85 protein-coding genes, 1 other RNA gene and 1 pseudogene are annotated in these 113,711 nt (G+C 60.1%); 21 read left to right on the top strand and 66 right to left on the bottom strand.

Annotated features, from left to right (window positions below):
• Both PGW49_RS03795 and PGW49_RS03790 read left to right on the top strand, forming a co-directional pair.
• Nucleotides 1-577 (top strand): hypothetical protein (locus PGW49_RS03795; protein WP_270225585.1); only part of this gene is annotated, 577 nt, incomplete at its 5' end.
• Between the two features lie 158 nt (nt 578-735).
• Nucleotides 736-1,035: a YhbY family RNA-binding protein gene (locus tag PGW49_RS03790; protein WP_006234690.1), complete on the top strand. Its 300-nt coding sequence runs from the start codon at nt 736-738 to the stop codon at nt 1,033-1,035.
• A 69-nt stretch (nt 1,036-1,104) separates the two neighbouring features.
• Here the strand turns inward: PGW49_RS03790 and PGW49_RS03785 are convergent, their stop codons facing one another.
• From PGW49_RS03785 to ssrA, 8 genes are all read right to left on the bottom strand, one after another.
• The gene (locus tag PGW49_RS03785) at nt 1,105-4,104 is read right to left on the bottom strand and encodes an AfsR/SARP family transcriptional regulator (RefSeq protein WP_270225583.1); all 3,000 of its coding nucleotides are present in this window, start codon (nt 4,102-4,104) and stop codon (nt 1,105-1,107) included.
• Between the two features lie 447 nt (nt 4,105-4,551).
• Nucleotides 4,552-5,280 (bottom strand): glucosamine-6-phosphate deaminase, encoded by a 729-nt coding sequence (gene nagB, locus PGW49_RS03780; RefSeq protein WP_055251013.1) that lies wholly within the window; start codon nt 5,278-5,280, stop codon nt 4,552-4,554.
• 272 nt (nt 5,281-5,552) lie between these two features.
• Nucleotides 5,553-6,020 (bottom strand): PTS sugar transporter subunit IIA, encoded by a 468-nt coding sequence (locus tag PGW49_RS03775; RefSeq protein ID WP_306421699.1) that lies wholly within the window; start codon nt 6,018-6,020, stop codon nt 5,553-5,555.
• A 101-nt stretch (nt 6,021-6,121) separates the two neighbouring features.
• Nucleotides 6,122-7,459: a phosphoglucosamine mutase gene (gene glmM, locus PGW49_RS03770; protein ID WP_055251011.1), complete on the bottom strand. Its 1,338-nt coding sequence runs from the start codon at nt 7,457-7,459 to the stop codon at nt 6,122-6,124.
• A 123-nt stretch (nt 7,460-7,582) separates the two neighbouring features.
• Entirely contained in the window at nt 7,583-7,978 is a 396-nt protein-coding gene (rpsI, locus tag PGW49_RS03765) for a 30S ribosomal protein S9 (RefSeq protein WP_022094634.1), read from the bottom strand.
• A 2-nt stretch (nt 7,979-7,980) separates the two neighbouring features.
• On the bottom strand, nt 7,981-8,424 hold the full coding sequence (gene rplM, locus PGW49_RS03760) for a 50S ribosomal protein L13 (RefSeq protein WP_022094635.1): 444 nt from the start codon (nt 8,422-8,424) through the stop codon (nt 7,981-7,983).
• 193 nt (nt 8,425-8,617) lie between these two features.
• On the bottom strand, nt 8,618-9,496 hold the full coding sequence (locus tag PGW49_RS03755; protein WP_270225582.1) for a patatin-like phospholipase family protein: 879 nt from the start codon (nt 9,494-9,496) through the stop codon (nt 8,618-8,620).
• Between the two features lie 585 nt (nt 9,497-10,081).
• Nucleotides 10,082-10,445: a transfer-messenger RNA gene (gene ssrA / locus PGW49_RS03750) on the bottom strand.
• A 239-nt stretch (nt 10,446-10,684) separates the two neighbouring features.
• Here ssrA and PGW49_RS03745 point away from each other — a divergent pair.
• Nucleotides 10,685-11,119 carry a hypothetical protein gene (locus PGW49_RS03745; RefSeq protein ID WP_270225581.1) on the top strand — a complete coding sequence of 145 codons (435 nt, stop codon included), beginning with the start codon at nt 10,685-10,687 and terminating at the stop codon, nt 11,117-11,119.
• A gap of 58 nt (nt 11,120-11,177) precedes the next feature.
• Here PGW49_RS03745 and PGW49_RS03740 read toward each other — a convergent pair whose 3' ends face one another.
• The 6 genes from PGW49_RS03740 to PGW49_RS03715 form a co-directional block, all read right to left on the bottom strand.
• Nucleotides 11,178-11,693: a type II toxin-antitoxin system VapC family toxin gene (locus PGW49_RS03740; protein ID WP_270225580.1), complete on the bottom strand. Its 516-nt coding sequence runs from the start codon at nt 11,691-11,693 to the stop codon at nt 11,178-11,180.
• A complete protein-coding gene (locus tag PGW49_RS03735; protein ID WP_270225579.1) occupies nt 11,690-12,043 on the bottom strand; it encodes a hypothetical protein in 354 nt (117 codons plus the stop codon). The genes PGW49_RS03740 and PGW49_RS03735 overlap by 4 nt, the downstream gene beginning before the upstream one ends.
• Before the next feature lie 139 nt (nt 12,044-12,182).
• Nucleotides 12,183-14,198, bottom strand: coding sequence for a heavy metal translocating P-type ATPase (locus PGW49_RS03730; RefSeq protein ID WP_270225578.1), 2,016 nt, complete (start codon nt 14,196-14,198; stop codon nt 12,183-12,185).
• Between the two features lie 78 nt (nt 14,199-14,276).
• Nucleotides 14,277-14,522, bottom strand: a complete 246-nt coding sequence (locus PGW49_RS03725) for a DUF6110 family protein (protein ID WP_055250999.1) — start codon at nt 14,520-14,522, stop codon at nt 14,277-14,279.
• 195 nt (nt 14,523-14,717) lie between these two features.
• Entirely contained in the window at nt 14,718-16,475 is a 1,758-nt protein-coding gene (locus tag PGW49_RS03720) for an ABC transporter ATP-binding protein (protein WP_270225576.1), read from the bottom strand.
• Nucleotides 16,476-18,302: an ABC transporter ATP-binding protein gene (locus PGW49_RS03715; protein WP_175406121.1), complete on the bottom strand. Its 1,827-nt coding sequence runs from the start codon at nt 18,300-18,302 to the stop codon at nt 16,476-16,478.
• Nucleotides 18,303-18,422: 120 nt separating this feature from the next.
• On the opposite strand from PGW49_RS03715, the gene PGW49_RS03710 reads away from it, so the two are divergent.
• Nucleotides 18,423-19,421, top strand: a complete 999-nt coding sequence (locus tag PGW49_RS03710; RefSeq protein WP_229107869.1) for a helix-turn-helix transcriptional regulator — start codon at nt 18,423-18,425, stop codon at nt 19,419-19,421.
• Between the two features lie 64 nt (nt 19,422-19,485).
• On the opposite strand, the gene PGW49_RS03705 is transcribed toward PGW49_RS03710, so the two are convergent.
• From PGW49_RS03705 to PGW49_RS03635, 15 genes are all read right to left on the bottom strand, one after another.
• Entirely contained in the window at nt 19,486-20,850 is a 1,365-nt protein-coding gene (locus tag PGW49_RS03705) for an ATP-binding protein (RefSeq protein ID WP_138114181.1), read from the bottom strand.
• Between the two features lie 343 nt (nt 20,851-21,193).
• Nucleotides 21,194-22,870: an Asp-tRNA(Asn)/Glu-tRNA(Gln) amidotransferase subunit GatB gene (gatB, locus tag PGW49_RS03700; protein WP_270225573.1), complete on the bottom strand. Its 1,677-nt coding sequence runs from the start codon at nt 22,868-22,870 to the stop codon at nt 21,194-21,196.
• The gene (gene gatA / locus PGW49_RS03695; RefSeq protein ID WP_270225572.1) at nt 22,870-24,384 is read right to left on the bottom strand and encodes an Asp-tRNA(Asn)/Glu-tRNA(Gln) amidotransferase subunit GatA; all 1,515 of its coding nucleotides are present in this window, start codon (nt 24,382-24,384) and stop codon (nt 22,870-22,872) included. Before gatA ends, gatB begins: the two co-directional genes overlap by 1 nt.
• Nucleotides 24,384-24,695 carry an Asp-tRNA(Asn)/Glu-tRNA(Gln) amidotransferase subunit GatC gene (gatC, locus tag PGW49_RS03690; RefSeq protein WP_055287082.1) on the bottom strand — a complete coding sequence of 104 codons (312 nt, stop codon included), beginning with the start codon at nt 24,693-24,695 and terminating at the stop codon, nt 24,384-24,386. The genes gatA and gatC overlap by 1 nt, the downstream gene beginning before the upstream one ends.
• 304 nt (nt 24,696-24,999) lie before the next feature.
• Entirely contained in the window at nt 25,000-25,917 is a 918-nt protein-coding gene (locus PGW49_RS03685) for a class C sortase (protein ID WP_270225570.1), read from the bottom strand.
• 738 nt (nt 25,918-26,655) lie between these two features.
• Nucleotides 26,656-28,416, bottom strand: coding sequence for a SpaA isopeptide-forming pilin-related protein (locus PGW49_RS03680; protein WP_270225568.1), 1,761 nt, complete (start codon nt 28,414-28,416; stop codon nt 26,656-26,658).
• A 114-nt stretch (nt 28,417-28,530) separates the two neighbouring features.
• Nucleotides 28,531-30,198: a SpaA isopeptide-forming pilin-related protein gene (locus tag PGW49_RS03675; RefSeq protein WP_270225566.1), complete on the bottom strand. Its 1,668-nt coding sequence runs from the start codon at nt 30,196-30,198 to the stop codon at nt 28,531-28,533.
• Nucleotides 30,191-33,535 (bottom strand): SpaA isopeptide-forming pilin-related protein, encoded by a 3,345-nt coding sequence (locus PGW49_RS03670; protein ID WP_270225564.1) that lies wholly within the window; start codon nt 33,533-33,535, stop codon nt 30,191-30,193. The genes PGW49_RS03675 and PGW49_RS03670 overlap by 8 nt, the downstream gene beginning before the upstream one ends.
• Nucleotides 33,536-34,040: 505 nt before the next feature.
• Entirely contained in the window at nt 34,041-34,862 is an 822-nt protein-coding gene (locus PGW49_RS03665; RefSeq protein WP_270225563.1) for a Cof-type HAD-IIB family hydrolase, read from the bottom strand.
• A 216-nt stretch (nt 34,863-35,078) separates the two neighbouring features.
• On the bottom strand, nt 35,079-36,365 hold the full coding sequence (locus tag PGW49_RS03660; protein ID WP_270225562.1) for an MFS transporter: 1,287 nt from the start codon (nt 36,363-36,365) through the stop codon (nt 35,079-35,081).
• Nucleotides 36,366-36,867: 502 nt separating this feature from the next.
• A complete protein-coding gene (moaC, locus tag PGW49_RS10455; RefSeq protein ID WP_270225561.1) occupies nt 36,868-38,175 on the bottom strand; it encodes a cyclic pyranopterin monophosphate synthase MoaC in 1,308 nt (435 codons plus the stop codon).
• A gap of 4 nt (nt 38,176-38,179) precedes the next feature.
• Nucleotides 38,180-39,235, bottom strand: coding sequence for a GTP 3',8-cyclase MoaA (moaA, locus tag PGW49_RS03650; protein ID WP_270225560.1), 1,056 nt, complete (start codon nt 39,233-39,235; stop codon nt 38,180-38,182).
• Nucleotides 39,236-39,470: 235 nt separating this feature from the next.
• A complete protein-coding gene (locus PGW49_RS03645; protein WP_270225559.1) occupies nt 39,471-40,508 on the bottom strand; it encodes a hypothetical protein in 1,038 nt (345 codons plus the stop codon).
• A gap of 213 nt (nt 40,509-40,721) precedes the next feature.
• The gene (locus tag PGW49_RS03640) at nt 40,722-42,620 is read right to left on the bottom strand and encodes an ABC transporter ATP-binding protein (RefSeq protein WP_270225558.1); all 1,899 of its coding nucleotides are present in this window, start codon (nt 42,618-42,620) and stop codon (nt 40,722-40,724) included.
• Nucleotides 42,613-44,442 carry an ABC transporter ATP-binding protein gene (locus tag PGW49_RS03635; protein WP_270225557.1) on the bottom strand — a complete coding sequence of 610 codons (1,830 nt, stop codon included), beginning with the start codon at nt 44,440-44,442 and terminating at the stop codon, nt 42,613-42,615. The genes PGW49_RS03640 and PGW49_RS03635 overlap by 8 nt, the downstream gene beginning before the upstream one ends.
• Nucleotides 44,443-44,703: 261 nt before the next feature.
• Between PGW49_RS03635 and PGW49_RS03630 the strand changes: the two genes are divergently transcribed.
• Nucleotides 44,704-46,050, top strand: a complete 1,347-nt coding sequence (locus PGW49_RS03630) for an MATE family efflux transporter (RefSeq protein WP_270225556.1) — start codon at nt 44,704-44,706, stop codon at nt 46,048-46,050.
• A 77-nt stretch (nt 46,051-46,127) separates the two neighbouring features.
• On the top strand, nt 46,128-46,976 hold the full coding sequence (locus tag PGW49_RS03625; protein WP_138114128.1) for a MerR family transcriptional regulator: 849 nt from the start codon (nt 46,128-46,130) through the stop codon (nt 46,974-46,976).
• A 93-nt stretch (nt 46,977-47,069) separates the two neighbouring features.
• Here PGW49_RS03625 and PGW49_RS03620 read toward each other — a convergent pair whose 3' ends face one another.
• From PGW49_RS03620 to PGW49_RS03590, 7 genes are all read right to left on the bottom strand, one after another.
• The gene (locus PGW49_RS03620) at nt 47,070-47,492 is read right to left on the bottom strand and encodes a PIN domain-containing protein (RefSeq protein ID WP_195568424.1); all 423 of its coding nucleotides are present in this window, start codon (nt 47,490-47,492) and stop codon (nt 47,070-47,072) included.
• Nucleotides 47,489-47,881 carry a type II toxin-antitoxin system Phd/YefM family antitoxin gene (locus tag PGW49_RS03615; RefSeq protein ID WP_022095074.1) on the bottom strand — a complete coding sequence of 131 codons (393 nt, stop codon included), beginning with the start codon at nt 47,879-47,881 and terminating at the stop codon, nt 47,489-47,491. The genes PGW49_RS03620 and PGW49_RS03615 overlap by 4 nt, the downstream gene beginning before the upstream one ends.
• A 284-nt stretch (nt 47,882-48,165) precedes the next feature.
• Nucleotides 48,166-50,394: an NAD-dependent DNA ligase LigA gene (ligA, locus tag PGW49_RS03610; protein ID WP_270225555.1), complete on the bottom strand. Its 2,229-nt coding sequence runs from the start codon at nt 50,392-50,394 to the stop codon at nt 48,166-48,168.
• Nucleotides 50,395-50,843: 449 nt separating this feature from the next.
• Nucleotides 50,844-52,304: a S1C family serine protease gene (locus tag PGW49_RS03605; protein WP_270225554.1), complete on the bottom strand. Its 1,461-nt coding sequence runs from the start codon at nt 52,302-52,304 to the stop codon at nt 50,844-50,846.
• Nucleotides 52,305-52,512: 208 nt separating this feature from the next.
• A complete protein-coding gene (locus PGW49_RS03600; RefSeq protein WP_270225553.1) occupies nt 52,513-53,175 on the bottom strand; it encodes a response regulator transcription factor in 663 nt (220 codons plus the stop codon).
• Between the two features lie 50 nt (nt 53,176-53,225).
• Complete coding sequence (locus tag PGW49_RS03595) at nt 53,226-54,563, bottom strand: glutamine synthetase family protein (RefSeq protein WP_270225552.1); 1,338 nt, start codon at nt 54,561-54,563, stop codon at nt 53,226-53,228.
• Between the two features lie 134 nt (nt 54,564-54,697).
• Nucleotides 54,698-55,720, bottom strand: a complete 1,023-nt coding sequence (locus PGW49_RS03590; RefSeq protein ID WP_270225551.1) for a LacI family DNA-binding transcriptional regulator — start codon at nt 55,718-55,720, stop codon at nt 54,698-54,700.
• Nucleotides 55,721-55,954: 234 nt separating this feature from the next.
• Between PGW49_RS03590 and PGW49_RS03585 the strand changes: the two genes are divergently transcribed.
• On the top strand, nt 55,955-56,989 hold the full coding sequence (locus PGW49_RS03585) for a sugar kinase (RefSeq protein ID WP_270225550.1): 1,035 nt from the start codon (nt 55,955-55,957) through the stop codon (nt 56,987-56,989).
• A gap of 253 nt (nt 56,990-57,242) precedes the next feature.
• Nucleotides 57,243-57,884 carry a bifunctional 4-hydroxy-2-oxoglutarate aldolase/2-dehydro-3-deoxy-phosphogluconate aldolase gene (gene eda, locus PGW49_RS03580; RefSeq protein WP_270225549.1) on the top strand — a complete coding sequence of 214 codons (642 nt, stop codon included), beginning with the start codon at nt 57,243-57,245 and terminating at the stop codon, nt 57,882-57,884.
• A 391-nt stretch (nt 57,885-58,275) separates the two neighbouring features.
• Here the strand turns inward: eda and PGW49_RS03575 are convergent, their stop codons facing one another.
• Nucleotides 58,276-58,968, bottom strand: a complete 693-nt coding sequence (locus tag PGW49_RS03575; protein ID WP_196022690.1) for a GntR family transcriptional regulator — start codon at nt 58,966-58,968, stop codon at nt 58,276-58,278.
• A 488-nt stretch (nt 58,969-59,456) separates the two neighbouring features.
• On the opposite strand from PGW49_RS03575, the gene PGW49_RS03570 reads away from it, so the two are divergent.
• A complete protein-coding gene (locus PGW49_RS03570; RefSeq protein WP_195543858.1) occupies nt 59,457-60,137 on the top strand; it encodes a YczE/YyaS/YitT family protein in 681 nt (226 codons plus the stop codon).
• Between the two features lie 91 nt (nt 60,138-60,228).
• Entirely contained in the window at nt 60,229-61,320 is a 1,092-nt protein-coding gene (locus tag PGW49_RS03565) for an ATP-binding protein (RefSeq protein ID WP_270225548.1), read from the top strand.
• A gap of 87 nt (nt 61,321-61,407) precedes the next feature.
• Here PGW49_RS03565 and PGW49_RS03560 read toward each other — a convergent pair whose 3' ends face one another.
• The 5 genes from PGW49_RS03560 to PGW49_RS03540 all read right to left on the bottom strand — a co-directional run bounded on the left by PGW49_RS03560 (nt 61,408) and on the right by PGW49_RS03540 (nt 65,783).
• On the bottom strand, nt 61,408-62,421 hold the full coding sequence (locus PGW49_RS03560; RefSeq protein ID WP_263633761.1) for a site-specific integrase: 1,014 nt from the start codon (nt 62,419-62,421) through the stop codon (nt 61,408-61,410).
• A 5-nt stretch (nt 62,422-62,426) separates the two neighbouring features.
• A complete protein-coding gene (locus tag PGW49_RS03555; RefSeq protein WP_006234743.1) occupies nt 62,427-62,762 on the bottom strand; it encodes a hypothetical protein in 336 nt (111 codons plus the stop codon).
• 588 nt (nt 62,763-63,350) lie between these two features.
• Nucleotides 63,351-63,659: an MGMT family protein gene (locus PGW49_RS03550; protein ID WP_006234744.1), complete on the bottom strand. Its 309-nt coding sequence runs from the start codon at nt 63,657-63,659 to the stop codon at nt 63,351-63,353.
• 174 nt (nt 63,660-63,833) lie between these two features.
• Nucleotides 63,834-64,340, bottom strand: a complete 507-nt coding sequence (locus PGW49_RS03545; protein ID WP_006234745.1) for a CBS domain-containing protein — start codon at nt 64,338-64,340, stop codon at nt 63,834-63,836.
• 3 nt (nt 64,341-64,343) lie between these two features.
• A complete protein-coding gene (locus tag PGW49_RS03540) occupies nt 64,344-65,783 on the bottom strand; it encodes an MDR family MFS transporter (protein WP_270225546.1) in 1,440 nt (479 codons plus the stop codon).
• A 520-nt stretch (nt 65,784-66,303) separates the two neighbouring features.
• Between PGW49_RS03540 and PGW49_RS03535 the strand changes: the two genes are divergently transcribed.
• Nucleotides 66,304-66,645, top strand: a complete 342-nt coding sequence (locus PGW49_RS03535) for an arsenate reductase family protein (RefSeq protein ID WP_270225545.1) — start codon at nt 66,304-66,306, stop codon at nt 66,643-66,645.
• 192 nt (nt 66,646-66,837) lie between these two features.
• Here the strand turns inward: PGW49_RS03535 and ilvD are convergent, their stop codons facing one another.
• The gene (ilvD, locus tag PGW49_RS03530; RefSeq protein ID WP_270225543.1) at nt 66,838-68,616 is read right to left on the bottom strand and encodes a dihydroxy-acid dehydratase; all 1,779 of its coding nucleotides are present in this window, start codon (nt 68,614-68,616) and stop codon (nt 66,838-66,840) included.
• A gap of 108 nt (nt 68,617-68,724) precedes the next feature.
• Nucleotides 68,725-68,904: a GntT/GntP/DsdX family permease gene (locus PGW49_RS03525; protein WP_205217223.1), complete on the bottom strand. Its 180-nt coding sequence runs from the start codon at nt 68,902-68,904 to the stop codon at nt 68,725-68,727.
• On the opposite strand from PGW49_RS03525, the gene PGW49_RS03520 reads away from it, so the two are divergent.
• Nucleotides 68,903-69,268 carry a FadR/GntR family transcriptional regulator gene (locus tag PGW49_RS03520; protein ID WP_270225541.1) on the top strand — a complete coding sequence of 122 codons (366 nt, stop codon included), beginning with the start codon at nt 68,903-68,905 and terminating at the stop codon, nt 69,266-69,268. The genes PGW49_RS03525 and PGW49_RS03520 overlap by 2 nt on opposite strands.
• Nucleotides 69,269-69,367: 99 nt before the next feature.
• On the opposite strand, the gene PGW49_RS03515 is transcribed toward PGW49_RS03520, so the two are convergent.
• The 4 genes from PGW49_RS03515 to kdpA all read right to left on the bottom strand — a co-directional run bounded on the left by PGW49_RS03515 (nt 69,368) and on the right by kdpA (nt 76,063).
• Complete coding sequence (locus PGW49_RS03515; RefSeq protein ID WP_270225539.1) at nt 69,368-71,317, bottom strand: NAD(P)/FAD-dependent oxidoreductase; 1,950 nt, start codon at nt 71,315-71,317, stop codon at nt 69,368-69,370.
• 248 nt (nt 71,318-71,565) lie between these two features.
• The gene (gene kdpC / locus PGW49_RS03510; RefSeq protein ID WP_270225538.1) at nt 71,566-72,156 is read right to left on the bottom strand and encodes a potassium-transporting ATPase subunit KdpC; all 591 of its coding nucleotides are present in this window, start codon (nt 72,154-72,156) and stop codon (nt 71,566-71,568) included.
• A gap of 12 nt (nt 72,157-72,168) precedes the next feature.
• Complete coding sequence (gene kdpB, locus PGW49_RS03505) at nt 72,169-74,223, bottom strand: potassium-transporting ATPase subunit KdpB (RefSeq protein WP_270225537.1); 2,055 nt, start codon at nt 74,221-74,223, stop codon at nt 72,169-72,171.
• A 16-nt stretch (nt 74,224-74,239) separates the two neighbouring features.
• Nucleotides 74,240-76,063 (bottom strand): potassium-transporting ATPase subunit KdpA, encoded by a 1,824-nt coding sequence (gene kdpA, locus PGW49_RS03500; protein ID WP_270225536.1) that lies wholly within the window; start codon nt 76,061-76,063, stop codon nt 74,240-74,242.
• Nucleotides 76,064-76,397: 334 nt separating this feature from the next.
• Between kdpA and PGW49_RS03495 the strand changes: the two genes are divergently transcribed.
• Both PGW49_RS03495 and PGW49_RS03490 read left to right on the top strand, forming a co-directional pair.
• Nucleotides 76,398-79,133 (top strand): sensor histidine kinase, encoded by a 2,736-nt coding sequence (locus PGW49_RS03495; protein WP_270225535.1) that lies wholly within the window; start codon nt 76,398-76,400, stop codon nt 79,131-79,133.
• Entirely contained in the window at nt 79,126-79,830 is a 705-nt protein-coding gene (locus PGW49_RS03490; protein ID WP_117583373.1) for a response regulator, read from the top strand. Before PGW49_RS03495 ends, PGW49_RS03490 begins: the two co-directional genes overlap by 8 nt.
• A 185-nt stretch (nt 79,831-80,015) precedes the next feature.
• Here the strand turns inward: PGW49_RS03490 and PGW49_RS03485 are convergent, their stop codons facing one another.
• From PGW49_RS03485 to PGW49_RS03450, 8 genes and pseudogenes are all read right to left on the bottom strand, one after another.
• Complete coding sequence (locus tag PGW49_RS03485) at nt 80,016-80,216, bottom strand: hypothetical protein (RefSeq protein WP_035136858.1); 201 nt, start codon at nt 80,214-80,216, stop codon at nt 80,016-80,018.
• A 175-nt stretch (nt 80,217-80,391) separates the two neighbouring features.
• Nucleotides 80,392-82,719 carry a ferrous iron transporter B gene (gene feoB, locus PGW49_RS03480; RefSeq protein WP_270225534.1) on the bottom strand — a complete coding sequence of 776 codons (2,328 nt, stop codon included), beginning with the start codon at nt 82,717-82,719 and terminating at the stop codon, nt 80,392-80,394.
• A gap of 123 nt (nt 82,720-82,842) precedes the next feature.
• On the bottom strand, nt 82,843-83,064 hold the full coding sequence (locus PGW49_RS03475; protein WP_006234774.1) for a FeoA family protein: 222 nt from the start codon (nt 83,062-83,064) through the stop codon (nt 82,843-82,845).
• Between the two features lie 39 nt (nt 83,065-83,103).
• Entirely contained in the window at nt 83,104-83,346 is a 243-nt protein-coding gene (locus tag PGW49_RS03470; RefSeq protein WP_022094360.1) for a FeoA family protein, read from the bottom strand.
• A 193-nt stretch (nt 83,347-83,539) separates the two neighbouring features.
• Complete coding sequence (locus PGW49_RS03465; RefSeq protein ID WP_022094361.1) at nt 83,540-83,788, bottom strand: HPr family phosphocarrier protein; 249 nt, start codon at nt 83,786-83,788, stop codon at nt 83,540-83,542.
• Nucleotides 83,789-84,210: 422 nt separating this feature from the next.
• Nucleotides 84,211-85,674, bottom strand: a pseudogene (locus PGW49_RS03460) (amino acid permease).
• Between the two features lie 153 nt (nt 85,675-85,827).
• On the bottom strand, nt 85,828-86,283 hold the full coding sequence (locus PGW49_RS03455) for a NanQ anomerase/TabA/YiaL family protein (protein ID WP_270225530.1): 456 nt from the start codon (nt 86,281-86,283) through the stop codon (nt 85,828-85,830).
• A gap of 3 nt (nt 86,284-86,286) precedes the next feature.
• Nucleotides 86,287-89,295: a glycoside hydrolase family 2 TIM barrel-domain containing protein gene (locus tag PGW49_RS03450; protein WP_270225529.1), complete on the bottom strand. Its 3,009-nt coding sequence runs from the start codon at nt 89,293-89,295 to the stop codon at nt 86,287-86,289.
• 376 nt (nt 89,296-89,671) lie between these two features.
• On the opposite strand from PGW49_RS03450, the gene PGW49_RS03445 reads away from it, so the two are divergent.
• Nucleotides 89,672-90,688 (top strand): LacI family DNA-binding transcriptional regulator, encoded by a 1,017-nt coding sequence (locus PGW49_RS03445; protein ID WP_270225528.1) that lies wholly within the window; start codon nt 89,672-89,674, stop codon nt 90,686-90,688.
• Nucleotides 90,689-90,994: 306 nt separating this feature from the next.
• Here the strand turns inward: PGW49_RS03445 and aspS are convergent, their stop codons facing one another.
• Nucleotides 90,995-92,782, bottom strand: coding sequence for an aspartate--tRNA ligase (gene aspS / locus PGW49_RS03440; protein WP_238022493.1), 1,788 nt, complete (start codon nt 92,780-92,782; stop codon nt 90,995-90,997).
• Between the two features lie 256 nt (nt 92,783-93,038).
• On the opposite strand from aspS, the gene serB reads away from it, so the two are divergent.
• From serB to PGW49_RS03410, 6 genes are all read left to right on the top strand, one after another.
• Nucleotides 93,039-93,674, top strand: a complete 636-nt coding sequence (gene serB / locus PGW49_RS03435) for a phosphoserine phosphatase SerB (protein WP_260699187.1) — start codon at nt 93,039-93,041, stop codon at nt 93,672-93,674.
• A gap of 113 nt (nt 93,675-93,787) precedes the next feature.
• The gene (gene larB, locus PGW49_RS03430; protein WP_138114039.1) at nt 93,788-94,570 is read left to right on the top strand and encodes a nickel pincer cofactor biosynthesis protein LarB; all 783 of its coding nucleotides are present in this window, start codon (nt 93,788-93,790) and stop codon (nt 94,568-94,570) included.
• Nucleotides 94,571-94,580: 10 nt separating this feature from the next.
• Nucleotides 94,581-95,498 carry a nickel pincer cofactor biosynthesis protein LarC gene (larC, locus tag PGW49_RS03425; RefSeq protein WP_270225526.1) on the top strand — a complete coding sequence of 306 codons (918 nt, stop codon included), beginning with the start codon at nt 94,581-94,583 and terminating at the stop codon, nt 95,496-95,498.
• 2 nt (nt 95,499-95,500) lie between these two features.
• The gene (locus PGW49_RS03420; RefSeq protein WP_138114034.1) at nt 95,501-96,040 is read left to right on the top strand and encodes a TetR/AcrR family transcriptional regulator; all 540 of its coding nucleotides are present in this window, start codon (nt 95,501-95,503) and stop codon (nt 96,038-96,040) included.
• 288 nt (nt 96,041-96,328) lie between these two features.
• Nucleotides 96,329-96,802: a helix-turn-helix domain-containing protein gene (locus PGW49_RS03415; RefSeq protein ID WP_270225525.1), complete on the top strand. Its 474-nt coding sequence runs from the start codon at nt 96,329-96,331 to the stop codon at nt 96,800-96,802.
• Nucleotides 96,803-96,822: 20 nt separating this feature from the next.
• Nucleotides 96,823-97,674, top strand: coding sequence for an IS3 family transposase (locus PGW49_RS03410; protein ID WP_270225524.1), 852 nt, complete (start codon nt 96,823-96,825; stop codon nt 97,672-97,674).
• Nucleotides 97,675-97,798: 124 nt separating this feature from the next.
• Here PGW49_RS03410 and larD read toward each other — a convergent pair whose 3' ends face one another.
• From larD to PGW49_RS03365, 9 genes are all read right to left on the bottom strand, one after another.
• On the bottom strand, nt 97,799-98,530 hold the full coding sequence (larD, locus tag PGW49_RS03405; protein ID WP_138114031.1) for a D/L-lactic acid transporter LarD: 732 nt from the start codon (nt 98,528-98,530) through the stop codon (nt 97,799-97,801).
• Nucleotides 98,531-98,579: 49 nt separating this feature from the next.
• Nucleotides 98,580-99,857, bottom strand: a complete 1,278-nt coding sequence (gene larA / locus PGW49_RS03400; protein ID WP_022093875.1) for a nickel-dependent lactate racemase — start codon at nt 99,855-99,857, stop codon at nt 98,580-98,582.
• Between the two features lie 881 nt (nt 99,858-100,738).
• Complete coding sequence (locus PGW49_RS03395) at nt 100,739-103,552, bottom strand: phosphoenolpyruvate carboxylase (protein ID WP_411161048.1); 2,814 nt, start codon at nt 103,550-103,552, stop codon at nt 100,739-100,741.
• A gap of 257 nt (nt 103,553-103,809) precedes the next feature.
• Entirely contained in the window at nt 103,810-105,123 is a 1,314-nt protein-coding gene (gene hisS / locus PGW49_RS03390) for a histidine--tRNA ligase (protein WP_117640032.1), read from the bottom strand.
• A 354-nt stretch (nt 105,124-105,477) separates the two neighbouring features.
• Nucleotides 105,478-105,735, bottom strand: a complete 258-nt coding sequence (locus PGW49_RS03385) for a hypothetical protein (RefSeq protein ID WP_270225523.1) — start codon at nt 105,733-105,735, stop codon at nt 105,478-105,480.
• A gap of 40 nt (nt 105,736-105,775) precedes the next feature.
• Nucleotides 105,776-107,071, bottom strand: coding sequence for a M20 family metallopeptidase (locus PGW49_RS03380; RefSeq protein WP_270225522.1), 1,296 nt, complete (start codon nt 107,069-107,071; stop codon nt 105,776-105,778).
• 116 nt (nt 107,072-107,187) lie between these two features.
• Complete coding sequence (locus PGW49_RS03375) at nt 107,188-108,171, bottom strand: DMT family transporter (RefSeq protein ID WP_117634248.1); 984 nt, start codon at nt 108,169-108,171, stop codon at nt 107,188-107,190.
• A 200-nt stretch (nt 108,172-108,371) separates the two neighbouring features.
• A complete protein-coding gene (locus PGW49_RS03370) occupies nt 108,372-110,561 on the bottom strand; it encodes a YhgE/Pip domain-containing protein (RefSeq protein ID WP_270225521.1) in 2,190 nt (729 codons plus the stop codon).
• A complete protein-coding gene (locus PGW49_RS03365; protein ID WP_270225520.1) occupies nt 110,562-113,327 on the bottom strand; it encodes a YhgE/Pip domain-containing protein in 2,766 nt (921 codons plus the stop codon). It lies immediately after the preceding gene.
• Nucleotides 113,328-113,711 lie beyond the last annotated feature (384 nt).

Genomic DNA, 113,711 nt, shown 5'->3' with positions numbered 1-113,711 from the left:
GGCTAACGATATGGCACCGTGGGGACACATGTATGTCAATCCTGGTCTAACAGAGCCTTGGGATTTGGTTGGACCGGTCGCGAAAGCGGTGGATGTTGCCTTTGCCAGTCGGTCGGTTACGACGACCAATCTAAAAGATGCGCTTGCCAAGCTCGACCGCACGGCTCGTCGGCGTTGTGCTGTCACGATGGTCGCCAACTCCAGCCCGCGCTATGATCTGCACTTGATGAACGCTATCGGCGCCTCGGTTACCTGCAGCAATGGCTTTGTGTACGCCTTCAACATCCTCATTCAGATGGGTGCCCTGCCGCAGGTCACGTACTTTGAATCGCCTCGTCGCGATACCTTCGATAGCCTTGAGGCAGGCGTGGCGGATTTTTCCCGTATGCTCGAGCATGGCAACGAGGATAAGATCGACCGCCTGCGCGACTATATCGCTCAGCACATGATCGAAAACCCCCATGCCGGCGAGCCGGGCTCCAAGGGCGTGCCGCAGGGGCGCTATATGCTCGACCATATCCGTAAGGTTCGCTGGGCGTTTATTTCATGGGAACCGGTCTCTGCGCCCAGCTCATAGCCTGTTCGCAGCCCGCACCGCCCACTCACTCGGCATCCGCATTCTTTTTGAACTGGGCAAACGCGCTCCACACTGCGCCGTTCCTGCGCTATCGTGGAACAGCTCACGTAGATTAAGGCCCCGTCGCGGGGCGCCCCATACATAGAAAGCGAGAACCCATGGCACTGACAGGAGCCCAGGTCAAGCAGCTTCGCAGCATGGCCCATCATCTCAACCCCGCCATCATCATCGGTAAGTCCGATGTCAACGAGGGCACCGTCGAGCAGACGGTCGCCTACCTGGAGAAGCACGAACTCGTTAAGTGCTCCGTGCTCGATGGCTCCAGTCTTTCCGCCCGCGAGGCCGCCGAAGAGCTCGCTGAGCGTTGCCACGCCGAGGTCGTCCAGGTCATCGGCCGCAAGTTCTCGCTGTATCGCGAGTCCTCGCGCAAGGATATCGAGAAGATCAAGCTCGTCTAAGAGCCAATGATCCGGCGAGCCAACATATAGCAAGCTTACGGGTGCCCGAGTACTTCGGGCACCCGTTTTTTATCGCTCGACCAGCACGCGATTGAGCCGCCCCTCCACCAAGCGCTCGTATAGACGCCGCGTCTCGGGCTCGGGAACGCCATTGACCTGCTCCCTCAGGTGGTGCATATGACCGCTGTATAGCTCGACGATATCGCGCCGCCGCCCCGCCGCACTGTAGACGCGCATGGCGCAGCGCACCATATCCTCACGCGCCGTTTCCTGCCGAAGCCCCGACTCCGCCAGCCAAATCGCCGACTGCAGGTCGTTTTCTTCTAGAGCGGCATTTGCTCCCTTAATCATGCAATCGATGTACTTTGACTGCATAATGCGTCGCATACGCAAAAAGTAGGTGGGGTTACAGCCATTGGGAACATACAACGGGCCGGCATAAAGCTGCTCAATCTTAAGGCACAGCTCAACTAAATGGGGCCCGCGCGCACCCGTGCGATTTCCCAAAACCTCGCGGCTTATCTGGTCAAACAGCCGTACATCGGTCTTGACGTAGTCGCCGTTGAGTCCGATGCATTCATTTTGGATGAGCACACACGATTTGCCATCCGGCGTCGGTCCCAAAGCCGACCGCAAGCGCGATATCGTCGAGTACAGGTTGTTGCGGGCGCTATTGAACTCGGCATGGGGCCACAGCTCCATGGCCAGCGTCTCACGATCGACGAGCGCATCCATGCCCAGCGCAAGCCGCTCGGCAAGTGTCGCCGCCTTCTTGCGGCGCCACATTTTGTCCGTGATGGGAAACCCGTCGCGCTCGGCGCGAAACGCCCCAAACATGCGAATCTCGATATGGTCAATGGTATCAACGGCTTCAACCTCACCGGCCTGGAACAGGCGCTCGCCTTCCCCTTCCAAATCGTCGCGCAGCGAGTACCGCGACAGCTCGCGCACGGGAAGCTTCTTGCGAATCCTGGTCGCCGGCTCGCCCAGACAATGCATGGCAAGGCGCGCAAAGAGCCGATACGATGGCTCTAGAATCCCCGCGCGATTCATGGACATCCAGGCTGCAAGGTCGCTGTCTCGGCCCGCACAGGCCAAATGCAGCGCCACCATCCAGGCTTCTGCGCCACCAACCTGCGTCTGGCTTATATCGAGCAACTCCGCTTCCTCGCGTACCGAAACCATCGAGGTGTTACGCAGATATGCCGCGCGCTCCAGCAGTAACGCATTATCGCGCATGTACGCAATCGACTCCTCGGCAAGTTTGAGCACTTGGACCGCACGGAACTTTGCATTAACCGGCCGTCCCTCTGCCAGCGACTGCCAGCCTTCTAGCAACAGGCCAAACAGCTGAATCTGGTTGTCGCGCATGCGCACGGCAAAACGATCGAGCTCGTTGAACGCCGCGTCGTCGGTTACCGGCAGGCCGGAAAGGAGCCGCCGTGCCGCCAACACCATGCGCACCCAGATAGCCATCGCCTTAAGCCCACGTACGTCGAGCGCCTCCCGCACCACCGTCATCTCGTCGTCGCGCTCGTCGGTTCCCGCAAACGACCCGTCAAAGAGCTCCACCAGCATGCTATCGGCCCGCATAACAATCCCCGCGATGTCGAGCTCGCAGTCGTAGGCCTTGCTCGTTTTGAGTTGCTGTAGAACGCCGCCGTCATCTCCCCGCTCGGTCAGGCAGCGCTTGACCTCGATATGTGCGGACAACATATCGAGTGCGGTATGGGATGTCTCGATTTCTGGCACGGCCAGGTTCGTAGGAAGCCCAAGCCCGTTGTCCCCATAGCAAACAGCCGTCAGTGTCTGGGCCACCCTCCATGAAACAGGGTCTATTTCGCAGGCCGCCCGTTCGCCCCCGCGCTCGATAACCGATGCCATATAGCGAGCGAGCTTTGTATTGGACACGCTGACCGCTGCCAGATATACGCCAAGCGCCTCGGCAGGCGTTGGCTCTGGAGCCGGATCCTCGGCATCGATCGTGCCCAGCGCTGCTCGGCAGATATCGGCCCCGTGCCCCGTCAGAGCCAGATCGACCCCATACTGCCCAGCAAGTTCAAGGACCGCATCACGGTCCAAAAAGGCGTCCGCCAGGCCCATCGCCACATCGCATCTACCCGCCTTAAGCAAAATCCGGGCCGCCCTCGGAACAAGTTCGGGGCGAACCTCGGCCACCAACTTGCGCAAGCGCAAGCGTCCGTTATCCTCCGTGCCCAGACACGTAAAACTCCGCTCGGCGGGGTCCAAGCCAAAGATCGGGTAGTCGCGTACAAAGTAGGACTGGTCGACCATCGACAGCCTCACCCCACAAGCCTCGAGTTCTGCGATATTGCCCTCGCCCATCAAAATCATGAGACATGCCACGCAAAACAGCGCATTATTGTCGAGCGAAGCCAGATCGACAAGTGCCGCGCCATATACGTTGACAATCTCGTTTTCGAGCAGACCGGCTACGTCGCCTTGGCCATACAGACCCGTCTGCAATGCCGAGACGAGCTCGGGCACACCCTGCGTGAGCTGATAAAAGTCGAGCGATGTGCTGATCGAAAACGCCGATGCCCACGCCGAATACTCATAGGCATGCACCTTGAGCATCTGCGCATTGATCTTAACCGAATCGCCCAGCCCATGAATCAGTTGACGATTTGAAGGACGGCAGGAGATAAAGACCCCTACCCCCATAGCGCGCAGGCCGCGAATCCTGTCGATGAGGTCTTCGGTATCGTGCTGATCGAGGTTTGGCACATTATCAATCGCGATAAGGGAGTGCGGTTTGTCTTTGAGTTCTTCGGTAACCACCTCGAGCTGCATAAACACCTCGCGCCCAGTGGCGCGATCGGCCTCGATAATCCGCACGGGGCCTCGCGTCGGGTCGCATTTAACCTCATGGGTGTACTGCAGCAGTACCGAGGTCTTCCCAAACCCGTCGGGCGCATAAAGAACCACAATGCCGGCCTTTCGGCCCTTGGCGATAAGCTCATTCATCAAGCGTTCGCGTCGCACCATATAGCCTCCGCCCAGCGGCATCAGCTCGAGGTCGTCTATACTGCCCAAATCGTTTACCATGCCCGCTCCTCAACTCGACCGTATGGACACTGTAACCGCAAGACCATACAAGCCGCGCTATGAATAGAGCGACCTTGTGTTTTAGGTTGTCTTTTGGTACGCAAGCGGCAAGTTTTTGTACAGCGAGGGCCGATTGTTATTAATCCCCCGACTAATCGGTCTTTAAGCAGGTAAATGGCTTGTCAGCTTGTCCCATCTAAGCGGCAGTGTAACGCAAATGAACAAGGTTCAGCCATGTCATTCAACTCGCCTAGCACCCGCTACCGTCTACGACCTTTTAGTGGCATTTTTGCATAGAATCTGGTATGGAATGAATCAAGCTGTTTGACATCCGGCATTCGCCAAGCTTGCGGCAAGATTTTGGTCAAGCGGGTGGAAAGGGATAGCAAAAAGGCCCCCGCAAAGCGGAGGCCTTAGGCAAGGCTATGTCGAGGTGCAGGATTCGCGCTACTCGCAGAGCGAAAGGGCGGCCTCGTCGGCAACGACAACGCAGTTGGTGTGCAGCTGCAGGATCGAAGCCGGGCACGCGGGCGTAACCGGACCATAGCACATGTCATGCACGGCCTGAGCCTTGGCCTCGCCGTTGGCGACGACCAGGATCATGCGGGCATACATGATGGTCTGGGTGCCCATGGTGTAGGCCTGACGGGGAACGTCGTCGATGCTGTCGAACAGGCGGCTGTTGGCCTGAATGGTGCTCTCGGTGAGGTCGACGCAGTGCGTGCCCTTGGAGAAGTGGTCATCGGGCTCGTTGAAGCCGATGTGGCCGTTGTTGCCAATGCCGAGCAGCTGCAGATCCGGGTAACCGGCGGCGGCGACGATCTTGTCGTACTCAGAGCAGGCAGCGGCGGCGTCGGGGTTGGAACCGTCGGGCACATGCGTGTTGTTCAGGTCGATGTTGATGTGATCGAAGAAGTTCTCACGCATGAAGTAGTGATAGCTCTGGGGATCGTCGTGCGAAAGGCCGCGATACTCGTCCAGGTTGTAGGTGCTGACCTCGGCAAAGTCGACGTCGCCCTTCTCGTACCAAGCAGCGAGCTGCTTGTAGGCACCGATCGGGGTGGAGCCGGTGGCAAGTCCCAGCACACAGTCGGGCTTGAGGATAACCTGCGCCGAGATAATATTGGCGGCCTTGCGGCTCATATCCTCGTAGTCTTTAGCTTTAATGATCTTCATTACGCGTCCTTTCTCGTACAAGAGAGGCAAGGCTCCCCTTACAAGCACTTGCCCGCGGCCCGCGTCGGCCGCAACCAACGTGTGCGGCCACCAGGGCGAGGTCGCGTAATGTATGTGTCTCGTGTCTAGCCGCGTCGAGGCCCCTGCCCGTCCACGGTGACCCGAAGCCTTTTAGCTTCGGACAAATCCCATCTTGCCACGGAGGGCGTCCTCTTTCAAGGGCGCCCTCCGTAAACGTGTTTGAATTGTAGGCTAATGGCCACGTGCACTTGCTAGCGCTCGCGAGCAACGATGAGCTGGTCCATCTCTTCGACATGCACGCCAACGGAGCCCTTGATGCTCGAGAACTCAACAGAGTTGCACACCAAGATGGGAACCGTCACATCGTAGCCCTCGGCAGCAATTGCCTCGCGATCGAACTCAATGAGCACATCGCCCTTATGGACGATGTCACCCACTTGCGCATGTACGGTAAAGTGCTTGCCCTCAAGCTGAACAGTGTCCAAACCAACGTGGATGAGCACGTCCAAGCCATCGACCGTGTTAAGCGCAACAGCGTGTCCCGTGGGAAAAATGGCCTCGACCTTGGCATCAGCCGGTGCAATCACACGCGTGCCGGTAGGCTGAATCGCCACGCCCTGGCCCAAAAGGCCGGTGGCAAATGTCTGGTCGTTTACCTCGGAAAGCGGAATGACGTCGCCCGAGATGGGAGCATCCAGCGTAAGGACTCGACCACGCATACCAAAAGACCTTAGGACTTTAGTGAACATGCTCCCCCTCGGACATACCAATCGACCAAAATAGCCTTAACAGTTTACCACTTGGCACTCGTTTTTGACCATTAGGGAAGTTCGCGCTTGACAACCTCGACGATGTCGTCGACAACGCGCTGGGTCAGCTCGTGCGTCTCGGCCTCGGCCATAACGCGGACCAGCGGCTCGGTACCGCTCGGACGCACCAGAATGCGACCGCGGCCGTCAAGTTCCTTCTCGGCAGCAGCGACGGCATCCCAGATGGGCTGGCAATCGTCCAGACCAGCCTTGTTGTCGGAATGCACGTTGACGAGTACCTGCGGGTACTTCTTCATGATGCCGGCAAGATCGGTGAGGGTACGACCGGTGCGCTTGAGCACGGCCAGCAGCTGCAGAGCCGTCACCAGGCCGTCACCGGTGGTGTTGTGCTCCAGGAAGATGATGTGGCCAGACTGTTCGCCGCCGATGACGGCACCGTCCGCGAGCATACGCTCAAGAACATAACGGTCGCCCACAGCGGTCTGAACCATCTCGAAGCCCTGCTCCTTCATAGCGATGGAGAAGCCCAGGTTGCACATGACGGTCGAGACGATCTCGGAGTTGGCGAGCTTGCCGCGGGCGGCGAGGTCAGAACCGCAGATAGCCAGGATGTAGTCACCGTCGATCTCATTGCCCTCGCTGTCCACAAAGAGCACGCGATCGGCGTCGCCGTCGTGGGCCAGGCCGATGTCAGCATGGGTGCGCAGCACGAGCTCGCGCAGGGGCTCAAGGTGAGTGGAGCCGCACTCGACATTGATGTCGGTGCCGCAGTAATCGGTGTTGATGGCATGGACCGTGGCACCCAGGCGCTGCAGCGCGGCGGGCGTAGTCTGGCAGGAAGCACCGTGACCGCAGTCGACGGCAACGACCAGGCCATCGAGCCTCAGGCCATCAAGCGTATCGATGGCGTGGTCGACGTATGCCTTGCGAGCGTCCTTCATCTTGATGATGTGGCCCACGCCGGCACCGGTCGGCAGCGTGTCGGCAGCCATGGCTTCCTCGGACATGACCCAGGCGCTGATCTCTTCCTCGACCGCATCGGGAAGCTTCATGCCCTTGCGGCTAAAGAACTTGATGCCGTTGAACTCCGGCGGATTATGCGAAGCAGAGATGACGATGCCGCCGTCGAGCTCATTCTGGACGGTGAGCAGCGCCACGGCAGGCGTGGGGATGACGCCGCAGCAGTGCGGACGGCCGCCCTCGGCCATGATGCCGGCGGTCAGAGCGCTCTCGAGCATGGTGCCCGAAAGACGCGTGTCGCGGCCGACACAGATATCCGGACCAAGGAACTTGGTCGCCGCGCGGCCCAGGCGAAACGCGAGGTCACACGAGAGGTCGGCATTGGCGACGCCACGGACGCCGTCGGTACCGAAGATGTTCTGGGGCATAGGATCGCTCCTTCCCTAGCAGGCGATATGCAACCGCCCACCCTAGTCGAAAAAGAAAAGCGGGACCCGCCGAGGAATCGGCAGGCCCCGCTTGTACATTGTATCTCGAAAGGAGATAAAACCTTAGCGCTTGGAGAACTGGGGAGCGCGGCGGGCCTTCTTGAGGCCGTACTTCTTGCGCTCGACCACGCGAGCATCGCGCGTAAGGAAACCGGCCTTCTTGAGGTCAGCACGGTAGTCGCCAGCGTTCAGAAGAGCGCGAGCGATGCCCAGGCGCAGAGCGCCGGACTGACCGGAGATGCCGCCGCCATCGCACAGAGCGATAACGTCGAACTGACCGGCGGTGTCGGTCACCTTGAAGGGAGCAAGGGCGTTCTCAACGAGCTGATGACGGCCGAAATACTGCTCGGCGTCACGCTTGTTGATGGTCACCTTGCCGGTGCCGGGGACGAGACGGACGCGGGCGACGGCGTTCTTACGACGGCCGGTACCCTGGTAGACAACGGTGTTCTCAGCCATCTTTAAGCCTCCAGCTCAATCTTCGTGGGGTTCTGGGCAGCGTGCGGATGCTCGGCACCAGCGTAGACCTTAAGCTTGGTCATCTGGGCACGGCCGAGGGTGGTCTTGGGCAGCATACCGCGAACGGCGCGCTCGATAACCTTCTCCGGGTGCTTCTCCATAGCCTGGCGGAAGCTCTCAGCCTTGAGGCCGCCGTTGTAGCCGCTGTGGCGATAATAGGTCTTCGTGTCGGCCTTGTTACCGGTAAGCTGGACCTTATCGGCGTTGATGACGACAACGAAGTCGCCGCAGTCGCTGTTGGGCGTGAACTGGGGCTTGTTCTTACCGCGCAGGATCATTGCGATCTGGGTGGCAAGACGGCCCAGGACAGCACCATCGGCGTCGACGAGAACCCAGTTGCGCTGGACCTCGCCCTGCTTGGCGTAGTGAGTCGATTTCGAAATCACTTAGACTCCTCCATGTACAGTACGTGTTGTTACAGAGATTCACGGGGCTCTGCAAGTAACCCGTCCATATTACCCCGCTCGCCGTACGAGTCAACAGGTATTTTGGTTCCGACCAGAGTTTCTGCACATGTCATCCACGAGCCGTGATTTTCCAGCTCTTTAGCTGTTGTCATTTTTTGAGGGTTCGCCGTCGCTAGCGCTCAACGAACTCTTGGATTTCCGCGAGCAGGCGCTTTGCCTCCTGGCGACCCTGAATATACAGGTCCAAAAGCTTTGCCGGATCATGCTCGACATGGCCGACCTCGACCGGCTTTTGCGGAGCGATGACCAGCGCGCGGCCCTCGCGCTCATACTTCCACAGGTGCATGCGCTGGAGGTTATAGCGGTCGTGGCGCGTCTCGATAGCCTCGAGCAGGTAGGGGTAGTCGGCATAGCGGGCGCGCGCAGCAGGCATAAACTCGTAGGGCTTTTTCTCGTACAAGCGGTCCTGCGTGACAATGACAACCGCGCGCTCGAAGCCGGCCTCCTCCAGCACATGCTCGATAGGAACCGAATCGGCTACGCCGCCGTCGACGTATTTGTGCCCGTCAATCTCGACCGACGGCGTCACCAGCGGCAACGAGGTCGAGGCACGCACGGCGTCGAGGTCGAGCACGGCGCTTTTGACCGGCAGGTATGCGGCAGTTCCAAAGAGCATGTCCGTCGCGACGGCGTACATCTCGATGGGGCTCGCGTCGAACGCCTCGTTGTCAAAGGGATCCAGGCGGTCCTGGATATCGTTGAAGATAAAGTCGTAACCCACGATGGAGCCCGTGGATGCGAAGGATGCGGCACCCATGTAGCGGTTGTCATTGCAGAAGGTCAGGTTGATGCGATTGACGCGACCGATCTGGTGTGACTTGTAGTTGACGCCGTTGAGCGCACCGGCCGATACGCCATATACCGCCGGAATTTCGACACCGGCCTCCATGAGAACGTCGAGCACGCCGGCGGTAAACTGCCCACGAAAACTGCCACCCTCCAAGACGAGCGCGACCTTGCCGGCATTCTTTGCCTTATCTTCTGCAGTCATATTGACCTCCTGCGATTGCGTTTTGGCTTTCTTCTACCCAGTTTTGGAATGGAGGGCGCGCAGGTTTTTCGAGGCGGCAGGTGAAGCGGAAAGTGCGTCCCAATTTGAGGCGGGATACCGGGATGCGGTTTCCGCTTGGACCGCCGTTGGGAAAGCGCGACCCGTTCTGAGCGCGGATTCCGGGATGAACTATCCGCTTGAGGCGTCTTCCGGAAAATGAATCCCATTCCGAACGTCGATTCCGGGATGCAGTTTCCGCTTGAAACGTCATCCGGAAACCGCATCCCAGTCTGAGCCGGAATTCTGGGATGGATTTTCCGCCTTGGGCGACGTTGATGCGGGGCATGGCAGGCTGCAGTCCGATCGGCATCGCATCTGCATAGGGTTGAAGCTTTGCGCGGAGAATCCGCGTATTTGCTTCGCAAATACGTACCGGCTTCGGCCGCCTGCCGGCGTCCTCGCCCGCTCGCTACAAACGCTTCGCGTTTGCTTAACGCTCGCGCCCTGCATAGAGTTCGATTCTCCGCGGTATCTACAAGTAATAAAAAGGCAGGTAGAGACACTTCTCTACCTGCCTGTTACATATGGTGGAGGCGCGGAGAATCGAACTCCGGTCCACGAAAGCCCCCTGATTGGCATCTCCAAGCTCAGTCGCTGGTTTAGTCTCGGACGCTTTGCGCGCAGCGACACGCTCGCAGCATCCCAAACGGTTCGATCTTAGCCTGCGCCATACCGATTACGTGCGCAGGAGCATTCCCCTAACATGACGTCGCACCGGTGTCGGGGAAATCACCGGGTTGACGCGCCGCTATAAATTAAGCAGCGAGAGCCATAGGCTCAAAAGAAGAGTTGTTGTCAATTCAATTTGACGGTACCCCTGTTTAACGAGGCGAGGAGACCTCGGCTTGCTTCCTCTCTCAGAGCTATCGTGTCGAAACCAGTCGCCCCCGAATGTTGGGAAAGTCTGGATGGTATCGGGCCTGCAAACACCCGATAACCGTCGACTTTTCAAGGAACATACGGGGCGAGCCCCGCTTGTGGAGTGTTATCTTACCACGTTCTGAAAGCGGACAGCTGTTCTATGCACGAGCTGTGAAGACCCCAATGTGCGCCGCACTTCGCACTTTTGTTACCGATCGCGTCACGTATATTTTCGCCAAGCAAAATTGACCCGTCGAAAGGACCGTTATGGATACCAAGCAGCAACTCGTCAATGCCCTCGCAGGCCTGGGCTCAACCATTACCGAAGCTATGGATGTCATCGAAGGCTTTATCCCCTGCGGACACCCCGCCCTCACGGTATCGAACGCACTCGTCGCGCTGGACGCTGACGATGATGCAGTTCTCGCCCAGCAGCTTGAGACCGTCGAGGGCTTTATCGACCACGTGAGTGAGAACCGCGGCGTGGCCGCCTACCACGGCATCGAGGTCGAGCTCACGGGTTCCAAAGCCGATCTGCTCGCAGCAATCCGCGAGGTAGGCGCCCTTATGCAGACCGCAGGCGTCAAGAACACCCAGGTCAACGAGTGGGTCTACCGCAGTCTGGCAGCACTCGACAGCTCCGACGAAAAGGCAGCCGAGCAGCTCGCAGAAAGTCCCGCCATTAAGGCCGAGCTTTTGTAAATAGCAGACGCGGGTCCCTTGGCGCATCGTCGTCCAAGAGGCCCGCAAGCAGTTCGCGTCAACCGATAGCCGCGCTGCCGCGTTCGGCCAAAGCAAGAATCGGCATCATTTGACGAGGTGTCTTTGCTGCAAGATCGGCATGTTCGAGCAGTTTGCGATCGTTAGTTACCAAGTAATCAACCTGCGCGCGCTTGCACGCGGCGAGCACCAAGTTGTCCTCGTAATCGCGATGGAGCGCTAAGTATTTGTCAGCCAGCCAAAGGTCCGACGCATCAGCGCCCACGGCCGTGGCGTTTTCGGTCATGTTCCGAACAAACGCCAACGCCGCATCACCAATTGCACGGGCAGATGCCTCGTCGAGCGCTCCCCCGCTGGCAAGAACGCTACGCTTCAGTTCGTGCTGTACAACGTACAGCACGTCCTTAGCGGTATGCACCGGGAAGAACAGCAGCGCACGCGTCTCCGTCGCCCGCCCAATAAACGCACGCGCGGCAAGCGACTCGGCATGGTCGACGCAAAACGAATCGACCCAAACGTTGGCATCCACCATGATCTTAAGAGGGGCTCCGCTCACAGGATCATCCCCTTTTGGCGATAGCGATCGTCCATGGTCTCGGAATAGATTGTGTCCCAATCGCGGGCATCGGATGCAAGCGACGCATCGATACCCAAGTCCGCGTAAAGCTGATCCGCCGCTGCCCAGGAAGCAGCAAACGGCGAATCTAACACGGCACCCCGCTGTCGGTCGTTAACGGCCTCGAGGATTTCCTCGCACGAACCGCCGCCCTGCGCAACCTTGGCCACGACCTTTTTGATGAGTTCGGGCAGCGTTCCGCCCGAAAGCCGCAGCGCCTCCTCGGCGCGTTCTTTAACCGAGCGATCCACGCGAACATTTACCTGCACCATGCTGCCAGCAACACTCATATCGATCACGCTCCTCTCGCCTGCTATCATTGCTAGCATCACTATATAGGGCTGATAGCACACGGTCAAACGCAAAAAAGCCCGCACCCGAACGACGGCAATGCCGCCCGGGCGCAGGCCATAAACTCAAGCAAAAATGCTAACGCAGGTAAGCCTTCGCGTTGCTCAGACTGTAGGCAATCGTCGAGCCGTTGTGCAGCAGTGACGACGTCTGCGGAGTGATCATGCCGGTAATGCCCAGCGCCAGGAGCGCCGAGTTGGTGAGCATCACCTTGGAATACGAACTCGTCAGACGGTCGATGAGACCCTGACTCATGCGGCGCAGGCGCACGATCGCGGCAAGATCCGTGTCGGTCAGGATGATATCGGCGACCTCCTTGGCAATGTCGCTTCCGCCACCCATTGCCAGCCCCACGTCGGCCAAACCGAGCGCCGGCGAATCGTTGACACCGTCGCCCACCATGGCAACGTGGCGCCCCTCGCCCTTAATGCGCTCCACATACGCGTACTTGTCCTCGGGCAGCAGCTCGGCCTTAAACTCGTCGACGCCCGCCTCGCGCGCGATGCGCTCGGCCGTGCGCTCGGAGTCTCCCGTAAGCATGACGACGTGTTTGACGCCCAACGCGTGCAGGTCGGCGATGGCCTCACGGACCCCGGCCTTGAGCGGATCCTCGATGCCGAGCACGCCGACGACCTTCCCATCGACCGCCAGATACAGCGGCGACAGGCCCTGCATCTGGGACTCAATGCGCTCCTTAATGTCGGAATCGAGCTGCGCGCTCTCGTCCTCAAACACAAAGTGTGCCGAGCCGATAATCGCGCGACGCCCTTCGATGGACGAAGCAATACCATGCGCCACGATGTACTCGACCGCAGCATGGCGCTCGCGGTGCTCGAGCCCGCGCTCGCGGGCGGCGTTGACCACGGCACGCGCCACCGGATGCGGGAAATGCTCCTCCAGGCAGGCAGAAAGGCGCAGGACCTCGTCCTCGCTCCAGCCGTCGGTCGTCAGCACGCAAGCCAGGCGCGGCTGCGCCTCGGTGAGCGTGCCAGTCTTATCAAACACAATGGTGTCGGCCTTGGCAAACGACTCAAAGTACTTTGCGCCCTTGACCATGACGCCCATCTTGGCAGCATCGCTCATAGCGGTCATGACGGCGACGGAACCCGTGAGCTTGAGTGCGCACGAGTAGTCGACCATCAGCGCCGCCGAGGTCTTGATAAGGCTGCGCGTGGTGAGCGCAACCAGGCCCGCGAGCAGGAAGTTCCACGGGACGATCTTGTTGGCGAGGTCCTCCATATGCGACTGACCCTCGGATTTGAGCGAGTCGGCCGTCTGCACGAGCGAGACGATCGAGCGCAGTTTGGTCTGCGCCGTGTTGGCGCGCACGCGCACCAAGATGCTGCCGTCTTCCACGACGGTACCGGCGAACACGTCGTCGCCCACGCTGCGCTCAACGGCCAGCGGCTCGCCGGTCAGGGTCGCCTGGTTGACCATAGCGCTCCCCCGCTCGACGACACCGTCGATGCAAATGGACATGCCAGTGCGCACGGCGACCAGATCGCCGGGCTCGAGCTCGGTCGCAGCAACGCTTACCTCGGTGTCGCCGACAACCTTTTGCGCCTTGTCGGGTACATCGAGCAGCGAGTTGATGAGCTCGTTTTCGCTCATGGCGCGGGTGTAGTCCTCGAGCAGCTCGCCCACGTTGAGCAGGAACATTGTCTGGCCCGCGGTGTCGACATCACGCTTGACGAACGAAATGCCGATGGCCGAAGCGTCGAGCACGGGAACGGTCAGGCGCGGCTGCGCCAGCTCATGAAGGGCAGCGCGCAAAAATGCCATGTAACCGGCCACGACAAACACCGCACGCAGAGGCGTCGGCAAGAACCAGCGGCGCGCGTAGTGGGCGCCGACGAGTGTCGCCAGGTCCATAACGAGTTTGTGCTTGCGCGGCTCAAGCTGCATCACATAGCCCGACTTGGCATCGGCGATAGCTTGAGCATCGAGTGCGCCCAAGGCGTCGAGCACGCTCGCGCGACGTGGCTCGTCGTATTCGAGCGCCATCTGGCCAATACGGCCATATACGCGCACCTTGTGCACGCCGTCGATATCGCCGCTGAGCTTAAGAAGTGCATCGAGATCGCTCTCTGGCACAGGACCCGCCAATTGAAGACGGGTCCTGCCGGGGATCTCGCTAATAATCGAGAATCTCATAGTTTGTGCCTGGGAGCGTTACTCGGCTGCCTCGTCAGCAGCGGCCTCGCTCTGGGTGATGTAAGCAGCCTCGGCAACCATGTCGTCAACATTAGCCTTGGCCTGCTCGACCATGTCCTGGTAGCCGTTCTTGATGCGCATGCCGCACGCGATACCCTGCACGCAGGCATTCTTTACCGGAGCGCTGGTAAGCAGCTTGATGCCGGCCGTGCCAAGCAGAAAACCGCCACCGACAAGCAGGGTATTGAACGTCGACTTCTTCATGTTGCTTCTCCCTTTTGCCGCATTGGACGCGGCATGGTGCCTCAGTACCCGAGTAAACAAGTTTGCTCGAGCACGCTTTTGAAATATCTCAATTTTATCTAACTATCTAGGTCAGCCATGGCTAACCTTTTGAAAATTAACGATGCGGAGTAACCGATTGTCAATGTGAGAAAGGGACTGTCCCTTTGCCCCTTCTTACAACTGCCAGGTAGCTGCTTCCTTTTGCAGCGCCACCATGCGGGCGAATTCTCCACCTGCCGCCTTGAGCTGCGCCGGAGTGCCCTGCTCGGCAACCACACCATCCTTGAGTACAACGATCTTATCGGCATTTTCTACCGTGCGCATACGGTGGGCGATCACGATAACTGTCTTTCCTGCGAGCAGGCGGGAGAGCGCCTGCTGCACCACGGTCTCGTTCTCCACATCCAAACTCGCCGTCGCCTCGTCCAGCAACACAATCGGTGCGTCTTTGAGCAGCGCACGGGCGATAGAGATGCGCTGGCGCTCACCGCCGGACAGCTTGGAGCCGTTCTCGCCGATCATGGTGTCATAGCCCTGCGGCATGCGGCTCACAAACTCGTCGCAGTTGGCGGCACGCGCGGCAGCAAGCACTTCCTCATCGGTGGCATCGCGGCGACCAAGACGGATGTTTCCCATCACCGTGTCGTCAAAGAGCAGCACGTCTTGGAACACAATGGCGTAGTCGCGCAGCAGCACCTCGGGATCCACGCTCGCAACATCCACGCCGCCCACGGTGACCGTGCCTTCGGTGGCGTCCCAAAAGCGCGCGGCCAGGCGGCTCACCGTGGACTTACCGGAGCCCGAAGGACCGACCAGTGCCGTGACCTCGCCTTCCTTGGCGGTAAAGCTCACATCGGTAAGAACTTTCTCGCCGGCGCGGCCGTCCTCGCCCGCACCATAGCCAAATGCCACGTGATCGAACACCACATCGTGGCCTACGGGCTCAAACTGCTCGCTGCCCCGAGCCACGGGCTCTTCCATGATGGAACGCATGCGCTTGGCCGACGACTCGGCGGCAAACAGCTCGGACATCAGCATCAGCGCCTGATCAAAGGGCGCATAGATGCGGCTCACCATAAGCAGGAAGGCAAACATCATCAAAAAGTCGACCTGGCCGGAGGCGACCATCGCAGCGCCCGTGACCAACGTGGTGGCAATCCCCAGGCGCAGGATGGCAAAGGCGGAGTTGACCAAAAGCCCGTTAGCGAGCTCGCCCTTGGTGGTCTCGCGCTCCTCGGCATCGATCACGGCGTTGAGCCCCTCAAGATAATGGGCCTCCTGGTTGGTAGCGCGGATCTCGCGCACACAATCGAGCGTCTCCTGGATCGCCTCGGTGACTTTGACCTTCTCGGCGCGAACACGGTCGAACACCGGGACCATGGGGCCGCGCGTCAAATACAGCACGGCAAAGGCCACGGGAACGCTCCAGAACGCCGTGATCGCCAACTGCCAGCAAAAGAACAGCGATGCTGCGAACACAATAGCGCTTGCGATAATGGCGCCCCAAAGCTCTCCCAACACGTGGCTGTAGGCATGTTCCATGGTCTGGACATCGCCCATGATGGTCACGGTTAAATCGGCCAGATCACGACGACCGAAAAACGACAGCGGCAGTTTGCGCAAGCGTTCGGCGATCTCCATACGCTGCTTGCCGCACTCCTCGTAAAAGATGCAGTAGGTGTAGTAATACTGTTGCCAGTTAGAGGCAAAGAGCAACACGAAAAAGACCAGGAGGCCGCCCACGATCGGCAGGGCATCCGGCAGGTCAGCGCCAGTGGCGAGATGTTCGACAAAACCGGCCATGACCAGGAATAAAAAGCCCATGCCGGCCATGGTAATAAGATTGGTGAGCGTGGTCCAGAAAATGCCGCGCTTTACGCCGGCGACGCCTTTATCGGATAGGAAATACTTCTTTTGGAATGAGGCGAACATTTAGGCCTCGCCTCCCTTCGTGACGGCGGCATCCGCGGTCGCTGCAGTGATTTTCCAGCTCGCGGCCTGTTCGTATTCGGCCCACATCTTGGCATACAAACCCTCTTGGGACAGCAACTCGGCATGAGTACCCGACTCCTGCACCCTGCCCTGGTTGAGCACCACGATTTGATCTGCGCCCACTACAGTCGAGAGTCGATGAGCAATCATAATGACCGTGCGACCCGCCGCCAGCTTGCTAAAGGCGCGCTGGATGAGCGCCTCGTTCTCGGGGTCGGCAAACGCCGTGGCCTCATCGAGCACCACGATAGGCGCGTCTTTAAGGATCGCGCGGGCGAGCGCCACGCGCTGGACCTCGCCGCCCGAAAGATATGCTCCGCCGGCACCGAGCATGGTATTGATGCCCTGCGGGAGCTTGGCCACAATGTCGTCGCACTGAGCTGCGGAGAGGGCCGCACGCACTTCGTCGTCAGTGGCCGTAGGCTTGGAGGCGCGCACATTATCGGCAAGTGTTTGCCGGAACAGCTGGTTAGTCTGGAACACGAAAGCGACCTGGTCCATAAGCTCGTGCGGATCCATATCGCAAACGTCCACACCGCCTACAAGCACTCGGCCCGAAGAGACATCCCAAAAACGAGGAATCAGGCTTGCGCAGGTTGACTTGCCGCCGCCCGAAGGACCCACTAGGGCGAGGGTGCTACCAGCGGGAACACTGAAACTTACATGGCTAACGGCAGGTGCTTCGGCACCCTCGTACGTAAAGCTTACGTCCTCAAATCGCACTTCGCCGCCGGCAGGGTGCTTGAGTTGGGCGGGCACGGAGAGCTGCTTGGAATCCATGATACTTCGAATACGAGCCAGCGAATCGGCACTCATCTGAGAGGCCTCGCCCACAAACATGAGCTTGGTCAGGGCCGTCGGTACCACGGCCGAAAATATCGCGTAAAACGTGAAGTTGGCCATAAAATGTGCGAAGTCCGTCTCGCCCGGCGCCAACAGCAACGCCACGGGCAACAGGAATGCCACAAGACCATTGAGCGCGGTAAGGTTGAGTACCTGCGGACCTCGGCAGAACGTGCCCGCATAGTTTTGTGCCATGTCGGCGTATTCGGCGATCGCATCGTGGAAAGCCTTAAAGGAGTAGACCGTCTGCTGAAACACCTTGACCACGGGAATACCGCGTACGTATTCGGTGCCGGTCTTGTTCATCTTGACCAGCGCTCCCATGTAGGCCTTCATGAACTCGGCGCCTTTGCCGCTCATCATGGTGGCCATGGCGCCAAACGAAATGGCCACCGAGATGAGGCATGCCGCGCCCAAGCGCCAATCGAGGGCGAAAAGCAATACGAGCAGGCCCACGACCATGGCGGCGGCGCCTGCGATATCGGGCAGCATGTGTGCGAGCAAAGTCTCGGTGGAGGCGGCACATCCGTCTACAACACGACGCAGCTCACCGGTGGCGTGCGTGTCAAAGTAGCCAAGCGGCAGCTTAAGCAGGTGCTCGCTCGTAGTCTTGCGGATATTGGACGCACAGCGAAACGCGGACAGATGCGTGCACATGAGCCCCACGAAATAAGCTACGATGCTTGCCAGGGCAAAACCCACGGCCCACCAGCCATACATCGCGATGTCGCAGGCTTCGCTCCAGTTAGGCGCCACGGCGATCAGATCGCGCGCGACAAGCCAAATGCACACGTACGGGCCAAAGCTCAGCAGCTGCGAGAGCGCCGAGAGCGCCATGCCCAAATACGTTAGGAATTTGCGGTCACCGGCATACGCGAGCAACTCGCCGATGCCTCCACCTTCCCTTTTTGATCCCTTTGCCATGAGATTCCTTTCTAACGGCTTGAGAGTTAACCGTTCTCAACTTATCATTGATATGTTAGCCAAGGCACACAATCGAGCCAGGCGTGGACGTTTTCGCAAAGGAAGGGGACGCTTTTGAAAATGCATCGGGCTGCGACCGACATAACTGAGCTCTACGCACCACAGTTTGAGCAGTTTGGCCTGGAGCTTTCCGGCAAGGGCGCTGTCTTTACCGGCGAGGTGGCAAACGATCGGGCGCACGGACGCGCATGGATCATGCCTCTCTCCCCTGCCTGCATTGTCATGGAGCATTTCATCACCCCGACGCACGATATGTACCTGGCCGAATACACACCCGAGCCGTACGCCTGCGTGAGCGAAGTCAGCGCGCCCACACTTACATGCATGCCCGAGACTGGCATAACGCCCGCGAACCTCAAACCATCGCATGGACCGTGGCCAAACAATGCCGTTTGCAGCTTTATCCAAGATAGCTGTGGCGAGGAATTAAGCCCGCTGTTTGCGGGGGAACTTTATCACTCGCGCTCGGTGCTCTTTTTGCCTGGATATTTTGACGAACTGGAGCACCGCTATCCCACCGAGTTCGCGGGAATCTTTGAGGCGTTTGCCGAGCCATGGCACGAGGAAGCGACGTCTGCCATCTATCACACGCTGCGCCGGATTAACGAGGACCGTGCCCAAACCGTAGGCGGACACGTCTATATGCAGGGCATCGTGGAGACCATGGTCGCGGAGCTCGCCTGTTCGCGCGCGGCCCACAAGCAGGCGCGGCAGGCGGCAGACACACGCGTCAGCATAACCATGGCCGAAGAAGCAACGGCAATGATTGAGCGCACGCTCGACAAAGGCAGACATGTGGGTATCAACGAGGTGGCCGAGAGGCTCTACACAAGCCGCTCCAAACTATGCGCCACCTTTAAGGCCCAAACCGGCGAGTCCCTGGGCGCCTACATTCGCAGACGCCGTATGGAGCGAGCGCAGGACCTTTTGGCAGATAGCGCGCTCACGATAGCGCAGGTGGCAGAGCGTCTAGGCTACCCTCAGCAGGCCGCCTTCGCCCAAGCCTTCAAGCAATACACCGGCATGACACCCACGGCTTGGCGAAGCAAGCATCGCTAAGGCCCAAGCTCCCTGGCCGTAACGGAGCGATTAATTAGCCGCCGCCCGTCAGCTCACCCGGGATCTAAACGTCAAGATGCGCACAATCAAGCGCCTTTTTGATAAGAGGGACAGATCGATCAGCCAAATACAACGGAATGTTGAGCACCCCGTCGTCGAGCTTTAGGTTCTTAAGTGAGTAGCGGACCCTCAATGGAGTCGTCTCCGCATGCTTGTCGGCATAGTACTTAAGGCTCTTGGAATGAACGACCTCTCCCGATTTGACCTCGACGGGAACGATTTCGTTTCCGACCTGAATCAAAAAATCGACTTCGTGCTTCGGCTTCTCGTTTGTCCAATAACGCGGAGCAGCATCTAACTGTGAAAGTAATGCCTGAAGCACATAGTTCTCGGCGAACGAACCTTTGAACTCCGAAAATAGCGCATCCGAGATGGCAAAAGCGGACGCATCCAGCCTTGCCATGCGGCGCAGCAAGCCGACATCAAGACAGTAGACTTTAAATGCCTTGAGGTCATCGTACGCAGAGAGCGGCACACCACCGGCAGCATTAAGGCGAACCGCCGTGATGAGCCCAGCATCGGCAAGCCATTCCAGAGCATCCTCGTATTCTCGAGCACGAGCCCCCTCGCGCACCGCACCCCAAACGAACTTTTTGTTCTCGCGCGCCAACTGAGCTGGAATCGAGTTCCATATTTGCGAAAGCTTGGCGAACTGCGCACGGCCACCATGCTTGGCAAAATCGCGCTCGTAGGAATCCAAGAGATCAGACAACACCTTATCGACCTGAACGATATCGCCCGTCTCCACCCACCGGCCAAGAGCCTCTGGCATGCCGCCGCATGCAAAATAACGACGAAGATGCTCGACGAGACGGACATGGAAGAAATCGGGCACTGTCTCGATCTGATCCAGGCCGCCAAGGTATTCGTCGTAGTTTGCAGCGCCCTCGGCTTTCAGAAACTCGGAAAAGCTCATGGGGCGCATCTCCATGAACTCGACCTTTCCCACCGGAAAAGCGCTGGTCTCACGGGACAAGCGAACGCCCAACAAAGACCCTGCGCATGCGACGTGATACTCGGGGGCCTCGTCACAGAAGTATTTAAGGGCGCCGACTGCAGAAGGACAATCCTGGATCTCATCAATAATAAGCAGCGTTTCGCCGGGCTCGATAGGCTGTCCAAGTGCCAGGGAAAGATTTGAGATGATCCGTCGAGGATCGCGCGTACCTTCGAAAAACTGAGCGTACTCGCTCTGTACCCCAGGTGACGGCTCCTCGAGCGTCAGATACACAAAATTGCGGTACGAGGTTCGACCGAACTCCTTAAGCGCCCACGTCTTTCCAACCTGGCGCGCCCCCTTAAGGATAAGCGGCTTACGATATTCTGACGCTTTCCAAGCGTTAAGCTTGGCAATGATATCTCGCTGCATGGCCGAACCTCCCGCAAAGAATCTTCCGTAAACGTGATATTTCCCACATTTTACCCTAGGTAAAACGTGACATTTATCACATTTACGGAAGTTTTAAGCTCATTTCGCCACACTTTCATCACATTCAAAAGGCGGAGGCGCATTTTGCGCCTCCGTCACCATCTTTCCTATCAGCCCGCCTGACCCGAACGGCCGAGTCGTCACGGAACCGAGGGGCCGAGCGCAGGGCCTTGCCTCTCAATGAGTTCCGCACGAACAGGAGGCGCCAGTGGCGCCTCCGTCGTGAGTCAGGACTGTCCGAAATTGAGAGGCAAGGCCCTGCGCCCGGCCCCTCGGTTCCCGCTTACGAGAGCGACGTTCTCAGCAACTCGTTGAAGAGCTTCGGGTTGCCCTTGCCGCGGCTCGCCTTCATGCACTGGCCCACCAAAAAGCCGATGACCTTCTGGTTGCCGTCACGATACTGCTGCGCCTGATCGGCACAGTTTGCCAGCACCTCGTCCACGATCGGCTGCAGCGCGCTAGCGTCGCTCACCTGACGCATACCGCGCTCGTCAACAATCTTGTTGGGGTCGTCACCGGTCTGGGCCATGGCCTCAAAGACCTCGTGAGCCTGGTTGGAGCTGATGGCATCGGTCGCCAGCAGCTTGGCAAGGGCTGCCACCTGAGCCGGTGCAATACCGGACTCGGCCAGCGAGACGCCCACGCCCTTAAGGTAGGCGATCATCTCGTTGACCAGCAGGTTTGCGACCGTCTGGGCCTCCTTACCGGCCATTCCGGCAGCAGCGGCCTCAAAGAAGTCGGCAAACTCGGGGTCGCCGGCAATCTGCTCGGCATCGGCCGCCTTAATGCCAAAGTCGGCCTCAAAACGGGCGCGCTTGGCATCGGGCAGCTCGGGAATCTCGCCACGGCAGCGGTCGATGAACTCGTCGTCCAGATCGAACGGCGCCAGGTCGGGATCGGGGAACAGGCGATAGTCGTCGGCCGTCTCCTTGACACGCATGACTACGGTGCGCTTGCGACTGGGCTCCCAGTGGCGGGTCTCCTGATAGATGATTCCGCCCTCCTCGAGCACCTCGGCCTGGCGGCAGATCTCGTAGGCAAGGCCGTCGTGCAAGCTCTTGAACGAGTTGAGGTTCTTGAGCTCGGTCTTGGTTCCCAGCTTGGTCTCGCCGCGGCGGCGCAGCGACACGTTGCCGTCGCAGCGCATGGAACCCTTCTCCATGGAGCAGTCCGAAATGCCCAGCGTCACAAAGATGCGACGGAGCTTCTCCATAAACAGGCGCGCCTCCTCGGGCGTACGCAGGTCGGGCTCAGTCACTAGCTCAATCAAAGGCGTGCCGCAGCGGTTGTAGTCGACGAGCGACTCGGCCGCGGCGGTAATGCGACCCTCGGCGCCGCCCACGTGAACCATCTTGGCAGCGTCCTCCTCCATGTGGATGCGCAGGATGCGGATGGGCACCGTGTAGGAACCATCCTCGCGACGCTCGGGCATCTGCAGGTTGGACGCGTCATAGCTGGCCAGGTGGCCGGCGCGCTGATTGCCTTCGCGCATGGTCGACGTCATGGACGTGGACAGGCCCTCGGCGTTGGCCGAAGCGCTCGCCAGGCTCTGGGCCTCGGCCTCGCCAAATGCGCAGTCGGGGCGCTCGGCGGCACCGCGACCGGTCACGTCCAGGTCCAGGTGACCGTACATGGCAAAGGCGACCGGACCCTGCGTGGTCTGAAAGTTCTTGGCCATGTCGGGATAGAAGTAGTGCTTGCGGTAGAACATCGAGTGGCGCTGGATCTCGCAGTTGGTGGCGAGACCGGCCTTGACGATGCTCTCGATAGCGCGTTTGTTGGGCACCGGCAGGGCGCCGGGCAGGCCCAGGCACACCGGGCACACGTTGGCGTTGGGCTCGTCATCGTGGCTGAGCTTGCAGTTGCAGAACATCTTGGTATCGAGTGCGGTGAGCTCGGTATGGATCTCCAGGCCGATCACGGCCTCCCAATCCTGCAGGACCTCGGAAAGCTCCTTCATTACAGCTCGCCTCCCTTCCCGGCAAAATCGGGCGCGACGGAAAGCGCGGGCGCACCCGTGGCGGCATCGGCAAAGCCGCGCTCCAGGGCGCGGGCAAACGTGAGCAGCTGACGGTCCTTAAACGCCGGACCCACCAGCTGGGCAGAAACGGGCAGCTGAGTATCCTCGCCCAGGCCCAGCGGCACCGAGATACCACCATTGCCGCAAATGTTGAGCGAGATGGTGTACAGATCGGAGAGGTACATCTGCGTGGGGTCGCTGATCTCGCCAAACTTAAAGGCCGTGCGCGGCGAAGCGGGCATGAGGATGGTGTCCACCTTGGCATACGCGGCGTCGTAGTCCTGCGTGATGAGCGTGCGGGCCTTTTGCGCAGCGTAGTAGTACTTGTCGTACACGCCCGAGCTCAGCAGGTAGGCGCCGAGCATCTGACGGCGCTTGGCCTCGGCACCAAAGCCGTGGGCACGCGAAAGCGAGCTCTGGTCGGACAAGTTGGCGCAGCCCTCCTCCTGATAGCCGTAGCGAATGCCGTCGAAACGTGCCAGGTTGGAGAACGCCTCGGCAGGGCCGATGACGTAGTAGGCGGCGATGGCGGCGTCCAGGTGCGGCAGGTCGACCTCGACCAGCTCGGCACCCTGGTTCTGCAGCTCCTGGGCGGCGCGCTGAACAGCGGCCTTGACCTCGGGCGTCAGGCCCTCGGCCTCCATAAACGCGGGGATGATGCCCACGCGCTTGCCCTCGATGCTGTCGTTGAGATGCTCGGTAAAGTCGACGGCGCAATCCTGGCTGGTGCAATCGTACGGATCGTGGCCCGCACCGGTAAGCGCGTTCATGGCCAGCGCGACATCCTCGACCGTGCGGCCAAAGGGGCCCACCTGGTCGAGCGACGAGCCAAAGGCAACCACGCCGTAACGGCTCACGGCGCCATACGTGGGCTTAAAGCCCACCACGCCGCAGAGCGACGCCGGCTGGCGGATGGAGCCGCCGGTGTCCGAGCCCAGCGAGAGCGCGACCTCGCCCGCGGCGACGGCTGCAGCGGAGCCGCCCGAAGATCCGCCGGGCACGCGCTCGATATCCCAAGGGTTGTTGGTGCGGTGGAACGCCGAGCTCTCGGTGGAGCTGCCAAAGGCGAACTCGTCCATGTTGGCCTTGCCCATGGGCAGGCAGCCGGCATCGAGCATGCGCTGGACGCAGGTGGCGGTGTAGACGCTCTGGTAGTCCTCGAGCATGCGGGAAGCACAGGTGGTGCGCGTGCCCACGAGGTTCATGTTGTCCTTGATGGCCAGCGGCACGCCCGCGAGCGGAGGCAGCGGCTTGCCTGCGGCACGGTCGGCATCCACGCGCGCGGCGGCCTCGAGCGCAAGCTCGGGCGCCACCTGCAGGAATGCCTGGACCCCGCCCTCGCGCGCCTCGATGGCGTCAAGGGAGGCCTGGGCCACCTCGGTAGCGGTAAAGTCGCCGGCGGCAACGCCCGCGGCGATCTGGGCGGCGGTAAGGGAATCGAAGCTCTGAGCCATTACTCGCTCTCCCCCTCTCCCAAAATGGACGGCACGCGGAAGTAACGGTCGCGCGCGCTGCCGGCGTTCTCGAGCGCAACGTCGAGCGGCAGGTCGCGCTCGGGCTCGCGCAGGTCGTCGCCCATCACGTTGGACAGGCTTCCGATGGGATGGAACGTGGGCTCCACGTCGGGCAAGTCATATTGCAAGACGGGCTCGAGCATCTGGACGGCGTCGTTCAGGTAGGACGTCATCTGGGTGAGCTCGTCATCGGTCAGTGCGATCTTTGCGTACTCGGCGATGCCGCGCACGTCTTTCTCGCTGAGTGCCATAGGCGCTCCCTTCCGCATAACAGTTAAACCGCTCTAGTATACAAGGCAACGCCGGCTTGGAGCAGGCGCTTTACCCAAATGCAGCGAAAACGTAACGAGGGCGTCGGTTGGTAGGCGGCGGGTTGGCGGTTCTGCAGCGAAACCGCACCGTCCATAGCGAAAACCGTCTCGCCCACAACGAAAAGCATCACAACATTCGACGCTTTTCGCCAAAATCGCGATTTTCATCGAATGTTGTGATGGTTTGGAAGCCCCGACCACCACCAAGGTGCCTGTCCCCATTGTGGTGGTTCTGGAGAATGTCTTATGCCGAGGCCTTGGCCTTGCGGCGCTTGCGGACCGCGTGGATCACGATGTCCACCAGCAACAGCACAATGGCCACGACCACGATGAGCACGGCAAACTCGCGCTTGCCCCAGTGGCGCCCGGCCAGCGACTTTTGCTTGTCGACGTCCTTCTTGTTGTACTTGGTACGCACGCAATGCACCAGCAGGCGATGGTCGTTCACGCCGTAGGGCGTGCAGGTGACGAGCGTCACCTTGTCGGCGCCGGGCTCGATGGTCAGCGACTCCATCTCCTCGGGCAGCACCACCTCGGAGTCCACCATCTTGTAGGCGAGCGTCTTGTTCATGGTGTGCAGCAGCACCAGGTCGCCGGGCTCCAGCGAGTGGATGTCGTCGAACATGCTCAGGTTGCGCATGCCCGAATGCGCGGTGAGCACGCAGTGCGTCGAGGTGCCGCCCACCGGTAGGCTCGTGCCCTCCAGGTGGCCGACGCCCGCCATAAGGACTTCCTCGCTCGTACCGTGGTAGATGGGCATGCTCACGTCGATGGAGGGGATCTCGACCCAGCTCATCATGGGATCGCGGTCAAAGATGAGCTGCTGGGCGTAGGGCTCGATCTGGTCGGCGGGAAGCTCGGTGGCCTCGCCCGCCAGCTGCTCGTTAAAGGAGCGCGCCTGGAGCAGGATGCGCTCGCGCTCCTCGGCAGATAGCGCGTCCACGGTGCTGGACACCGTGCTGATCTGGTTGAACACGCCCGAGGCCTCGAGCCGGTCCAGGATCCACGGCCGGGTCATAAGGCCCACGCCAATAAGGATGATGACGATGGTGATGAGCCGATCGGCCCAGCGCGGCAGCCGCTTGCGACGGCGCTTAGGCTTTGGTTGAGGTTTGGGCTGAGGGCTTGAGCCGCCGTTGTCCGCGGCGTTGCTGCTCTTCATATGTTTGGCGCCCTGCACCATCGCCGGTCACTCCTCTACAACTCAAGTTGTCTGAACAAATAATAGCCGATTAGCGAGCTCATGCGCTGCGCAACGCAGCCTGGCAGCATTGCGCAGCGCATGAGCTCGCATTTGAGTTTTCAAAATATCCCGAATCGGCTGGGCGATTCGGGATACAATGGCAATAGAAAACGACGCATCCCGCGTAAGTGTTCGAAAGCGCGGGCGGCCTAGTTTTCTGGTTTTGTTAAATGCCCGGGCCTCTAACCCCGGGCATTCTTATTTGCGCTTGTTGCAGCGCAAATGCCTTCTACCGTCCGCACCGCGCGTGCGCCTACGGACCTTAAACCGAACCTCATACGAGTCAAGAAACGCGATGACGAACGAGCCTACCGCCGCGAGGGCGGCAAGCGCGTTAAGGAATTTCAGCATTTGGGGACCTCCGATCGAGTCGTCGGCCGCCCGCGCACGGAATGCGTCGCAAGGGTATTTTACTGCGAGCACTCGCACTTACAGCTGGTAAACGCAATATTTGCAAACATTTGTTCGCTAATCATACGCTCGATCATACGAGCGACGGCGCCCCGGCTGCGCTGTTCAAAAAGAACGGGGCAGACTCCAGTGCGAAGTCTGCCCCGAAAAGAGAATGGCAAAGCAAGAACGTGGATGGACGAGAAAAGTGTCCGCAAGTCTCATGGCCATCACATCCCACCTGCCAAAGGCATGGGTGAGTAAGCGTTACTCCTGCTCGGACTCCTCAGCCTGCTTACGGCTGCGGATGAGGTGCGCCACGCCGATGCACAGCACCGCGCCACCAGCAATCCAGGTGAACGTCACGCCGTTGAGACCGGTCAGCGGGAGGCCGGTGCCCTTCTGGTCGACGATGGTGAAGCTGAGCTTACCGGTAGATACGGCGGCAGAATCGGCCTTTATAACACCGTCAGCAGCAGTAACGTTGGCAGAACCCTTGTCCGGTTTCACTTCGGAGCCATCCTGCTTAAGCGTGCCGCGGGCAATAGTAAACGTGACACCATTGGAGGCAGAGTTATTGTAACCAGGCGCCGGAGTTACCTCTTTAAGGATGTAGGTGCCCTCATCGAGACCGACAACGTTGATCTTACCTTCGTTGTTGGTGGTCAGTATTGCGGCATCTTTATCTGTCGTCGTGGTACCGTCGGCCTTGATAAATTTGTCGGAGTCTTTCTCCTGCAGCGTGAACTGAACGTCCTTGAGCCCCTTAGTATCGTCATCGGAGCCCACCTTGGTGACATCGATGCCGTAGGTGTAGTCGTAGGCAGGGTGTTCAACCGTGGTTCCCGTACCCTCGGTACCCTCGGAATGCGGGTTGTTGGAATAGGTCAGTTTGACCTTGTTCTCTTGTGCATTACCGAGCATGCCCGCCGAAATCTTCGTAGGATCAAGCTTGGCCTTGTAATTCACATAGACCTTCGAATCGCCGTTAACGGTAATGGCATTGTTGCTGGAATCCTTGGCTTCTTTCAGATTATCGAAAGAGACGGACAGGGTATTCTTGCCGTCATCCGTATTGTAGGACACTGTATAGGAATCGGGACTAACGATGCTCTCGCCAATTTTAACCTCGACAACGGGCTTGTTGTCATTGCCAAGCTCTGGAACCATCGTGAGAGGAAGCTCGTCCGTGAAGGCGTAGAAGTACTTATTGTACGTGTTGATGTTGCTCGCGACAGTACCGGCAAGCTGATACTCAACCAGCTGACCAGCAGCGGAGTCAGCTGCCTTGTTTGCAGCTTGGAAAACAGTTTTGTTGTCGTCCGTAACCCACTTGTCGTCCTTGTCGTCCTTGATGGCCTTGGTGACATTGGGGACGTCCTTCTTGGGCTCCGCATTTACATTGGCGCCGCCGACGATGGTAAAGATCGGCGAGGTGAACGCGTCTTCATTACCGTTGGTCTTATTAGCGTCCTTAGTCGAACCGACCTGAGCGGTCACAAAGAGCCAGTAACCAGCGGGCAGATTGTTGAATTTACCATCGGTCGAAGTCTTCCAGCCAGTGCTCTCGTTAGTTGTGGCAACTTCCTCCAAGGCTTTGGCGATTTTGTCGAGTGTGCTACCGGCATCGACCTTTACTCCCTCGCCAACGTTATCGCCAGCTTTTTTCGTAATGTAATCTGCCCAATCCTGCGCAGTAGCAGTATCGACAGGCTTATCGATCGCATCAGCAAATACGCCCTTTACAGCCCTTTCGGCATCAGATGACGCCCACGTGATATCAGAAAGCGTCTTGGGACCATTCCAAGCGTTGTCCTTATTATCCTGCGTGACCGTTGCCTTGAAAATCTGGATACCCTTGAAAGTCGTATCCGTGTAGGTATCCTCCCTAATAGTAACGTCGCCTTTCTCCGTAGCCACAGGCGTACCCTCAGCAAACGCCATGGTCACCGGGGCCATGACGCCGCCGAAGCTCAACGCTGCTGTGAGGCCGGCGGTTACTGCCAGGCGTGCGATGTTCTTGCTCATGCTCATCTTCTTTTCCTCCGTTTTCCGGTTGGTTCTCATTCGATCGGTCATCATCTGTCCGTGTCTTAGCATCTGCTTCGCTACGTCTCGCCCCGCTCTCGGTGGGGCTGCCAGCTACTCTTTATGGCTGCCACCTCCCCGCTTGATCGAGAGCGCGACTACGATCAGTGCAGCTCCGGCGACCGCTGCGGCGGCCACGGCGTACATTGCCATATCGCCAGTCGAGGGCATAAAGCCTCCGGTGAAGATGCTAGGGGGCGTGCCGGTGGGCGTGTTGATGAGCGACGCCTCCAGGCTGCCCGTCGACCCGTCCGCGCTGTCGGCGCGCATGGGCGACTCGGCCGTAATGGCGAGCTTGGGCTTGGCGGCGGCCACCTGCTTGACGTCCAGGCCCTCGGCCTTGACCGTCACGGAGCGCGTGCCCTCAAAGGCGGTGTAGCCCTTGGGCGCCTTGAGCTCGCGGACCTCCAGCTTGCCCGAGTCCACGCCCGAGACGGTCACGCGGCCGTCCTCGCCCGTGGTGACGGTGGCCTTGCCCTCCGCATCCCACGTGCCATCGGCCGCCAGCGTGCGACCGCGGTCGTCGGTGATGCTCAGGACCGCCCCGGGCAGCGGCTTGTCGCCGTCGCTGCCGCGCTTGGTGAGCGCGAGATCCCAGGTGTAGGCTGTCGCGTCATCGCTCGGCGTGTGGGTGAAGCCGGCGTCGCCGGACTGGTCGGCAAAGGGAGAGCGCGGGTAGCGCAGGTAGACCTCGTTGGGGTTGCCCTTCGCGATGCCGTGGTTGCATGCGCTGTTGAGCGGCGCGTTGTACACGGCGACCACGCGGGCGCCCGCGGTGAAGGCGTCGGCCCCGCCGAGCGCGGCGATCAGGTCGCCGGTGCGCACGGTGAAGGTTCCGTCCGCGGCCACCTTGATGGAGCACTGGGCCGTGATGTCGGTCCAGCCCTTGGCGGACTCGGTGCCGGCGCGTCCGTCCTTGCCGGTCGAGACGGCGTCGAAGCCGCCGTCCGCGCCCGCCGCCACGTACACGCGCATGCTCGCGACCACCCTTGAGGGGTCGAGCCCCGCGCTCATGGTGTCGACGAACTGCACCGTATAGGTGTCGTAGGCGGTGAGACCCGCCGGGACCGTGGCCGAGAGGCGCCAGTACAGGTCGTCGGCAACCGTGGCGTCGGCGGCCTTCTGCCAAGCGGCGGTGCTGTCCTCCAGCACGTGCTTGGACACCTTGGGGGTCGCCGCCTTGGGCTTGACGGTGACGGCGCTGCCGCCCACCAGGGCCATGATCGGCGCGGTGCCGGCCTCGCCCTGGGCGATGGCGTCGTCGTCGGCGACGATGAGCCAGTAGCCACAGGGCAGCTCGGCCGCCGTGCCCGCGTTGAGGGCCACGGACTCGGCGTCAGAGCTCTGGAGGGAACGAGCGAGCTGTGCGCTCAGCGCGCTCGTAAGGTGGGAATCGGTGTTGAGCCACTCGGCAGCTTCCTGCGCGGTGGTCTGGGAATTGGACATGCCGGCGCTGTGCAGCACGGGCAGGACGGCGTCGCGCGCGGCATCGCTTGCCCAGGCGAGGTCGGTGGCGATCTTGGCGTCGCTGTCGCCGTCGACGACGTTGGCGCTAAAGATCTGGTAGGCATCGTAGCTGCGCGCCACGGTGCCGCTCACCGTGATGGAACCGGTCGAGGTCGGCGCGGCCTGCGCGGAAGCGGGGAACACAACCGCGCAGGTGCCGATCAAGAGGGCAAGCAGCGCAAACAAGATCGGGAAGGAGCTAACATTCTTATTCACGACGCTCACCCCCCTTCGCATTCGCCTTGCGACGAATGTGCATCCAGGCCGCAGCAGCGCAAAGCACCGCCGCGCCGGCAAGGTACGTCAGAGTGACGCCCGACATACCAGAAAGGGGCAAAGAGGTGGAATAGGTGTTGGTGAAGGTGGAGGCGGGAATGGCGTCGGGCGCGGCGGCGGAGGGTTCAACCACGACGCCCTGCCCGTTCTCGCCAAGGGTGTTGCCCATGTCGTCCTTCATCTGCGTAACGGTGGTAGAGGTGGTAAGACCGGTGTACTTGCCAGTGGTCTCATTCATGACGGCCTTCACCGTGACGGCAACCTGGTACTCGGCCTTGGAGTAGCGGAGCTTATCGATGGCACCGGTGGCAGGCGCGACCTCCTTCACCGTGTAGGTGTAGGTCCTGGCGTAGTCATCCGCCGTACCGGGGGTATCGGACAGGTGCGACTTGTTGAACGTCATGGCGCCAAAGGTCGCCGTGATGTTGTTGGGCTTGGCGGCGTCGGTCTCCCCTGCTGCGGGTGCAATGGAGAGGTCTGCCGGGTTAGGAATGGGCACGTTGGTTGCGTAATCCCCCGTAGCCTCGATGTTGAAGTCGAACGCAACGTATTTCCCGCTGGAATCCTTCGGCCAGTCCGTATTACGGACGGACTTAGTCACCGGGATTTCCACGGACGTGGTGGTGAGAGAATCGGAGATGTACGTAGTGCCCTCAACAATGCTCGGTTTCTTTCCCTCGGTCCACGCAATGGAACCGTCCGCCTTGGACACCGTGAACTCGTAGGTTGTCTGGTTCAGCTCGTAGCCAAACGGCGCCTGGGTCTCCGTGAGCGTGTACGTGCCCGGCAGCAGACCCTCGAGCTTGAACTTGCCATTCGTGACGTCGGCATCGGCCCACGTGGTCTCGCCCGAAGCCGACTGGTCGCTCACGGTCCAAGACTGCGCCTCGGTCGTACCATCGGCACCCAGTTTCGCAAGCTTCCACTCGGAACCAGCCAAAGGAGTGTATCCCTTGTCTCCTTCCTCAACCTTGGTCCAAGACACCGTACCGGTGATCTTGGTGTTGGAGATGGCGCCCGTGGTGTTGGAATCATCGAATGAAACGGGCTTATTTCCGTTCACCGTATCCACATAACCCTGAACATAGTTCACCTGCTCGCCGGTATTGTTCATGGTTGCGTAGTAGATGGTGTCCGACTTCTGATAACCAGCCGGCGCCTTGACCTCGCGAATGTAGTACGTGAAGTAGTCTTTATCGTTGGGATCGCCAATTTTGGCCTTCTGATTCAAATAGTTGAACTGAAGCTCGCCATCATCCGAATCGTAATCGTTGGCATCGCCGTCAGTCACCGTCACGATAGCGTTATTGCTATTGCCCGCGACAGCATCCTCGACAGAACCATAGATAGCCCACGAGGAACCGGGGAGCAGCGTAGTGCCGTCCGCAGCGTCGACCTTGCTCCACGCAATGGCAGAGCCGTCCGGTGTATACGACCCGGACCACGGGAAGTTGTGACGCTCCTGATCCATATCGATGACGGAAGCCGAGTTACCCTCACCAAATGCTGCGGCAACCTTCGGGCTGTTCATTGAGAAATCGACGCCCACATAAACGCGACCGTTGGTAGTCACATGGTCGTCGAAACTTCCGTTGGGAACGAGAATCGATCCGATCATAGCCGCCGCAGGATCGTCGTCAGTCCACTTAGCACCGCTGACTGTGCCACTGTATCCCCAGTCCGCGCGGTCCTCTCCCGCGATGCCGCCCCGAATGGTAAGGCTGGTGGTATCGACGAAGTTCCACATGATGGACTGGGAGGCCAGCGAGTATTTCGCGTCAAGGTCTTTCTTGGCGTACTGACTCTCGTAACCGCGAGATATTTCTGTATCTCCCCACCAGAAGCGCCAGCCGTTGTGGAACTCGACAGGATTAGTACCTGTAACGTTCACGACAATGGATGCGCCTTCGGGGATATTGGTGAACTTAAAGTCGACGCCGCGGTAGTAGACGCCATCCTTCCAGTTGGAGAGCTCGGAACCGGCGATGGTGAAGACCTGTTGCATAGAAGTTCCATCGCCGGTAAAGGTGATGAGTCGCTCGGTGTTGCGAATCTTATTGTTCGGGATTCCGGTATCGAGCGCACCGGAAACAGACTTGCCGCTACCATCGTCGCTACCATCGAATTTGAGTGTATAGCTTGTTCCGTCGTTATTGTACTTGTTGATGACGTAGTTGCTATTAGGCTCTGCAAAGCCGTTGACATCCACCTCGCCGGTATCTTTAAACGAGTCGAGCTGTTTCGATAGCTTCGAGAGGTATCCATTTGTACCGTTATAGCTCGAATAATCGCTACCGTTGACATTAGTCAAATCAACAGCTTTATTGAACAGGGTGCTTTCCAGAGCAGACAAGCCCTCGTACCAATTACCCTGCATTGTCACCACAGACTGGCGTTTATAGTCGCTATCGCGCCAGTATGTGATGGGGCCTGCGATTTGCGCGGTGTAGGCAAAGCCGGAAGGAGTCGCGCCCTCAAAAGGTCTCTGCTGTCCGACCCAAGCGCCTTTGTTCCAAGCGCCAACGGTAGTCGCCCCCGGCAAGTTGCCGTTGTAACCAACGCTCATTTTGGTGATCGCACTGTCGATTCCGGCGACCGCAAGCACGGTGCTGCCGTAGACAGGACGGAACTGGGAACCAAAACCAACGGTGCCAAAGCGGAAACCAGCGCCGCCACTATTATTATAGGGCCAGCTCTCTTTGAGTGGATTCATGGCAAGCTTGCCACGGACCACGGTAAGGCCCTCCGCCTCAGCGGCATATGAGCCGGTGGGGGCGTTGTCCGCATCAAGATCGATAGTGCCGTCGCTCGGCTTATCGCTCGGCTTACCACCGATGTACATGTCGCGGCCGACGTAGGTGGCCACGCCGGGATCAGGGGTTGAGACATTGATATTCGTACCGATACCGATAGACGTGGGAACGTAAATTCCCGGCTTCACGGTGGCCGTCGCTCCCGCTGAAGCCGCATTCGCACTCTGAGCCTGCTCAACACTATTTGAAGAGCCAGACTCGCCACCCTCTGCGTCGTCACTATTCTGGTTTTCGGTATCCCCGTTGTTGGTGTTATCTACATCAGTAGACTCACTTGAGGAACCCCCCCCCATCACAGTTTCCTCGGCAGGAACCGTCTGGGCATCGTTGGCAATGGCCTGCGAGATCGGAGGCATGACGAGCGACAGCACCAGGCTCAAAACGGAGGCTCCGCACAAAACGCCTGCCAGTACGCGGCGCGTCGCTTTTTTACTCTGCTTAGTTTTTTCTGAATTCGCTTTCATCGATGTCTCCTCCCCAAGAGACCGCGATCTTGCTCTTTCACTATCAAACGTATCTGCGCAACCTGAAATTGCGCACGCTTAGTAATGAATATTGTAACGATTGTTTGAACATCTGGGCAAATAAACCGATAGTTTTGTAGCGAATTCTCAATTCCCTTGACAATTGCTCAGATTTATCTTCGTTTATTCGCTATCTATTTTTTGTTTCTACTGGTAATTTAGTTGCCCATCATTTTTTAATGGCATTAGATTTATTTGCACAACATTTTGCTCAAGAGTAAACATCCTGTAAACAGTCGAAAATTGACCATGAGCTGTAGGTCATTTACCGGGAGAAATACCCTACCAAACTGATGAGAATATCTTTAACTCATCGGTGGTTAGAAGCGTAATGTTCAGACAACGTTATTTTGATTCTCGCGCAGATTTTAGGCATCAACTCGCCCAAATCGCCTGAGGCCACCGCAAAGGTGCCTGTTCCCCTTGTGGTGGCTCTCCCCCGGCGCTACAGCAGATGCTCCTCGATAAAAATCGCGATGCCGTCTTTGTCGTTGCTGGCGGTTACAAAATCGGCGACGAAGCGGGTGGCATCGCTGCCGTTTGCCATGGCCACGCCCACGCCGGCGTCGGCCACCATGCAGGTGTCGTTATCGGCATCGCCAAACACGCAGATGTCCTGGAGCCCCATGTCGTTGAGCTCCGCCACGCGCACAAGGCCGCGCGTCTTGGACACGCGCGGATCCATGAACTCGTAGAGCCGCTGCGTGGTTTGCAGAGCCGCCGCCTTAACAGTGTTATCGACAAACGTCGACGCCCGCTCGATGACCTGCGGCATTACCTCGGGCGCCATGGTAAACATCACCTTGGGCTGCGGCTCGCGCAAAAACTCGGCAAAATCGACCACCTTGTAAGGCACGCCGTCGACGCGCGACAGGTGCTCGACGCACGCGTTGCTCTCGGGCACGTAGAACACGCCGTTTCGGGGGCAGACGGGCGTTGCCGGAAGGTCCGCCATGTGCTTGCAGATGCGCGCGATGGTCTCGCCCGGCAGCGGATAGCTCAGCTCGTTGATGCCGTGCGCGCGGTCGATGACCTCGGCACCGCCGCAGCCCACGAGCACGTCTACCAGGCCTTCGATGCCCCAGAGCTCGTACATGGCCTCGGTCGCGTGGGCGTCGCGCCCGGTGCACAGGCCAAAGAGCACGCCGCGCTCGCGCAGGGCGCGGATCGCGACCACGGTGCGCGGGGACACCGTGTGCTCGCTTGTGAGCAGCGTGCCGTCGATATCGCAGAACACGGCTTTGATGTGGCCGAAGGTGGCGTCCATGGGGCCCTTTCTGGGTAGTGTGGCGGTGTGGGAAGCGATTGGAAATGGAGTACATGGTATACCAAGGCGCGAGCACGGCACGCAGGAGCAAAAACCACCACAAAGGTGCCTGTCCCCTTTGTGGTGGCTTGTGGTGCTCGGGTCTCAGCGCAATCCATCACAACATTCGACGCTTTTCGGCAAAATCGCGATTTTCATCGAATGTTGTGATGGTTTTTACTGCCTTGCGGCACGATCCAAATGCCGGCGTCCAAACAGCAGTAGCGCCGCGGGAACCGCCGTCACGACCATGCCCGCACCAACGAGTGTCTGCTGCACGCCAAACGTCGCCGCCAGCCACGGGGCAATCGCCAGCGGGGCCACGCCGGCGAACATGTTGCCAAAACCCATGACCGAGTTGACGCGGCCGAGCTGCTCGAGAGGAGCCGTCGTTTGCACGATCGTGTTGTGGAGCGGGTTGACGACGCCCCAGGCCACGCCCAGGGCAATCTGGCCGACGAGGGCCACGCCTACGTACGGCGTCCCCACATAGAGCAGGCTTCCCAGGCCCACGGACATAAGCGCCAAGAGCAGCGTTTTAAGGTTGATCAGGTGCGGCGGCAAACGGAGCGCGAGGACGGCGCCCAGCACCGCGCCCACACCGCTGGCCGACGAGAGCCAGCCCATCCACTCAACACCGACGTGCAGGACATCGCGGTAGAAGAACGACTCCAGCGGATCGAAGGCACCGTAGCCAAAGTTCGAGAGGAAGATGATGCAGAACAGCAGGGTGAGGACGCTGTTGGTAAAGACTGTCTTGATGCTGGTCACGAAGGTGACGCGGGAAGATGTGTTGGGGTCGGGGCTTTGGCTGGCCTTATCCGACGTGATGTCGCCGATTGCGGGTTTGCCTCCGCGCGCGGCGACGCGACCTGCTTGCGGCCTAAAGCCCCAACCGGCAATGAGCGCCAACGCGGTAAAGAGCATCATGAGCACGAACACCGCGCGCGACGACGCAGCCGCCGCGACAAAGCCGCCCAGCGTGGGGCCAACGATGATACTCACGTTTGAAAACATGGCGATGGCGGAGTTGATGTCTTTGAGCTCGACAGGATCGTCGGTGAGGTAGGCTGGATAGGATGTGGCGATGGGCTGGGCGAACCCCATCACAAAACCTAGGAGCGCCGCGCCGAGCAGGACGATGCCGGTCGCGCTGCCAAAGGCGAGGATTGCCGCGCCGGTTGCCAACGTGCCGACGATACTCGCCCGGAAATGCCGGCACGGACCCCAAGCGTCAAGCGCCGCGCCACCCGCAAAGGATCCCAGGATCACAAATACATTCATAAACAGGACGGCCAGCGATGTCGCCACGACCGAGGCATCGTCTGCATAGGTGAGCGTTCCGATGACACCGATAAAATAGCTGGTCTGAAAACCGGTGTAGATGAGAAAGCGCATCGCCACCAGGCGCTTGGCCTGAACGGATAGCGATGGTTGAGGCTTTGAGAAAAGAGAGGCGAGCATGGAGACTCCTTGTTTCATACGAATGCGGACGGCAGGCATTCGCCACCGTCTGTCAAATCAATCTATCCGCATGAAACATTAGACGCATCAAGCCCCTTCTCTCCGTTTTTCGCCCGTCATGAACTACTTGGTAGATTGTAAGGCATGTCCCAACCATCTACCAAAGCAAAAACCACCACAAAGGCGCCTGTCCCCTTTGTGGTGGCCGGACTCGCAGGATGGCCTGGCCCGGGGCGCAAACCATCACAACATTCGACGTTTTTCGGCAAAATCGCGATTTTCGCTGAATGTTGTGATGGTTTTTACTGCAAAGCAAAATCCACCACAAAGGTGCCCGCCCCCCTTGTGGTGGAAGTGACGTTTGCCCAGATAAAACCTGCCATGGCAGCGCAGCGAGCCGGTTCCAAGTGCCCCAGGTCGCCCCGAAAGAGGAGCGACGCGTACTTTGGTACGCGAGCGACGGCTTGAGGGGCGAGATGGGGTGCTTGGGGCCGGCGCAGCGTCAAGCCTGAAGGTGGTCTTGGATGAGGTCGCAGATAGCTCGGGCGTCGTTGATGTTGATGGCTCGGGTCGCAAAGCCGGCGTCGAAAGCCTGGCGTGCCAGGGCTTCGTTGCAGGCAAGGGCCAGCGTGTGACCGTCGACCAGGTCGAGCGAGCTCTTGCCGCGCAGACGGTCGACACCGGAGCGCGCGACCACGATGTTGTCGAAGCCCTCGGTCTTGTAGCCCTCGATGATCACCACGTCGACATCGTTGTAGCGCGACAGCAGCTCGCGCGCGGGCATCTCGTCCTCCTCGCGCGTGTCGGCGTACTCCGCCCAGCGCGTGGCGCAGATGAGGCCCACGTGCTTGGATCCGGCTTGGTGATGGCGCCAGGTGTCCTTAGCGGGCACATCGATATCAAAGCCGTGATGCCCATGATGCTTGAGCGAACCCACGCGCAGGCCGCGGCGGGTGAGCTCGGCAATGACCTTCTCGACGAGTGTGGTCTTGCCCGAGTTCTGGTAGCCGATAAACGCGATCGCGGGGACGGCCGGTGCCGGAGCTGCGGGCGCGACGGCGACGGGTGCGCTCGCGGACGCGGCGCCGTCAGCGGCCACGGCCTCAACGGCAGCGGCCTGACGCCCGGCACGATCCCACACGCCCGAGCGGCCGCCCTCCTTGTGCAGCAAGCGAACGTCGACGATCTCCATGCCGCGATCGACGGCCTTGCACATGTCGTAGATAGTCAGACACGCGGCACTCGCGCCGGTCAGGGCCTCCATCTCGATACCCGTCTTGCCCGTCACGCCGGCCGTAACCAGTACGTGAAAGCCAACCTGCCCGTCCGTACGCGCCGGCGCCCAGCCCTCGGGAACGTCCTCGACAGGCGTCCCCGCCGCAGCGATGGGCACAATGTCGCACTTACTCTTGGTAATGAGCAACGGATGACACATGGGGATGATGTCACTCGTGCGTTTGATGGCCATGATGCCCGCCACGCGCGCGCAGGCAAGCACGTCGCCCTTTTTGGCGCGGTCCTGCAGCACCATGGCCTGCGTCTCGGGATGCATGAGGATGGTACCCTCGGCGATGGCAATGCGATGGGTCTCGGCCTTGTCGGACACGTCAACCATGCGTACCTCGCCCTTGGCGTCCACGTGCGTCAACTCGTCACGACGGGCGTCGCGGGCGGGCTCGGTGGCAGCGCTGGCAGACGGCTGCGCGGACGCGTCGGCGTTACCAGCATTCGCCGCAGCCGTGACTTTGTGGGCAGACATCGCGGCCCTGCGAGCGGCCTTGGTGGCATCGGCGTACCTGCTCTTGGCCATATGATCATCCTCCGATTTGGGACATAAATCGTTGCGTGCCCTCAATTATCGCGTGTTCCTGCGGTTTGTGGGCCACGGCATCGCGCCAAATCGAAAGTACCTGCATATCATCACCACGGCGCAGCGCCTCACGCACCGAATACTCGGCATCGCTGAACAGGCACGGACGCACGTTGCCGTCTGCCGTCAGGCGCAGGCGGTTGCAATTCGCACAAAAATGGTTGGACATGGCGCTAATGAAGCCAACCGTTCCCACCGCGCCCGGAAAGTGCCAATAGCGCGCGGGGCCCGCGCCGGCAGGAGCGTCGTTGATGTCGAGCAGCTCGAGCTCGCCCAGTCCCGCCGCGGTGGCCCCGGCATTGATGCGCGCCCGCAACTCGTCGCTCGGCACGGTATCGCTCGCGTCCCACAGCTCGGGATTGAGTGCGGGCGCATGCGGGTCCACAGCGCAATGCGAGCTCGTGTGCTCGTCGCCGATGGGCATATATTCGATAAAGCGCAGGTGGATGGGGCGATCGAGCGTGAGCCGCGCAAGGGCCGCCACATCCTGGTTGAGCCGGCGCACCACAACGCAGTTGACCTTAACGGGCTCAAAGCCCCAGGCCAGCGCCGCATCGATGCCAGCCATGGTCTGCTCGAGTCGACCCAGGCGCGTGATCTTTCCAAAGAGCGTAGGGTCGAGCGTGTCGAGCGAGATGTTGACGCGGTTAAGCCCGGCATCTTTGAGCTGCGGCGCCAGCTTGGGCAGCAGGGCGCCGTTTGTGGTGAGCGAGATGTCCTCGATCTGCGGAATCGCGCGGATGTCGCGAATGAGCGGAATGATACGGCGGCTGACCAGCGGCTCGCCGCCCGTCAGGCGCACGCGGCGAATGCCCTCTCCCGCCACCAGACGCACAAAGCGGGCGATTTCCTCGGCGCTGAGCAGCTCGTCGTGCGCACGGGGCGCCACGCCATCGGCCGGCATGCAATAGATGCAGCGGAAATTGCACTTGTCGGTAACGGCAATACGCAGGTAGTTGATATCGCGGCCAAAACCGTCATGTTGCATGCGCCCGTTCACGCAGCCCTCCCCTCACGCGGCGTTTTATTCTTCGGAAAACATAATACCCCACGAGAGAATCATGCCGACACCCGTACGATAGGACAGGTCGCTTTGAGCAAAACGGACTTTCCAAGCCCATCCTCAACATCCAAACCGTCCCAAAAATCGATGATTTTCTTCAATATCGAGAAAAGCATCGATTATTGAGACGGTTTGCCTGCTCACAATGCCCCGCAGAAGGGTCAGAACGCCCCTAGAGGCCACCATTCCAGTTGCGAATCACGAATTCCCGCAGGTCATTCTGCCGTTTCTGGAACACCTCGCTTCGGTCGCACTTGAGACCCATAGCGAGCGCGATGGCATTCATCGCCCGATGCAATTGCAGCTGATGGGCAAACTGAGTCCCGGTGAGAACGATCATCCTAAAGCCCAGCGCGCTCAGCACGGTCATACGCTCCGCATCCGACGCGCTGCGCTGTTTATCAAGATGGTCCGAACCGTTGTATTCAATCCCCGTACCGCTTGCAGGCGCATATACGTCGATCTCGAAATACCCGGCCTTAGCGAGATATTTGAACTCGTTGGGAACATCGACCCGATGGTTGAACTCGACCCTGGTGTACCCTAGCCCGCCCTGAGAACGCTTCGCGACGACCATGATTGCGGTGGCCGTCTCCATAGGCGAACGAGCAGCGTCCTTTACACGCTTGAGCAACGAGGCCGCGCGTTTCACGCCTCGACGCGAAGGATTCTGCTCGCAAAAAGCACGCAGGTCGGCGACGGCATATCGCTGCGAGGCCTCGACATAATCATCGCTCGACAGATGGTTAAGGTGATACCGAGCACACACTTCAAATCCGTACTCAAGCTGCTCGAGCTCGCTCATCCACGAGCCCGCCTGGACAAGGCATATGGCCTCATCAACCACCAGAAGACCCTCTGCCACCTCGATAAGATGATCCGAAGGTATGGGCGCCCCAAACACATGGCGTCGGAGACCCGCCGGCCGAGAGCGTTCAAAATCGAAGCTAACCAGCGTATCAATACGGCCGAGTTCCTCTTGAGGAATACCAAGTGAGACCAGATAGTCGGCGACAATCTCGACCGCTGCAGATATCCTCAATCCCTTGGCATCGAGCCCCAATTTGGGGAGGCTCGCAGTCGGCTCCACCTCGCCAGCAAATGAGCCTTCGTCGTATAGGCTGCTTGCCCGTGAGAGCGGCTCTAACGGGCGCGCCGCGTTGTGGTACAGCCAGGCAGTCTTATGGGACAGGACGATCGGCAAGTCCATGAGCTCTCCAATGGGTCGGATAACCAACCTTATTCCCCTGCTCACGGATTCGCACACTTCCACGTACAAGAAAGCATTCCACCCGTACGAGCGACAGAAAAACCGTCCCAAAAATCGATGCTTTTCTTCAATATCGAGAAAAACATCGATAATTGGGACGGTTTAGGGCGAGGTGAGAGGTCGGAGGGCCAGAGCAAGCCGCACTCCGACGGGTTAATCCAGCTCTTTTAAGCCATGCGCTAGCTGCCAGTACTCGCCGCGCTGGGCGAGCAATTCCTCGTGGGTGCCGCGCTCGATGATGCGGCCATGTTCGAGGACCATGATGGCGTCGGCGTCGCGGACGGTGGACAGGCGGTGCGCAATCATAAATGTGGTGCGGCCGCGCATGATGCGGTCCATGCCGCGCTCGATGAGCTTTTCGGTGCGCGTGTCGATGGAGCTTGTTGCCTCGTCCAGGATAAGCACCGGCGGGTCGGCCACGGCCACGCGCGCGATGGCGAGCAGCTGGCGCTGGCCCTGAGACAAGTTGGCGCCATCGGCCGTGACCGGTGTGTCGTAGCCTTGCGGCAGGCGACGGATAAACGAGTCGGCGCAGGCGGCCTCGGCGGCGGCACGCACCTCCTCGTCGGTCGCGTCGAGCTTGCCAAAGCGGATGTTCTGCGCAATGGTGCCGCTAAACAGGTGCGTATCCTGCAGCACAATGCCGAGCGACCCGCGCAAGCTGGCCTTGGCGATATGCTTGACGTCGATGCCGTCGTACGTAATCTCGCCGTCATCGACCTCATAGAAGCGGTTGATGAGGTTAGTGATGGTCGTCTTTCCGGCGCCCGTCGAGCCAACAAAGGCGATCTTTTGCCCCGGCTTGGCGAACAGGTTGAGATCCGTGAGCACGCGGGTGCCCGGCACGTAAGAAAAGTCCACGGCATGGAAGCGCACGTCGCCGGCGAGCGGGACCAGACCGGTAACAAGCTCGGTACCGTCGGCTGCCACCGCACGACCCGATTCACCAACGGCGGCCACATCGTGCAGATGTCCATACGTGCCCACACCCTGGCCCTCGGGAATCTTCCACGCCCACGCGGCGTCGCCCGTCTGCACCAGCTCCACGCAGCCCTCGTCCACCTCGGGCTTAAGGTCCATGGCGGCAAACAGGCGCTCGGCACCGGCCAGCGCGTTGAGTAAGAAGTTGCCCAGCTGCGTAAACTGGTTGATGGGCATGGCCGCCTGGCGCACAAAGACCAGGTAGCTCGCGAGTGCACCCACGTCGGCAAGTCCCTTGATGCAGAGCATGCCGCCCGCCACGGCGACGATGGCGTAGTTGACGTAGCCGATCACCACGGTCATGGGCACCATCGAGTTGGCGTAGGCCTGCGCGGCGCCACCGGTGCGGCGCAGCTCCTGGTTGCGCGCGTCAAAACCTGCCACGTTGGCCTGCTCGTGGTTGAAGACCTTGATGACCTTTTGGCCCGAGACCATCTCCTCGACATATCCATCCAAGTCGCCGAGCGATGCCTGCTGGGCGGCAAAAAAGCGCTTGGAGCGGATACCCGAGTAGCGCGCGTACAGCACGATGGCCGCGTCGCACACGAGCGTGATAATCGTGAGCTGCCAGTTGAGGATGATGAGCATGGCCGTGGTGCCGATCACCTGAATGCTCGCCTGAATCACGTTGGCAAAGCTGTTGTTGAGCGCCTCGGAGACGGTGTCGACGTCGTTGGTGAAAAAGCTCATGATGTCGCCCAAGCGCGTACTGTCGAAATAGCTGAGCGGCAGCGTCTGAATGTGCGCGAACAGGTCGCGACGGATGTCGGACACCACGCGTTGGGCCGCGCGCACCATGATCTGCGAGTAGCCTAGGGCCGAGAGCACGCCCGCGGCGTAGATGATCGCCGTTACGATGACCTGCTTGGTGAGCAGCTCCTCACCGCCCGTGGCCAGGCCGTTGACGATGGGGCGCACCATGTAGGTGCCGGCGAGGCTCGCGATGGCCGCGACGGAGGCAAGCATACCCACCGCCAGCAGCGAGAACTTGGCATGGCCCATGTAAGAGAGCAAACGGCGCACAGTGCGCTTGAGGTCGGCCGGGCGCGCTTGGGCTGCGGTCTTAGGCATGGCGCTCGCCCCCTTCCAAGGGTAATCTGCTGGGGACGGAGGAAAACGGATTATTCGCGCAGCCATCGTCGCTGCCGTCGCCGGCGTCTACGTTCCCCGCAAACTCCATCTGCGAGGCGTAAATCTCCTGGTAGATGTTGTCGCCCGCTAGCAGTTCCTCGTGCGTGCCCACGCCGTGGACACGACCGTCGTCCAGCACCACAATGCGATCGGCATCCATAACGCTCGCGATGCGCTGGGCGATGATGAGCACGGTCGTATCGGGGATCCGAGCGATGTGCTCGCGAATCTTAGCGTCGGTCGCCATATCGACCGCGCTGGTGGAGTCATCAAAAATGAGCACGCGCGGATGCTTGAGCAGCGTGCGCGCGATGCACAGACGTTGCTTCTGACCACCCGAGACACCGGCGCCGCCTTGGCCCAACTCGCCGTCCAGCCCGCCGATGCGATCAAGGAACTCGTCCACGCACGCTGCGCGGCAAGCCGCGAGGAGCTCATCGTCCGACGCCTGCGGATTGCCCCACTGCAGGTTCTCGCGCACGGTGCCCGTGAACAACACGTTCTTTTGCAGCACAATGCCCACGGCGTCGCGCAAGGCGACCAGGTCGTAGTCGCGCACGTCGTGTCCGCCCACAAGTACGACGCCCTCGGTGGCGTCGTACAGACGCGCAATCAGCTGCACAATCGAGCTCTTACCCGAGCCCGTGCCGCCGAGGATGCCCACCGTCGAGCCGCTCTCGACGCGAAGGTCGATATGCTCGAGCACATCCTCGGCTGCATCCGCGCGGTATTTAAAGGAAACGTCGCGAAACTCGACACTGCCGTCCGCTGGCGCCGCAGTCGCGAGGTCTCCCGCAGGGTTGGCGATAAAGGGCTCCTCATCGAGCACCCCTGCGATACGGCCCACACTCGTGAGAGCGCGCGTGAGCAGCAAAAACACGTTGGAAATCATCATGAGCGAGTTCATGATCAGCAGCACGTAGCTCATAAAGCCCGTGAGAGAGCCCACGCCCAGCTTGCCGGCGAGAATCATGCGGCCGCCAATCCACAGGATGGAGAGCGCAGCCACGTACATCGACAGCTGAAACACCGGCAGGTTGAGCACGGCGGTGCCGAAGGTCTTGGTCGCCGTGCCGGCGAGCTCGGTATTGACGGTGTCAAACTTGTCGCACTCGTGCTCGGCGCGCACGTAAGCCTTCACGGCGCGCACGGCGGTAAGGTCCTCTTGCACCACGCCGTTAAGGTGGTCCATCGAGGTCTGGAGTTGGCGGTAGAGCGGACTGACGCGATAGGTGATGACACCCAGCACGATTGCCAGCACGGGCAAGATGATCGCAAAGACGGTGGCGAGCGGGCGCGACAGCATCAGCGCGTAGATAAGGCCGACGATAAGCGTCACCGGGCCGCGCACCATAGGGCGAAAGCCGTTGCTCACAGCATTTTGGATAACGGTGATGTCCGTGGTCATGCGAGTGACGAGCGAGCTGGCGTCGTAGTTGTCCAGATTGCCAAAAGCGAGCGTCTGGATCTTGCGATACTCGGCCTCGCGCAGGTTAGCGCCCAGCCCCGAGGCGACGCGAGCAGACGTGCGTGCATAGCCCAAGCCAAGTACCAGCGAAAATGCGGCGCATACCAACATATACGTACCCTGCAACAGCATGTAGTTGATGTCGCCCGCGGGCACGCCCACATCGATGATATTTGCCATGATGACCGGGATAAACAGCTCGAGCGCCGTCTCAGCAGTCACAAAGAACACGCCGAGTATGGCATCGCGGCGGTATGCCCCCAGATAGGAAAACAGAATCTTGAGATTGCGCACGCAGGTTCATCCCCCATCAAACGTTGTTCGCAAACCCACGTATTATGGCGCGCCGTGCGGCGGTGTCAAGTGTTCCGAAATCGATTTCTGCAAGGCTAGTGCAGGCGCCATGCTCACAGGGCGCACGTCCGTATTCAATTAGAAATGAACGCGAGCGTGACTTTTTCGCCCCACCGCCAACACAAACCTTGACTCTACAATCGTTGTAGGGTTTTCACTACACTGGTATGTAAACGACCCAAGCCAGAAAGTGCCCCGCCCATGGAACACGACCTCACACACGGCAATGTCCTCAAGACCATCGCGGTCTTTGCCCTGCCCTATATGCTCTCGTACTTTTTGCAGATGCTCTACGGCATGGCCGATCTGTACATGATGGGGCAGTTCAGCGGCGCCGCCGGCATCACCGCCGTGGGCAATGGCGCGCAGACGCTCTATATCATTACCGTGACGCTTGTGGGCCTGGCCATGGGAACGACGGTTATCGTCGGCCACGCCGTGGGCTCGCGTCGCTTCGACCGTGCCGAGACCGCCATCGGCAACACCATCACGCTCTTTATGGGTGTCTCGGTGGTGCTGGCCGTTGTCCTGCTTGCGCTGTGCCCGCAGGTTGTGGCGCTCATTGGCACGCCGGCCGAGGCGGTCGAAGGAACCGCCGCCTACCTGCGTATCTGCTTTGTCGGCATTCCCTTTATCGCCGCGTACAACATTCTTTCGGCCATCTTTCGCGGGCTGGGAGATTCGCGCTCGCCCATGTACGTGATCGGCGTGGCATGCATCATCAACATCGCGCTCGACTTTCTATTTATCGGCCACATGGGACTCGGCCCCGTGGGTGCGGCGCTCGGCACGGTAACCGCCCAGACGGCAAGCGTTGCCCTCGCGCTCGTGTGGCTCAAGAGCCGTCGCACGAACATCCACGTTAAGCGTAGCGACCTGCGCCCCCAGCCCGAGGTGCTCGGCAGCATTCTTAAGATCGGCGTGCCCGTGGCCGTGCAGGACGGCTGCATCCAGGTGGCGTTTATGTTCATCACCGTCATTGCCAACCACCGAGGGCTCGTCGACGCTGCCGCCGTGGGCCTGGTCGAAAAGATGATCAGCTTTTTGTTCATTGTGCCGAGTTCCATGGGTGCCACCGTCAGCGCGCTCACGGCGCAAAACGCCGGTGCAGGAAAGGGCGGTCGTGCGCGTCAGGTACTCAAGGATGCCATGACGATCTCGGTGGTGTACGGCTGTCTGATCACGATGCTGATGTGGCTGGTGGCGCCGGCGTTTATCGGCTTTTTTGCCAAGGACCCCGCGGTGGTCGCGGCCGGTACCGGCTATATGCACAGTTATATTTTCGACGCAATCTTTGCCGGCATCCACATTTGCTTTAGCGGCTTTTTCGCTGCATACGGCAAGAGCTACATCGGCTTTGCGCACAACGTGCTGGCCGTGGCGCTCATTCGCGTACCCGGCGCGTGGCTGCTGTCGAACGCCTATTCCGACACGCTGTTTCCCATGGGCATCGCTTCGCCGTGCGGATCGATTTTGTCGGCAGTCATCTGTGTTGTCGCGTTTACCGTGCTTAACCGGCGCGGAGCTTTTGACAAGTTGGTAGCGTAGCGGATCGTTTGTGTCATACGACGGCCGCGCCGCACGACCTCGGCGCCCCTTCCCCGCCCATTGAAAGGAGCAGTCCCATGACCGACTCGCCAACCGAACATACCGAAGGCCTGCTCCGTATTGGCGAGGTGGCGCGCCTGTTTAACCTGAGCGTGGGCACGCTGCGCCATTACGAGCAGATGGGCTTGCTGGACCCGGCGCACATCGATCCGGCGAGTGGATACCGCTACTACGGATCGCGGCAGCTCTCCACCCTCAACACCATCAGTCACCTGCGTGTTCTCGACCTGCCGCTAGCGCAGATCCGTGAGTTTGTGACCACGCGCGATGTAGACCTCATGCAGCGGCAGCTGGCTCAGCAGCAGGAGCTCATCGAGCGCAAGCGCCGCGAGTTGGAGCGCGTGTCGCGCAAGATCGATAACCGGCTTGCTCTACTGCATGATGCCTTGAACACCGAGCTCGATACCATTTGCACAATCGATGCGCCCGAGCTTCGCTGCGCCGTGTTGCGCGAACGCGTCAACCCTACCGACGCCTATGCGTTGGAGTGGCAAATTCGTCAACTGCAGAAGGGCCAGCATGAGACCTTTGTCTTCCTGGGCAACTTGGGCATTGGGATTAGCGCCGAGCGCCTTGACGCCGGTGACTTTGACGGCTACGACGAGGTCTTCCTGCTGCTCGATGACACCGATGAGTACTTGGGCGACGTCGAGGTACGCCCCGCCGCACGCTGTTTGACCATTAGCTTCCGCGGCACGCACGGGCAGGCGGGCTCGCGCTATGAGCAGCTACTCGGCTATATGCACGAACACAACCTGGCACCCGCCGGGCCCTCGCGCGAGATCGCCCTCATCGACGACATCATCAGCGACGACCCCACAACCTACGTGACACAGATCACGGTGCCCGTTACTGTGCTCGATTAAGAACCTCCCGGACAGGCATGCAGTGCAGCTCAACTAACGAGCGTCAGCTACAGGAGAACCGCCATGTCGAGGACAATCCCCGATATGGCGGTTTTACTCCTCCGGAATCGGAAACGCACGGATGAACTCTGCAGGCGAGAAGGTCTTGATGGTCGAGCGCACAAAAGCGGCGCGGTCACGCGTGATGATAAAGTCCACGCCGGCACGCTCGGCCATCGCACGGATACAGCCGTCCTCAAAGTCCGGCTCATCGGAATAGGCGGAGGTAAAACAAGCTTCTTGGTCGAGAGGCTCTACCGAGTAGCTCTTAAGACAGTCGCGCACTACCTCGCGGGCGCGCGCCTCGCCTGCCTGTTTAGTGAGAATGTAGTACGCGTCCTTGAGAGAGCAGGCCGAAACAACACCCTCGATAAGTCCCACGTCAACGAGCCCCTTGGTCGTTTGCGCCGCCCCATGCTCCGGCCGGCCCGGCAGCACGCAATCGAGCAGAAAATTGGTATCGAGAAATGCCCTCATAGGTAGCGCTCCCTCGCGACGCGCTTTTCATCTTCAACCGTCATCGTATCGAGCGGCGTTCCCTTTGGCATGTTAGCCACGATATCGAGATACTCCTGGTAGTCCTCATTCTCCGCGAGCATCTCACGGATCTCCTTCCAGGTGATCTTGGGATGCCACATCGTACCCACGTCGCGCTTGGGCTTGCCCGTGCCGCACGTCGGTTTTGCGCCCCCACGCTCCTGGGCAGCGTCATATTCCACCGTAACTGGACCTTCATAGTCGAGCGGCACGATCTTGAACAACGGCTTGCTCCGCTTGAAGACCACAACCTCCTCGCCCTCATTGGCAACCTTTTCGGCCACCTGCGTAAGGTTTTGGCGCAGTTCCGAAAACGCGACGGTAACCATAACTGCTCCTCTCAACATATATCTTCACTGCTAAGTATACACGTTAATATTAATGTTAAAGTGTATAAAACTCATCACAATGGGGCAGCCCCGTTGTGAGACCTCACTGCGGGGCCCCTTTGCTTTGAATGAATCTTCTATCGCTCCGGAACGACACCGCTCCGCAGGGTCACCCTCAGCAACCTACATGACGCAGATCATGCTGCCCGCCACCACGCCCAAATAAAAACCTCCCGGAAAGTATCAACCTTTCCGGGAGGTTTTCTAATTTGGTTATCGATGTACTAAGCCTGGGGCACCTCACCAGTCGCCAAGATCTGCTCGAGTGCGTCCTCATCCAGCACGGGCACACCCAGCTGCTCAGCCTTGGTGAGCTTGGAGCCCGCTTTGGGGCCGGCGACCAGATAGCTCGTCTTCTTTGACACGCTGCCCGAAACCTTAGCGCCGAGTACCTTGAGCGCCGCGCCAGCCTCGTCGCGGGTGCGGTTGACGAGCGTGCCGGTGAGCACGAAGGTCAGACCCGCAAGCGGCTGCGCGTCGGCGAGCTCGCCCGCCACGCCAGCGTCGGCTGCGGCTTGCGCGTGCGCGGCGCCCAGGTCGACCTCGAGCGACAGGCCCGCCTGACGCAGGCGCTCCAGCACGGCAAGGTTCTCGGGCACGGCCAGGAACTGCTTAACGCTCGCCGCAATCTTGGGACCGATGCCCTCGCATTCGGCGATGTCCTCTTCGCTCGCCAAGATAAGCTTGTCAATCGACAGGAATCGCTCGGCGATGACCTCGCCCACGCTCTTGCCCACATGGCGGATACCCAGGGCAAACAGCACGCGACCGAGCGGCTGGCTCTTGGACTTGTTGAGCTCGGCGATGATTTTCTCGGCCGTCTTGAGGCCCACCGGAATGGGGTCGCCCTTCTTGACGCCCTTTTTGCTGTTGGAGCTGGCATAGGTGCGCCCCGTGTCCAGGCCTGCGATGTCGTCGACCGTGAGCTGGTAGAAGTCTGCGACATCGTGGATCAGGCCGGCGGCGATCATCTTGTCGACGATCTCGTCGCCTAGGCCGTCGACGTCCATGCAGCCGCGGCTCACCCAGTGGAGCAGACGCTCCTTGAGCTGCGCGGGGCAGTCGATGGAGACGCAGCGGTAAGCGACCTCGCCATCCTCGTGGACCACAGGGCTGCCGCACACGGGGCAGACCTCGGGCATCTGCCAGTCAACGCTGTCGGCCGGGCGCTTATCGAGCACCGGGCCCACGACCTCGGGGATCACGTCGCCTGCCTTGTGCACGATGATAGTGTCACCCTCGCGCACGTTTTTGCGGCGAATCTCGTCGATGTTATGCAGCGTGGCGCGCGCGATGGTGGAGCCGGCGACCGTCACCGGGTCGAACTCGGCGACCGGCGTGAGCACACCGGTGCGACCCACCTGGATGCGTATCTCGCGCAGGACGGTCTGCTTTTCCTCGGGCGGGAACTTAAAGGCGATGGCCCAGCGCGGCGCGCGGGCGGTAAAGCCCAAGTCGAGCTGCTGTTGGAAGCTATCGACCTTTACAACCACGCCGTCGATGTCGTAGTCCAGGTCACCGCGATGCTCGAGCGCCTGGGCACAGAACTCGTGGACATCGGCCGGCGTGGCGCAACGAGCCACGTTGGGGTTGACGCTAAAGCCGGCGCTACGCAGCCAGTCCAGAAACTCGCGCTGGCTGTGGACGTGCAACGGATCGGTATCGGCAATGGCATAGATAAAGGTGGCCAGGTCACGGCGTGCCGTGACCTTGGGATCCTTTTGGCGCAGGCTGCCGGCGGCGGCGTTGCGCGGGTTGGCGAAGGGGTCGCGACCCTCGGCATCGGCCTCGTCGTTCAGACGAACAAAGCTGCCCTTGGGCATATAGACCTCGCCGCGTACTTCGATGGTGCGCTCGCGATCGGCGGCCATGTGGGCGAGCGCCGGCTCGGACAGATGCATGGGCACATCCTTGATAGTGCGCACGTTGAGCGATACGTCCTCGCCCGTGGTGCCGTCGCCGCGCGTGGCGGCGCGCACAAAGGTGCCGTTTTGGTAGGTAAGCGCCACGCCCAGACCGTCGATCTTAAGCTCGCAGGTATAAGTGACGCTACCGGCACCAAGCGCATCCTCAGTGCGCTGGAGCCACGCGTCGAGTTCGTCCAAATCCATGGCATCGTCCATAGAATACATGCGTGCCATGTGCGTGACCGGCGTAAACTGCTCACTCACGTAGCCGCCCACGCGCTGGGTATAGCTGTCGGGCGTTACCAGATCGGGGTAGGTGGCCTCGATCTCCTGCAGCTCAACGAGCATTTTGTCAAAGGCGGCGTCCGTGATCTCGGGCGCGTCGAGCATGTAGTAGCGATAGGCGTGATAGTCGAGCTCGTGGCGCAGCTCGGCCGCGCGCGCTGCCACCTGGGCACGGGCATCGACCGGTGCAGCGGTATCCGTGCTCGCTAGCGTTTCGGTATCGATGTCCACGCCGTCACCAAACAGGCTCGATTGCTCCATAGCGGCACTCCTTCGCTCGATTTCAAACGGATACAAGAGTACCACCGGTCACCATGGGGCCGAATAACCCTTTCGAACCGCACCGAATCGGCAGCCGCCAGACTGGGGTGGACAGTTAGTTCAGATACGTATAAATCCTAGAGCTGGATCAGGCACGAACACCCCTGTTTCAACTAATTTGGGCTCCTCGAGACCATGTAAACGTCCCGCTCTCCCTTCCAAACACCCATTCGAGCCCCATCCCAATCAAAAATTGCTCAAAACGCATCCCAAGCTGCCCCAGATTTATACGTATCTGAACTAACTGTCCAGACCATTCCGAACCAGGCCTCTTGTCAGCCCCAAGTGATCCATTTTCCTCCGTCCCCAACGGATCAATAAGAAAAGAGGGGACTGCCCCACGTTGATGGGACAGCCCCCTCTGGCCTCGATATACGCGATACGGCTCGCTAGTAGCCCTGACCGTAGCCTTGACCCTGGCCCTGCTGGCCTAGCAGCTCCTCCAGGTACTGGCGCAGCTGCTCGTCGGTAATACCGCCGTTGCCGGTGTCGGTCGCGCTGTCGTCCTGCTGCTGGTTCTGCAACTCTTCATCGGAGCCCAGCTCGACGGTGACCTTCTTCTCTTCCTTGCCGCGCATGAGCGTGATTTCGACTTTCTCGCCCACCTCGTGGCTGCGCAGCGCAATGATCAGGCCATCGGCGCTCGTAATCTCATCGTCGTCCAGCTTGGTAATGACATCGCCCTCTTGGATGCCAGCCTTGGCGGCAGGACCATCCTCAACGACGCTCGCCACATACGCGCCGCTATCGGTGCTCAGCTTGTTGGTGCGGGCGTTGAGCGCGTTGACGCTCGAAAGCGTGGCGCCCATGTACGGATGCACCGGCGTCTTGCCGTCGATGATCTGGTCGGCAATGTTCTTGGCATAGTTGACCGGAATGGCAAAACCCACGCCCGAGCTGGAGCCCGAATAGCTCTCGATGAGCGAGTTGATACCCACGAGCTCGCCATTGTCGTTGACGAGCGCGCCGCCGGAGTTGCCCGGGTTGATGGCGGCATCGGTCTGAATCATGTTGGCATAGATGGTGTTACCGCTGGTAGAGCTCATGGCCGTGGAACGATAGAGCGCCGACACGATACCCGTGGAGACAGACTGCTCGTTGCCGAACGGCGAGCCGATCGCCATAACCCACTCGCCAACGTTGAGCTTGGAGGAGTCGCCAATTTCGATCGGCGTAAGCTTGGAGGCGTCGGCGTCCTTGAGCTTGATGACGGCCAGGTCGCTCGAGGCGTCGTTGCCCACGAACTCGGCCTCGTAGGTGGTGCCGTCGTCCATGGTAACCACGTACTGGTCATAGCCATCGACCACGTGGTTGTTGGTGAGGATGTGGCCCTCGGTATCGAGCACCACGCCCGAACCGACGCTGCCCGAGCCGTCCGACTCATCAGCAGACTGCGAAAGCGAGCCATTCTGGCTGCCGCTCGAAGTGGCGGTGATGGAAACGACGGAGGGCAGGGCCTTGGCAGAAACGGCCTCGGCCAGCGTGGTGTCCTCGGAGTCAATCGTGATCTTTTGCGTCGAAGAACCCGAAGCACCCGCCGTCACGGCATTCTTTCCGCCGCCAATGTTGAGCGTGCCGCTCATAATGAGCGCGATGACCAGCAGAGCGCCGCACGCACAGCCGGCAAGCGCCGTAATAAAGATCGGCAGCTTTTTGGTCTTGGTCTTGACCACCGTGTGCTTGTTCACGACCTGCTGGCTGCCCAGCGGCTTACCGGTCTGCGTGTCGTAGGCCTGCACGTAGGGAATGTTGCCGTCGGCAGGCGTCGACTCCACCTGCACGCGCGGCTGCTGCTGGGTCTCGCCAGCGTTGCCCGCATCCTGGGGACGCTGGGAATCGTTCTCGCTCATGGCTGCGATCCTTTCGTCAAATAACCAAAGGCCCGCCAAACATGTGGCGGGCCATCATTGTTCACGTTGAGTTGTACCCCAATATGCGGGCGAACGTGTATGAGAACGCAATCTTTTAGGAAGGCTTAAGTTCTGCTGCAGATTCGAGAGGAACCCGCACCCGCGTCAAAACCACCACAAAGGTGCCTGTCCCCTTTGTGGTGGAAATCTAGTCCTTAAACAGATAACCCACGCCGCGGACGGTGGTGATGTGTGCCGCGATCTGCGGGCCCACCTTGGAGCGGATGCGTCGGATGTGCACGTCGACGGTACGCGTGCCGCCGCAGTACTCAAAGCCCCACACGCGGTGCAGCAGCACTTCGCGGCTGTAGGCGCGGTTGGGGTGCGTCGCCAAAAAGCTCAGCAGCGAGTACTCCATCAGCGTCAGGTCGATGGGCTCATCATCGAGTGTCACCTGGTAGGTGGCCAGGTTAATCTCGAGGTTATCGATGTTGAGCACATCGTCGGCGGCGACGGTCTCCTCCTCGCCCATCAGGTGCTGCGCACGAGCCTTAAGCTCGTTGGGCGTCGCCGTGGGGCATATAAAGTCGGCATGCGCGTGATTCGGCAGGCGCAGGGTGCCGAGCGCCTCGTCGTCAACGATCACCAACATGGGGACGCCGCCGCGATCGTCAAGCCACTTGGCAATCTGATCGATGCGGTCGCTGCGAATGCCATCGGAATCGAGGATCAGCAGGTCAAAGTCGTGCGCCGCAGTCGGCGAATCGGGGGTGGCCAGGCTCACCTCGACACCCAAGGTGGTCGTCAAGCTGCGGGCAAACTCGTGGAAGCGCGTCGTGCGCGCCATGAACAGGGCACTCTTTTCGGACATATCGGCCTCCAAGGAAATGAGCTCAATCGTACTGGAACAAGCCAGCGCGATTAGGAGTTCGCCAGGTAGTGCTTGATCTCCCACTCGGTGATCGTGGACTCAAACTTATGCCACTCGTCGCGCTTCTTTTTAAGGAAGAAACTGTGGATGTGCTCGCCGAGGGCATCCTTCATAAACTGCGAGTCCTCAAACACGTCGAGCGCCTCTTTGAGCGAGCGCGGCAGCGGCGTGTAGCCGGCCTCGACCATCTGGCGGTCGGTGAGCTTGAGCGTCTCGGCCGTTGCCTCGGGCGGGAGCTCCAGCTTGCGCTCGATGCCGTCCAGGCCAGCCGCCAGCGTGACGGCGTTGACCAGGTACGGGTTGGCCATGGGGTCGGGGCTGCGAAGCTCGATGCGCGTGGACAGCTGCTTGCCGGGCTTGTAGACCGGGATGCGGACCATACTCGCGCGGTTGCGCAGGCCCCACGTGGCGTACTGCGGCACGGAGTCGCCGCCGGTAGTAATGCGCTTGTAGGAGTTGACCGTGGGGTTGGTGATGGCGCTGATCTCGCGCGCGTGCGCCAGGATACCGGCCATGTAGTGTTTGGCGGTGTCGGAGAGATGGTATCTCTCGTCGTCCTCGCCCCAAAAGACGTTGTTGCCGTCGTGGTCGAATAGCGACTGGCACAGGAACATAGCACTGCCGTCCTCGCCTGCCAACGGCTTGGGCATAAAGGAGGCGTGGCAACCGCTCTCGTAGGCCTGCTGCTTAATGATGAGTTTGGCCGTGGTGATGGCGTCGGACATGCTCAGGGCCTCGGCGTGGCGCAGGCTCATGCCGTGCTGCGAGCGGCCGGCGGCGTGGAAGGTGTACTCCACGGGCACGGACATCTTCTCGAGCGTGAGGACCGTGTTGCGGCGCAGGTCGCGAGCGGCATCGCTCACCGAAAGATCGAAGTAGCCCACGTTGTCGAGCGGCTCGGGGGTGTGCTCGTCGGGGAAGTAGTAGTACTCCAGCTCGGCGCCCACGTTAAGCAGATAGCCAGCCTTCTCGGCCTTGTGGAACATGCGGCGCAGGGCATCGCGCGGGTCGCCGGCAAATGGCTTGCGATCGGGAGTGCACACGTCGCAGAACACGCGGGCGACGCCGTTGTGGCTCGGGCGCCACGGCAAAATCTGGAAGGTCGAAGCATCGGGGAACGCCAGCATGTCGGCTTCCTCGGGCGTGGCAAAGCCCTCGATGGCAGAGCCGTCAAAGCCAATACCCTCCTCAAAAGCGACCTCGAGGTCCTCGGGGCTAATGGCAAAGTTCTTGAGGCGGCCGAGAATGTCGACAAACCACAGACGCACAAAGCGGATGTCACGCTGCTCTACGGAGCGGAGTACGTAATCGATGTTCTGCTGGTTCATGTCGCTCCCCTTTCTTTCGGGCGGGTTTCGACTGGTCTATATCGCAGATACTATCGCAGAAAAATGTTTCCGCAGGGTTAAAGCGTATCAAGCGCTCAAAAAACGTGCGCGAACAGGCAGTTGCGAACGAGTGACTAGCGCGAGGTCGATGCGCGGTGCTCGATGTGGCCGGGGATCTCGATGCGTTTGGGCGCCAGCTTTGCGGCCTCGCCCACGGTGGTGGTAACGACGTCGATGCGCTCGGAGAGGCGCTCGACCACGCGCTCGGCGATGATGAGGGTGTCTTGCGCGGCCGTGGTCACGCCGCCAAAGAGCACGCGGTTCCAGGGGCAATCGTCAAACGTCGCGATTTTGAGACCCGCCGGCAACGAAGGTCCCAACTGCGCCAGGGCCTCGGTCAGACGCAGGAAGACCAAGCCGTTGACAGCGATAAGGCCGAGCTTTTTGCCTGCATAGCCGCGGATAGTCTCGTCCAAGCGACCGACGCCCGTGGCACCGCCATCGGCCAAGGTGACAACCTCACCCGCAAGGCCGCGTCGCGAAAGCTCATCGGTAAAGGCTTCAGCGCGCTCTCGACGCACGGGGCTATCATCGTTTGCCTCGGTGAGCAGGCACAGACGCTCGCTGCCAGCGGCGGCGAGCTCGTCTACCAAGCCAGCGACCAGCTCACGGTTGTTAGATGTCACCAGATCGACACCGCCGTCGGCAACGTCGCGGTCGAGCAGCACAACAGGCAGACGTCCCGCTGCCGCGGCGATCGCCTCGTCATTGCCTCCGCAGGTGTTGACGACCAGGCCGTCCACGCCGGCATCGATAAGTCTGGTGAGCGACTCCGCTTCCTTAGCGGGGTCGTTGCCGCTAATGGCCGTCATGAGCGAGCAGCCGCGCGCCGCGGCGCTGGCGGAAAGGCCCTCGAGCATGGCGCTCGAGAACGGGTTGGCGATGTCAGCCAGAATCACACCGATGAGGTTCGTACGCGAGCTGCGCAGATTGCGCGCGGCGGCACGTGGGCGATAGCCGGTGCGCTCGATAACTGCCGCGATGCGAGCACGGGTCTCCTCGGTCATTTGCCCGGGGCGGTTGTTGAGGTAGCGCGAGACCGTGGCCGGACTCACGCCCGCCTCGGCGGCAATGTCCTTGATTCTCATCTGCGCCATAACGCACCCCGTTTCCCAATTGTCGGCGATCTGAGCCATTTTAGGCATTTTTTTAAAAATCTCGGTTGCAAAACGCTGTAGGTGAGTATACTACAACTCGAAACGAAACCGATTTCGTAAACCGATTTCGGCGAGCGTTGGCACGCAGGTGCAAAGACGCACCCTACCGTCTTGGCACCTGCGTGCCAACGCCATATCAAAGGTGTACGCACGAGTAAAAGGAGCTGCGCGACCATGGGTAAAACGGTTCTTACCTTCGGCGAGATCATGATGAGACTCTCACCCAAAGACCACCTGCGTATTGAGCAGGCAACCGAGTTTGACGTCCGCTACGGCGGCGCCGAGGCCAACACTGCGCTTTCCCTGGCCTACCAGGGCGACAAGGCCGCTTACGTCTCCGTTGTCCCGGCCAACCGTCTGGGCGAGTGCGCCCTGCGTTCGCTGAAGGCCTACGGCGTCGACACCACGCGCGTCGTGCGTCAGGGCGACCGTCTTGGCTCCTATGTGTTTGAGGTCGGCGCCTCGCAGCGCGGTAACGGTTGCGTCTACGACCGCAAGTACTCTGCCATCAACATGGCCAAGCGCGACGTCTTTAACTGGGACGAGATCCTCAAGGGCATCGATGTCTTCTATTTCTCCGGCGTGACCCCCGCCGTCTCCGAAGAGATGGCTGCCGCCTGCAAGGATGCCCTCACCGTCTGCCGCGCCAAGGGCATCACCACCGTGTGCGACGTGAACTATCGCGGCAAGATGTGGTCGCCCGAGAAATCGCAGGCCACCATGAAGGAACTCCTGCCGCTCGTCGACATCTGCATCGCCAACGACGAGGATGCGCCTGCCGGCCTCGGCATGACCTGCGTCTCCGGTTCCCTTGCCCACGGCATCGAGGAGCGCGACACCTACGTCGAGATGGCCCGCCAGATCTGCGCCGAGTACGGCTGCAAGAAGGTCGCCTCGGTCGTCCGCAACATCTCCTGCGTCGAGCGCTCCATCTGGATGGGCATGCTCTTTGACGCCGAGAGTGGCGAGCACTGGTTCTCCCCTGCTCACGACGTACACGTGCTCGAGGGCGTTGCCGCCGGCGACGCTTTCAACGCCGGCCTCGTCCATGCCCTCATCAACGACTTTGACCCGCAGGACGCCGTCAACTATGCGATTGCAGCCTCGATCCTCAAGCTCACCATCAAGGGCGATTCCAACTTGGTGACCGCAGGCGAGATCGCAGCCGTGGCATCCGCCGCCGACGGTGGCACCCGCGTCGCGCGCTAGTCCGTCTCCATTCCGCGGGCCGCAGCTTTCCAATCCCATACCCCTGCGGCCCGCTCCCCGATTCCTCCGGTCGGGCAAAACCACCAGTCCCATTCCGGTTTTGTCTGGCATTCCCTACATGACTGGTCGAGCAGCCGGTTTTGGAATTGCTTGAACCCCAAGCAGTGCCTCCGATAACCAATCCAAAATCGGCTCCTGACCAGCACATTTGGTAATCACGCGCCCATGCGCGCCACACATCGAAAGGAACATCATGTTCAATCAGTTCTACACCACGCTTGAGTCCCTGGGCATCGTGCCGGTCGTTGTGCTCGACAAGGTCGAGGACGCCGCCCCGCTCGCCCACGCTCTTATGGCAGCTGGCATGAAGTCCGCCGAGGTCACCTTCCGCACCGCCTGCGCCGCCGAGTGCATCGCCGCTATGGCCGAGGCCGAGCCCGAGATGTGCGTTGGCGCCGGCACTGTCCTGACCGTCGAGCAGGTTGAGCAGGCCCGCGCCGCCGGTGCCAAGTTCATCGTCTCCCCGGGTTACAACGAGGACGTCGTGAAGCATTGCATCGACATCGAGCTGCCCGTCCTTCCCGGCACCGTGACCCCCTCCGAGGTCACCGCAGCCGAGAACCTGGGCCTCAAGGTCACCAAGTTCTTCCCCGCGTCCCAGTATGGCGGCCTGAACACCATCAAGGCCCTCGCCGCTCCGTTTGTCGGTCACCGCTTTATGCCTACCGGCGGCGTGAGCACCGCCAACGTCGAGGAGTACTTGAGCTCCTCCGCCATCATCGCCTGCGGTGGCACCTGGATGGTCAAGCCGGCCCTGTTTGCCGACGGCGACTTCTCCAAGGTCGAGCAGATCGCCCGCGAGGCCATGGACGTCGTCAAGAAGGTCCGCGGCTAGGTTTAGCTCTCTATCGTGAAAGGGGGCGTGCCCTAGACCTCGCCCCCTTTCTTTTAAAGCGGCTCGGAAGCGCGCCGTTTCCGTCACGAACAAGAACCAAAACCGTCTTGTATGCTGATAGAACGTGACGGAAGCGACACGCCCCCGAGCCGCTTTGTATAATCGGCTGGCAGTCGCGCTCAACTGAGCCACTTCGGTAAAAGCCGAGCCATCAAAACAGCTGCGGCGCCGTCTGGAGGAATGGACCTTTGCTTCCGGTCTTTTCCTCCAAGCGGCACCGCATCTTTGTGCCCCGGTCACACCCCAACGCAGTTGCGGTGAAATAGGGACTGTTTGCGCCACCTAGGTCACAAAACAGTCCCTATTTCACCGCAACTTATATGGGGATTGATTAGATGAACGAGTCTTTGGACAGCTCAAAATAGTCGGGATGCAAGGCGATAACCGGACCTTGCTCTTCGGGCATCAGGTGCAGGTGCGTCTCTGCCAGATAGCTCGCCGCGTCGGTATCGCCCCTCTTAATGGCCTCGAGAATCCGGCGATGCTGCCGACGAATCGGCTCCCAATCCAAATCCTGCGACACCATACGCAACCAGTTATATCGCTCAAAATGCGTGTTGATGCTCTTCATCCAACCCCACAACATGTGACGACCGGCAATCTCAAAACATGTCTCATGGAACAGGTTATCCAGGTCAAAGAAACGGCGCGTTTCGCCATGGTCGAGCGACTCGGACTCGGTAAGAATCTGCTCAAGCCGCTGCTTTTGCTCGGGCGAGGCGGCCGAACAGCATTTAATTAGCACGCTTCTCTCGAGCTTCTCGCGCAAAAAGCAGGCGTTTTCGGCGCGTTCCATGCTGATCTTAGAGACGTAGGTGCCGCTTTTGGGACGCGTTTCCACCAGCTCCTGCTCACGCAAGCGCACAAAGGATTCGCGAATGGGCGTGCGCCCGATTCCCGTCTCCTTTTCCAGACCAATCGCCGAAAGACGCGTGCCGGGCCTGAGCTCGACATAGATGATCTTGGAGCGCAATGCGTTGTACGCCTGGTCTTGCAGGCTCTGATAATGCTGGTGCTGTTCCATAAAGCCCTCGGATGAAGCTCACGGTTTGTCGAATTTCACCATGCAATACTATCGCATCCCCCGCCCCATCATAAGTTGCGGTGGAATAGTTCCTGTTCAAGGCCTTCAGCAGCAAAAACAGGAACTATTCCACCGCAACTACAGCCAACGAGTTGTTGCGATTAGGTGAACGTTCACCTTTTTATTGTTTTTCTCTTCGCAAATAAAATCCCGTGCGTATACTTAGGCTCAAACGAAACCGATTTCGTTGAGCGTGGGCAATAGGGTGTTAAGACACACCCTACCATCTTGGCATCTTATCGCCCACGCAATGCCATTTGCTTTCTTCCCGTCTCGTTGGACCTTTAGTCCCATTCCGGCACAGCGAGACACTTCCTAGACGACTGACCGTGGGGCCGGCTTTTCTGCTTTTGCAGCAGTGCCTCCGATAACCCTCTTTTGCCGGCCCTGGTCAGCTTTTTCACACAACCGAAAGGACGGGTAGCAACATGCGACCGCTCATTATCATGCATGGCGAGAACATCGACTGGTGCCATACCGTCATTAGAATGCTGATGTATCTTGTGGGCGTTGCAGTACTGGCACTCGGTATGAGTCTCCAGACGGCATCCGGCCTGGGCGTCGCCGCGCTCACGTGCTTTGCCACAACCCTATCCATGCTCACTGGCAAGACGCTCGGCTTTTGGATCACCGCAACCTACGTCGCCTACATCGTGGCGCAATTAGCCATCTTGCGAAGCGAGTTCCAGCCGCGCATCCTGCTCGAGTTGTTCTTCTCAACGCTGATTGGCGGCTTGACCGACCTCTTCATGGCGGTCAACCCACTGCATCCCACGGCACTCCCCACACAGATTGCGACCATGCTGCTCTCCCTCGCTGTCACCGCATTTGGCGTAAGTCTCGTCGTCAACATGGGCGTTGTCCCCAACGCGCCCGACGGCTTGGTGCAAGTCATTGCCGAAAAGCTTAAACGCCGCTTTGGTGACGTAAAAGTCGTGTTTGACTGCTCACATGTCGCCGCCTCGCTCGCGTTGTCGCTGATCCTTATGTACAACCTGGGCGGCTTTGGCGTCACGACCGCCATCTCGGCACTGTTCCTGGGCCATGTCATCAACGTCGCCAACAAGCTGTTCGCCCAGCGCTTTATCCGCGCGGCATTCGGAAAATAGCACCACCGCAAAACCCGCGAGTAGCGCTTACTTTGCTATATCTTGCTATACTTTGCTATATCTTGCTATATCTTGAGCAAAGGTGGCTCACATGCAGACAAACCCTTTTAAGCCCACAGCAGGTAAAACACCTCCCACGATTATCGGCCGCGAAGATGTGCTCGAAGAATTCAATGAGGGCCTCGTCAACGGGCCTGGTGCCCCGGGGCGCCTAATGCGCATAGCCGGCGTCCGTGGAACGGGCAAGACGGTCCTCCTTGACGAGTGCTCACGTTTGGCGCAAAGCCGTGGCTGGACGGTCATAAAAGAGGTCGCAACCGAGGGACTTTGCCAACGCATTCTCGACCAGCTGCAGCCCAAATTCCAGGCCAAACACGCCAGATTTGAGCCCACCGTAGCTGGCATATCCATCGGCAGCATAGACATTGAGCGAATCGGTCCATCGCTACGCGACGCCATGAGACAGACAATATCCAAGAATGAAAATGGCCTGCTCATCACTCTCGACGAGGTTCAAGACGCAGAGCTCGATGAGGTCCGAACGCTCTCCATTGCGATTCAACAGGTTATCGGCGAAGACCTTGATATCGCCTTTGTTTTTGCGGGGCTGCCTTCGATGATTGAAAGCATCATCAACGGAAAGACACTTACGTTTTTGCGCCGTGCCCTCCCCTTTGACCTGAAGGCTGTGGCAGTAACCGAAGTGTCGTACTCCCTCGAGGAAACCATTGAAGCGTCTGGCATGGAGTTGCAGCCAGGTATTGCCGGCCAACTTGCCGAGGCAACGCAAGGTTATCCTTTCATGATCCAACTCGTTGGATACTACGCATGGCAGTTGGCAAGACGCGCACATACACCGATTATTGGAGAAGAAGAAGCCGAGCGCGGCATTGCAACGGCACGCGAACGCTTCTGTGCCATGGTGATTGAGCCCGCGCTACAGCGCATTCCGCCCACGTGCATCGCTTATCTGCTGAGCATGGCATCTTTGGGGCAGACGAGCTCGACCAGCATGGTTGCCGATGCCCTAAACAAAACGCCTCAACAGGTGAGTTCCGTCCGCAGCCGCCTGTTAAGAGAATCGATTATCGAGGCTCCCTCGTACGGCAAGGTCTCATTTGCCATCCCCTACATGCGCGACTACCTCTACGAGCACAAAGCCGAACTGGAAGTTGAACTGTAGAAACGGCAACTGCCCTGCAAGACGAAAACCGTTTTCGTACGGATTAAAGCAGACGTAAACGATTTTCGTCTTGATTTGCGTACGGAATTAAGACGTAAATTGCGCTTTCGTACGCTTATTACCAGACGCAAATTGTTTTCGTCCGGCCATGCGTCCCCAATCTAGACGAAAAGAGCCCCGAGCTCGTATTGAACTGCATCCCAATTCTTGGACGGGCGCCGATGCCCTGATCTCTGCCATGTCGAGGTGCGAGATCAAATCCTTGGCGCGCTCGCCGGAGTGGTATGCCTTGTTCGGCGCCACCTTCCTGTAGAGCTTCTTGAGCTTCGTCTTCCCCTTGTTGCCCGGCGGCATCTCCGTCTCAGGTGGCAGCCCTAGGAAGGACAGGACGCCGGGCAGGTCGCACAGCATCACGTCCTCGATGTCGGCCTTGGCCGCCAGGTCGACGACTCTCTGCGCTGTCGGCGAGATGTTCGGGGTGCTGCTACCGCCCGCTGGTTCGGAAGCTGGCGGGCAGTAGCGGGCAGTAGCGGCAGTAGCGGTGTGGCTCGATAGGCCCGAATATCCGTAAGGAAGGTGCTCGCTCTCATATGTGCTGATATGCCTCGCCTCGCGAACCTTGGGATGCTTCCTGAGGTAATCCCTCAATTCGAGCCACTCTTTATGCTCATAACGCTTCGAAATCGTTTCCCCGTCGACAGTTTCCTTCACATAATGGTATGTTCGAACGCCTTCGAACTTGCCGAACCCGTTCTCGACGCTGAAGTTTCTGAACCAGCGCGAAAACCCATTCAGGTCCATGAAGTTGACTTGGGGATGCCTGTCTTTCGTTCGTTCGAATGAGTGGACGAGCGGAGTGCCTTTGACTTGTTCCAGGCCGAAGGCTTCCATTTCGCGGGCCTGCTCCTTTTTCCAGAATTCGAGATACGACGTCAGCGTCTCGCTTATCGAGATCCTCCGCACGCTTTTCTTGCTTTTGGGCGAGCGAACGCTTCGATCGGCCGCGAACTGCTGCTCAATGAGGATGCTTCTGTTCTCGACGGAGACATCGGACCACGTCATCCCGAGGGCTTCTGCCCTTCTCATGTCGGTGTCGAGCATGAGCATCACGCATGTGATGTGCGCGTCCGGTTCTCGATTGAGTAGGATGTCGAGTAGGCGAGCGGCGTGATGGTTCCTTCGCGGTTGTCGTGGAACTTTTTTGCGTACGAGCCGACGGTGTCCCTCGATTTTTGGACGTAGGTGCCGCTGTTGAGTTCTGCCTTGTAGGCTTCGAGTGCGGCGTCGACCTCTCGGCTTTTGGTGGTATGTATGGTCTGCCACGGCGAATAGCGGTATTTGCCCGTGACCGGATCCTTGCCGAGGCTGTGACGGTAGCGCCACGTGTATTTGTCGCGGCGTTGCTTCGTTCCTTTGCCTATGACGAGAGGTCGGTCGTTCATCGTGTTCCTTGCCTGAAGTGCCTGAGAATCGCGCTCGGTTGCGCGGAATGGCGCAAAGGGCTGGGGCGGGTGGGCATTACCCTTGGTGGTGGGCCCTGCGTGGGGTCACACCCCAAGGGTAATGCTCCGCCTGACCGCTTTCAAGCTCGTTGTGGGTCGAATTTGGGTCGAATTATTCCGCGTACTTTTCTTTCGTAAATCTATGAAAACATCAAATGACCTGGAGTTATATTGACTTCAATTTGGGTCGAAATGTCTGAATGAAACAACGTCGTAGCGACCTCATAACCCGAAGGTCGGTGGTTCAAATCCGCCCCCCCCCGCGACCATGAAACTTCAGGTCGGAAGCATAAAAGCTCCCGACCTTTTTCTTTGTCTAGGGGTTTCGGCATCTCTCGTTCTTTGGGTACCTCGAGGCGGGCAATCAGATAGATGCTTACGAGTATCATAGGGTCTTTTTACGTCGCGGTCGTGTCTCGTACTGGTGCGCCGCTCTTTGTGGGACGTGTCACTTTGCCATAGGTTGTCCGGCGGCGGGGCGCAGGTCGTTCCCCGTGGCGTCGCTCCTTTCGACGCTACGCTGCCTGGCTACTCGTTCCACTGGTGCTTTTTCATGTCGACGCAGCCGTTGTCTCGGAAGGCGACTCCTTCCTCCGTCAGTAGTGCTCGCTGGTCGGGGAAGTTTGGCGCGAGGCGTCCCGCGTGGTTGACGACGCGGTGGCAGGGATAATCGCCGTAGCGATCCGCCTCGCTCAGCACCGCTCCGACCAGGCGAGAGTTTTTCTCCCTGCCGATGAGGCGCGCTATCTGACCGTACGAGGCGACGCATCCCGCCGGAATCTCTGCCACGACGGAGAGAATCTCATAAACCAAATCTTCGTCCAGGACTTTTCCCATCGTATCGCTCCCGTGTTCGCTTTTGCCTTCGGGGGCGCGGCGCCGATCACCCGTGCTGCGATTTTCGCAGCTCCCCTTACCGAAGCATCGAGGGAAAGCGCGTGCGTGTCAAGGTTGTCTGGTCCAGTTGCTGGCTCGATGCCTCGAGATGTTCGCCTCAAGTGCGACCTGCCCCTATTGGAAAAGGATGCCGAAGATGTATTTGGTGATGGCGGAGCGGCGGATGACCCCCACGAGTTTGCCCTCGTCATCAACCACAGGAAGCTTCTTGAACTTCTTCTTCGCCAGCAGCGCGGCGACGCGGGCGATACTCTGCTCGGGACGGGCACACACTACCTGGCGCGTCGCGAAATCCATGACGCAGCGATCCTTCAGGTCTTCGATGCGCTGCTCAAGGCTCTGATCGTCGAAGTACAGCATGGACGCGTCGCCGCCCGTGAAGATGGTGTGAGCGCGATGCTGCGCGATGGCTCCCATGACATCGCCGTCGGAGATGAACCCGACCACCTGGTTGCGCTCATCGATTACGGGCATGCTGCTCACCTCGTTTTCGGCGAGCATGCGCACCACGTCGGAAATCGTGCAATCCTGCGTGCAGGTGAACGGCTCTTCAATCATGATGCTCGAAACGGGCGTCCCCTCGAGCTCGAGCGGGATGCGCTCGGACAGAATCTCGGACATCGCTTATGCCTCCTTCGTTTTCGGTGCGGTTTTCTTGGTGCGCACGCTGAATATGGCGCAGATAAGGGAAACGAGGCCGATTGCCGCGCACACCTTGTAAGCGACGCCCGCGCCCACGGCGGTGGCTACTTGGATGCTCGCATCGACGCCGGCCGACGCGGTGACGCTTGTCATGACCGTGACGATGAGCGCCGTGCACAAACCGCCGGCGACCTGGCGGCCGGTGTTCGCGATGGCGTTGCCGTGGGCGATCATGTCATTTTTCAAGGCATTGACACCCCATGTGTTCACCGGCATGTTCGCGAGCGACTGGCCGGCGGACTGCAGCATGCAGAACAGCGCAACCACCAAGATGGGCGTGTTTACCGTCGAAAGCGAGAGCAGGAACAGGGCGCCGGTCATGAGGGCCAGGCCGACGATCGAGATGGCACGCGGACCGAACTTGTCGAACACCACGCCGGAGATAGGGCTGATGATGATGCCCACCGCCGCGGCGGGAAGCATGGCCATGCCGGTTTCGAAGGCCGAAGCGCCAAGCGAGGTTTGCAGCAGCAACGGCAACAGCGTGTTGGTGACCAGGCATGCGGCGTTGATGAGCGTGACGATGATGGCGGCCACGCGGAACTCGCGCGTCTTGAGCGTGCCCAGTTGAAGCAGCGGGTCCTCGATTTTGCCCTGGCGTACGACAAACAGCACCAAGCACACGACACCCGCGACGATCGAGCCGAGCACCACGGGGTTGCCCCAACCCATCGACGAGGCGCTCGAGAACCCGTAGAGAAGTCCGCCGAAGGCGATGGTGGAGAGGACGACCGAGGGCAGGTCGAGCTTGGGGTTCTTCAGCTCGCCCACGTTTTTCAGCATGAACACGCCCAGCACCAGCACGAGAATTGCGAGGGGGACGATGGCGCCGATCATGGTGCGCCAGCCGTACGTGTCGATCACCGCACCGCCTACGACGGGGCCGACCGCGGGACCCGCCGACATGACGATGCCCGCCATGCCCATAGCCGTTCCTCGTTTCTCGACGGGGAACACCAGCATGGGAACCACCGAGACAAGCGGCATGAGCACGCCTGAGCCCGCCGCTTGCAACACGCGACCGATGATGAGGAACAGGAAATCAGGGGCTGCGGCGCACAGCAGCGTGCCCAGCGCGAACACCAGCGTCGCCCCGAAGAATAGCGCGCGGGTGCTGAACTTGTCGATAAGGAACGCCGAAACGGGGACCATGATGCCGCTCACCAGCGGGTATATGGACATGATCCACTGGGCAGTCGAGGCATCGATGGCGAAATCGGACATGATGACCGGCAGCGCAGGCGACATCACCGTTTGGTTCAGTAGCGCCAAGAAGGCACCCAGGACGACGACCGCGACGATGCGGATCTGGGTACCGGTAATGCGCCCATTGGCGGGCGCGACCGTACAATTATCAGACATAAGCTTCCTTCGTATCTATTCGATTCTTCGCCGAAGGCGCGCCGGCCCACGGGCGAAATAACATGCACGCGCTATGCGTGCATCAGATACGACAGGAAGAAAGCGGCTGCTCAGAGCGCACTTGGGGAACAACAGGAGAGGCCCCGTATACCAGGGGCCGCCGAATTGCGATGTATGCTTTGGTCAAATCCTTCATAGCGGGGAGGTATTCTAGCAGCCGTCTTCGCCCCTTTCAAGGGATGTAACCCAGACGTTGATTTTCTTCACCGAGGCGCCATCGTTGACGGGTGGCGTGCTTCTCTATCGCCACACCGCGGGGCGAGGGAACGCCGCGGCGAGCTTGTACATCGGCTATGTGTGCAGCTGCGAGCGTGTCGCCGGCGCGCGCTGGGCGCCAGTCCGATCCGGCCGACTCTTGCCGACGGTCGGTCGCCGTCCTCCTCCATCTCCGCCTGCTCTGTTTTTGCTCGGCTCCCTTGTCGTATCATGGACGGACGAGAATTGAGCGAAGGCGGTACGTATGAACATCCAGATATTCGGCACGAAGAAAAGCTTCGATACTAAGAAGACGCAGCGCTATTTCAAGGAACGTCGTGTGAAGTTCCAGTTCATCGACTTGAAGGAAAAGGGGATGAGCAAAGGCGAGCTCGAAAGCGTGGCGCGCGCCGTCGGCGGGATCGACGCTGTGATCGATCCAAAGGCGAAAGATGCCGACACGGTTGCGCTCGTACAGTATCTTGCTGCCGACCAGAAGTTCGAAAAGGTGCTCGATAACCAGCAGATTCTTCGTGAGCCCATCGTTCGCAACGGCCGCCAGGCAACCGTTGGCTACGAGCCTGACGTGTGGAAGGGCTGGGAATAAAGCGGCTGGGAATAAAGTGAAGCGCCCACGCCCGTGGTTTTATCCACGGACGCGGGCGCTTGCGTAAGACGTCTCTTGTCGTTTGAGTGGAGCGCCCCGGCGGCGCTGAACAACGCGCCCCGGTGACGTGGCTGAACTCGGGGCTCTTTGTGCCGCACATCTATGAGAGGAGAAATTCGATGCGTACGTGCGCTACTCCATGTAGCCACCCTGAATGGCGGAAACTGCATGCTCGGTAAAGAACTTGAGCGTGCCGGAGGTGTAACGATTAGCCTTGGGCTTCCAAGCGGCTCGGCGCTCGGCCAGGACGGCGTCGACCTCGGCCGGCTCCATCTCCTTGCCGGCGATGCCCACGATGGACAGCGAGCGCTCGGGGATGTTGATTCGGATAAGGTCGCCCTCCTCAATCAGGGCAATCGGACCGCCCACAGCGGCCTCGGGCGAAACGTGACCGATAGCCGGGCCCTTGGAGGCGCCGGAGAAGCGGCCGTCAGTGATCAGGGCAATGCTCGCGCCCAGCTCGGGGTCGCTGGCGATAGCTTCGGTGGTGTAGAACATCTCGGGCATACCGGAACCCTTGGGTCCCTCATAGCGAATGATAACGGCATCGCCGGGCTTGACCTCGTGCGTCAGGACGGCGTGAATGGCGTCCTCCTCGCAGTCGAACGGACGGGCCTTGAGCGTAGCCTGGAACATCTCGCGCGGAACGACGGTGTGCTTGACGACCGCGCCCTCGGGAGCAAGATTGCCGTGGAGGATGGCGATGGAACCGTCGGTGCCGAAGGCCTGGTCAAACGGACGGATGATGTCCTCGCGCTTGAGATTCCACTTCTCAAGGTAACGACCGCACTTCTCGTAGTAACCGTTGTTCTTGAGGTCCTCGAGGTTCTCGCCGAGAGTCTTGCCGGTGGCGGTCATAACGTCGAGGTGGAGCATCGACTTGATCTCCTCCATGATGCGCGGCACGCCGCCCGCATAGTAGAAGAACTGCGCCGGCCACTCGCCTGCGGGGCGAACGTTGAGCAGGTAGTGGGCGCCACGGTGCAGGCGATCGAAATCGTCGGCGGACATCTCGATGCCAAACTCGCGGGCGATCGCGGGAATGTGCAGCAGCGAGTTGGTGGAACCGGAGATGGCGCCGTGGACCATGATGAGATTCTCGAAGGACTCCTTGGTCACGATGTCGCGGGGGCACAGGTTGTGCTCGGAGAGCCACACGGACTGACGGCCAGCCTCGCGCGCAAACTCACGCAGATCGGAGCTGGTTGCGGGCAGCAGAGCCGTGCCGGGGAGCATAAGGCCCAGGGCCTCGGCGGTAACCTGCATGGTCGAGGCGGTACCCATAAAGGAGCAGGCGCCGCAGCTGGGGCATGCGTTGTGCTTGGCAAACTCGAGCTCCTCGCGGGAAATCTCGCCGCGCTCATAGCGGGCCGAGATGGCGCCGAGCTGCTCCAGGGTCAACAGATCGGGACCGGCATCCATGACACCGCCGGTAACGACGATGGAGGGGATGTTGATGCGGCCCATGGCCATAAGGTTCGCAGGCAGGCCCTTATCGCAGCTGGCAACAAAGACGCCGGCGTCGAACGGGGTGGCCTTGGCATGAATCTCGATCATGTTGGCGATCATGTCGCGACTGGGCAGCGAGTAGTTGATGCCGTCGTGGCCCTGGGCCTCGCCGTCGCAGATATCGGTGCAGAAGTAACGGGCACCATGACCGCCAGCCTCGGCAACGCCGGCACGGACCTCCTCGACCAACTCAAACAGGCCGGCAGAACCCGGATGCGAGTCGCCGAACGTCGACTCGATAATGACCTGCGGCTTGTCCAGATCCTCGATGGACCAGCCAGAGCCCAGACGCAGCGGGTCCATCTCGGGGCTGATGGTGCGGAACTTGCCGGAACGCGGCTGCAGCTTGGCAACCAGGTCGGCTGCCTCCTGCTGAATCTGTGCCTTGGTCTTCTCGTCCATGATGCTCTCCTCTTTTGATTTGAACGGTTGTACCAATCGTTGGTTAATGAATCAGGTGTAAATGGGTACCGAGCGATGCGCTCGGCAAAAGATGCTTAGCCACGCGAACTAGGCGAAGAACGAAATCACCAGGGCGCAGGCAAGACCCGAAAGGCCGATGAGCGTCTCCATAACGGTCCAGGACTTGAGGGTGGTCTTCTCGTCAATCTCCAGGAACGAGGAGCACATCCAAAAACCGGCATCGTTGACGTGCGAGAGGGCCGTGGCACCGCCGCAGATAGCACGCATGGCGGCCGAGCACGCAACCAACGACCAGGTCGTCTGTATCAAAGAGCTCCGCGACGAATCCGAGCGCCTGGCCGAGGCCGGTGAGGATTACTCCGCCGCCGCCGACACCGCGTTCCACAATGCCATTGCCGAGAGCTCCGGAAACCTCGTCGTTCCCCGCCTGATGGGCGTGTTCAAGGCATCCGTCCCCCTCTTTATCGACGTGACCGGCAAAAAGCTCGTCGAGGAAACTATCCGCATGCACCGCGATGTGGCCGACGCCATCGCCGCGCGCAATCCCACCGCCGCGCACGACGCGATGTATCTGCACCTGGTGTATAACCGCAACATGATTGCGGAGGGAGCAGAAGCAAAAGGCATTTAGGGCCCGACAATAATCTTTCTTTGGCAAAACGCAGGCGGCGGCTGCCCAACACACAGGGCAGCCGCCGCTTTTTGCAATCGATTGGTGCAAAGGGGTTGACTAGAGCTCGCAGGCAACCTTGTAGCCGTCGCCGATGGCATCGCGGATGTTGCCGCACTTGTTGGCGTCGCCCAGCACGTGGACAGCAACGCCAGCGGCGGCAAGGTCGTCGGCCAACTTGGTGTTGGGACGATAGCCCATGGCAAGCACCAGCGTATCGGCATCGGCGATGGTGTGGACCTCGCCATCCTTTTCGTAGCTGATAGTGTCCTCGGTGATCTCGGTCACCTTGGCCTCGGTCAGCACGTGAACGCCCTTGGAGAGCATGCGCGTGATGAGCACCGCGCGACCGGCACCGCCCTCGTTGGCGGCGAGCGTCTTGGTCATCTCGATGACGGTGACATCGCGATTGGCCGGCGACAGGTCGTTGACCAGCGGGGCCAGGTAATCTGCCGTCTCGCAACCGACGGTGCCGCCGCCCACGATGACGATCTTCTTACCCGGGAAAGCCTTGCCGCCCAGCAGGTCGTCGGCCGTCATAACCTGCTTAAAGCCCTGCATGAAGGCCGGAGCGATGGGCTCGGCGCCATAAGCCAGGACAACCTCGTAACCCGCGTAGTCGCGCTGAATGTCCTCGGCAGTAAGCTCGGTGCCAAATATGCACTTCACGCCCGCCTCGGCCAGGCGGCGATACTGGTACTTGATCACGCGGGTGAGCTCCTGCTTTGCCGGCGGCACGGCCGCGATGCGCATCTCGCCACCCGGTTCGTCCTGTTTATCCACGAGCACCACGTTATGACCGCGCTTGGCGGCAATGTAGGCTGCCTCCATACCCGCAGGACCAGCACCCACAACGAGTACGTTCTTGGCCTCGGCGGCAGGCTCGTAGCCAGCCTCGTCGCGCTCCACGTCCGGGTTGACGGTGCAGGAGATGCGCTTGCCGAACATGATGCCGTTCAGGCAGCGCAGGCAACCGATGCAGGGGCGGATGTCGTCGGCGTTGCCGGCAGCAGCCTTGTTGCAGAACTCGGCATCGCACAGATTGGCGCGGCCCATCATGCAGATATCGGCAGCACCGTCCTCGATCAGCTCCTCGGCAATCCATGCCTCGTTGATGCGGCCGACCGTGGCGACGGGAATGTTCACATGCTTCTTGATCTCACGCGAGCAGGCGGCATGCGAGGCCTGCTGCGTACCGGCGGCGGGAATCGCGGAGCCGCGCTTGATGGTAGTACCGCCCGACACGTGGATCATGTCGACGCCGGCTTTCTCCAGGCGACGCGAGACGTAGATCATGTCGTTGAGGGTCAGGCCGCCATCGGTGTACTCATCGCCCGAGATACGGACGTCGATGATGAAGTCCTTGCCGCAGCGCTCGCGAATCTCGGCGATGACCTCGAGCAAGAAGCGCATGCGGGCGTCGAGCGAGCCGCCGTACTCGTCGGTGCGTTTGTTGTAGAGCGGAGTCAAAAAGCCGCCGAGCATACCGTGGGCGTGCGCCGCATGGACCTCGACGCCATCGACACCGGCCTTCTGCATACGCACGGCAGCGTCGCCAAACTGATGCGTGAGCTCGTGAATCTCATCGACCGTGATGGGGCGCGGCGCCTCGCGGGCATAGGACGGGCCCACAAAGGACGGAGCGATCAGGCGCGGCGTGCCCGGAATGTTAAAGGCCATGTAGGCGGGGTGGAAGAGCTGCGGCATGATCTTGCAGCCGTACTCGTGGACGGCTGCGGCGAGCTTTTCCCAGCCGGGGATAAACGTGTCGTCGTAGCAGCACATGTCACCCGGCAGATAGGTATAGGTGGGCTCGACCGTCACGACCTCGGTAATGATGAGGCCCACGCCGCCCTTGGCGCGGGCACGGTAATGATCGACCAAGTCGTCGGTCACATAGCCGTGATCGGCCAGGTTGGTGGACACCGGCGGCATAAAGACGCGGTTCTTGACCTCGGTCGTACCGACCTTGATCGGGCTAAAGAGCATCGGGTAGGCGGATGACTCCATACAGGCTTCCTTTCGTTTGAGCCGCTCGGCGGCAGTTGCTAACGTACCTATCGTATCAGTATCCGCCGCATTCGCACTCGCTCGCACTCCCCACCTTCAATCCCGACCCTCACAAAAAAGTTGCGGTGGAATACGGAGTAGATAAGACTTTTGACAGGCAAAACAGTCCGTATTCCACCGCAACTGATGGGCGGAGTGGAATTGAGGGCTCAGATAGTCAGTCATGCCCTCATCCGCCACTCCCTCACCTACAGTGCGCCGTCCAGCATAAGGTTCACCTTGAGCACGTTGACCGTGGGCTCGCCGAAGACGCCGAGGAAACGGCCCTTGGTGCACTGGGCGATGATCTCGCGCACCTCGCCTTCGCTCTTGCCCGTGGCCTTCGCCAGGCGCGGGACCTGGTACTCGGCGGCATCGGGGGAGATCTCCGGGTCGAGGCCTGAGCCGGAACACGTCACCAGGTCGACGGGCACAGCGTCCATATCGGCATCGGGGTTGGAGGCGCGAATCTTCTCGACGCGCGCGTCCACAAGCTGCCGGTACTCCTCACTCGCCGGGGACAAATTGGACGGGGTGCCGTAGGCCATGAGCCCACCGTCCTCCCCCTCGACGATAGTCACGTTCTGGATGCGGCCCCACATGTGGTCCTCATCCTCGAAGTTCTGGCCGATCAGCTCGGAGCCCACGATCTTGTCGTCGACCGTAATGAGCGATCCGTTCGCCTGGTACGGGAACGCAACCTGGGCGATGCCGGTCACGACGAGCGTATAGCCCAGGCCGCAGACAACGGTAAACAGCGCGAACACGCCCAGTGCGCGCGATGCAACACCTTTGAACATACAAACCTCCACTTACATAATGCCGCAGAACGCGAGCAGCATGTCGATGAGCTTGATGAATACGAACGGGGCAACGATGCCGCCCAGACCCCACACGAGCAGGTTGTGGGTCAGCAGCTGTCCGGACGGGACCTCGCGGTACTTAACGCCCTTCAGCGCGGCCGGGATCAGCGCGACGATAACGAGCGCGTTATAGATGATGGCCGAAAGAACCGCGGACAGCGGGCTTGCCAGACCAAGGATGTTGAGCGCGCCAAGGCCCGGGTAGATCGGCGAGAACAGGGCCGGGATGATAGCGAAGTACTTCGCCATGTCGTTGGCCACCGAGAAGGTCGTGAGCGAACCGCGGGTCATGAGCAGCTGCTTGCCGATACGCACGACCTCGATGAGCTTGGTGGGGCTGGAGTCGAGGTCGACCATGTTGCCGGCCTCCTTGGCAGCCTGGGTGCCCGTGTTCATGGCCACGGCGACGTCGGCCTGGGCCAGAGCGGGCGCGTCGTTGGTGCCGTCACCGGTCATGGCGACCAGGTGCCCCTCACGCTGGAACTCGCGGATCTTCTCGAGCTTGCCTTCAGGGGTGGCCTCGGCCAGGAAGTCGTCAACGCCGGCCTCGGCGGCGATTGCCGCGGCGGTGAGCGGGTTGTCGCCCGTCACCATGATGGTCTTGATGCCCATCTTGCGCAGGTCGGCGAACTTCTCCTTAACGCCGGACTTGATGATGTCCTTGAGGTACACAACGCCCAGCACGCGACAGTTCTTGGTCACGACCAGCGGGGTGCCGCCGGCCTTGGCGATGCGCTCGACGGCCTCGTCGCACTCCTGGGAGAACACGCCGCCAGCTGCCTCCACATAGGTGCGCACGGAATCGGCAGCGCCCTTGCGGATCTCATTGCCCTCGTAGTTCACACCGGACATGCGCGTTGCCGCGGTGAAGGGGATGAACTCCATACCCTTATCCTCGAGCGTGCGACCGCGCAGACCGAACTGCTCCTTGGCGAGCACGACGATGGAACGACCCTCGGGGGTCTCGTCGGCCAGCGAGGAAAGCTGGGCGGCATCGGCCAGCTCCGCGGGATCGACGCCATCGACCGGGATGAACTCGGCGGCTTGGCGGTTACCCAGGGTGATGGTGCCGGTCTTGTCGAGCATGAGGATGTCGACGTCGCCGGCGGCCTCGATGGCGCGGCCGGACATGGCCAGCACGTTGGCCTCGTTCAGACGGCTCATGCCGGCGATGCCGATGGCGGACAGAAGGGCGCCGATGGTAGTGGGAGCCAGGCACACGAGCAGTGCCACGAGCGTGGTCACGGCCGTGGGGTTGACCATGTCGTTAAGACCGGCCGAGAAGCAGGAGTAACAATACAGGGCCAGCGTGACCAGGATAAAGACGATGGAGAGGGCCACCAGGAAGATCTCCAGAGCGATCTCGTTAGGGGTCTTCTTGCGCGCGGCACCCTCGACCATCGCGATCATCTTGTCCAGGAAGCTCTGGCCGGGCTCACTGGAGATCTTGACGATGATCCAATCGGACAGCACCGCGGTACCGCCGGTAACGGCAGAGCGGTCGCCGCCGGCCTCGCGGACCACGGGGGCGGACTCACCGGTGATGGCGGACTCGTCAACGGAGGCAGCGCCCTCGATGACGTCGCCATCGCCGGGAATCTGCTCGCCGGCGCGTACGATCACCAGGTCGCCGCGCGTAAGCTCGGTGCCGGGAACGACGGTGAAGTGTTCCTTGTCCTTAACGGACTCGATGCGATGGGCCTCGACATCCTTCTTGGCCGCACGCAGGGAATCGGCCTGAGCCTTACCGCGGCCCTCGGCAAGCGCCTCGGCGAAGTTCGAGAACAGGTCGGTGAGCCACAGGATGACCGCGATGGCGACCACATAGTAGGTGGGCACACCCGCGTCCTGCACACCGAAGATGGAAGCGACGGCCAGGACGGAGGTCATGACGGCGGAAAGCCACACCAGGAACATGACCGGGTTTTGAATCTGGACGCGAGGATCCAGTTTGGCAAACGAGTCGCGGACCGCGCGGCCCATCATGTCTTTTTGCATAGCCATAAATCTGCGCCCTCCTTTACGCAATCATCTGGAAGAACTCGGCAACGGGGCCAAGCGCCAGAGCCGGGAAGAAACTCAGGGCACCGATCAGCAGAACGATGAACACGAGCAGGAATACGAACATGCCGTTGGTGGTAGACAGGGTACCGGCGCTCTCGGCGACCTTACCCTTCTTGGCCAGCGAGCCGGCGATAGCCAGCGTACCGATGATGGGCATGAAGCGGGCGAACAGCATCTCGAGGCCGAGCATGACGTTGATCCAGGGAATGTTGCAGTTCATGCCTGCAAACGCCGATCCGTTGTTGCCGCCGCATGAGGTGAAGGCATACAGCGCCTCGGAGAAGCCGTGCGCGCCACCATTGTTGAGCTGGTCGGCAAGACCGGGCACCATGCAGGCGATGGCCGAGCACACCAGAATGGCAAACGGAGTTGCCAAGCACAGGACAACTGCCCAGCGCATCTCGCCCGGCTCGATCTTCTTGCCCAGGAACTCAGGCGTGCGTCCGACCATGAGGCCGGCGATGAACACTGTGAGGATGGCGAAGCCGATCATGCCGTACAGGCCGCAGCCCACGCCGCCGAAGACGACCTCGCCCAGAGCAATCTGGAGCATCTGGATAAAACCGCCCAGCGGAGTGTAGGAGTCGTGCATGGAGTTAACCGAGCCGTTGGAAGCAGCCGTCGTGAAAGCGGACCAGGTAGAAGAGGAGGCGATACCGAAACGGCTCTCCTTGCCCTCCATGTTGCCGCCGGCCTGGCCGTCGGTCATCTCGATATTGACCGCTCCGCCATCGGCCAGCTGCGGGGTGCCCGCATGCTCGTTGACGGCAATGATGCCGGTGAAGATCACCAGCAGGATGAACATGGCGGCAAAGATGGCCTTGCCCTGCTTGGTGTTCTTGACGCCGATACCGAAGGTGAAGCAGCAGGCGGCCGGGATCAGCAGCAGGCTGGTCATCTCGATGATGTTGGTGAAGGCACTGGGGTTCTCATACGGATGAGCGGAGTTCACGCCGAAGAAGCCGCCGCCGTTGGTGCCGGACTGCTTGATGGCGACCTGAGGAGCCGCGGGACCCTGGGGCAGGAACTGCTCGGTGACCACGCGCGCGCCCTCGACAACCTTGCCGTCGACCTTGACCGTGTCGCCCTCGATCTGGGCGCCGTCGATGACGCTCCAGCCGCCGTCTGCATTAGGCTGGACAGCGACGGGCTCTACGAGCTCGGCCTTCTGAGCCGGCTGGAAGTTGGAGATGACGCCACCGGCAGCCAGGCAGATGCCGAACACGAGGTTCAGCGGGATGAGCACATACAGGACGGTGCGGGTGAGGTCGACCCAGAAGGAACCCAGACCCTGCTCCTTGACCTGACGGAAACCGCGGATGAGCGCGAACATGACCGCGATACCGGTGCCAGCGGACAAGAAGTTTTGCACGGTGAGGCCCATGAACTGCACAAGATAGGACAGGGTGGTCTCACCGGAATAGGACTGCCAGTTGGTGTTGGTTATGAAGGAAACAGCCGTATTGAACGACAGGTCCCATGACACACCCGGCAGGTGCTGGGGATTGCCTGGCAAGAAGGACTGAAGCGCTTGGAGTGCCACTAGAGCCACGAGGCCGATCCCCGAAAAGACCAGCACGCTCGCCAGATAGCGCCTACACCCCATCTGCTCTGCCGCGTCGATGCGAAGCAGACGATAGACGCCGCGCTCCACAGGAGCAATCACAGGCGACAGGAACGTATGCTCACCATCCATGATATGGGCCATGAACCGACCGAGCGGAACGGCCAGGACGACGAGCACGGCAAAGTACAAGATGTACTGAATCGCAGCGTCCATAGTTTACGAATCACTCCTCATCAGAATGTAGATGTAATAGATAAGAAGTCCAATGCAGACGACTCCGATGATGGGAATGAGGATGTTCATTTACCGCCCCTTTCACGCACGGCCCGATGTCTCGGACGCCTGCTCTCGCAAGCGTCTGGGGACAGTAAACGCTTCTAGGGATTAAAGAGGCGTGAGGGCCGGGGCTCACGACCTTAAGATGCCGTAAAGATGCAGGTAGAAAGCACTATTGCTGCTGCAGTGCGCCTATACTCGACCTCGCGAGCATACAGCGGCGTCCTCACCGCGTATGCACGCATGGACAACGCTTCAGAAAGGCTACGCTATGCAGCGCGACGCATCGGACACTCGCGTCAATCCAGACCTCATCCTCAAGGCAATTGAGAAAGACGAGGTCGCCGATGACGCTCGAACCAGCCGGGGACACCTCAAGATTTTCTTTGGCTACGCTGCTGGCACAGGCAAAACTTATGCGATGCTTCAAGCCGCCCACGCCGCCAAGCGGCGAGGTGTCGACGTCGTCGCGGGATACATCGAGCCGCACGAACGTCCGGCAACTGCCCATCTTGCACAAGGGCTTGAGAACGTGCCCTATAAACTCATCGAGTACAACGGCATTACGCTCAACGAGTTCGATCTAGATGCGGCTATCGAACGCGCCCCTCAGCTCATCCTCGTCGACGAGCTCGCCCATACGAATGCACCGGGGTCTCGCCACGACAAACGCTATCAAGACGTCGAGGAACTTCTACATGCGGGCATCGACGTCTATACGACCGTGAACGTTCAGCATATCGAGAGCCTAAACGACATGGTTGCATCCATCACCGGCGTTGTCGTGAGCGAACGAATCCCCGACCGTATCTTCGATGATGCCGACCAGGTCGAGCTCGTCGACATAGAGCCCGAAGACCTACTTGAGCGCCTTCGCGCCGGCCTCGTCTACCGTCCCGCACAAGCCGACCGAGCGCAACAGCATTTTTTTACCGTCGAGAACCTCACCGCACTCCGAGAAATCGCGCTGCGCCGCTGCGCCGATCGCACCGGCCGCCTCACAGACGCCGCACGCGTGCTGGGAAACCGTGACTACTACACCAGGGAGCGTATCTTAGTCTGCGTCTCCCCGGCGCCGACCAATCCCCGCATCGTCCGTGCCGCCGCACGCATGGCGAAAGCGTTTCGCAGCGAGCTCGTCGCCCTGTTCGTAGAGAGCCCGCGCACGCAAGCCATGAGCGATGATGAGCGCGCCAAGCTTGCAGCCAATATCGCCCTAGCCGAGCAGCTCGGAGCGCATATGGAAACCGTCTATGGCGACGACGTCGCGTTTCAGATCTCCGAGTTCGCGCGCCTGTCGGGTATTTCGAAGATCGTCATGGGGCGCACGGGCGAGCACAGCAGCGTCCGTCAGGCTCTCTTCGGCCGCAAATCTCTCGTAGAACAGCTCATAACATTCGCCCCGAACCTCGACATTTACATCATTCCAGACCAGTCGACTCCGCCCTCCCGGCCCAAAGGACGCCGCCGTGCGCTCGCCCCGCAGCCGCCCAGCAGCCGAGACGTGCTTCGCACGCTGGCCCTCTCTCTTGTCGCCACGGCGATCGGCACGGCTTTCCGCCATCTGGGATTTGCCGATTCCAGCATCATATCCCTCTATATCCTCACGGCCCTGCTGACCGCCGTCACCACGACGGGGCGTATCTGCACGATTGTATCGAGCGTGCTCTCTGTAGTGCTTTACAACTTCTGCTTCGTCACGCCTCTGTTTTCGCTCGCCAGCTACGACCGAAGCTATCTGGTCACGTTCGGCATCATGTTCGCTACCGCTATGGTCGCCGGCGAGTTAACTGCGCGCATCGCCGACAACGCCCGCACCTCCGCCGAGAACGCATTCAAAACGCGTGTACTCCTCGAAACGAACCAGCTCTTGCAGCAAGCCCATAGCGCGGAGGAGTGCGCCCGCGTCGCCATGAACCAACTCATCAAACTGCTAAAACTCGACGTGGTCTTCTACCCTGCCGAACACGGCACGCTCGGCAAGGCGCTCTATGAGTCCGCTGGCACCGAAAACCGATCCGCGTCGCTGTTCACCGACTATGAGCGCGCCGTTGCAACCTGGACCTACACCAACAACAAGCGCGCGGGCGCAAGCACGCGGACCCTGCCTGAGGCGCGCTGTCTCTACCTCGCGGTTCGCACCGGCGACAAGGTATTCGGTGTCATCGGCATCGACCTGGAGGGGCGCGAGATCGAAGCCTTCGAGCATTCGATCGTCCTATCTATCGTAGGTGAATGCGCCTTGGCGCTCGAAAGCGACCGGGCGGCGCAAGAGCGCGAAGAGGCTGCGGTCTTGGCGAAAAACGAGCAGCTGCGCGCCAACCTTTTGCGCTCCATCGGCCACGATTTGAGGACACCCCTCACGGCTATATCCGGATCTGCGGCAATCCTTCGGAAGAGCGACGAGAAGCTCAGCCTCGAACAACGCTGCGATCTTGCCGATGCCATCTACAACGACTCCCTCTGGCTTATCGATACCGTGGAGAACCTCCTCGCCATCACACGCGTCGAGGACGGCACCATTCGCCTCAACCTCACATCCGAGCTCATCGACGAGGTCATCGAGGCCGCCCTCAGCCATGTCGCCCAAGCATCGCATGGACGTACCGTCACCATCGAACACACTGACGACATCCTGCTGGTACGCATCGACGTCCATCTCATCATGCAGGTGCTTACGAACCTCATCATGAACGCCTTCAAATACACTCCCGAGGACTCGACTGTCACCATCAGCGCACGTCGCGAGGGTGCGTTTGTCGTGGTGGACGTCGCAGACGATGGGCCGGGTGTGGCAGACTGCGACAAGCCTCATATCTTTGAGCGCTTCTTCACCTCAAGCAATACGCGGCCCGTGGATTCGCGTCGAAGCATCGGCCTTGGGCTGTCGCTCTGCCGCTCCATCGTGGAGGCGCATGGCGGCGTCATCGAAGTTCGCGACAACCACCCCCATGGGGCCGTCTTCCGTTTTACCCTGCCCGCCGAGGAGATCGAGATTCATGAATAATGCCGCTAAGCCACGCATCCTCCTGGTCGAAGATGACCTGACCGTTCAAAACCTCGTTTCGACCGCGCTTGACCTCCACGGCTATGTCGTCAGCAAGGTATGCAACGGCCAGGCCGCCATCATGGATGCGGTGTCGCACGGCCCCAGCCTCATCATGCTCGACCTCGGCCTTCCCGACATTGACGGTATCGAGGTCATCACGAAGATCCGAAGCTGGTCGGCAGTCCCCATTATCGTCATTTCGGCGCGCACCGAAGATTCCGACAAGATTGCAGCACTTGACGCAGGGGCAGACGACTACCTCACCAAGCCCTTTTCTGTGGATGAGTTGCTCGCGCGCGTCCGTGCGAATTTGAGGCGCTCCTCGATGGCGTCGAGCGAGTCGACAGAAGCGAGCACGTTTGACAACGGTCCGCTGCATATCGACTACGCCGCGGGATACGCGACGAAAGACGGACGCGAGCTCTCGCTCACCCCAACCGAGTACAAATTGCTCGTCCTTCTGGCGAAAAACGTCGACAAGGTGCTCACCCACACCTTCATCACCCGCGAGATATGGGGCACGAGCTGGGACAGCGATCTGGCGAGCCTGCGCGTGTTCATGCGCACCCTGCGCAAGAAGATCGAGGCAGACCCCTCTCACCCCAAGATGATTCAGACGCACATGGGCGTCGGGTACCGCATGCAGCGTCTCTAGCCCACCCCACAAAAAGTTGCGGTGGAATACGGAGTAGATAAGGCCTTTGACAGCCAAAACAGTCCGTATTTCACCGCAACTGATTTAACGAGACCCCAAAATACTCTTCGACTCGCCGCGCTCTCCCTCAAATGCGCAAAGCGCCCCGCGAACGGATGCTCGCGAGGCGCTTAGATGTCTGGGCCTTACTTGATTCCGCGGCCCAAGTCTTCGGCGATTTTGTCCACGCCCTTAAGTGCGGCGCACGTCTTTTTGTTGGAGCAATGCCCCGTGCAAACGCCACCCTGAGCGCAGTCGGCGCAGGTGCCCTTGCGGTAGATGCGCACGCATACCGCGACAAACGCAATACCAATAACAGCCAGTACAACAATATCGATAGGTGCCATAGCAAGCCTCCTCTAGTTAACTACCACTTACTTTACCCCATTCTCCACCTACCAAAAAGGGACAGGTTTGTTTTGGTCGGTTTTATCTGCGGAAACGCCACATCTCTCCCACCAAAAAGCCCGAGTGTCGCTGGGACACCCGGGCTCGTGGAAAGGGGTTAATCCTTTTTCGGACTTAAGCGGAAACTGCGGCGGAAGCAGTGTTGGTCTCGTCCTCATCGGTCCATGCATGCTTGGGCATGGGTCGGAAAATCTGGAAGAGCATCGCAACCAGCAGCACAATGGCCACAACCGTCCAGATACCAAACTGCCCAAGGACAAGCAGGTTGTAGAACTGGTTGATGAACAGGCCGATCACCCAAGCGAAGGCGCACTCGTAGCCGATGGCAATCGCGGTCCACTTGCCAGAGTCCATCTGGTTGCGGATGGTGCCAATGGCGGCAAAGCACGGAGCGCACAGCAGGTTGAAGGCGCCGAAGGCCACGCAAGCGCCCATGGTGGGGAACATGCCGGCAAACGCGGTCCACAGGCTCGGGTCGTTCTCGCCCGCGTCGGCGACGGACAGCAGCGAGCCGGCGGTGGCGACGACGTTCTCCTTGGCGACGAGGCCAGAGACGGTCAGTGCGGTTGCCTGCCAGGTGCTAAAGCCGAGCGGGGCGAAGATCCAAGCGACCAGGTTGCCCAGCATGGCGAGCACGGAGTAGTCCATGAACTCCTCGGGGATGCCGTCCATCGCAGGCAGGAAGCCAAAGGAGCCGTTGTAGCTACCAAAGTTGGAGAGGAACCAAACCACGACGGTGGACGCGAAGATGACCGTGCCGGCCTTCTTGATAAAGGCCCAGCAGCGCTCCCACACGTGCAGCGCCCAGGAACGGATCGCCGGGAAGTGGTAGGCAGGAAGCTCCATGACAAACGGGGTCGGACGGCCGGCGAAGAGCTTGGTCTTCTTGAGCATGAGGCCCGAGGCGATGACGGCAAAGACGCCCAGGAAGTAGAAAAGCGGGCTGATCCATGCGGCCGTGGTGGAAGAATCGCCAATGATGGAGCCCATGAGCAGGGCGATGATCGGCAGCTTGGCACCGCAGGGGATGAACGTGGTGGTCATGACCGTCATGCGGCGGTCCTTCTCGTTCTCGATGGTCTTGGTGGCCATGACGCCGGGGACGCCGCAGCCTGAGGACACGAGCATGGGGATGAACGACTTACCGGACAGGCCAAAGCGGCGGAACACGCGGTCCATGATAAAGGCGACGCGGGCCATGTAGCCGCAGTCCTCCAGGAAGGACAGCATCACGAACAGCAGGAACATCTGCGGCACAAAGCCGAAGATGGCGCCCAGGCCGCCAACGATACCGTCGCAGACCAGCGAATCGACCAGGCCACCGTCCTCGGTGCCACCCGCCACGAGGGCGTCGTGCACCATGGTGGTGATACCCGGGACATAGGGGCCGTACTGTGCCGGGTCGACCGAGTCGGCGTCGTCACCCGCGGCCTCGACAGCCTCATCGTAAGCATCGCGGCCCTGACCGAGCACATACCAACCGTCGGTGCCAAAGAGCTGATCGTTGGTGAAGTCGGTCACCGTTCCGCCCAGGGTGGAAACGGCGATGTAGTACACGCAGAACATGATGACCACAAAGATCGGCAGGCCCAGGATACGGTTGGTAACCACACGGTCGATCTTCTCGGAGGTGCTCATCTTGGCCGGGGCCTTGGTGAGGCACTCGTCGATGATGTGTGCGATCACGCCGTAGCGCTCACCGGTGATGATGGACTCGGCGTCATCGTCGCAGTCCTGCTCGCACTGGGCGACCAGCTGCTCCACGCGAGCGGCCTTCTCCTTGGTGAGGTTGATGAGCTTGCAGGCGTCCGCGTCGCGCTCAAACAGTTTGACGGTGTAGTAGCGACGCTTGTTGGCGGGAACGCTCGCCGGAAGGTTGTTCTCGATGTGCGTCAGAACGTCCTCGATGGAGGAGTCGAACTTGTGCTCCGGCACCTGGCCCTTGGAGGCAGCGGACTTTTTGACCTGCTCGAACAGCTCCGTGATGCCCTTGTTCTTAAGGGCCGAGATCATCATGACCGGGCAGCCGAGCTTCTTGGAGAGCTTGTCCGTGTCGATCTTGTCGCCGTTCTTCTCGACCAAGTCGGCCATGTTGAGGGCGACGACCACGGGCAGGCCGGTCTCGATGACCTGAAGCGCCAGGTACAGGTTGCGCTCGAGGTTGGTGGCGTCGACAACCTGGACGACCACATCGGGCTCGCCGCTCATGAGGTAATCGCGCGAGCACTGCTCCTCGGGGCTGTAGGGGGAAAGCGAGTAGATGCCGGGGAGGTCCGTGATGGTAACGTTCTTGTCGCTTAGGAGCTTGGCCTCCTTTTTCTCAACCGTGACGCCGGGCCAGTTGCCAACGTAGCCGTTGGCGCCGGTGATCAGGTTGAAAAGCGTGGTCTTGCCGCAGTTGGGGTTACCCGCCAGCGCGACATGGATCTGAGAATCCGCCATTCAATCCTTCTTCCTTGTGTGCCCGCGCTGCTTTCTCCGCACGGGCTGGATAATGTGCTTCAAAGATGCTGCATTAAGTTAGAAAAACCTAACTTTATCTGCAGAAATATACGTCGCAAGCCCTTACTGAACCTCGACGACGGCCGCCTCCTCCTTGCGGATGGAAAGCTCGTAGCCGCGCACGTTGATCTCGACCGGATCACCGAGCGGTGCAACCTTTACGACCTTGAACGAAGTGCCCTTGATGAGCCCCAGGTCCATAAGGTGGCGGCGAAGCGCACCCTCACCGTGAAGCTTGACGATGGTAGAGCTCTCGCCCACCTTAACGTCACCCAACGTCTTCATCCTCTTGTCCCCCTTTCGGTTTTTATCAAATGCTGCAGACTAACCGACGGTCATGATGTGCATGGCAACCTTGGAATCGATACCAAAGCGTGCGCCCAGCACAGTGACGATGATATTGGCGCCACTCGAGCTCACCACGTGGATTTCGTTGCCCTCGACAAAGCCGAGGTCCTTGAGGTGGTGCTTCATATCCTCATTGCCCTTTACACGAGACACGCGCACGGTTTCGCCCGCTTTTACCATCGAAAGCGGCATTGCCGGCATCTGCGGTCCGCAAGACATGAGTGGCTCCTAACGTCAGTTCGTCCTCAACATCGACGCGTTAAAAGTTAACCACGTCTATGTTCGCTTTAGTAAACTAGCACGTGGTTAACTTTTTGGAAAGGGTCCCCATTCAGATTTCGAAAAAGTTTCCTATACGAAACAAAACAAAAGGGCGCGGCAAAGGACCATCCTTTACCACGCCCTGTCATGCTTAAAGCGAGAGGTTTCTGATCGACGTAACGCAGGAAGCCTCGTCTACGCCCGAAACGCGGAAGATGATGTCCTCGCCGCACTCGCCGTAGAGAGCCATGAGTCCCATGACATCGCGGCCATCCGTGTGGCGATCGCCGATGCTGACTGACACGTCGCTACGATGCTTGGCAATGATGTCATAGAGCAGCGCAACCGGGCGGGCATGTAATCCCAACGGATCTTTAATCGTCTTTGTAAACTCGACCATGTCCCCTCCCACGACATCGCACATTCGGCCGGCAAACCCAGCCACGTGGTAGTTATTGTAGCGTTAGATGCTTGTCGAGAGCTCCTCTGAACACCTCGTGGGCAAAAAGTGGCAAATATGAGTACTGTCACAAATTTAGTAGCAGCAAAATCGAGAGCAAATTGCCTAATTTGAGCGATTCGAAGAGGTTGAAAGCCGTCAAACGCCCTTTAAAGGGGGTTAGATAAATTGATTTAGAGCCCATTTTCGCTCAGAGCAGGCCGAAAAATATGACACCTCTCTTGCAACAGTACTCATATTTGGCATTTTTTGCCCACAGAGTCCAAAATCCATGCCCCAAAACACAAAAGGAGGGGCCTCGTAAGGCCCCTCCCTAGGAAAGGGAATCGATTTATTCCACAGCCGTAGATTAATCCTAGCCGCTACTCCATCATATCAAGGACGGAAGGGCGAAGCTCGTTCTCGGCGGCCTCGGGATCGGTCTCGCGCAGGCGGTTGATGTAGCGGTTGTACCACATCACGGCAAGGCCCAGGAAGACAACCACGCCGCCAACGTTGTAGACCAGCGTCAGCCACAGCGGCTGATCGAGCGGAATGGTGCCGCAAATAAGCACGAAGCAGAAGACCACAAGCAGGAATGCAGCAATGGCCAGGCCAAAGGTACGCGAACCCATGCGGAAGCCACGGGGAGCAGCGTCAAAGTTCTTGCGCAGCATAAAGTAGGCAAGCAGGATCAGCAGCGGCGGGAGCAGAGCGGTGGCAGCCGTCATGTTGGTGACGATCATGAGCAGGTCGTCGAGGTTACCAGAGCCCAGGGCAGGGATGATCAGGATGGGGACGACGATGGCGAACTGCAGCCAGGCAGCGCGGGCGGGAATGCCGTGCTCGTTGAGCTCGACGATCTTGCTACCAAAGACGCCCTTGGGGATCTCGGTGAAGAAGACCTTGATGGGAGCGGAGGTCTACATCATGAGGGAACCCAGCGTAGCGGCGAGAAGGATCAAGCCGATGACGCGCGTGGACACTTCCATGGGAATGCCAAAGTGGGCAAAGACAGCGCCGAACACGTCGAAGATGCCGGTGGAGATGGCAACGCTGCCCTCGGGAATGAACAGGTTGACCAGCAGCGAAGCGCCTGCATACAGAAGGCCGATGGTCAGGCCGGCGATAACGACGGTGCGCACGAAGGCCTTGACGCCACCCTTAAGGTCGTTAAGGAACACGCCGACAGACTCAGCGCCGCCAACGCCCTGGATGATCCAGGCAAGCGTACCGAAGAAGCCCCACATAGTGGCGAAGTTGCTCATGTCGGGAGCCATGTTGGCGGGCGTGGGAGCCGTAGCGAACTCAACGCCGCCAAAGGCAGCAGCCAGGGACAGCAGGATGAACACGGCAGTCAGGCCGAGAGCCGCGGTCGAACCGAAGGAGGAAATAGAGCCGATCCACTTAGCGCCCTTGGTCGAAACCCACGTGGCGATAGCAAAGACGACGATCTCGATAATGGTGATCCACAGCTGCGAAAGCTCGGCATTGGCACCAAAGAACACGTAGCTCGCGTAGATGATGACGTTGGGCAGGACGGACGCAAAGTAGAACAGGTTAACGAACCAGTAGCTAAATGCCGTCAGAAACGCCCAGCGGCCGCCCATCGAGGTCTTAACCCATGCGTACACACCCGACTCGGAGTCCTTGTTAAGGCCGACGAACTCGGCGGTAACCAGGGTATAGGGGACAAAGTACAAAAGCGTGGCGAAGAAGAACGACGGCGCAGCTGCCAAGCCGATGGCCGCGTTGTTGTTGATGATGTTCTTGATACCGAACACGGCGGCGACCGTCATGCCCAGCAGAGCGAACGAACCGATCGTTCCTCGTTTTTCAGAGCTCATAAGCCCTCCCAATCATCTATTAAATGTCATCTAAACCCGTCCGAGCTGCAAGTGCAAACACGGACGGCGCACCTGCTAAGGGGAATGGGGAAAAGGGAGTCAACAAAGCCATCCCCCTTAACGGCGCGAAGCAAACGTCCAAACGGACGAATACTACTTGTTGGGGAAGGAATAACCTTCGACCGTCACGTGCAATACCACGACGCGGGAATCCGCGGCATCGGCCACGACACGGTAGGCCTCGTCGATCTCGACGACGGCAACGCCGCCGGCGGGAATCGTCACGGTCTCCCCCGCACCCTCAAAGCGCTCGCGATCATCGATATCGCTGTAAGCGCGGGCGCAGGTGAGACCTGCCTTGGGGGCAACCTCGACGGTCAGTTCGCCGTCGAGCGGAGCGAGCACGGCATGGTAGCGACGGTGACCGACCAGGTCGGCGGTTGCGGCCTCGCGGGCATAGACCCACCAATACACCAGCGAGTCGCCGATAGAGTACGCCACGTCGTGCTGCAGGTCGGCAACGCCATCGAGCGCCTGGCCGGTGCGCATCCACTTCTTGACGGACTTCATCTGGGCGTCGAAATCGGCGCGCGAGTTAAAGACATGCATGGCTTATGCCTCCTTAATGGGTGCCAGCGCCTGAGCCAGATCGGCAGACGTCAGCGGTCGCAGGGACACCTCAAAGCTGAAGCTCTCAAAACGGGTGCGGTAGGAATCGAGCACCTCGGAACCCCAAGAGTTCGAGCCAAGGCCGAGCAACTGGTCGTTGATGTTGACCGTGACCGTATCGCCCGGAACAAGGTCGTAGACGTGCTTGGCGTTATCGATAGCCTCGCAGCTATAAGGCCATGCCGAGAACGAGAACGGGTTGGAAGCGGCGTCGGCCGGACGAGTCACCAGCACGCCGTCACCGTGGCTAGAGCGCAGGGCGACCCAACGGGTTCCCTCGCGGTTAGCGCAATCCTGGGGCATGACATACGGCGTGAACATATCGTCGACCGTAGTGCGGTAATGACCGACCGGGTTGGCGCGCAGCGAGTCCGGGTAGTTCTCGCCCGGGCCGTGGCCATACCACTCGACGGCACGATCGCAACCGGGGACCTCGAAGGAAATGCCGATGCGCGGGATGATATCCGAGTAATCGCCATAGGGCTCGCCGGAAACCTTGAGGTCGACACGACCGCTCGGAAGCACGGTGTAGACGAGCTCGACGCGCATGCCGAACGCGCGGACGGGAGGAGCGATACGCTGGCTCACGGTCACGACGACCGCATTGCCATCCTGCTTCCAAGAAACCTTGCGGGTAGACGTCTGCATCACATCGATGAAGTTGTCCTTCCACAGTGAGTCATACTCCTGCGCATGGTTATCGACGAGCGGATGCCAAAAACCAACCTGGGGACCAGAGGCCATGACGTCGCGGCCGGATGCCTTCCACTCGCTCACGGTACCGTTGACCTTGCTGAAGGTCAGCTCACCGTTGAGGGAGTGAATGCGGATTTCCTGCTCGGTCTCCTCGACCGTAAGCTCAGGACGAGTGGGAGCCGCGATGGCTGGCGCCGGATGGTTGGCGACGGCAAACTGGCTTGCACCCAGTTGGAACATCGGCTCGCACCAGACGTGAGCGGCCATGGTGTAGGCGTGCACGGTCAGCAGGGTCTCGCCTACCGCGGCCTCGCGAATCACCAGCGGCAGCTGGACGGACTCGCCGGGGGCAACCGCACCGGGCATGAGCGTCTTGCGGCACACAACGTCGCCGTCCACCAGGGTCTCGGCCGACAGGCAGACATCCTCGAGGGTGGTAAACCAACGCTTGTTGGTGACGGTCAGCTCGCCTGCCTCGGCGTCATAAGCCATGCGAACCGGGCAGATGACCTGGCCATACTCAGTGAGGCCCGGACTCGGCTGCTGCCAGGGGAACACCATGCCATCGATGCAGAAGTTGCTGTTGTTGGGGTAATCGCCGTTGTCGCCACCATACATATCGTAGGCAACGCCGTCCTCGGTCACAGCAGCCAAACCGTGGTCGCACCATTCCCAGATAAACTGGCCTTGGATGCAATCCCAGCGATCGAAGACCTCCTGGTACTCGGACAGGCCTCCGGGGCCATTGCCCATGGAGTGACCGTACTCGCAGTTGATGCGCGGCTTGGGGAACGGATGCTCGCCAAAGTCGTTCATCTGCGACACACGGGAGTACATGGTGGAAATGACGTCGACGGTATCGGCGTTGCGGTCCTCCTCGTAATGGACCGGACGACCATCGAGCTCGTGAGCCTTGGCATACATCGCGCGGATGTTGCAGCCATAGCCGCTCTCGTTGCCCATCGACCACATAATGATGCAGGCGTGGTTGCGCTCCTGCATCACCAGGCGCTCGATGCGGTCGACGTAGGCCGGCTCCCATGCCGGGTCGTCGGTGACCAGGGCGATATTGCCGATATTCTCGAAGCCGTGGCTCTCCATATCGGTCTCGGCGACCAGCATGATGCCATACTCGTCGCACAGCTCGTAAAAGCGCGGGTCGTTGGCGTAATGGGACGTGCGCACCGCGTTGATGTTGTGCTGCTTCATGAGCTCCAGGTCGCGGCGCATGCGATCGAGGCCCACGGCGCGGCCCTTGTGATCGTCGTGATCGTGGCGGTTGACGCCATGCATCTTAAAGTAGGTGCCGTTGAGGTAGATATGATTGCCCTCGACCGTCACCTCGGCAAGGCCCTGGCGATGCGGGACGTACTCGCTGACCTGGTCACCGTCGTAGACCTCAAACGTAAGGTCATAGAGGAAGGGGTCCTCGGGATTCCAGAAGTGGGCATCGGCAACGCTGCACTCGGCATGGCCGTCGACGCACTCGCCCGTAGCCACCACGTTCTCGCCATCGCTGAGCGTAAACACAACGCGGGAAGCGCCCTCGGCAACCGTATCGAGCGTGATCAAAGCGGTATCGCCCTCGCGGTGCGTGCGGAACCTAAAGTCGACCAGGCGCGCGGCGGGACGCTGCATAAGGTACACATCGCGGAAGATGCCCGAGGCCCACCACATATCCTGATCCTCGATATAGCTGCCATCGCTGTACTGCAGAACCTTGACCGCAAACAGGTTGTCGCCCTCGACAAGCGCGTCGGTCACGTCGAACTCGGCAGACAGGCGCGAGCCCTTGGTCATGCCGATAAACTTGCCGTTGACGTACAGCTCGCCATAGCTCTCGATGCCGTCAAAGCGAATGATCTCGCGAGCGCCGGCAGGCACGGCGGGAAGATTGACGATGCGCTGGTAGACGCCCGTGGGGTCATCGGAAGGAACATACGGCTGATCCACCGGGAACGGGAAGCCCTCGTCGGTATAGGCAAGGTTGCCGTAGCCATCTACCTGCCACAGGTGCGGAACTTCCACGTGATCCCACTCGGGCTCGTACGTGGAGAGCTCCTCGTTGGAGACGGCAGCGGGGCCCTCAAAGAGGCGGAACTGCCACGAGCCGGACAGCTGGACAAACCCGCGCGACAGCTCGCGGCTGTACGTTGCAGCGAGATCGGCGGTCTCGTAACCCATAAAGTACGCATGGGGTGCCAGGCGGTTCCTATGGGTGAGCGCTTGGTTTTCCCAATCGTTAATGGCGTCCATGGTGATGCTCCTTCGTCATCGTAGTGATTCTTGTGCAACCGGTTGTCCTTATCTTACGGGCGATGCAAAAAGCTGTGCAACCGGTTGTCCGCTGAACGGTCGATTTGACCGGGTTAACGGTGCAACCGGTTGTACAACCGGGACACTTATGTCACCCTGAGTATCGACACTCAGCGCAAGACATCGTTCTTAAGCTCGTAGGCAACCACCACGCCCGCTGATATCTCACCCACACGAGACGTATTCGATTGTGGCTTGGTTGCAAAACGACGCCGGTCACCGGATATCATGAACGCTGTTCAGACGCACTATAGTAAGCTGTATCCGCACCAGCCCGTATCAGTGACAACATCGACCGCATTTTCCAGGAGACGCCATGACCCAACCAGTTCGCACCGCACCTACGCTTGCCGAGGTTGCCGCAGCTGCCGGCGTGTCGCGCTCCACGGCATCGCGCGCTCTCAACGATTCGCCCCGCATTAGCGAGGAAACCAAAAAGCGCGTCCGCGCGGCGGCCAAGGAAGTCAATTTTGTCCCCAACGCTCGTGGCCGAGCGCTCGCTGTCGGGCGCACGGAAATCATCGCCGTGCTCGTGACCGAGCCCCTGAGTGAACTCTTCAGCGACCCCACCTATAGCGAGTTTTTGAGCGGCATTACCGAGGAACTGTCGGAGTCGTCCTATCTGCCCGTTATCTTGCAGGCGTCTTCTACGCATGAGCGCAACCGCGCACGCGAGCACTTTGAGCGCCGCTCGTTCGACGCCGTGATCGACGTCTCCCCCTACAAGGGCAGCGAGCTGCTCGAGGTGCTGCGCGAGCTGGGCGTACCTACCGTGTTGTGCGGCCAGCTCGAGGGTCACCCCTATCGCGATGTGTTCTCGACGGTCTACTCTGACGACGAAGAGGGCGGACGCTTTGCGGCACTCGCCATGAAGGAACGCGGGCGCAAAGATATCGTCGCCGTGTTGGGACCGCAAGACAACCCCGCTGTCGTCGACCGCCTGCGCGGCTACCGTGCCGTCTTGGGCGAAGACCTCCCAGACGCAAACGTTATCTATACCGGCTGGAACAACGGAGACGGCTATCAGGCCATGCACCAGATTCTCGCGCGCGAGATTGCTTTCGATGGCGTGCTCTGCGGATCGGACCGTATCGCGGCTGGCGTCATCACCGCACTCAACGAGGCAGGCCTATCCGTTCCTGCGGACGTTTCTGTCGTCGGCTTCGACGATCACGAGATTGCGACGCGCTGCGTCCCCGCGCTCACGACTGTCCGCCAGCCCCTGCGCGAAGAAGGCCACATGGCCGCCAACATTGCGCTCGACATGATCAAGGGTGCCGAGCCCACCACCTCCGTGATGCACATGCAGCTGATCCAGAGAGACTCGCTATAAGAAACTGGGGCAGGCTTTCCGCCAGACAGTTGTTGCGGAAAGCCTATCCCGTTTTGAGCGCTCATTCTGGGGCACAGTTTCCGTTAGACAGCTCAACCGGAAACTGTGCCCCATTATTTTGCCGAATTCTGGGTCGCGCTTTCCCAGAGGACCCCCTTTGGGAAAGCGCGACCCGTTCTGGATGCAGATTTCGGGATGCACTTTCCGCGACGCCCGGTCATCCCATGCCCTCACAATCTCGGTGTATAAAAAAACGAGGGAAGGCGCACGTCCTTCCCTCGTTGCGGGCAATATGTAGCCGCTCGCCTACATCAGGCGCAGGCTGACGTCCTTGAGCTGGGCGCCGCTAACGGCACTCGGGGCGCCCGACATGAGGTCGGAGCCGCTGGCCGTCTTGGGGAACGCCATGACGTCGCGGATGGAGTCGGAACCGGTAAGCAGCATGCACACGCGGTCCAGGCCCAGAGCGAAACCGCCCATCGGGGGCGCACCAAACTTGAGGGCCTCCATGAGGAAGCCAAACTGAGACTCGGCGCGCTCCTCGGTAAAGCCCAGGAGCTTGAGCATGGACATCTGCATCTCGGCGTTGTGGATACGCATACCGCCACCGCCGGCCTCAAAGCCGTCCATGACAAAGTCGTAGGTGCACGAACCGGCTGCCAGGGGATCGGCCTCGATCTTGGCGATGTCGGTCTCGGTCGGCAGGGTAAAGGGCTGGTGCTCGGCAGCATAGGCCTTGCGATCCTCGTCCCAATGGAACAGCGGGAAGTTGACGACCCACAGGAAGTCGTGACCCTCGCGCTTGATCTCGAGCGCGTTGGCCATGTGCGAACGCATGCCGCCCAGGATCTCGTCAGAGAGCAGGCGCGGGCCGGCGGCGAACATCACAAGGTCGCCGGGCTCGACGTCCATGCGCTCGCGCAGAGCCGCCATCTCCTCGTCCGAGAAGAACTTGACGATGGGGCTGTTGATGGAGCCATCCTCGCGGAAGGCGATCCATGCCAGGCCCTTGGCGCCAAACGTGGAAGCCACGCCGGCGAGCTTATCGATCTTGGCACGTGCCCAGGCACCGGCGCCCTTGGCGTTGATGGCCTTGACGACAGAGCCCTCCTCGTTTGCGGCAGTCGCAAAGACCTTGAACTTGGAGTTGGCAAAGATGTCGGTCAGGTCGACCAGGTGCATGCCATAGCGGGTATCGGGCTTGTCGGAGCCATAGGTGTCCATGGCATCCCAGTAGTTCATGCGACGCAGCGGCGTGGGCATCTCGACACCCATGCGGCCGAAGGCATCGGCAAGAACCTCTTCGAGCGCGCTCATGACATCGTTCTGGTCCACGAAAGACATCTCGATATCGACCTGGGTGAACTCTGGCTGACGGTCGGCACGCAGGTCCTCGTCGCGGAAGCACTTGGCAACCTGGTAGTAGCGCTCGACGCCACCGACCATGAGCAGCTGCTTCAGAAGCTGCGGGGACTGCGGCAGAGCGTAGAAGTTGCCCGGCTGGATGCGGCTGGGGACGATGAAGTCGCGGGCGCCCTCGGGCGTGGACTTGAACAGGGAGGGCGTCTCGACCTCCATAAACTCGCGGTTGTGCAGCGCCTCGCGAATGGCAAAGGTAAAGTCGGAGCGCAGCTTGAGGTTTGCCATCATCTCGGGACGACGGAGGTCCAGATAGCGATAGCGCAGACGGGTGTCCTCGCTGGTCTCGATGCCGTCCTCGATCTGGAACGGCGGGGTGACGGAAGTGTTGAGCACCTCGGCGTGGTCGGTCAGGACCTCGATCTCGCCGGTCGCGAGCTTGGCGTTGGTGGTCTCCTCGCCACGGGAGCGCACGACGCCGTGGATCTTGATAGGCCACTCGGGACGCATGGTCTCGGCAATCTTAAAGGCGTCGCCGTCGGAGTGCTCGGGGTCGAAGGTGAGCTGCGTGATGCCCTCGCGGTCGCGAAGGTCGCAGAAAATAAGGCCGCCGTGATCGCGGCGACGGCTCACCCAACCGGTGAGGGTGACCTCTTCGCCCACGTTCTCGCGGCGAAGCTCGCCGCAGGTACGGGTGTGCATGGAATGCTCGTCGATGGGACGGGTCTGGCTCATACCAGTGATCCTCCTTTATGGATCTGTGCCGCCCCGTGTCGTTCCGGGCGGCGTCGTACAGATTTGCCCAGCCTGCGTAAACCGCGCAGCCAGACATGGCGTTCTATCTTATCGCACCTGTGCCGATGTACCGCGAAAAAGTAGCTCCTGCCCAAAGACTTGACGGAGACGAAACAATTGACGCACTGCGGCACCCGCCCGTACGCGTCACGTGCGACAATGTGCCCCAATACAACTGCACTCGGAAAGGCCCGCCATGACTGCACGCCTCATCGTTATGGATATCGACTCCACGCTCATCAACCAGGAAGTCATCGACCTGTTGGGCGAGGAAGCCGGCGTAGGCGAGCAAGTGGCGAAGATCACTGAGCGCGCCATGCGCGGCGAACTGGACTTTAAGCAGGCGCTCGAGGAGCGCGTTGGGCTGCTTGCCGGCTTGGACGAGAGTGTGTTCGAGCGTACCTTTGAGCGCGTGACGTTTACTCCTGGCGCGCTGGAGCTTGTGCGCTCGGCGCACAGCAAGGGCTGGAAGGTCGGCGTGGTAAGCGGCGGCTTCCACGAGGTCGCCGACAAGATCGTGGCCGCCGCGGGCATCGATTTTTGCCTGGCTAACCGCCTAGAGGTCGTGGACGGCAAGCTCACCGGTAAGCTGGCGGCAGACATCGTGACCAAGGAATCCAAGCTCATCCGGCTGCTGGATTGGGCAGTCGAGTGCGGTGTCGATATGGCCCACACCGTCGCGATCGGCGACGGGGCAAACGATATCCCTATGATTCAGGCCGCGGGCACGGGCATCGCGTTTTGTGCCAAGCCCAAGACGCGCGAAGCCGCCCCGTTTGCCATCGACGAGCGCAACCTGATGCTCGCCATGGACATCATCCTGCGCGACTAGTCGATCCGTCTAACAATTGAATCAGTCTGTCCTATAGTTTCCGAACAATTTTGTTTTAGTGTTCGGAAACATACCTTTGAGTGCTAGACTTTGCGCCGTCGAAGGGAACATATATGGATAAGCGAGATCTTGAGCAGTTGCTGAGCGATGTTGCCGACGGAGCAGTCGCCCCGGCAGTCGCCCTCACACGCATCCAGACGGCGCCGACCGCCGATCTGGGTTTTGCGCAGCTCGATCTTTCGCGCGGGGTGCGCCAGGGAGCCGGCGAGGTTGTCTACGGTGCCGGTAAAACCGCCGAGCAGATTGCCGCCATTATCGAAGCGCTGCGCGATGCCGGTCAGGAGCGCATCCTGGTCACGCGCCTGGACAGCGAAAAAGCAGCCCGCACCTCGGAGCTCCTCGGCAACGGCATCGACCTGGGGTATATCCCGAACGCACAGCTCGCCCTCGTGGGCGGCAAGCCCTCCCCTACTGGCAACGGACGCATCGTCGTCGCCTGCGCCGGCACGAGCGACTTGCCCGTCGCCGAGGAAGCCGCGTTGACGGCCGAATTCTATGGCAACGAGGTCGACCGCCTCTACGACGTGGGTGTTGCCGGCCTGCACCGCCTGCTCGCGCATGCCGAGGAACTTGCACAGGCGCAGGTGGTCATCGCCATCGCCGGCATGGAGGGCGCGTTGGCGAGCGTTGTCGGCGGCCTGGTGAGCTGTCCGGTCATCGCCGTTCCCACCAGCGTGGGCTACGGCGCAAGTTTTGGTGGCGTAGCCGCACTGCTCGCCATGCTCAACTCCTGTGCCAGCGGCGTATCGGTCGTCAATATCGACAACGGCTTTGGTGCCGCCTACCAGGCAAGTCTTATCAATCATCTGAGCGCCGGCACGCCCCACGCCCGTTAAGGAGCATTCCATGTCCAACCATCAGCACACGCTTATCATCGACGGCACCTCGGGCATCAGCGGCGACATGACCGTCGCGGCCCTGCTCGACCTGGGCGCCAGCGAGGAGCACCTGCGCGAACAGCTCGCCACACTGCCGGTCGACGGCTTTACGATCGCCGTCACGCGTGCAAACAAGCATGGCATCGACGCCTGCGATTTCGACATCCAGCTTGCAGAGGAGCTCGAGAACCACGATCACGATATGGCCTGGCTCTACGGCAACGAAGCAACTGCCGAGCACACGCACGAACATGAGCACCACCATCATGACCACGACGAGCACGAACACGAACACACACACGAGCATGACCATGAGGCCCACGGCCATGGCCACGAGGGCCATCATCACGCCCACCACCATCACCATCGTTCTTTGGCGGACGTCACCGCCATCATCGATGGCTCGCAGCTAAGCGATGGCGCCAAGCGTCGCGCTCTCGCCATCTTTACCGCACTCGCTGCCGCCGAGGCCAAGGCTCACGGCAAAACGCCCGAGACCGTCCTGTTTCACGAGGTAGGCGCCGTCGACTCCATCGTCGACGTCTGCTCGGTCGCCATCTGCCTCGATGACCTTGGTATCGAGGATATTGTCGTCGAGTCGCTCTCCGAGGGCCACGGAACCATCCGCTGCGCCCACGGCCTCATGCCCATTCCCGTCCCCGCTGTCGTCAACCTGTGCCAGGCGGGCAATATCGCCCTCACGCCTGCACCGGTCGCCGGCGAGCTCGTGACGCCCACGGGCGCCGCCATCGTCGCCGCACTGCGTACGACCGAGCACCTGCCAGCCCGCTACCACATCGAAGCCGTCGGCTACGGCGCCGGCAAGCGCCCCTACGAGGGCTGCTCCGGCACGCTCCGTTGTCTGCTCGTTCACGTGGATGCATAGCCATGGATGCCCGCAAAGAAAAAAGCCGCGCTGCCATCGTCGCGGCGTTCTCCGAGCTGCTACGCGAAGAGGACTACGGCAAGATTACCGTCGGCGACATCATCGCGCGCGCTCACGTAGGCCGCGCGACATTCTACGGCCTCTTTAAGAGCAAAGACGACCTACTGTCCGAGCTCGTGAGCGACATCTGCACCCACGCCCTCGACGACGATGGCACACCGCTCGACGACCCACTCGTGCAGGTCGAGCATATCCTCAACAACCTCTGGGAACGCCGTCAGGGCGTTCGAGCCCTCGTAGCCGGCGCCGGCTCCCGCGTCTTCGCCGACTGTCTCCGCAAGACCATCATGTCACGCGCAGCCGAAACCGTCCCCGCCGACCCCGCAGGCCCCGCCGGCACCATGGACCGCAGCTTCCTACTACACCACATAGCCTCAAGCTTCGTAGCCACCATCCAATGGTGGGCCTGGCACAACTTTCAAGTAGACAAAGCCGACGTAGCCAAAGACTACTTATCGGCCATAAAACCCCTCTTCAACTAAGTAAGAACATCATCCCAAAGCATCGCCCCAACCCAGGGCGCCACGCATCCCAAAGTGTCACTCGCGCTTCACCGCCCCCAACAGCAACAAGCCCCTCCCATCCAAATCCAAATTCAGATTTATATGTTGGGCTGCTTGTTCCAACGCGGCCAAGATCCCGCAGCTGGCCGCATGGGGTAACTTCCCAGCGCATTCCGCAGGACGAAAGAACCCCCGCCGCACGAATGAACTGCCTCCCATTTCTTGGGCATGAGAAATGGGAGGCTTTTTATGCGTGTCGACTTGAGGGTGAAGCACGACATCGAGGCCAAGAAGGCGGCGATCGAGCTCTTCGAGCGAGGCCACGGCTCCGAGTCGGCGGCGAAGGCGCTGTCGGTCCCGCGCGACACCGTGAGACAATGGCTCTACGTATACCGGTCGTTCGGAAGCGAGGTGCTGCTATCCATGGACGGCAAGCAGGCCAGGTACACATATGAGCAGAAGGTCGCCGCCGCCTCGGCCGTGGTCGACGGCGGCATGAGCAAGCGGGACGCCATGGAGGCGTTCGGCGTCATGTCCCTGGCGCCGCTCAAGAGATGGTGCGCGCTCTACCGCGAGGGCGGCGCCGAGGCGCTCAGGCCCAAGCCCAAGGGCCGGCCGAGCGGTTCCAAGGCGAGGCCGCGCACGCGCGAGCAGGAGCTCGAGGAGCGCCGCCGAAGGCTCGAGACCGAGGTGGCCTACCTAAAAAAATTGCGTGCCCTGGTCGAGAGGGACGGACTCTGACCAGGGCGAAGGTCGAGGCCGTGGGCGCCCTGCGCGAAGAGGGGTACGGGCTGGGGCGCCTGCTGGAGTGCGCCGGCCTGGCGAGGTCGAGCTACTACTACGCGCTGTCGCACCCGAAGGCTCCCACCAGGCCCGAGCTCTGGGAGGCCGCCGCCGAGATATTCTCGCGCACCGCCAACGGGTGCGGCCACAGGCAGATCGCCATGTGCCTGCGCGCCGAGCAGGGCGTGCGCATAGCCTACAAGACCGTGCTGAAGATGATGCGCGAGATGGGCATCAGCTGCGGGATCCGCCGCGAGACCGACTACCACAGGTACAACTCGTACAGGGGCAAGGTCGGAAAGACCTTCGAGAACGTCATCGGGCGCGACTTCGCCGCCGACGGGCCGTGGGAAAAGATGGGCACCGACGTCACCGAGTTCAAGCAGCCCTGGGGCAAGGCCTACTTCGCGCCGGTCTACGACTTCGGCAGCAAGGAGATCGTCGCCTGGTCCACGTCGCTGCACCCCAACATGGCTCAGCAGCACGAGCTGCTCGACCAGCTCGTGTCCAAGAAGCCCAAGGGCTCCAGGCCGATCCTGCACTCGGACATGGGCTGGCAGTACCAGCAGGCCGGTTGGTGCAGGCGGCTGGAGGAGGCCGGCGTGGTGCAGAGCATGTCCCGGAAGGGCAACTGCATCGACAACGGCGCGACGGAGCAGGTGTTCGGCCACATCAAGGACGAGTTCTTCCGCGGAAGGACGTGGCCGGACTTCGAGTCCTTCAAGGCGGACCTCGACGACTTCGTGGTCCATTGGAACACGAGGAGGCGCCAGGTTAAACTGAAGGGACTGACCCCGGAGGAGTTCCGGAGCCAGTCCCTTGCGGCGTAGCTTTTATTTAAGCCGTCCAAGTTTTGGGGTGCAGTTCAGAAGTGCGCAGCGGGGGTTCTTTCATGTCCGAGGACGCGCTGGGAAGTTACCCCATGCGGCCAGCGGACAACTATGTAGCCTCAGACTAGAACATGCCCAAGAAACCGTGCACAAACAGCGCGGCCAGAGCGGCACCGATAAACGGTGCGATGCCAGGAACGAGCAGGCCGTACTTCCAGTTGTTGTCAGCCTTGTTCTTAATCGGCAGCACCTGATAGGCCATGCGAGGACCAAGGTCACGAGCCTGGTTCATGGCGAAGCCGGTGATGCCGCCCATGCCCATGCCAACAGCCCAAACGATCAGACCGACGCAGATGGCGAGCATCAAAACGTTCTCGCCGGCGCGGCTAGCGGCAGCAAGGATGGCGCTGATGAACACAAAGGTGCAGATGGCCTCGCAGAAGAAGTTGCGAGCATAGTTCGTGCCCTCGGTAGTAGGGTTGGTCGAGAAGATGTTGCGCTGGGCAATAGGGTCGACGACGCCCTCGGAAGCCTTGAACTCATCGGCATACATCAACCACGCGATCACGGCACCCGCAAAGCCGCCGAGCATATCGGCAATCATGAAGGGGATGCAGCTGCTCCACGGCACCAGGCCTACGATGCACTGGGCAAGCACCATGGCGGGGTTCATGCACACGGCGCCGCCAAAGACAAACAGGCAGACCGAGATGCCAAAAGACCAGGTGGTGATGGCAAACATGTGACCGGAGCCCTGATACTTGGTGCCCTTGAGCACGGTATCGCAGTGCACGCCCACGCCAAAGATGATCATGAGGGCCGTTGCGCCGAATTCGCAGAGGAGTTTGGTAAGCATAAAACCTTATCTTTCTTGTCGGTTATAAACGATTCGTTTAGGCCGCGTACTAGTGCTGAGCGACGACAACGCCCAGGCCATCGGGAATGACGGCCACCTTGGCATCGGCACCCTTCATCTCAAAGGCGAGCTTGAGCGCCTCATCGAGGGTGTTGACCGGCGTCATGTGCATATCCTTGATCATCTGGTGATCGCACAGGTCGGTGACCATGATCACAGGGTGATGCGCCAGGATGCGGGCAAAGATCTGGCTCGTCCACTGGTCGGGCAGGGTCTCGTCCTTAGGACGGTCGATGCAGGCACGCTCAAACTCCGCCGGATCGTTGTCGGCGATGTTGTGATAGAAGCCCTCGCCACCGTGGCCGTCGGCACAACCGGCGACGTCGATGATCACGCCGCCCTCGGGAAGCGTGGCCTCGGCAGAGCACATGCCCTTCACGGCCTGATAGATGTTCTGGTCGAGCGGGTAGCCGCCGTTGGTGGTGATGGCGATCTCGCACTCGACGGGCTCAACGCCGGCAAGGCTCTTCACGAACTCGCAGCCAGCCTCGTGTGCCTTATGGATGTCGCCTGCAAAGGAGCCGATAACCTCATGCTTGCCGTTGAGCACCACGTTGAGCACAAAGGCAAGGTGAGCCATCTCGGCAGCGGCAAACATGTCCTCGCTCACGTGGTTGTGGCACAGGTTGCCGGCACGCGAATGGGAATCGTTCACAAACTGACCGTTGTGGTTGTACATGATGGTCTTGTAGCTGGCGATGCCAGGCAAGACGGACTTGCGGCTACCAGAGAAACCGGCAAAGAAGTGCGGCTCAATAAAGCCCTCGGCAAGCAGCAGATCGCAATCGGCGGCAATCTTGTTGATGATGCACTCGCCACCAGAAGGCAGGGTGCCGATCTTTTTCATCATGCTGTCGTCAGTCGCGACGTGCATAACGATTTCCTCGTTGGCAACGATCTCCTCGCCGTACTTGTTGACGAGTTCCTCATGCGTCGACGGACGATGCATACCCGTAGCAACCAAAATGCGCACGCGAGCCTCGGGCGCAGCGGAATGGATGTGATGCAGCAGAATAGGCATCGTCACACGCGAGGGAACGGGACGCGTATGATCGGAGCTAATAATGACAATATCCTTCTTGCCAGCACAAAGCTCCTCGAGCGACGGCGAGCCATAAGGGTTGGCAAGCGACTCCTCTACCAGCTCTTCCTGCGATTTCGTGGTCTTAAACTCGTTTTGATGACCTTCCATCACACCCGCGAAGTTCTTATCCTCGAGCTCCAGATGCAACGTCTTGTGGTCAAACGGCAGTTCACATTCAAACAATGACGAGCGCCCTCTTCCTTTTCAACTGACACACTAGATAAACCGTTGGAAGGATACGCCGCTCACCGAAAAACACCACCGTCCACCGACTCATTAACACAACGTTCATATTTGACCCACAACAAAACGGCCACGATCCCAAACGGGACCGCAGCCGCCTGTCAAAGACACTATAGACAGGATGATTTACGCAGCGCCGAGGCAAACATCTAGTCCGAGACGTACGCACGTAAGCCATTTTGCATAAATTCGTTAATTAATTGCATAAGATGGCGCATGGATTTCTGGCCATAACTGGGTAGTACCCTCCGGAGCGTGCATTTTTGCGAGTATTCAGCATCGCGGGATAAGATTTTGGTGCCAAAAATCTTTCAAAAGGTAGATAGTCCTCATGACTCGACCCATCTGGATAGCATGCGGCGAGAAACCAGCCATATATGATCGTCGCCAAAGCCCAATCGTCGTGCAAAAGCATCAACAAAGGCAGCGAAAGCCGGCTATGGCCTTATGCATCAATCTTTGTCTGCTGAAAACTCCGTTTTTTGCACGTCGCCCCAAGCACCACCCTCACCCAGCGGCTGATCCGCCGAAGACCGGACATCGCAGGGCCCGCCATTAGTTTACTTTTAGGCACACTCCGCAGGACGCAAGAAGCCCTCGCCGCACTCCACATTAAGCGCGAAGCGCGCCATTATCCCCTTCAGCCCCAATCCCTGAAGACCGAGGACGAAGGGGCCCGATGGGTTTCCCTCTGAATGCATTCCGCAGCACGAAGCCCCCTTATCCGCAGCTCCGAAGGAGCAGGATAAGGGGGCTTCAAGTGCGAGGACGCATTCAGAGGGAAACCCATCGGGCCCCGGTGAGAGCCACAGGGCTATCGATTACCCCGTGTTCTGCAATCCTGCCGAGACGCCGGTCACAGTCGAAAGAATCAGGCTCATGTACTCGGCCTTCTTCTCCTCGGCCATCTCGTCCTGGTTCATACGCACCTCGCGAAGGGCGCGGACCTGGGCGATGGACAGGGCGTCGACGTAGGGGTTGCGCACGCGGACGGCGCAACCGAGCACGCGGCGACGCTGCAGCGGCCACTCATCACCGACGATGGCAAGGACCCACTTACGCGTGAGCTGCATCTCGGTGAAGACCTTCTCGGACAGATCCTGGCGATCGCCCAGGTGCAGATACATCTTGGCGATGCGCTGGTCGGTCTTGGCGATTGACATCTCGATGTTGTCGATAAAGGTGCGGAAGAACGGCCACTCCTGGTAGGCAGCCTTGAGCTGGTCAAGATCGCCAAGCTGCTCGCAGGCGGTGCCCAGACCGTACCAAGCGGCCAGGTTAATGCGCGCCTGGCTCCAGCTGAAGATCCACGGGATGGTACGCAGGTCGTCGAGCGACTTGGCACCCAAGCCGCGCTTGGCGGGACGCGAGCCGATCGGCAGCAGACCGACCTCGGTCAGCGGCGTCACGGTCGAGAACCATGGCGTAAAGTCCTCGGTGTTCAGCAGGTCCAGATAGCGCTCGTGGCTTGCGGTGTTGAGCTTCTCGGCCATATCCCAGAACTTCTGCGTGGTCTCGGTGTTGGTCTTCTCGACACTCGGGGCCGACTGCAAAAGCGTTGCGGCAGCAACGGACTCAACATGGCGCTGAGCCAGCGTGCGGTTACCGTAACGGGCAAAGATGACCTCGCCCTGCTCGGTAAGCTTAAAGAAGCAGTTGACCGAACCCTTGGGCTGCGCCAGCACGGCCTTGTTGGCCGGGCCGCCGCCACGGCCCACGGCACCGCCGCGACCGTGCATGAGCACCAGGTCGATATCGTTCTTCTCTGCCCACTTGGCGATGCGCTCCTGCGCGGAGTGCAGCGCGAGCATGGCCGTGGTAGGACCGGCATCCTTGGAAGAGTCGGAATAGCCCAGCATGACCTCCATGCGGCGGTTGGTCTGGGCAAGGCGCTTTTGCACCACGGGCAGCGTAAGCATCTGATCGAGCACGTCGACGCAGCCCTCGAGGTCCTCGAGCTGCTCGAACAACGGGATCACGTCGAGCTCGGGGACATCCTCCTCGTGTGCAAAGGACAGGTGCGCCAGCTCAAAGACGTCGGCCACATGCTGAGCGCTCTTGGTAAACGAGATGATGTAGCGGTGCGCCATCTTCTTGCCGTAGCGCTTTTGGATGGAGCCGATAGCGCGGAAGGTATCGATGACCTCGCGCGTCATGGGCTGCAGGTCGCCATGGATACCGTTCTCGTGGATATCCTTAAGGGCGCGGGCATGCACCACGGAGTGCTGACGGAACTCCATCTCGACCATATGGAAGCCGAAGGACTCGACCTGCCAGATGATGGTCTGGACCGGGCCGTAGGCAGCACGGACGGCACCGCAGGCGGCCAGCGAGCGCTGGACGACGCGCAGGTCCTCCAGGAACTCATCGGCGCTGTGGTACATGGTGTCGGTGATACGACGGACGGTGGCGTTCAGGCGGTCGGCCATGACGAGCATGACGGCGCGATGCGGCTCGTGCTCGGAGATCAGCTCGGCGCGGGCCGTGTAACGAGGGCTCATCTCGACCTGATGGTTCCACAGGTTAATGAGCTCGGCCGACGGCTTGCTGTAGGTAGCCTCGAGCGTGAGGTTGCGGCCGATGTGGCGGCACTTGTCCTCGAGCTTGAGCACCATGTGCGTAAAGTACTTGGCGGCGACCTCACGGCTCACCTTGGCGGTGACGTTGGGGTTACCGTCGCGGTCGGAACCGATCCAGCTGCCGGGATGGAAGAACGCCGGGCACAGCGGCGGCACAGTACCGGCCTTGTCGCCCAGCACCCAATCGTCAAAACGACGATAGATAACGGGGATAACGTCGAACAGCGTGTTATCGAAGATGTCGATGATGGTATCGGCTTCCTCGACCGGCGTGGGCTTCTTGAGCGCGATGGGACTCGTACGCACCAGGGCGTCGATCTCCTGCAGCATATGGCGCTCGTTCTCCACCAGGTCGGAGCCGCCCAGACGCGGACGCTCCTCCAGCAGGTTGGAGATACGGCGGATCTTGCCCTCGACGGCCTTACGACGGGCCTCGGTGGGATGTGCGGTAAAGACAGGGTGGAACTCGAGCTTGTCGAGCAGCTCGTTGGCACCCTCGACACCCAGCTCATTCACCAGCTGGTGATAGGCAACGGTAAGCTCGTTGGCAGGATCGACCTCGGTATCGGTCGACGCACCGGCCTCGCGCTCGCGCAGCTGCGCCACACGGTAGTTCTCCTCCGACAGGTTTGCCAGATGGAAAAAGCTCGTAAAGGCGCGAACGATGACCTGCTGCTTATCGAGCGGCAGGCTGTCGATCAAATCGACGACCTCACGAAATGCCACGGCAGTGGGCTCGTCGGCGGTGGGCACGCCCTGCTCGTCGACGGCTTCGTCGGCAGCGCAGGTACCGGGGTTGCCGGCATTGACCACAATCTCGGCTGTCAAAATCTTGTCGAACAGGTCCGCGATCTCGGGATCATACTCGCTAAGCACACGGCGCTCCAGGCGCAAGAACAGCGCCAGATTGTCGCGCAGCTCCTCGGGGATCTCGATCTCGGCGAGACGCTCCCTGGACTCGGCATTCGAGCCGATTCGGTTAACGAGGCGGTTGACCACGGCAGCGACGCGCGCCGCGGCTTCGGGTACAGACTGGTTGCTTAGGTTCTCAGCCACGTTTCCTCCCATTCCTCCTTCTATGCACGTAACATGCGGTATTCATTATAGGCGCTTGAGAAATACTTTCGACACTGATTGCGCTTTACCACACAAAAGTATTTTCTGCATTGCAAAGGTTTTTGCCCTAAATGGTCGTATTTCTCGGTGGGCGGCATACGTAAACGGGGGCATTCCGCATAAAAGCGAAACACCCCCGTAACAATCGCTCTCCATGAGCAGGGCACGTTAGCAGGCCCGAAGCTCAAAAAGATGCGCTACAGGCGCTCGCGAACCGCCTCGACGACGTTGTCCAGATCGGCGAGCACCTCGTCATGGCTCTGCATGTCGCGCACTTTGACCTTGCCGGCGGCAAGCTCGTCGCCACCCAGGACCAAGATGAGCTTGGCGCCTACCTTATCGGCTTGCTTAAACTGGGCCTTGAGCGAACGACCCTGATAGTCGGCCTCGGTCACGATACCTGCGGCGCGAAGCTCCTGCGTAATGGCAAAGACGTTCTGACGCAGCTCCTTGCCGGCGTTGGCGACATAGACGCACGGGGCCTCATCGGCACCCAAATCGCTGCCAAAGGCCTGCAGGGCCAGCAGGGCGCGCTCAAAACCGACAGCAAAGCCGACGCCCGCCGTGGGCTTGCCACCCTCGAGCTCGACCAGGCCATCGTAGCGGCCGCCGCCGCCGATGGAGCCGACGCCGGCGCCAGGGGCCTCGACCTCAAAGACAGTACGGGTGTAGTAGTCCAGGCCGCGCACCAAGGTGGGATCCTCGACATACTCGATACCGGCGGCATCCAGATAGCGCTTGACCTGCTCGTAGTGCTCGCGGCACTCATCGCACAGGTTGTCACCCATCAGCGGAGCCTCGGCCATGATCTCGCGGCAGTGGTCGTTCTTGCAGTCGAAGGCACGCAGCGGGTTGAGCTCGGCGCGCTCGCGGCACTCGTCACACATCTCGTCTGCGTGATCGAGGATGAACTGCTTGACCTGCTCGCGGTAAGCCGGACGGCACTGGGCGTCACCCATCGAGTTGATGAGCAGACGAAGCTTGGAAAGATCGAAGCCCAGGCGCTTGTAGAACTCCATGAGCATGATGATGCACTCGGCGTCTGCCGCCGGATCGGGAGCGCCGAGCCACTCGATGCCCACCTGGTGGAACTGGCGCAGGCGGCCCTTCTGGGGACGCTCGCCGCGGAACATGGCCTCGGCGTAGTAAGCCTTAAACGGCGTGGAGCCCTGGGGCACCAGATTGTTCTCGACGACGGCGCGCACCACGCCGGCCGTGCCCTCGGGGCGAAGTGCCAGGCGCTGCTTGGGCTTGAGTTTGGTGTCGGTGCCCTCGGTAAAGACGCGCTCCAGGTTGGCACCGCTGAACACGCGGAACATTTCCTTGCGCACGACGTCGGTCGACTGGCCGATACCGTGGACAAACACGTCAACCTGCTCGATCGCGGGCGTCTCGATGGGTTTAAAACCAAACGGCTCGAACACGCCGGCCGCAATCTGCTGCATCTTTTGCCAGGCGCGCATCTCGGCGCCGATAAGGTCGCGGGTTCCCTCCGCCTTCTGTGCCTGCATGGGCAAACACCTTTCTTTTGTATCGCGTCATAGGTAGTGGACATTATACGGCACAAAGCAGCAACGCGGCGGCGCGCCTGACCGAACGAGGGTATGGGGACTCGTTCGGCCAGACGCGCCGCCGCTGTTTGTGATCCGTTTTCCTCCGTCCCCTTCGGATCACGCGACCCCTTGGGGACGGAGGAAAACGGATCATTTCGTAGGCCCGTGGCCGCCTTGGAAACAGAATGATGGTACGAGCATCCATTCGGCTTCCAGGGCAGTCACAGGCAGAACGGGGCGAACAGAAAAGCACGTAGACCTGCCATAGCTCACCGACAAAGCTCATGCCGGCAAGAACGGCAGAGGTGGCGATTACAGTGAGGGGAACCCAAAAACGCGGCCGCTTACTTTATCGGCAACATGGCCAATGACAAGTGAGCCGATTACGCTCACCACGGTGGAGATGGCATTGGAGATGTTGTACTGCGTAAGCGTAATCCCGAGGTCGCTGACGATGAGCGGCTGAAACAGGCTCATGCGGTTAACGAAAATGGTGTAGCACGTGGCCATGATCACAAAGCCGGAGGCCACCACGAGCCAGCCGGGGAAGAACTTACGTTGCTGGGACATACTGTTCCTTTTTTAAACAAACGAGTAGCAAGATTGGGTGCTACCGGTGGTCGGCGATGTAGCCCAAAGCGACGGCGGCATAAGCCGCGGCGCCAAGGGGAAGCTCGGCATCGCTAAAACGTGCCTTGGGATGATGCTGAGCAAAATGCTCGTCCGTATCAGTCACGGCAGCGCCCACGGTAAAGTACGCACTCGGAATCTCGCTCGAAATCAACGCGAAGTCCTCGCTCGCCATGGCGTGGAACAGCGGCAGGAAGGCGGCCTTGGGCAGCACCGCGCCCACGTAGCCAAGCGACGCCTGAGTCATGTCGTCATCGAGTACGAGCGGGGGAACATCCGAGAGCGTCTCAATAGTCGCCGGCGTGCGATACGTTGCGGCCACGCCGTTGACGACCTCGGCGATGCGGGTCTTGAGGTGCTCCATGAGCTCGACGTCGAAGCCACGCAGCGTTCCCTCAAGCACACAAGTGTCGGGGATGACATTTGCGGCCTGACCGCCGGCGAACTTGCCAACAGTCAGTGCGACCTCCTTGGCCGCCGGCACTTCGCGAGCGATAAGCTCCTGAAGCGCGAGGTGCACATGCACGCCGGCCGTGATGGGGTCGATGCAGATTTCGGGGCTCGAGCCATGGCCGCCCTTGCCCTGCAGCGTGATGCGGAAACCGTACACGCCCGAGAGCGCCGGGCTGCCATAGAGCACCAGGCCAAGCGGCGACTGGCTATTGACATGCATGGCAAAGGCGACCTGGGGACGCGGGTCCTGCAGCAGACCGTCGGCGATGGCGGCGCGGGCGCCCTCAAAGGTTTCCTCGCCCGGCTGGAACAGCAACTTAACCGTGGCGTTAGCGTCGACAAGCTCGGACTCGCGGGCCTTGAGCAGGCGCGCCGCACCAAGCAGTGCCGTCGCGTGCATATCGTGTCCGCATGCATGCATGCAGCCGTTGGTGGATGCAAAGGACTCGCCGGATTCCTCGGCAACGGGCAGGGCGTCCATGTCGCCACGGAGCATGATGACCGTACCGGCCTGCTCATTCGTGCAGACGCCATTACCCTGGGCCGCGGCGGCACCGGCGCCGACAAGGCCCACAACGCAGGAACCATCGACGAGCGTGGCGAATGGGATGTCCATCTCGGTCAGGCGCGCTTGGATATACGCAGAGGTCTGTGGGAGGCTATTACCCAGCTCGGGCATCTGGTGTAGATCGTGTCGCCACGCAGCGAGCTCGTCTGCAAAAGCCTGAGCTTCTGCAACAAGACCGTCACCGATAGCGGTCTGCGCCGCTGCGGTGGCCTTGGGCGCTGATTGCGGTTGAAGATCGGACAAAGCTGGTGCCATAGATGCCCTCCAGTATCGTTTTTGCAGCAAGCACTTTGATAGCATAAAGTGCAAGGTACTACTTTAAGGGCGAGGCATATAAAATGCCGCCCCGGGAGGGCGGCGCAACAAGTTGTTTACAATTGCGGGCGCGGCTTTCGACGCAAAAAATCGAAGTGAGTCTCGCTCAAGATAATCGACAGGAAGATGAGCGCGAAGCCGGCGAGCAGGCGCGAGGTGAGCGCCTCCCCCATCAGCAGCACCGAGAACAGCACACCCGAAGGCGACTCCATCGAAAGGAGCAGCGAGCCCGTCGAGGCCGGGACATGCGCCAGGCCGACGTTTTGGATGAGCAGAGCCGCGCATGTGCAGCCCACCGAGAGAAACGCCATCGCACTGATAAAGCTCGGCGTCCACACGGACAGAGGCGCTTGGGTCTCGAATAGCAGCGACGTTGCCAGGCTCAGCACGCCGTTGCCCACAAACATCCAAAACGTGATGACGTTGATGTCCATTTTGCGACCGTACTTGGCAGTCACCGCCATCTGGATGGCGAAAAAGGCCGCACCCGCCAGCGTAATGACGTCACCAATGTTGAATTCAACGCTATCGAGTGCGACGAGGCCAATGCCCGCTAGGCACAGCAGCGCGGCACCCAAGTTGTAGCGCGTGAGCTTTTCGCCGCTCAGGAAATAGCTCGCGAACGGCACGAGGATGCAATACGTGCCCGTCAAAAAAGCATTCTTGCCCGCCGTAGTATGTGCCAGACCGACCGTCTGCAACGCATAGGCCGCCCACATGAGCACGCCCATACTCAGGCCAACGATCAGGTTGCGAGCGTTGAGGTGCGCGATGATGCGCTTGTGGAAGACGGCAAACATGACCAACGCTGCGGGCAGAAAGCGTACATAGAGCAGCGCGAACACCGGAATGGTGCCGAGTGCGTCCTTCATAGTGGTAAAGGAGTAGCCCCAGATGACCGCCACCGAAAGGAGCAGAACCTTCCAGAACAGCGGAGAGCGTGCGCCGGCGCCCCGGGGAATACCGCCCGCGCCCAAATCCTCACGGGCTACAGGGCTATCGGGCAAGTTTTCGATTTCGTTGGCAGCGTATTGGGCCATGGAACATCCTCGCACTCAATCTGGGCGTGGTGTCCGCACGCGTATAGCTGCGTGCCGCCTCATGGTCAAATAAAATCAGGGCGCACCGGACCCCCGGCACGCCCCGCTACTGTAACAACAACCAAGCAACCCACGCAATTCACCCCGCTAAAGCGTCGGCAGAGTGAACCTCGATGTTTCGTCAATTTCACGCTGTTGCACTAAATAAGTTTCGTGCTTTCAAGCTTTTCGATGATCCAGTCGTTGGCTTTGATGACCGGGCGGCGGAAGACGACGCCCAGGGCCAACGACGGAATCAGGTAGCTCGCCAAGATGCCCAGCTCAATCCAGTACTCCATATGGTAGGCACCGGCCATGGCGGCGTGCATGGCGTTGATGCCGTGGGTAAACGGCAGGAACGGGTAGATCGCCTGGAACACGGGACCGGTCATCTCGATGGGGAACGTACCGCCCGAACCGCCGACCTGCATGACCAGCAGCACGACGGCGAGGGCCTTGCCGATATCTCCAAACGATACCGTAAGCGTGTAGACGATATTGGAGAACACGAGGCTCGCGACCCAGCCGGCAAGCACAAACTGCAGGGGGTCGTCGCACTGGATGCCAAAGAACAGAATGTCGCCCGCGCACACGAGCGTTGCCTGCAGCAGAGCCAGACCGCCAAAGAACAGGTAGCGACCCAAGTAGATCTCGTGCAGACGCACGGGGATGAGCTCGTTGATAAGCTCATCGTCAACCGAGACTTTCATCATGGCCGCCAGTACGATCGAGCCCACCCACAGCGACAGAATCGTGTAGAACGGCGCCATGGCCGAACCGTAGTTGCGGATTGGATAGACCGGCTTACGGTCGAGTGCAACAGGGCCGGAAAGCGACACGGCAAGGCCCTCGGGGTCGCTGCCAATCATTGTCTTAATCATGGCCAGGTCACCCGAGATCAGAGCGCTATCAAGCTCGTCCTTAAAGGCACTGATCTTGTTCGACGCCTCGCCCAGCTGATCGGAAGCCTTGTTGACCAGCTTTGCAGCCTTGGAGAGACCCTTCGCGAGCGAACCAGAGGCGTCGGTCAGACCGCTCACGGCGCTATCCAAGTCACCCGAGATACCGTTCAGGGAATCCAGAACGCCCGAAATGGTCTTCTTGAGCTCCTTGGCCTTAACCGAGAACGTAGAATCGTAGTCGGACTTGGCACCCGAGATACCTGCCTTGGCATCAGCGATGGCCTGGTCGACCTCGGCACGCGAGTTGTTGACTTCCGCCATGCCGTCCGAAAGGGACTTTGCGGTCGCCGTCAGGTCCTTCGCATTGTTGCGGTACTCCACGGCAATTCTGCCCAGCGACGTCGCAGCAGACTTGAGGCCGTCTTTGAGCTTGTCATCGCTCATCTGGTCGGCAAGGTTGCGGAGCCGATCGGCCATCGCATCGATATCGTCAGCACGCGTATTGAGCGCCGCTGCGGCTTCGTTGAGCTGAGACACCGTAAGGTAAACATGCTGATTCGCGGCATCGAATGCCTTCGCAAGCTCGGCGGACACGTTGTCGAACGAGCCCGCGCTTCCGTCAATCGCCGCGTCAACGGCATCACTGGCGGCCTTGAGCGCTTCCTTGGAATCATTGATGCCGCTCTTGGCGTGCTCCATCAGCTGCTTCGTCGACTCATCAACGGTGCCCGTCTGCTTGAGCATACCGCCCGCCGACGTCAGCGAATCGGACGTGGAGCTCAAAATGCCCGCAAGCGACGTTGCGCTGGCCTGAATGTCCTGCAAGTCCTGGACCGAATCGCCGAGCGTCGAGGACAGGTTGGCGATAAAGTTGCTCACTTGGTCGGTGCTCATGTAGTCGAGCAGACTGGACACGGTTTTAAGACCGATAGTCGTAATGGTTTCGGTAAAGGTTTCGTTAACCTGGCTCTGAACGGCGCTCGAGCCCTTCTCGGTCACGATCTGTGCGATGGCGTTGGCCTTCTGGTTCTCGTAGAACTCGATATCGGCGTGCTTCACGTCGGTCGAAAAAAGCGTCATCATATCGGCACTAAACGTCTTAGGGATAACGACAGCCGCATAGTATGCGCCCGATTTGACGCCCTCGATGGCCTTTTCTCGATCGTTGAGCACAACCCAGTCGAAGTTCTCGTTGCCACGCAACGCGGACGTCACGTTTTCGCCCACGTTGACCTCAACGGGGATCAGATCGCTCTCGTAACCCTCATCGGTGTTGACCACGGCGATCTTAAGATTGCCGGTGTTGCCGTACGGATCCCAGCTGCCGGCAATGTTAAACCACGCGTACAGGCACGGCACGATAATGAGGCCCATCACGACAACCAAGCCGATTACGGAGCGAGACACGTTTTGGACATCGCGCTTAAACAGATGCAGGATGTTCTTCATTTATGCCTCACCTCCTTTGGAGTGCTTGCCGAGCGGGGCGTTATTTTCATTCATCACAAACGTGTCATCCCCGTTCTCGGGCACATGGAACGCGTCGCGATGACCACCTTGGCTGACAGTCTGAGTCTTGGGTTCAGACCCCCGCTCGCTCGCATTCAAGCCGAACATGTGACGAGCGGCCGGAATGGCGGCCGTGTGCTCGCGCATCTCGCGGCGCAGGTCCTCATCCGAAAGCGCCGAGATGCGCATCTGGGTGTTGAGGCTTGCGCGGATGTACTCGATGTTGATGAGCCAGCCGCAGATGGCAATGACCGAGATAATCCAGATGACCAGCAGAATGATCTTGCCATTGTTGTCGATATCGAGAACCGTCGACAGAACGAAGAGCAGCACCTGCACGCCGACTACAGCGGCGAAACCGCCCTTGATGTAGTACGGGTAGCGATGTTCAAAGGCGACCGCATGATCGAGCAGTTCGCGACGGTACGAATCGGAATCGAGCATGACACGCATGGCCGTGCGCAGCGAGTAGCGCTGGCGCGGCAGGTCATTGGACTCGCAGATCATCAGACCCGTCGTGGAAAGCTGCTTATCGAAGAGCAGGTTGAGGTTGAGCAGCAGCGGACGCAGTTGCAGGCCGATAAAGAGCGCCACGATCAGGAACACGCCCAGGATGCACAGGTTGAACAGGTAGTTGAATGAGTACATGCCGCCGACGGTCTCGCGCAGCAGGTTGATGCCATAGGTGAAGGGCAGCAGCGGATGCAGCCATTGGAAGAAGCCGGGCATCATCTCGATGGGATACATGCCCGACGAGCCGGGGATCTGCACAATGACGAGGATGACGCCAATGGCTTTACCGATATGCTTAAAGGTGGTGGACAGCGCATAGATGATGTTGACGTAGGTGAACGAGATAGCGATGCCGCCCAGCACGAACAGCAGCGGGTTGACGCACTGAACGCCAATGACCAGGTCGCCCACCGTAACGATAATGGCCTGGAACGCGCCCAGGATCACCATCAGCAGCCAGCGACCAAAGTAGCCCTGACGCGCGGTAAAGCTGCCGATGCCTTCGCGGTCGACCTCGAGCTTGTAGATGGCGATGAGCACATAGCCGCCCACCCACAGCGCCAGATTGGTGTAGAAAGGAGCAATGCCCGAGCCGAAGCTCTTGACCGGGTAAATTGACTTTGAGGTCAGCTCGACCGGAGATGCCATAAAATCTGCGACGTCATTGACATCGACGTCCATGAGGTCGGCTAACTCGCCCATAGACTCAGAGGTCTGCAGCGCCGCAATGTCATTAGCGGCGGTCGCGAGCTTGTCCTGAACCTTGGCAAGCGAGGCATCGGTCTGGGACAGCGTGGTCTTGGCCTGACCGAGCGTGGCGTTGAGTTGCGAAAGTGTACCGCGCGCACTTGCAATAGTAGGCGTGAGGCCAGACACGATTCCCGTCAGATCACCCGAGACGGCGGCAAACGAATCAAGTGCGCTCGAGACCTTCGGCAGCGCGTTTTGACCCAGGTCCGTCTGAGCCTGGCCAAGGTTGGTCGCACCGGTCTGAATTGCATTATTGATAGCGTCGCTGGCACCCGAGACAGCCGCAGCGTCATTCGCCATGGCGCTCGACTGCGCAGACAGACCGTCCTTGATGCTCTGAAGCTTTTCATTCTGCTCGCGGAGCAAATCGATGATCGATACAATGCGCGCGTCAATTTCCTTGGAACCTGTCGACGTGTCATTGACGAGAATTTCCAAGTGCCCGATAACGGCCTTATTGTGGTCGATCGTCGCTTGGAGAGACTCAAGCGAGTTGTCGATACGGGTAGTCGTAGATGCGACCGTGCCCGTCAGCTTGCCAATCGCAGCGTTTGCGGAGGCTGACGTCTTGGTAAGCGCAAGGCTGCCTTCCGAGAGCGCCTTGGAGAGCGAGGCGACAGAGTTGCCCGCCGTGGCGCGAGCCTCGCCCAGCAGGTCATTGCCCTGGGAGATCGCCTGCGTCAGCGACGGCGCCTGACCCTGCAGACCGGCAAGTGCCGCATCTGCCGAGGCAATGGAACCACTCGTCTTATCGATGGCGGCATTCATGTCGCCAATCGAATCACGCACTTCGCCCAACGTATCGGAAGCCTCTGATACCGAACCGGCCAACGAATCCTGAGTCTGGGTTGCCTTGTCCTTTAAATCGACTCCGGCATCCTTGGCGATACCGGCAACAGTCTTGCCTACCGTAGAGACAAATTCCGAGTTGATCTGCTCCTCGATGGTGTTTGCACCGGTATCGGTAACCTTGGGCGCAATGGCGCTCTTCTTCTCATTGACGTAGTACGTGAGCTTGGGCTGATGGTAGTTGCCGTCGAGCATCGAAACCAGGTTATCCGAAAAGTTCTTGGGAATCACGATAGCGGCATAGTACTCGCCGCTCTCGACGCCCTCCTTGGCATCGGCCGTCGAGTCGACGAACGTCCAGCCCAACTGATGATTCTCCTTGAGCTGGTCGACCACTTTGTCGCCAGCGTTGAGCTCACCCACCAAGTCGTTTTGGGTGCCTCGATCGTTGTTGGCGATAGCAATCTTGATGCCTTGGGTGTTTCCATACGGATCCCAGTTTGCCACGATGTTATACCAGGCATACAGCGAGGGAATAACGCACACGCCTAGGGTAACCACCAGGGCGACGGGGTTCACAAGCAGTCGCTTAATGTCGCGCTTAAATATCGCAAAGGACACCTTTGCATTGGATAGTTTGCTGCCGAGACTCACGCTTGGACCATCCATCCTGTCGTTAAATCGAATCGTACTATCGACAACCATTGTAGTAGGCGCTTTAACGTCTCAAAGCACAATGGTGTTGAGTTTTGCGGGTAGCAATATACTACGAAGATGAGTTAACGTACAGATGTACAGTATCATAAATTTCAGCAGGTCACAAAACCACAACCCGCACAAATAAATGATCCCTTGGGGACGGAGGAAAACGGATCACCGGATCAGACCGACCCCCTCGGTGATCCGTTTTCCTACGTCCCCAAGGGATCATTCCCAAGGGATCATTCAAAAGGAAACGAGAGTGGAAAATCTCCCACTTGGGGGTGCGGACAGAAAGTTGGACCGCGGGGCGGTCCGGACTGGAGGTTCGCATGTACA

This window comes from Collinsella aerofaciens (genome assembly GCF_027679495.1).
GTDB lineage: Bacteria > Actinomycetota > Coriobacteriia > Coriobacteriales > Coriobacteriaceae > Collinsella > Collinsella aerofaciens_AK.
Note: the sequence above shows the minus strand (reverse complement) of the source record. Positions and strands in the feature narration are given on the sequence as shown.

Bases quoted from the DNA above. Each gene is read 5' to 3' on its own strand.
- PGW49_RS03790 (WP_006234690.1), top strand. From the start codon at position 736: ATGGCACTGACAGGAGCCCAGGTCAAGCAGCTTCGCAGCATGGCCCAT.
- PGW49_RS03785 (WP_270225583.1), bottom strand. From the start codon at position 4,104: ATGGTAAACGATTTGGGCAGTATAGACGACCTCGAGCTGATGCCGCTG.
- nagB (WP_055251013.1), bottom strand. From the start codon at position 5,280: ATGAAGATCATTAAAGCTAAAGACTACGAGGATATGAGCCGCAAGGCC.
- PGW49_RS03775 (WP_306421699.1), bottom strand. From the start codon at position 6,020: ATGCGTGGTCGAGTCCTTACGCTGGATGCTCCCATCTCGGGCGACGTC.
- glmM (WP_055251011.1), bottom strand. From the start codon at position 7,459: ATGCCCCAGAACATCTTCGGTACCGACGGCGTCCGTGGCGTCGCCAAT.
- rpsI (WP_022094634.1), bottom strand. From the start codon at position 7,978: ATGGCTGAGAACACCGTTGTCTACCAGGGTACCGGCCGTCGTAAGAAC.
- PGW49_RS03755 (WP_270225582.1), bottom strand. From the start codon at position 9,496: ATGACTGCAGAAGATAAGGCAAAGAATGCCGGCAAGGTCGCGCTCGTC.
- PGW49_RS03745 (WP_270225581.1), top strand. From the start codon at position 10,685: ATGGATACCAAGCAGCAACTCGTCAATGCCCTCGCAGGCCTGGGCTCA.
- PGW49_RS03735 (WP_270225579.1), bottom strand. From the start codon at position 12,043: ATGAGTGTTGCTGGCAGCATGGTGCAGGTAAATGTTCGCGTGGATCGC.
- PGW49_RS03725 (WP_055250999.1), bottom strand. From the start codon at position 14,522: ATGAAGAAGTCGACGTTCAATACCCTGCTTGTCGGTGGCGGTTTTCTG.
- PGW49_RS03720 (WP_270225576.1), bottom strand. From the start codon at position 16,475: ATGTTCGCCTCATTCCAAAAGAAGTATTTCCTATCCGATAAAGGCGTC.
- PGW49_RS03715 (WP_175406121.1), bottom strand. From the start codon at position 18,302: ATGGCAAAGGGATCAAAAAGGGAAGGTGGAGGCATCGGCGAGTTGCTC.
- PGW49_RS03710 (WP_229107869.1), top strand. From the start codon at position 18,423: ATGCATCGGGCTGCGACCGACATAACTGAGCTCTACGCACCACAGTTT.
- PGW49_RS03705 (WP_138114181.1), bottom strand. From the start codon at position 20,850: ATGCAGCGAGATATCATTGCCAAGCTTAACGCTTGGAAAGCGTCAGAA.
- gatB (WP_270225573.1), bottom strand. From the start codon at position 22,870: ATGAAGGAGCTTTCCGAGGTCCTGCAGGATTGGGAGGCCGTGATCGGC.
- gatA (WP_270225572.1), bottom strand. From the start codon at position 24,384: ATGGCTCAGAGCTTCGATTCCCTTACCGCCGCCCAGATCGCCGCGGGC.
- gatC (WP_055287082.1), bottom strand. From the start codon at position 24,695: ATGGCACTCAGCGAGAAAGACGTGCGCGGCATCGCCGAGTACGCAAAG.
- PGW49_RS03685 (WP_270225570.1), bottom strand. From the start codon at position 25,917: ATGAAGAGCAGCAACGCCGCGGACAACGGCGGCTCAAGCCCTCAGCCC.
- PGW49_RS03680 (WP_270225568.1), bottom strand. From the start codon at position 28,416: ATGAGCAAGAACATCGCACGCCTGGCAGTAACCGCCGGCCTCACAGCA.
- PGW49_RS03670 (WP_270225564.1), bottom strand. From the start codon at position 33,535: ATGAAAGCGAATTCAGAAAAAACTAAGCAGAGTAAAAAAGCGACGCGC.
- PGW49_RS03665 (WP_270225563.1), bottom strand. From the start codon at position 34,862: ATGGACGCCACCTTCGGCCACATCAAAGCCGTGTTCTGCGATATCGAC.
- PGW49_RS03660 (WP_270225562.1), bottom strand. From the start codon at position 36,365: ATGCTCGCCTCTCTTTTCTCAAAGCCTCAACCATCGCTATCCGTTCAG.
- moaC (WP_270225561.1), bottom strand. From the start codon at position 38,175: ATGGCCAAGAGCAGGTACGCCGATGCCACCAAGGCCGCTCGCAGGGCC.
- PGW49_RS03645 (WP_270225559.1), bottom strand. From the start codon at position 40,508: ATGGACTTGCCGATCGTCCTGTCCCATAAGACTGCCTGGCTGTACCAC.
- PGW49_RS03640 (WP_270225558.1), bottom strand. From the start codon at position 42,620: ATGCCTAAGACCGCAGCCCAAGCGCGCCCGGCCGACCTCAAGCGCACT.
- PGW49_RS03630 (WP_270225556.1), top strand. From the start codon at position 44,704: ATGGAACACGACCTCACACACGGCAATGTCCTCAAGACCATCGCGGTC.
- PGW49_RS03625 (WP_138114128.1), top strand. From the start codon at position 46,128: ATGACCGACTCGCCAACCGAACATACCGAAGGCCTGCTCCGTATTGGC.
- PGW49_RS03620 (WP_195568424.1), bottom strand. From the start codon at position 47,492: ATGAGGGCATTTCTCGATACCAATTTTCTGCTCGATTGCGTGCTGCCG.
- PGW49_RS03615 (WP_022095074.1), bottom strand. From the start codon at position 47,881: ATGGTTACCGTCGCGTTTTCGGAACTGCGCCAAAACCTTACGCAGGTG.
- ligA (WP_270225555.1), bottom strand. From the start codon at position 50,394: ATGGAGCAATCGAGCCTGTTTGGTGACGGCGTGGACATCGATACCGAA.
- PGW49_RS03605 (WP_270225554.1), bottom strand. From the start codon at position 52,304: ATGAGCGAGAACGATTCCCAGCGTCCCCAGGATGCGGGCAACGCTGGC.
- PGW49_RS03600 (WP_270225553.1), bottom strand. From the start codon at position 53,175: ATGTCCGAAAAGAGTGCCCTGTTCATGGCGCGCACGACGCGCTTCCAC.
- PGW49_RS03595 (WP_270225552.1), bottom strand. From the start codon at position 54,563: ATGAACCAGCAGAACATCGATTACGTACTCCGCTCCGTAGAGCAGCGT.
- PGW49_RS03590 (WP_270225551.1), bottom strand. From the start codon at position 55,720: ATGGCGCAGATGAGAATCAAGGACATTGCCGCCGAGGCGGGCGTGAGT.
- PGW49_RS03585 (WP_270225550.1), top strand. From the start codon at position 55,955: ATGGGTAAAACGGTTCTTACCTTCGGCGAGATCATGATGAGACTCTCA.
- eda (WP_270225549.1), top strand. From the start codon at position 57,243: ATGTTCAATCAGTTCTACACCACGCTTGAGTCCCTGGGCATCGTGCCG.
- PGW49_RS03575 (WP_196022690.1), bottom strand. From the start codon at position 58,968: ATGGAACAGCACCAGCATTATCAGAGCCTGCAAGACCAGGCGTACAAC.
- PGW49_RS03570 (WP_195543858.1), top strand. From the start codon at position 59,457: ATGCGACCGCTCATTATCATGCATGGCGAGAACATCGACTGGTGCCAT.
- PGW49_RS03565 (WP_270225548.1), top strand. From the start codon at position 60,229: ATGCAGACAAACCCTTTTAAGCCCACAGCAGGTAAAACACCTCCCACG.
- PGW49_RS03560 (WP_263633761.1), bottom strand. From the start codon at position 62,421: ATGCTCGACACCGACATGAGAAGGGCAGAAGCCCTCGGGATGACGTGG.
- PGW49_RS03555 (WP_006234743.1), bottom strand. From the start codon at position 62,762: ATGAACGACCGACCTCTCGTCATAGGCAAAGGAACGAAGCAACGCCGC.
- PGW49_RS03550 (WP_006234744.1), bottom strand. From the start codon at position 63,659: ATGGGAAAAGTCCTGGACGAAGATTTGGTTTATGAGATTCTCTCCGTC.
- PGW49_RS03545 (WP_006234745.1), bottom strand. From the start codon at position 64,340: ATGTCCGAGATTCTGTCCGAGCGCATCCCGCTCGAGCTCGAGGGGACG.
- PGW49_RS03540 (WP_270225546.1), bottom strand. From the start codon at position 65,783: ATGTCTGATAATTGTACGGTCGCGCCCGCCAATGGGCGCATTACCGGT.
- PGW49_RS03535 (WP_270225545.1), top strand. From the start codon at position 66,304: ATGAACATCCAGATATTCGGCACGAAGAAAAGCTTCGATACTAAGAAG.
- ilvD (WP_270225543.1), bottom strand. From the start codon at position 68,616: ATGGACGAGAAGACCAAGGCACAGATTCAGCAGGAGGCAGCCGACCTG.
- PGW49_RS03520 (WP_270225541.1), top strand. From the start codon at position 68,903: ATGGCGGCCGAGCACGCAACCAACGACCAGGTCGTCTGTATCAAAGAG.
- PGW49_RS03525 (WP_205217223.1), bottom strand. From the start codon at position 68,904: ATGCGTGCTATCTGCGGCGGTGCCACGGCCCTCTCGCACGTCAACGAT.
- PGW49_RS03515 (WP_270225539.1), bottom strand. From the start codon at position 71,317: ATGGAGTCATCCGCCTACCCGATGCTCTTTAGCCCGATCAAGGTCGGT.
- kdpC (WP_270225538.1), bottom strand. From the start codon at position 72,156: ATGTTCAAAGGTGTTGCATCGCGCGCACTGGGCGTGTTCGCGCTGTTT.
- kdpB (WP_270225537.1), bottom strand. From the start codon at position 74,223: ATGGCTATGCAAAAAGACATGATGGGCCGCGCGGTCCGCGACTCGTTT.
- kdpA (WP_270225536.1), bottom strand. From the start codon at position 76,063: ATGGACGCTGCGATTCAGTACATCTTGTACTTTGCCGTGCTCGTCGTC.
- PGW49_RS03495 (WP_270225535.1), top strand. From the start codon at position 76,398: ATGCAGCGCGACGCATCGGACACTCGCGTCAATCCAGACCTCATCCTC.
- PGW49_RS03490 (WP_117583373.1), top strand. From the start codon at position 79,126: ATGAATAATGCCGCTAAGCCACGCATCCTCCTGGTCGAAGATGACCTG.
- PGW49_RS03485 (WP_035136858.1), bottom strand. From the start codon at position 80,216: ATGGCACCTATCGATATTGTTGTACTGGCTGTTATTGGTATTGCGTTT.
- feoB (WP_270225534.1), bottom strand. From the start codon at position 82,719: ATGGCGGATTCTCAGATCCATGTCGCGCTGGCGGGTAACCCCAACTGC.
- PGW49_RS03475 (WP_006234774.1), bottom strand. From the start codon at position 83,064: ATGAAGACGTTGGGTGACGTTAAGGTGGGCGAGAGCTCTACCATCGTC.
- PGW49_RS03470 (WP_022094360.1), bottom strand. From the start codon at position 83,346: ATGTCTTGCGGACCGCAGATGCCGGCAATGCCGCTTTCGATGGTAAAA.
- PGW49_RS03465 (WP_022094361.1), bottom strand. From the start codon at position 83,788: ATGGTCGAGTTTACAAAGACGATTAAAGATCCGTTGGGATTACATGCC.
- PGW49_RS03455 (WP_270225530.1), bottom strand. From the start codon at position 86,283: ATGCATGTCTTTAACTCGCGCGCCGATTTCGACGCCCAGATGAAGTCC.
- PGW49_RS03450 (WP_270225529.1), bottom strand. From the start codon at position 89,295: ATGGACGCCATTAACGATTGGGAAAACCAAGCGCTCACCCATAGGAAC.
- PGW49_RS03445 (WP_270225528.1), top strand. From the start codon at position 89,672: ATGACCCAACCAGTTCGCACCGCACCTACGCTTGCCGAGGTTGCCGCA.
- aspS (WP_238022493.1), bottom strand. From the start codon at position 92,782: ATGAGCCAGACCCGTCCCATCGACGAGCATTCCATGCACACCCGTACC.
- serB (WP_260699187.1), top strand. From the start codon at position 93,039: ATGACTGCACGCCTCATCGTTATGGATATCGACTCCACGCTCATCAAC.
- larB (WP_138114039.1), top strand. From the start codon at position 93,788: ATGGATAAGCGAGATCTTGAGCAGTTGCTGAGCGATGTTGCCGACGGA.
- larC (WP_270225526.1), top strand. From the start codon at position 94,581: ATGTCCAACCATCAGCACACGCTTATCATCGACGGCACCTCGGGCATC.
- PGW49_RS03420 (WP_138114034.1), top strand. From the start codon at position 95,501: ATGGATGCCCGCAAAGAAAAAAGCCGCGCTGCCATCGTCGCGGCGTTC.
- larD (WP_138114031.1), bottom strand. From the start codon at position 98,530: ATGCTTACCAAACTCCTCTGCGAATTCGGCGCAACGGCCCTCATGATC.
- hisS (WP_117640032.1), bottom strand. From the start codon at position 105,123: ATGCAGGCACAGAAGGCGGAGGGAACCCGCGACCTTATCGGCGCCGAG.
- PGW49_RS03385 (WP_270225523.1), bottom strand. From the start codon at position 105,735: ATGTCCCAGCAACGTAAGTTCTTCCCCGGCTGGCTCGTGGTGGCCTCC.
- PGW49_RS03380 (WP_270225522.1), bottom strand. From the start codon at position 107,071: ATGGCACCAGCTTTGTCCGATCTTCAACCGCAATCAGCGCCCAAGGCC.
- PGW49_RS03375 (WP_117634248.1), bottom strand. From the start codon at position 108,171: ATGGCCCAATACGCTGCCAACGAAATCGAAAACTTGCCCGATAGCCCT.
- PGW49_RS03370 (WP_270225521.1), bottom strand. From the start codon at position 110,561: ATGAAGAACATCCTGCATCTGTTTAAGCGCGATGTCCAAAACGTGTCT.